At 71.3% G+C, this 112,167-nt stretch carries 110 protein-coding genes and 1 pseudogene (2 of these 111 running past the window's edge); 50 read left to right on the plus strand and 61 right to left on the minus strand.

Features of this window, described 5'->3' with window-relative positions; all coding sequences use genetic code 11:
- The 5 genes in view from ABEA24_RS30220 to ABEA24_RS30240 are tightly spaced (at most 47 nt apart) and all read left to right on the plus strand, a layout consistent with a single transcriptional unit that may run on beyond the window.
- A protein-coding gene (locus ABEA24_RS30220; protein ID WP_345434564.1) for a glycosyltransferase 87 family protein crosses the window boundary here: on the plus strand, window positions 1–1,185 show its 3' portion. It extends 33 nt beyond the left edge of the window; only the last 1,185 of its 1,218 coding nucleotides appear in the window; its start codon lies beyond the left edge, outside the window; the stop codon is at window positions 1,183–1,185.
- 47 nt (window positions 1,186–1,232) lie between these two features.
- A complete protein-coding gene (locus tag ABEA24_RS30225) occupies window positions 1,233–1,427 on the plus strand; it encodes a hypothetical protein (RefSeq protein WP_345434565.1) in 195 nt (64 codons plus the stop codon).
- Window positions 1,424–2,701, plus strand: coding sequence for a sensor histidine kinase (locus ABEA24_RS30230; RefSeq protein ID WP_345434566.1), 1,278 nt, complete (start codon window positions 1,424–1,426; stop codon window positions 2,699–2,701). The genes ABEA24_RS30225 and ABEA24_RS30230 overlap by 4 nt, the downstream gene beginning before the upstream one ends.
- Entirely contained in the window at window positions 2,692–3,327 is a 636-nt protein-coding gene (locus tag ABEA24_RS30235; RefSeq protein ID WP_345434567.1) for a response regulator transcription factor, read from the plus strand. The genes ABEA24_RS30230 and ABEA24_RS30235 overlap by 10 nt, the downstream gene beginning before the upstream one ends.
- A gap of 41 nt (window positions 3,328–3,368) precedes the next feature.
- The gene (locus tag ABEA24_RS30240) at window positions 3,369–3,539 is read left to right on the plus strand and encodes a hypothetical protein (protein ID WP_345434568.1); all 171 of its coding nucleotides are present in this window, start codon (window positions 3,369–3,371) and stop codon (window positions 3,537–3,539) included.
- 71 nt (window positions 3,540–3,610) lie between these two features.
- Here the strand turns inward: ABEA24_RS30240 and ABEA24_RS30245 are convergent, their stop codons facing one another.
- The gene (locus ABEA24_RS30245) at window positions 3,611–4,294 is read right to left on the minus strand and encodes a TioE family transcriptional regulator (protein WP_345434569.1); all 684 of its coding nucleotides are present in this window, start codon (window positions 4,292–4,294) and stop codon (window positions 3,611–3,613) included.
- 90 nt (window positions 4,295–4,384) lie between these two features.
- Here ABEA24_RS30245 and ABEA24_RS30250 point away from each other — a divergent pair, with 90 nt between their 5' ends.
- Entirely contained in the window at window positions 4,385–5,551 is a 1,167-nt protein-coding gene (locus ABEA24_RS30250) for an erythromycin esterase family protein (protein ID WP_345434571.1), read from the plus strand.
- A 273-nt stretch (window positions 5,552–5,824) separates the two neighbouring features.
- Here the strand turns inward: ABEA24_RS30250 and ABEA24_RS30255 are convergent, their stop codons facing one another.
- A complete protein-coding gene (locus ABEA24_RS30255; protein ID WP_345434572.1) occupies window positions 5,825–6,865 on the minus strand; it encodes a LacI family DNA-binding transcriptional regulator in 1,041 nt (346 codons plus the stop codon).
- Between the two features lie 439 nt (window positions 6,866–7,304).
- On the opposite strand from ABEA24_RS30255, the gene ABEA24_RS30260 reads away from it, so the two are divergent.
- Window positions 7,305–10,499, plus strand: a complete 3,195-nt coding sequence (locus ABEA24_RS30260; RefSeq protein ID WP_345434573.1) for a LamG-like jellyroll fold domain-containing protein — start codon at window positions 7,305–7,307, stop codon at window positions 10,497–10,499.
- A 65-nt stretch (window positions 10,500–10,564) separates the two neighbouring features.
- Here ABEA24_RS30260 and ABEA24_RS30265 read toward each other — a convergent pair whose 3' ends face one another.
- Window positions 10,565–11,419, minus strand: a complete 855-nt coding sequence (locus tag ABEA24_RS30265) for an SDR family oxidoreductase (protein ID WP_345434574.1) — start codon at window positions 11,417–11,419, stop codon at window positions 10,565–10,567.
- Between the two features lie 66 nt (window positions 11,420–11,485).
- On the opposite strand from ABEA24_RS30265, the gene ABEA24_RS30270 reads away from it, so the two are divergent.
- Window positions 11,486–12,046 carry a MarR family winged helix-turn-helix transcriptional regulator gene (locus ABEA24_RS30270; protein ID WP_345434575.1) on the plus strand — a complete coding sequence of 187 codons (561 nt, stop codon included), beginning with the start codon at window positions 11,486–11,488 and terminating at the stop codon, window positions 12,044–12,046.
- A 75-nt stretch (window positions 12,047–12,121) separates the two neighbouring features.
- Here ABEA24_RS30270 and ABEA24_RS30275 read toward each other — a convergent pair whose 3' ends face one another.
- The gene (locus ABEA24_RS30275) at window positions 12,122–12,496 is read right to left on the minus strand and encodes an ester cyclase (protein ID WP_345434576.1); all 375 of its coding nucleotides are present in this window, start codon (window positions 12,494–12,496) and stop codon (window positions 12,122–12,124) included.
- A 123-nt stretch (window positions 12,497–12,619) separates the two neighbouring features.
- Between ABEA24_RS30275 and ABEA24_RS30280 the strand changes: the two genes are divergently transcribed.
- Window positions 12,620–13,243, plus strand: a complete 624-nt coding sequence (locus ABEA24_RS30280) for a TetR/AcrR family transcriptional regulator (RefSeq protein ID WP_345434577.1) — start codon at window positions 12,620–12,622, stop codon at window positions 13,241–13,243.
- 3 nt (window positions 13,244–13,246) lie between these two features.
- Here ABEA24_RS30280 and ABEA24_RS30285 read toward each other — a convergent pair whose 3' ends face one another.
- The gene (locus ABEA24_RS30285) at window positions 13,247–14,017 is read right to left on the minus strand and encodes a hypothetical protein (protein ID WP_345434578.1); all 771 of its coding nucleotides are present in this window, start codon (window positions 14,015–14,017) and stop codon (window positions 13,247–13,249) included.
- 86 nt (window positions 14,018–14,103) lie between these two features.
- Entirely contained in the window at window positions 14,104–14,280 is a 177-nt protein-coding gene (locus ABEA24_RS30290) for a hypothetical protein (protein WP_345434579.1), read from the minus strand.
- A 45-nt stretch (window positions 14,281–14,325) separates the two neighbouring features.
- Here ABEA24_RS30290 and ABEA24_RS30295 point away from each other — a divergent pair, with 45 nt between their 5' ends.
- A complete protein-coding gene (locus tag ABEA24_RS30295) occupies window positions 14,326–14,598 on the plus strand; it encodes a winged helix-turn-helix transcriptional regulator (protein ID WP_345434811.1) in 273 nt (90 codons plus the stop codon).
- A gap of 166 nt (window positions 14,599–14,764) precedes the next feature.
- The gene (locus tag ABEA24_RS30300; protein WP_345434580.1) at window positions 14,765–15,394 is read left to right on the plus strand and encodes a GNAT family N-acetyltransferase; all 630 of its coding nucleotides are present in this window, start codon (window positions 14,765–14,767) and stop codon (window positions 15,392–15,394) included.
- Between the two features lie 164 nt (window positions 15,395–15,558).
- On the opposite strand, the gene ABEA24_RS30305 is transcribed toward ABEA24_RS30300, so the two are convergent.
- The 3 genes from ABEA24_RS30305 to ABEA24_RS30315 form a co-directional block, all read right to left on the minus strand.
- On the minus strand, window positions 15,559–16,137 hold the full coding sequence (locus tag ABEA24_RS30305; protein WP_345434581.1) for a maltokinase N-terminal cap-like domain-containing protein: 579 nt from the start codon (window positions 16,135–16,137) through the stop codon (window positions 15,559–15,561).
- A gap of 156 nt (window positions 16,138–16,293) precedes the next feature.
- The gene (locus tag ABEA24_RS30310; RefSeq protein ID WP_345434582.1) at window positions 16,294–17,526 is read right to left on the minus strand and encodes an MFS transporter; all 1,233 of its coding nucleotides are present in this window, start codon (window positions 17,524–17,526) and stop codon (window positions 16,294–16,296) included.
- Entirely contained in the window at window positions 17,526–18,101 is a 576-nt protein-coding gene (locus tag ABEA24_RS30315; protein WP_345434583.1) for a winged helix-turn-helix domain-containing protein, read from the minus strand. The genes ABEA24_RS30310 and ABEA24_RS30315 overlap by 1 nt, the downstream gene beginning before the upstream one ends.
- A gap of 307 nt (window positions 18,102–18,408) precedes the next feature.
- On the opposite strand from ABEA24_RS30315, the gene ABEA24_RS30320 reads away from it, so the two are divergent.
- Window positions 18,409–18,747: a hypothetical protein gene (locus ABEA24_RS30320; protein WP_345434584.1), complete on the plus strand. Its 339-nt coding sequence runs from the start codon at window positions 18,409–18,411 to the stop codon at window positions 18,745–18,747.
- A 24-nt stretch (window positions 18,748–18,771) separates the two neighbouring features.
- Here ABEA24_RS30320 and ABEA24_RS53735 read toward each other — a convergent pair whose 3' ends face one another.
- Genes ABEA24_RS53735 through ABEA24_RS30330 form a run of 3 tightly spaced genes read right to left on the minus strand, consistent with a single transcriptional unit; the run spans window position 18,772 to window position 19,837 of the window.
- Window positions 18,772–18,879 (minus strand): DUF397 domain-containing protein, encoded by a 108-nt coding sequence (locus ABEA24_RS53735; RefSeq protein WP_425551249.1) that lies wholly within the window; start codon window positions 18,877–18,879, stop codon window positions 18,772–18,774.
- Window positions 18,876–18,989 carry a DUF397 domain-containing protein gene (locus ABEA24_RS30325; RefSeq protein ID WP_345434585.1) on the minus strand — a complete coding sequence of 38 codons (114 nt, stop codon included), beginning with the start codon at window positions 18,987–18,989 and terminating at the stop codon, window positions 18,876–18,878. Before ABEA24_RS30325 ends, ABEA24_RS53735 begins: the two co-directional genes overlap by 4 nt.
- Window positions 18,986–19,837 carry a helix-turn-helix domain-containing protein gene (locus ABEA24_RS30330; protein ID WP_345434586.1) on the minus strand — a complete coding sequence of 284 codons (852 nt, stop codon included), beginning with the start codon at window positions 19,835–19,837 and terminating at the stop codon, window positions 18,986–18,988. Before ABEA24_RS30330 ends, ABEA24_RS30325 begins: the two co-directional genes overlap by 4 nt.
- Window positions 19,838–19,957: 120 nt before the next feature.
- Here ABEA24_RS30330 and ABEA24_RS30335 point away from each other — a divergent pair, with 120 nt between their 5' ends.
- From ABEA24_RS30335 to ABEA24_RS30345, 3 genes are all read left to right on the plus strand, one after another.
- A complete protein-coding gene (locus ABEA24_RS30335) occupies window positions 19,958–20,350 on the plus strand; it encodes an ATP-binding protein (protein ID WP_345434587.1) in 393 nt (130 codons plus the stop codon).
- A gap of 52 nt (window positions 20,351–20,402) precedes the next feature.
- Complete coding sequence (locus ABEA24_RS30340; RefSeq protein ID WP_345434588.1) at window positions 20,403–21,023, plus strand: hypothetical protein; 621 nt, start codon at window positions 20,403–20,405, stop codon at window positions 21,021–21,023.
- 121 nt (window positions 21,024–21,144) lie between these two features.
- Window positions 21,145–21,309: a hypothetical protein gene (locus tag ABEA24_RS30345; protein ID WP_345434589.1), complete on the plus strand. Its 165-nt coding sequence runs from the start codon at window positions 21,145–21,147 to the stop codon at window positions 21,307–21,309.
- Window positions 21,310–21,458: 149 nt separating this feature from the next.
- Here ABEA24_RS30345 and ABEA24_RS30350 read toward each other — a convergent pair whose 3' ends face one another.
- The gene (locus tag ABEA24_RS30350) at window positions 21,459–21,839 is read right to left on the minus strand and encodes a winged helix-turn-helix transcriptional regulator (RefSeq protein WP_345434590.1); all 381 of its coding nucleotides are present in this window, start codon (window positions 21,837–21,839) and stop codon (window positions 21,459–21,461) included.
- 77 nt (window positions 21,840–21,916) lie between these two features.
- Between ABEA24_RS30350 and ABEA24_RS30355 the strand changes: the two genes are divergently transcribed.
- The gene (locus tag ABEA24_RS30355; RefSeq protein ID WP_345434591.1) at window positions 21,917–22,846 is read left to right on the plus strand and encodes an NADP-dependent oxidoreductase; all 930 of its coding nucleotides are present in this window, start codon (window positions 21,917–21,919) and stop codon (window positions 22,844–22,846) included.
- Window positions 22,847–22,870: 24 nt separating this feature from the next.
- Here ABEA24_RS30355 and ABEA24_RS30360 read toward each other — a convergent pair whose 3' ends face one another.
- The 7 genes from ABEA24_RS30360 to ABEA24_RS30390 form a co-directional block, all read right to left on the minus strand.
- Window positions 22,871–23,734 carry a carbohydrate ABC transporter permease gene (locus ABEA24_RS30360; protein WP_345434592.1) on the minus strand — a complete coding sequence of 288 codons (864 nt, stop codon included), beginning with the start codon at window positions 23,732–23,734 and terminating at the stop codon, window positions 22,871–22,873.
- A complete protein-coding gene (locus ABEA24_RS30365; RefSeq protein WP_345434593.1) occupies window positions 23,731–24,678 on the minus strand; it encodes a carbohydrate ABC transporter permease in 948 nt (315 codons plus the stop codon). Before ABEA24_RS30365 ends, ABEA24_RS30360 begins: the two co-directional genes overlap by 4 nt.
- Window positions 24,679–24,750: 72 nt before the next feature.
- The gene (locus ABEA24_RS30370) at window positions 24,751–26,067 is read right to left on the minus strand and encodes an ABC transporter substrate-binding protein (protein WP_345434594.1); all 1,317 of its coding nucleotides are present in this window, start codon (window positions 26,065–26,067) and stop codon (window positions 24,751–24,753) included.
- Window positions 26,068–26,131: 64 nt separating this feature from the next.
- Window positions 26,132–28,270, minus strand: a complete 2,139-nt coding sequence (locus tag ABEA24_RS30375; protein WP_345434595.1) for a glycoside hydrolase family 36 protein — start codon at window positions 28,268–28,270, stop codon at window positions 26,132–26,134.
- Between the two features lie 291 nt (window positions 28,271–28,561).
- Window positions 28,562–29,617 carry a LacI family DNA-binding transcriptional regulator gene (locus ABEA24_RS30380; RefSeq protein ID WP_345434596.1) on the minus strand — a complete coding sequence of 352 codons (1,056 nt, stop codon included), beginning with the start codon at window positions 29,615–29,617 and terminating at the stop codon, window positions 28,562–28,564.
- Between the two features lie 325 nt (window positions 29,618–29,942).
- Complete coding sequence (locus ABEA24_RS30385; protein ID WP_345434597.1) at window positions 29,943–32,027, minus strand: sugar ABC transporter permease; 2,085 nt, start codon at window positions 32,025–32,027, stop codon at window positions 29,943–29,945.
- Between the two features lie 95 nt (window positions 32,028–32,122).
- The gene (locus ABEA24_RS30390) at window positions 32,123–32,419 is read right to left on the minus strand and encodes a Rossmann-fold NAD(P)-binding domain-containing protein (protein ID WP_345434598.1); all 297 of its coding nucleotides are present in this window, start codon (window positions 32,417–32,419) and stop codon (window positions 32,123–32,125) included.
- Between the two features lie 49 nt (window positions 32,420–32,468).
- Here ABEA24_RS30390 and ABEA24_RS30395 point away from each other — a divergent pair, with 49 nt between their 5' ends.
- Window positions 32,469–32,942 (plus strand): MarR family winged helix-turn-helix transcriptional regulator, encoded by a 474-nt coding sequence (locus ABEA24_RS30395; protein WP_345434599.1) that lies wholly within the window; start codon window positions 32,469–32,471, stop codon window positions 32,940–32,942.
- A 64-nt stretch (window positions 32,943–33,006) separates the two neighbouring features.
- Here ABEA24_RS30395 and ABEA24_RS30400 read toward each other — a convergent pair whose 3' ends face one another.
- Window positions 33,007–33,513 (minus strand): NUDIX domain-containing protein, encoded by a 507-nt coding sequence (locus ABEA24_RS30400; protein WP_345434600.1) that lies wholly within the window; start codon window positions 33,511–33,513, stop codon window positions 33,007–33,009.
- A 227-nt stretch (window positions 33,514–33,740) separates the two neighbouring features.
- Between ABEA24_RS30400 and ABEA24_RS30405 the strand changes: the two genes are divergently transcribed.
- Window positions 33,741–35,675 carry a family 20 glycosylhydrolase gene (locus ABEA24_RS30405; protein ID WP_345434601.1) on the plus strand — a complete coding sequence of 645 codons (1,935 nt, stop codon included), beginning with the start codon at window positions 33,741–33,743 and terminating at the stop codon, window positions 35,673–35,675.
- 332 nt (window positions 35,676–36,007) lie between these two features.
- Here ABEA24_RS30405 and ABEA24_RS30410 read toward each other — a convergent pair whose 3' ends face one another.
- A complete protein-coding gene (locus tag ABEA24_RS30410; protein ID WP_345434603.1) occupies window positions 36,008–36,838 on the minus strand; it encodes an enoyl-CoA hydratase-related protein in 831 nt (276 codons plus the stop codon).
- Between the two features lie 283 nt (window positions 36,839–37,121).
- Here ABEA24_RS30410 and ABEA24_RS30415 point away from each other — a divergent pair, with 283 nt between their 5' ends.
- Window positions 37,122–37,289, plus strand: coding sequence for a DUF3117 domain-containing protein (locus ABEA24_RS30415; protein WP_345434604.1), 168 nt, complete (start codon window positions 37,122–37,124; stop codon window positions 37,287–37,289).
- Window positions 37,290–37,385: 96 nt separating this feature from the next.
- Window positions 37,386–38,861: a leucyl aminopeptidase gene (locus ABEA24_RS30420; RefSeq protein WP_345434605.1), complete on the plus strand. Its 1,476-nt coding sequence runs from the start codon at window positions 37,386–37,388 to the stop codon at window positions 38,859–38,861.
- A gap of 158 nt (window positions 38,862–39,019) precedes the next feature.
- Here ABEA24_RS30420 and ABEA24_RS30425 read toward each other — a convergent pair whose 3' ends face one another.
- From ABEA24_RS30425 to ABEA24_RS30465, 9 genes are all read right to left on the minus strand, one after another.
- Window positions 39,020–40,132 carry a hypothetical protein gene (locus ABEA24_RS30425; protein ID WP_345434606.1) on the minus strand — a complete coding sequence of 371 codons (1,113 nt, stop codon included), beginning with the start codon at window positions 40,130–40,132 and terminating at the stop codon, window positions 39,020–39,022.
- A 114-nt stretch (window positions 40,133–40,246) separates the two neighbouring features.
- On the minus strand, window positions 40,247–41,182 hold the full coding sequence (locus ABEA24_RS30430) for a hypothetical protein (protein WP_345434607.1): 936 nt from the start codon (window positions 41,180–41,182) through the stop codon (window positions 40,247–40,249).
- Between the two features lie 14 nt (window positions 41,183–41,196).
- Complete coding sequence (locus ABEA24_RS30435) at window positions 41,197–41,343, minus strand: hypothetical protein (RefSeq protein ID WP_345434608.1); 147 nt, start codon at window positions 41,341–41,343, stop codon at window positions 41,197–41,199.
- A gap of 30 nt (window positions 41,344–41,373) precedes the next feature.
- Window positions 41,374–42,108, minus strand: coding sequence for a polysaccharide deacetylase family protein (locus ABEA24_RS30440; RefSeq protein ID WP_345434609.1), 735 nt, complete (start codon window positions 42,106–42,108; stop codon window positions 41,374–41,376).
- On the minus strand, window positions 42,105–43,505 hold the full coding sequence (locus tag ABEA24_RS30445) for a polysaccharide deacetylase family protein (RefSeq protein ID WP_345434610.1): 1,401 nt from the start codon (window positions 43,503–43,505) through the stop codon (window positions 42,105–42,107). The genes ABEA24_RS30440 and ABEA24_RS30445 overlap by 4 nt, the downstream gene beginning before the upstream one ends.
- Window positions 43,506–43,517: 12 nt before the next feature.
- Window positions 43,518–45,041 carry a polysaccharide deacetylase family protein gene (locus tag ABEA24_RS30450; protein ID WP_345434611.1) on the minus strand — a complete coding sequence of 508 codons (1,524 nt, stop codon included), beginning with the start codon at window positions 45,039–45,041 and terminating at the stop codon, window positions 43,518–43,520.
- Window positions 45,034–46,380, minus strand: coding sequence for a glycosyltransferase family 2 protein (locus ABEA24_RS30455; protein ID WP_345434612.1), 1,347 nt, complete (start codon window positions 46,378–46,380; stop codon window positions 45,034–45,036). Before ABEA24_RS30455 ends, ABEA24_RS30450 begins: the two co-directional genes overlap by 8 nt.
- Before the next feature lie 132 nt (window positions 46,381–46,512).
- Window positions 46,513–47,811, minus strand: a complete 1,299-nt coding sequence (locus ABEA24_RS30460; protein WP_345434613.1) for a nucleotide sugar dehydrogenase — start codon at window positions 47,809–47,811, stop codon at window positions 46,513–46,515.
- Between the two features lie 265 nt (window positions 47,812–48,076).
- Window positions 48,077–49,501 (minus strand): sugar transferase, encoded by a 1,425-nt coding sequence (locus ABEA24_RS30465; RefSeq protein WP_425551253.1) that lies wholly within the window; start codon window positions 49,499–49,501, stop codon window positions 48,077–48,079.
- Window positions 49,502–49,714: 213 nt separating this feature from the next.
- Here ABEA24_RS30465 and ABEA24_RS30470 point away from each other — a divergent pair, with 213 nt between their 5' ends.
- The 5 genes from ABEA24_RS30470 to ABEA24_RS30490 are packed head-to-tail and all read left to right on the plus strand — an operon-like array spanning window position 49,715 to window position 54,786.
- Window positions 49,715–50,776, plus strand: a complete 1,062-nt coding sequence (locus ABEA24_RS30470; RefSeq protein WP_345434615.1) for a glucose-1-phosphate thymidylyltransferase — start codon at window positions 49,715–49,717, stop codon at window positions 50,774–50,776.
- Window positions 50,773–51,726, plus strand: coding sequence for a dTDP-glucose 4,6-dehydratase (rfbB, locus tag ABEA24_RS30475; protein ID WP_345434616.1), 954 nt, complete (start codon window positions 50,773–50,775; stop codon window positions 51,724–51,726). Before ABEA24_RS30470 ends, rfbB begins: the two co-directional genes overlap by 4 nt.
- Window positions 51,723–52,580: a dTDP-4-dehydrorhamnose reductase gene (rfbD, locus tag ABEA24_RS30480; protein ID WP_345434617.1), complete on the plus strand. Its 858-nt coding sequence runs from the start codon at window positions 51,723–51,725 to the stop codon at window positions 52,578–52,580. The genes rfbB and rfbD overlap by 4 nt, the downstream gene beginning before the upstream one ends.
- 2 nt (window positions 52,581–52,582) lie before the next feature.
- A complete protein-coding gene (locus ABEA24_RS30485) occupies window positions 52,583–53,794 on the plus strand; it encodes an MFS transporter (protein WP_345434618.1) in 1,212 nt (403 codons plus the stop codon).
- The gene (locus ABEA24_RS30490) at window positions 53,791–54,786 is read left to right on the plus strand and encodes a TolB-like translocation protein (RefSeq protein WP_345434619.1); all 996 of its coding nucleotides are present in this window, start codon (window positions 53,791–53,793) and stop codon (window positions 54,784–54,786) included. Before ABEA24_RS30485 ends, ABEA24_RS30490 begins: the two co-directional genes overlap by 4 nt.
- On the opposite strand, the gene rfbC is transcribed toward ABEA24_RS30490, so the two are convergent.
- On the minus strand, window positions 54,783–55,388 hold the full coding sequence (gene rfbC / locus ABEA24_RS30495; protein WP_345434621.1) for a dTDP-4-dehydrorhamnose 3,5-epimerase: 606 nt from the start codon (window positions 55,386–55,388) through the stop codon (window positions 54,783–54,785). The genes ABEA24_RS30490 and rfbC overlap by 4 nt on opposite strands.
- A gap of 488 nt (window positions 55,389–55,876) precedes the next feature.
- Here rfbC and ABEA24_RS30500 point away from each other — a divergent pair, with 488 nt between their 5' ends.
- The 7 genes from ABEA24_RS30500 (at window position 55,877) to ABEA24_RS30530 (ending at window position 61,683) form a co-directional block, all read left to right on the plus strand.
- Window positions 55,877–56,416 (plus strand): class I SAM-dependent methyltransferase, encoded by a 540-nt coding sequence (locus ABEA24_RS30500; protein WP_345434622.1) that lies wholly within the window; start codon window positions 55,877–55,879, stop codon window positions 56,414–56,416.
- Window positions 56,413–57,567 carry a hypothetical protein gene (locus tag ABEA24_RS30505; RefSeq protein ID WP_345434623.1) on the plus strand — a complete coding sequence of 385 codons (1,155 nt, stop codon included), beginning with the start codon at window positions 56,413–56,415 and terminating at the stop codon, window positions 57,565–57,567. Before ABEA24_RS30500 ends, ABEA24_RS30505 begins: the two co-directional genes overlap by 4 nt.
- Window positions 57,525–58,286, plus strand: coding sequence for a WecB/TagA/CpsF family glycosyltransferase (locus tag ABEA24_RS30510; RefSeq protein WP_345434624.1), 762 nt, complete (start codon window positions 57,525–57,527; stop codon window positions 58,284–58,286). Before ABEA24_RS30505 ends, ABEA24_RS30510 begins: the two co-directional genes overlap by 43 nt.
- Window positions 58,283–59,539, plus strand: coding sequence for a nucleotide sugar dehydrogenase (locus ABEA24_RS30515; RefSeq protein WP_345434625.1), 1,257 nt, complete (start codon window positions 58,283–58,285; stop codon window positions 59,537–59,539). Before ABEA24_RS30510 ends, ABEA24_RS30515 begins: the two co-directional genes overlap by 4 nt.
- A gap of 85 nt (window positions 59,540–59,624) precedes the next feature.
- Window positions 59,625–60,344, plus strand: coding sequence for a hypothetical protein (locus ABEA24_RS30520; RefSeq protein ID WP_345434626.1), 720 nt, complete (start codon window positions 59,625–59,627; stop codon window positions 60,342–60,344).
- Window positions 60,337–61,185, plus strand: a complete 849-nt coding sequence (locus tag ABEA24_RS30525; protein WP_345434627.1) for a class I SAM-dependent methyltransferase — start codon at window positions 60,337–60,339, stop codon at window positions 61,183–61,185. The genes ABEA24_RS30520 and ABEA24_RS30525 overlap by 8 nt, the downstream gene beginning before the upstream one ends.
- 102 nt (window positions 61,186–61,287) lie before the next feature.
- Entirely contained in the window at window positions 61,288–61,683 is a 396-nt protein-coding gene (locus ABEA24_RS30530; RefSeq protein ID WP_345434628.1) for a VOC family protein, read from the plus strand.
- 299 nt (window positions 61,684–61,982) lie between these two features.
- On the opposite strand, the gene ABEA24_RS30535 is transcribed toward ABEA24_RS30530, so the two are convergent.
- The gene (locus tag ABEA24_RS30535) at window positions 61,983–62,822 is read right to left on the minus strand and encodes an alpha/beta fold hydrolase (protein ID WP_345434629.1); all 840 of its coding nucleotides are present in this window, start codon (window positions 62,820–62,822) and stop codon (window positions 61,983–61,985) included.
- A 114-nt stretch (window positions 62,823–62,936) separates the two neighbouring features.
- On the minus strand, window positions 62,937–64,274 hold the full coding sequence (locus tag ABEA24_RS30540) for a serine hydrolase domain-containing protein (RefSeq protein WP_345434630.1): 1,338 nt from the start codon (window positions 64,272–64,274) through the stop codon (window positions 62,937–62,939).
- Window positions 64,275–64,430: 156 nt separating this feature from the next.
- Here ABEA24_RS30540 and ABEA24_RS30545 point away from each other — a divergent pair, with 156 nt between their 5' ends.
- Window positions 64,431–65,150, plus strand: coding sequence for a TetR/AcrR family transcriptional regulator (locus ABEA24_RS30545; protein WP_345434631.1), 720 nt, complete (start codon window positions 64,431–64,433; stop codon window positions 65,148–65,150).
- 6 nt (window positions 65,151–65,156) lie between these two features.
- On the opposite strand, the gene ABEA24_RS30550 is transcribed toward ABEA24_RS30545, so the two are convergent.
- Window positions 65,157–66,161, minus strand: coding sequence for a right-handed parallel beta-helix repeat-containing protein (locus ABEA24_RS30550; RefSeq protein WP_345434632.1), 1,005 nt, complete (start codon window positions 66,159–66,161; stop codon window positions 65,157–65,159).
- On the minus strand, window positions 66,158–66,781 hold the full coding sequence (locus tag ABEA24_RS30555; protein ID WP_345434633.1) for a hypothetical protein: 624 nt from the start codon (window positions 66,779–66,781) through the stop codon (window positions 66,158–66,160). The genes ABEA24_RS30550 and ABEA24_RS30555 overlap by 4 nt, the downstream gene beginning before the upstream one ends.
- 104 nt (window positions 66,782–66,885) lie before the next feature.
- Between ABEA24_RS30555 and ABEA24_RS30560 the strand changes: the two genes are divergently transcribed.
- The 6 genes from ABEA24_RS30560 (at window position 66,886) to ABEA24_RS30585 (ending at window position 73,771) form a co-directional block, all read left to right on the plus strand.
- Window positions 66,886–67,494 (plus strand): hypothetical protein, encoded by a 609-nt coding sequence (locus ABEA24_RS30560; protein WP_345434635.1) that lies wholly within the window; start codon window positions 66,886–66,888, stop codon window positions 67,492–67,494.
- Complete coding sequence (locus ABEA24_RS30565) at window positions 67,491–68,822, plus strand: O-antigen ligase family protein (protein ID WP_345434637.1); 1,332 nt, start codon at window positions 67,491–67,493, stop codon at window positions 68,820–68,822. The genes ABEA24_RS30560 and ABEA24_RS30565 overlap by 4 nt, the downstream gene beginning before the upstream one ends.
- The gene (locus tag ABEA24_RS30570; RefSeq protein ID WP_345434638.1) at window positions 68,819–70,513 is read left to right on the plus strand and encodes a hypothetical protein; all 1,695 of its coding nucleotides are present in this window, start codon (window positions 68,819–68,821) and stop codon (window positions 70,511–70,513) included. The genes ABEA24_RS30565 and ABEA24_RS30570 overlap by 4 nt, the downstream gene beginning before the upstream one ends.
- 296 nt (window positions 70,514–70,809) lie before the next feature.
- Window positions 70,810–71,370 (plus strand): RNA polymerase sigma factor, encoded by a 561-nt coding sequence (locus tag ABEA24_RS30575; protein ID WP_345434640.1) that lies wholly within the window; start codon window positions 70,810–70,812, stop codon window positions 71,368–71,370.
- A gap of 4 nt (window positions 71,371–71,374) precedes the next feature.
- A complete protein-coding gene (locus ABEA24_RS30580) occupies window positions 71,375–72,454 on the plus strand; it encodes a CU044_5270 family protein (RefSeq protein WP_345434642.1) in 1,080 nt (359 codons plus the stop codon).
- Between the two features lie 129 nt (window positions 72,455–72,583).
- Complete coding sequence (locus ABEA24_RS30585; protein WP_345434644.1) at window positions 72,584–73,771, plus strand: hypothetical protein; 1,188 nt, start codon at window positions 72,584–72,586, stop codon at window positions 73,769–73,771.
- 310 nt (window positions 73,772–74,081) lie between these two features.
- On the opposite strand, the gene ABEA24_RS30590 is transcribed toward ABEA24_RS30585, so the two are convergent.
- The 10 genes from ABEA24_RS30590 to ABEA24_RS30635 form a co-directional block, all read right to left on the minus strand.
- Entirely contained in the window at window positions 74,082–75,167 is a 1,086-nt protein-coding gene (locus tag ABEA24_RS30590; protein ID WP_345434646.1) for a DegT/DnrJ/EryC1/StrS family aminotransferase, read from the minus strand.
- Window positions 75,160–75,798 carry an acetyltransferase gene (locus ABEA24_RS30595; protein WP_345434648.1) on the minus strand — a complete coding sequence of 213 codons (639 nt, stop codon included), beginning with the start codon at window positions 75,796–75,798 and terminating at the stop codon, window positions 75,160–75,162. The genes ABEA24_RS30590 and ABEA24_RS30595 overlap by 8 nt, the downstream gene beginning before the upstream one ends.
- Window positions 75,791–77,215: an oligosaccharide flippase family protein gene (locus ABEA24_RS30600; RefSeq protein WP_345434650.1), complete on the minus strand. Its 1,425-nt coding sequence runs from the start codon at window positions 77,213–77,215 to the stop codon at window positions 75,791–75,793. Before ABEA24_RS30600 ends, ABEA24_RS30595 begins: the two co-directional genes overlap by 8 nt.
- Window positions 77,212–78,447 carry a glycosyltransferase gene (locus ABEA24_RS30605; RefSeq protein WP_345434652.1) on the minus strand — a complete coding sequence of 412 codons (1,236 nt, stop codon included), beginning with the start codon at window positions 78,445–78,447 and terminating at the stop codon, window positions 77,212–77,214. The genes ABEA24_RS30600 and ABEA24_RS30605 overlap by 4 nt, the downstream gene beginning before the upstream one ends.
- Window positions 78,444–79,541: a DegT/DnrJ/EryC1/StrS family aminotransferase gene (locus tag ABEA24_RS30610; protein WP_345434654.1), complete on the minus strand. Its 1,098-nt coding sequence runs from the start codon at window positions 79,539–79,541 to the stop codon at window positions 78,444–78,446. Before ABEA24_RS30610 ends, ABEA24_RS30605 begins: the two co-directional genes overlap by 4 nt.
- Window positions 79,538–80,656, minus strand: a complete 1,119-nt coding sequence (locus ABEA24_RS30615) for a glycosyltransferase (RefSeq protein WP_345434656.1) — start codon at window positions 80,654–80,656, stop codon at window positions 79,538–79,540. Before ABEA24_RS30615 ends, ABEA24_RS30610 begins: the two co-directional genes overlap by 4 nt.
- A 46-nt stretch (window positions 80,657–80,702) precedes the next feature.
- Entirely contained in the window at window positions 80,703–81,656 is a 954-nt protein-coding gene (locus tag ABEA24_RS30620; protein WP_345434658.1) for an NAD-dependent epimerase/dehydratase family protein, read from the minus strand.
- Window positions 81,653–82,684 (minus strand): Gfo/Idh/MocA family protein, encoded by a 1,032-nt coding sequence (locus ABEA24_RS30625; protein ID WP_345434660.1) that lies wholly within the window; start codon window positions 82,682–82,684, stop codon window positions 81,653–81,655. Before ABEA24_RS30625 ends, ABEA24_RS30620 begins: the two co-directional genes overlap by 4 nt.
- Window positions 82,681–87,465 (minus strand): DUF4082 domain-containing protein, encoded by a 4,785-nt coding sequence (locus ABEA24_RS30630; protein ID WP_345434662.1) that lies wholly within the window; start codon window positions 87,463–87,465, stop codon window positions 82,681–82,683. The genes ABEA24_RS30625 and ABEA24_RS30630 overlap by 4 nt, the downstream gene beginning before the upstream one ends.
- A gap of 304 nt (window positions 87,466–87,769) precedes the next feature.
- On the minus strand, window positions 87,770–88,363 hold the full coding sequence (locus tag ABEA24_RS30635) for an acyltransferase (RefSeq protein ID WP_345434664.1): 594 nt from the start codon (window positions 88,361–88,363) through the stop codon (window positions 87,770–87,772).
- 19 nt (window positions 88,364–88,382) lie between these two features.
- On the opposite strand from ABEA24_RS30635, the gene ABEA24_RS30640 reads away from it, so the two are divergent.
- Complete coding sequence (locus tag ABEA24_RS30640) at window positions 88,383–89,195, plus strand: glycosyltransferase family 2 protein (protein WP_345434666.1); 813 nt, start codon at window positions 88,383–88,385, stop codon at window positions 89,193–89,195.
- A 71-nt stretch (window positions 89,196–89,266) separates the two neighbouring features.
- Here the strand turns inward: ABEA24_RS30640 and ABEA24_RS30645 are convergent, their stop codons facing one another.
- The 3 genes from ABEA24_RS30645 to ABEA24_RS30655 form a co-directional block, all read right to left on the minus strand.
- Entirely contained in the window at window positions 89,267–90,241 is a 975-nt protein-coding gene (locus tag ABEA24_RS30645) for a glycosyltransferase family 2 protein (RefSeq protein ID WP_345434668.1), read from the minus strand.
- Window positions 90,242–90,304: 63 nt separating this feature from the next.
- Complete coding sequence (locus tag ABEA24_RS30650) at window positions 90,305–90,883, minus strand: hypothetical protein (RefSeq protein WP_345434670.1); 579 nt, start codon at window positions 90,881–90,883, stop codon at window positions 90,305–90,307.
- Window positions 90,884–91,004: 121 nt separating this feature from the next.
- Window positions 91,005–91,628 (minus strand): O-methyltransferase, encoded by a 624-nt coding sequence (locus ABEA24_RS30655; protein ID WP_345434672.1) that lies wholly within the window; start codon window positions 91,626–91,628, stop codon window positions 91,005–91,007.
- 136 nt (window positions 91,629–91,764) lie between these two features.
- On the opposite strand from ABEA24_RS30655, the gene sigE reads away from it, so the two are divergent.
- The 5 genes from sigE to ABEA24_RS30680 all read left to right on the plus strand — a co-directional run bounded on the left by sigE (window position 91,765) and on the right by ABEA24_RS30680 (window position 96,423).
- A complete protein-coding gene (gene sigE, locus ABEA24_RS30660) occupies window positions 91,765–92,391 on the plus strand; it encodes an RNA polymerase sigma factor SigE (protein WP_345434674.1) in 627 nt (208 codons plus the stop codon).
- On the plus strand, window positions 92,388–92,951 hold the full coding sequence (locus ABEA24_RS30665) for an anti-sigma factor family protein (RefSeq protein ID WP_345434676.1): 564 nt from the start codon (window positions 92,388–92,390) through the stop codon (window positions 92,949–92,951). The genes sigE and ABEA24_RS30665 overlap by 4 nt, the downstream gene beginning before the upstream one ends.
- Window positions 92,948–94,021 (plus strand): sigma-E factor regulatory protein RseB domain-containing protein, encoded by a 1,074-nt coding sequence (locus tag ABEA24_RS30670; protein ID WP_345434678.1) that lies wholly within the window; start codon window positions 92,948–92,950, stop codon window positions 94,019–94,021. Before ABEA24_RS30665 ends, ABEA24_RS30670 begins: the two co-directional genes overlap by 4 nt.
- Before the next feature lie 169 nt (window positions 94,022–94,190).
- Window positions 94,191–95,843, plus strand: coding sequence for a trypsin-like peptidase domain-containing protein (locus tag ABEA24_RS30675; protein WP_345434679.1), 1,653 nt, complete (start codon window positions 94,191–94,193; stop codon window positions 95,841–95,843).
- A gap of 253 nt (window positions 95,844–96,096) precedes the next feature.
- The gene (locus ABEA24_RS30680; RefSeq protein ID WP_345434681.1) at window positions 96,097–96,423 is read left to right on the plus strand and encodes a sec-independent translocase; all 327 of its coding nucleotides are present in this window, start codon (window positions 96,097–96,099) and stop codon (window positions 96,421–96,423) included.
- A gap of 70 nt (window positions 96,424–96,493) precedes the next feature.
- On the opposite strand, the gene ABEA24_RS30685 is transcribed toward ABEA24_RS30680, so the two are convergent.
- From ABEA24_RS30685 to ABEA24_RS30715, 7 genes and pseudogenes are all read right to left on the minus strand, one after another.
- Window positions 96,494–97,348 carry a glycoside hydrolase family 16 protein gene (locus ABEA24_RS30685; RefSeq protein ID WP_345434683.1) on the minus strand — a complete coding sequence of 285 codons (855 nt, stop codon included), beginning with the start codon at window positions 97,346–97,348 and terminating at the stop codon, window positions 96,494–96,496.
- Window positions 97,349–97,407: 59 nt separating this feature from the next.
- Complete coding sequence (locus ABEA24_RS30690) at window positions 97,408–98,544, minus strand: Mrp/NBP35 family ATP-binding protein (protein WP_345434685.1); 1,137 nt, start codon at window positions 98,542–98,544, stop codon at window positions 97,408–97,410.
- 74 nt (window positions 98,545–98,618) lie between these two features.
- A pseudogene (locus ABEA24_RS30695) lies at window positions 98,619–99,418 on the minus strand (RNA-guided endonuclease InsQ/TnpB family protein); the annotation flags it as partial.
- A 9-nt stretch (window positions 99,419–99,427) separates the two neighbouring features.
- Window positions 99,428–99,967, minus strand: a complete 540-nt coding sequence (locus ABEA24_RS30700; RefSeq protein WP_345434687.1) for a DUF1003 domain-containing protein — start codon at window positions 99,965–99,967, stop codon at window positions 99,428–99,430.
- Window positions 99,964–101,319, minus strand: a complete 1,356-nt coding sequence (locus ABEA24_RS30705) for a magnesium transporter MgtE N-terminal domain-containing protein (RefSeq protein ID WP_345434689.1) — start codon at window positions 101,317–101,319, stop codon at window positions 99,964–99,966. Before ABEA24_RS30705 ends, ABEA24_RS30700 begins: the two co-directional genes overlap by 4 nt.
- A 112-nt stretch (window positions 101,320–101,431) precedes the next feature.
- Window positions 101,432–101,944: a hypothetical protein gene (locus ABEA24_RS30710; RefSeq protein ID WP_345434691.1), complete on the minus strand. Its 513-nt coding sequence runs from the start codon at window positions 101,942–101,944 to the stop codon at window positions 101,432–101,434.
- Window positions 101,945–102,072: 128 nt separating this feature from the next.
- Window positions 102,073–103,698: an alkaline phosphatase PhoX gene (locus tag ABEA24_RS30715; protein ID WP_345434693.1), complete on the minus strand. Its 1,626-nt coding sequence runs from the start codon at window positions 103,696–103,698 to the stop codon at window positions 102,073–102,075.
- 220 nt (window positions 103,699–103,918) lie between these two features.
- Here ABEA24_RS30715 and ABEA24_RS30720 point away from each other — a divergent pair, with 220 nt between their 5' ends.
- The 3 genes from ABEA24_RS30720 to ABEA24_RS30730 all read left to right on the plus strand — a co-directional run bounded on the left by ABEA24_RS30720 (window position 103,919) and on the right by ABEA24_RS30730 (window position 106,417).
- Window positions 103,919–104,863: an HpcH/HpaI aldolase/citrate lyase family protein gene (locus ABEA24_RS30720; protein WP_345434695.1), complete on the plus strand. Its 945-nt coding sequence runs from the start codon at window positions 103,919–103,921 to the stop codon at window positions 104,861–104,863.
- A gap of 80 nt (window positions 104,864–104,943) precedes the next feature.
- Entirely contained in the window at window positions 104,944–105,564 is a 621-nt protein-coding gene (locus tag ABEA24_RS30725) for a DUF6758 family protein (RefSeq protein ID WP_345434697.1), read from the plus strand.
- A gap of 7 nt (window positions 105,565–105,571) precedes the next feature.
- Window positions 105,572–106,417, plus strand: a complete 846-nt coding sequence (locus ABEA24_RS30730) for a PHP domain-containing protein (RefSeq protein WP_345434699.1) — start codon at window positions 105,572–105,574, stop codon at window positions 106,415–106,417.
- Window positions 106,418–106,588: 171 nt separating this feature from the next.
- On the opposite strand, the gene ABEA24_RS30735 is transcribed toward ABEA24_RS30730, so the two are convergent.
- Together ABEA24_RS30735 and ABEA24_RS30740 are read right to left on the minus strand one after the other, a co-directional pair.
- Window positions 106,589–107,206, minus strand: coding sequence for a LysE family translocator (locus tag ABEA24_RS30735; protein WP_345434701.1), 618 nt, complete (start codon window positions 107,204–107,206; stop codon window positions 106,589–106,591).
- Window positions 107,206–107,724, minus strand: coding sequence for an Lrp/AsnC family transcriptional regulator (locus ABEA24_RS30740; protein WP_345434703.1), 519 nt, complete (start codon window positions 107,722–107,724; stop codon window positions 107,206–107,208). The genes ABEA24_RS30735 and ABEA24_RS30740 overlap by 1 nt, the downstream gene beginning before the upstream one ends.
- A gap of 151 nt (window positions 107,725–107,875) precedes the next feature.
- Here ABEA24_RS30740 and ABEA24_RS30745 point away from each other — a divergent pair, with 151 nt between their 5' ends.
- Window positions 107,876–108,571, plus strand: a complete 696-nt coding sequence (locus ABEA24_RS30745; RefSeq protein WP_345434705.1) for an MBL fold metallo-hydrolase — start codon at window positions 107,876–107,878, stop codon at window positions 108,569–108,571.
- A 4-nt stretch (window positions 108,572–108,575) separates the two neighbouring features.
- Window positions 108,576–109,457: a RecB family exonuclease gene (locus ABEA24_RS30750; protein ID WP_345434707.1), complete on the plus strand. Its 882-nt coding sequence runs from the start codon at window positions 108,576–108,578 to the stop codon at window positions 109,455–109,457.
- 21 nt (window positions 109,458–109,478) lie between these two features.
- Here the strand turns inward: ABEA24_RS30750 and ABEA24_RS30755 are convergent, their stop codons facing one another.
- The 3 genes from ABEA24_RS30755 to ABEA24_RS30765 all read right to left on the minus strand — a co-directional run.
- The gene (locus tag ABEA24_RS30755; RefSeq protein WP_345434709.1) at window positions 109,479–110,435 is read right to left on the minus strand and encodes a hypothetical protein; all 957 of its coding nucleotides are present in this window, start codon (window positions 110,433–110,435) and stop codon (window positions 109,479–109,481) included.
- Between the two features lie 71 nt (window positions 110,436–110,506).
- Window positions 110,507–111,406 carry an oxygenase MpaB family protein gene (locus ABEA24_RS30760; protein ID WP_345434711.1) on the minus strand — a complete coding sequence of 300 codons (900 nt, stop codon included), beginning with the start codon at window positions 111,404–111,406 and terminating at the stop codon, window positions 110,507–110,509.
- A gap of 106 nt (window positions 111,407–111,512) precedes the next feature.
- On the minus strand, window positions 111,513–112,167 hold the 3' portion of the coding sequence (locus ABEA24_RS30765; protein WP_345434713.1) for an alpha/beta fold hydrolase. The gene runs 215 nt beyond the window's last position; the window shows 655 of its 870 coding nt (coding positions 216–870); its start codon lies beyond the right edge, outside the window; its stop codon occupies window positions 111,513–111,515.

Consider the following 112,167-nt stretch of genomic DNA (forward strand, 5'->3'; position numbering starts at 1 on the left):
GCGGCCGCGCACCGCCCGCCAGCGTGGGAATCCGTGCCCGAACCACTCTGGTACGCGGTGTTCGCCGGGTTCGCGGGCCTGTTCGCCGTGCTGGCGGGACCGGCCGCGCATCGCGTCTGGGGAACGGTCGCGGCCGCCGGATACGCGGGAGCCGCGCTCGTCGCCGGCACGAGCCGGACCGCGGGAAGGGTGTGCGCGTTCACGGGCGCGGCGCTGATCCCGCTCATGGTGCTCCTCGCCACGAGCCGGGCCCAGGAGGAGGTCTCCGTGGTGGCGCGGTCGGGCGCCGCGCTCCTGCGCCACGGCACGCCGTACCCGCGCCCGCCGGCCGACGCGGCGTACACCTCCTACGACCCCTACCTGCCGGGCATGGCGGTGTTCGGGCTGACCGGGCTCGATCCGCGGATCCTGTTCACGGGCGTGTTCGCCGCCGCGATCGCCGCCGGCACGGTGGTGAGCCGGTCCCACGGGGGGCCGCGCCGGGTCGGTCGCGCGGGGATGCCGGCCGTCGTCCTCGGCTCCCCGCTGGTCGTCATCCTTGCCTCTCCGCTGGTCGCACTGCCGGTCGCGGTCGGCGGCGACGACCTGCCCGTCCTGGGGTGCGCCTGCCTGGGGCTCGCGCTGGCCCGTCACCGGCCCGGCACGGCAGGGCTCGTGCTGGGTGCCGCCGGCACGCTCAAGCTGACCGCGTCGCCGGTTCTCATCACGGTCTTCTTCCTGCTGCGAGCGCGAGGGCAGGCGCGACGGTACGTCATCGCCGCGACCGCCGTCCTCACCGCCGGGGTGGGGGTGCCCGCCGCGCTGGACCCGTCCGGATTCGCGACCAACGTCGTGCTGTTCCCCATGGGACTCACGCCCGCGACGTCGCCCGCCGCCAGCCCCCTGCCGGGGCATCTGCTGGCCGGTCTCGGCCCGGCCGGGCACGCGGCGGCGGTGACGCTGCTCGTCCTCGCGGCCGTGGCCGTCGGCGTCTCGCTGGTGCTCCGCCCGCCCCCGGACGTCCGGGCGGCGGCGCGCCGGGCGGCGCTCGGCCTCGCCCTGGCGGTCTGCCTGCTCCCCGCCACCCGCTGGGGCTACCTCCTCTACCCGGCGGTCCTGGCCGCCTGGTCCCGGATGCCGGGGCACGTGGCGCTCATCAGCCCGGAACGCGCACCAGAAGGGGTCACGCCGTGCCTCGCTGCCTGATTGTGACCAATGGCTTCCCGCCATGCCGGGGCGGCATCGAGACGTGCGTGTGCGAGTTGGCGCGCCGCTTTCCGCCCGACGAGGTCGTCGTCCACACGTCGCGTGATCCGCATGGGGACCGGTTCGACGTCGGGCCGCCGCTCCCGGTCGTGCGGGACTGCGCTCGGGCGTCGGCCGTGTGGAGCCGGGACCGCTTCTGCGAACGCCTGCGCGCGCTGCCGTCGCGTACGGTCGCCCCGTGAGCGACGTTCGAGCGCTGGCCGCGCGGATGACCGTCTGGCGGGCGCTGGCCCGGAACCCGCTGCGGTTCCTGTGCTCCTCGTGGCCGTGGCGGGCGTTCGCCTACCTGGTCACCGGCGTCCCGATCGGGCTGCTGTGGCTCGCCCTCACCGCGGCGCTGCTGTTCTTCGGCGCGCTGCTGACCCCGGTCGTCGCGGGTGTCGGCCTGCTCGCCTGCGTCCCGCTCCTCGCCGTGGCGCTGGCGGCGGTCGAGCGCCGGCGGTTGCGCTGGCTCGACCCGCGCCCGGCTCCCTCACCGCATCGAGAGCCGCCGCGGGCCCGGCGCGGCTCCCGGATCCGGTTCCGGCTGCGCGAGGCCGCGACGTGGCGCGAGCTCGGCTACGCGCTGCTGCACGCGGTCCTGTCGGCGGTCGACGGCGTCGTCGTCTTCGTGTTCGTCGTCGGCGGTGTCATCCAGGTCGGCGCGCCGGCCTGGGTGGGCGGCGGCGACCGGATCCAGTACGGCTCGGCCGCCACCGTCGACACGCCCGGCGAGGCGTGGACGCTCGTCCCGGTCGGACTCGCGGTGATGGTCGTGGGCGTGTACCTGATGACGCTGCTGGCGGGTGCCCGCGCCGCGCTCGCCCGCCTCCTGCTCGTGCCCTCCCGGGACACCGAGCTGGGGGAGCGGCTCGTCGCGGTGACGGCGTCCCGGGCCCGGATGGCCGACGCGTTCGAGGCCGAGCGGCGGCGCATCGAACGCGACCTGCACGACGGGGCACAGCAGCGGCTGACCGGGCTGATCATGACGCTGGGGCTGGCCCGGCTCGACGGAGACCGCGATCTGATCGCCAAGGCTCAGGACGAGGCGCGGGCCGCCCTCGCCGAGCTGCGCGACCTCGTACGCGGCATCCACCCGTCGATCCTCACCGACCGGGGCCTGGAGGCCGCCGTACGCGCCCTGGCCGAGCGTTCCCTCCTACCGGTCGACGTGGACGTCGACCTGCCCGCGCGACCGCCCGAACCGATCGAGTCCGCCGCGTACTTCGTGATCGCCGAGGCGCTGGCCAACGTCGCCAAGCACAGCGGGGCCGCGAGCGCCCGCGTGTTCGCCCGTGCGCTCGGCCGGCTGCTCGTCGTCGAGATCCGTGACGACGGTACGGGCGGCGCCGATCCGGCTCGGGGCACCGGCCTGCAGGGGCTCGCCGACCGGGTCGCCGTCTACGACGGGTCGGTCCGGCTGTCCAGCCCGCCGGGCGGTCCTACGATCATTCGCGTGGAGATCCCATGCGGATAGTGCTCGCCGAGGACTCGGTGCTGCTGCGCGAGGGCCTCATCCAGATCCTCGGCCGGTTCGGCCACGAGACCGTGGCGGTCGCCGACGCGCCCGCGCTGGTCGCCGCGGTCGCCGACGACCGGCCGGACGTCGTCGTCACCGACGTGCGCATGCCGCCGGGCTACCGCGACGAGGGCCTGCGTGCCGCGCTGGAGCTGCGGCGCGCGCATCCGGGGCTGCCGGTGCTCGTGCTGTCGCAGTACGTCGAGCAGTCCTACGCCGCCGACCTCCTGCAGACCGGCGGCGGCGTCGGGTACCTGCTGAAGGACCGCGTCGGGGACGTCGCCGAGTTCCTCGACGGCCTGGAGCGGGTCGCCGGCGGGGGCACCGTGATCGACCCCGAGGTGGTGCGGCGGCTCCTGTCGGGCCGCGACGGCTCACGCCTGGGGCGCCTCACCGACCGGGAGCGCCAGGTGCTGGAGCTGATGGCCGAGGGCCGCTCCAACAGCGCGATCGCCCGGCGGCTCGTGATCAGTGAGGCCGCCGTCGTCAAGCACGTCGGCTCGATCCTCATGAAGCTCGACCTGCCGCCCGCCCCCGACGACCACCGCCGCGTCCTCGCCGTCCTCACGTACCTCCGCGGCTGAGGGGGACGGCTCCGTGTCGCTCACGGGTCAGGTCGGGGCCTGTGGGCATTGACCGCCGGAAGCGCCTCAGGGGGGCCGATGGCATCGAGGTGCATCACTATCCCGGCACGTTCCATGGCAGCTCGCTCGTCGGAGAGGCCGCCGTGACCCGGCGGATGATCGCCGACAAGCTCGACGCGCTCCGCCGGGGCCTGCGTGCGGGCGAGGTCTGACGGCCCGTCGATCCACGACCGTTACGGAACACCGTGGCCATGGCGTTTCCTGTGGTGGACGTGGCTCGGCCTCAGGGTTCGCGGGCGCGGAGGTACGTGTCCAGGTCGGCGGCGCCCTGGAGCATGGCGCGGCTCCGGGCGGACAGGCGGGCCTGCCAGTCGCGCAGGGTCGACTCCAGCGGGGCGACGCCTCCGGCGGAGCGGACCTGAGCGATCAGCGGGGCGATCTGCTCCAGCAGGTAGCCGCCCCGCCTGAGCTGGTGGGCCAGCCGGACGTCCCGTACGTCGGCCGCGCTGTAGATCCGGTAGCCCGTCTGCGGATCGCGGCGCGGCCGGACCAGCCCGGCGTTCTCCCATTTGCGCAGGGTGGCAGGGCGGAGGCCGAGCCTCCTGGCCAGGGGGCCGATGAACGTGTCGCCGCGCTCCTGCGGCACGGGCGCCAGATCGCGGAGCGCGGCTTCGACGGCCTGGAGGGTGCGACGGTCGTCGAGGAGTTGGCCGTGGCTCTCGTCGATGAGCCGCAGCGCGTCCTCGGTGGCACCCCGGTTGACCGCCTGCATGATCGACGTGGCCGCCTGGTGACCGTGCCCGGGCACGAGGGCGAGGAACGCGCGCAGGGCTTGCGCGTGCAGCGGCGCGTAGGTGCGGTAGCCGTGGACGGTGCGTTCGGCGGCGGGCAGGATGCCGGCGTCCTCGTAGTTCCTGATCGCCTGGGTGGACAGGCCGTGCTCGCGCGCCAGGTCCACTGGCCTCATGGATGCATCACCGATTGAAGGTCCATCGCGATGAGAGGGGGGTTTTCAGAGAAAAGTTTACACCGAGTGTTCAACGATACCGTTTAAGGCATGGATATCAAGGACACGGCCCGGCCGCTCGATGGCACGGGCATCTCGGCGTTCCTCCGGTCGCTTCCCGCCAAGCCCCTGCTGCTCGGCCTGGGCGAGGCCAGGCACTTCGTGGGGGAGCTGGGCGACTTGCGCAACGAGATCTTCCGGCATCTGGTCGAGCACGAGGGCTACCGGTCGTTCGCCATCGAGAGCGACTGCCTCATGGGCCTCGTGGTCGACGACTACATCACGACGGGCGCGGGCACGCTCGATGACGTCATGGAACGCGGCTTCAGCCACGGCTTCGGCGCGTCACCGGCCAACCGCGAGCTCGTACGCTGGATGCGGGCGTACAACGAGGAGCATGACGAAAAGCTCCGGTTCTTCGGGTTCGACGGCCCTCTGGAGTATTGGGCGGCGAGCCCGCGCCAGGCGCTCACCGCCCTCTACGCCCTCCTCGACGGCCCGCTGCCCTGTACCAGGGAGACCCTCGACACGCTGCTGGGCCCGGACGACCGGTGGTCGAACGAGGCCACGGCCATGGATCCGTCCCAGTCGATCGGCCAGTCCGCCGACGCCCAGCGGCTGCGACTGATCGCCGACGACCTGGTGGCGCTGCTCGACACGCAGGCGCCGCGGCTGAGCGCGGAGGACAGGGAGCGGGCGGCACTGTACGGGCGCACCGCCACCGGCCTGCTCCGCTACCACTACTGGATGGCCGACGCGTCCCCGGCACGGTGGACCCGGCTGTCGGCCCTGCGGGACGCGATGATGGCCGCCAACCTGCGTGCCGTCGCCGAGCACGGCCCGGCCCTGGTCTTCGCCAGCAACCTCCACCTGCAGCGGAACAAGACCTTCATGCCGTTCGGCGACCAGCAGCTGGAGTGGTGGAGCGCGGGAGCGATCACCGCGACGCAGTTGGGCGACCGGTACGCCTTCCTGGCCTCGGCCTTCGGCACGGCCGGCGACGACACCCCGCCCCCGGACACCGTCGAGGGCATCCTGTCCACGCTCCCGTGGGACCACTCTCTCGTCGACGCCCACCGCCTGGCCGAGGCCATCACGAAGCCGGCCCCGCGCATCTCCCGCGATTTCGCCTATTTCCCGCTGGACCCGGCCCAGCTCGACGTGATCGACGGCGTCGTCTTCCTCAAGCAGGCTGTCAGGCTGAAAAAGCTGGGTTGACAGGTGCGTGCGTGTCGGGACTCCGCTGACACACACGCGCACCAAACGGTCAAGCGCCGACAACGGAAACGCATCTGGGTGCGTCGCTCTCCGAGCAGGACATCCGCCCACGTAGGAAGGGATCTCAACATTGCGGAGGTTCAGGCTCGATGAGAAACGCTACACGGCATAGCCGCTTGCGACCGCGGAGGTCATGAGGCCTGCAGTCGGAAAGGCCCGCTTCACCTACGCCCTAGAGTCCCTCATCGGCGGCTTCGCCGCCCGCCTCGCGCCCTAGGAACGGGGCGTCGCGGTGCTGCTGCGGACGATCAGGTGAGGGTCGATGACCAGGTGCCGCTCGCCGGGGCTGTTGCCCTCGATCCGGTCGAGGAGCAGCCGGATGCTGGCCTTGCCGACCGTTTCGAAGTCCTGGCGGACCGTCGTCAGGGGCGGCGCGAAGTACTCGGCCTCGGGGATGTCGTCGAATCCGGCGACGGCCACGTCGTCCGGCACGCGAACGCCCGCCTCGCGGAAGGCGCGCAACACCCCGAGGGCCATCTGGTCGTTGGCGACGAACACGGCCGTCAGGGCGGCGGCCCGTCCCGCGGCGCCGACCACCTCCCCGGCGAGCTGCTGCCCGGCCCGGTAGCCGGACAGCGGGCTCCAGTCGCCGAGCAGCGGAGGCGGGGGCTCGGCCCCCGCGTCCTCCAGGGCCGCACGCCATCCGGCCGTGCGCGACTCCGCCTCGATCCAGTCCTGCGGGCCGGCGACGTGCCAGACGGTGCGGTGACCGGCGGCGAGCAGGTGCTCAGTGATCAGCCGTGCGCCCAGGTGCTGGTTCACCGAGACGCCGGGGATGTCGAGGTCGTGCCCTCCCTCCACGGTCACGATGGGGAAGGGCCGTTGCATCGTCGACAGCGCGACGACCGCCTGACGCTGCGGGGTGATGACGACCGCGCCCTCGACGCCCCACTCGCCCAGGTGCTCCAGCGCCTGGGTGAGGGACTCGCGGCTCAGCCGGCGGAGGTTCACGGTCGAGGTCAGGAACCCTTCGGTGCGGGCGGCCTCCTCGATGCCGGCGAGGGTGCTGGCCGGGCCGAACAGGGCGGTGTTGACGGCGACCACGCCGAGGGTGTGGGTGCGGCTGGTGGCCAGCGCGCGGGCCGAGGAGTTGCGGCGATAACCGAGGTCCTTGATCGCCTGGAGGACCTCCGCGCGGGTGCTGTCCCGTACGTTCGGGTGGCCGCGCAGGACACGCGACACGGTCTGATGGGACACCCCGACCGCCCGCGCGACATCCTCCATGGTGGGACGGCGCAGCGGGACGTCATCCACGGGCGATGACAGGATCCCTCCTCGGGTTCAACTCCGGTGCGCTTCATGTTCGCGCCCACAACATAGCCGGTCAAGGCGCCGGACAACGCGCGTCCGGGCCGTCCGGGGCTGCCGGATATCACGAAAACGTGGCCCAGGCCATCCGTTGACACCCAAGATTGTGAGCGCTAACAATACCGGGCACATGCCCGTAACTTGCTTGACACACCTCCGATCGACCCGGTTACCCGAGGCTGCGACGCCCACCCGACTGCAGGCCTCCGCCGGGCAGCCGAGGCTCCGGCGCGGACCTCACGACTGCGACCCCCGACTCTTGTTAGCGGTCTCATCCGAGAGGACCACGTTCATGCCCTTTGCGGTATCGAGCCGTTCCGGCGCCCGATGACGTCCCGACCTTGAAGTACGGAGCCCACGGATCCCCCAGAAACCGGAAGGCGCCATGTTCACCTCGAAACCCAACGGCCGGCGATGGCCGGCCGGTAGAGCACGTACCCGCGCCGCGCTCGTGGTCACGGCATGTTCGGCGTTGCTCGCCGGCGTGCTGACGACGACAGGCGTGGCGGCCGCCGACGGCCCCGCCCTGGCCGGCCACTGGACCCTGGACGAGGGCAGCGGCACCACCGCCGCCGACTCCTCCGGCAACGACCACACCGGCACGCTCGGGTCGGGTGCGACCTGGGCCGCCGGGCAGATCGGCCCCCACGCGGTCCAGTTCAACGGCACCGGCAACGGCGCGGTGGACATCCCCGAGCCGGTGGTGGACACCTCGCAGAGCTTCACCGTCTCCGCCTGGGTGAAGCTCGACTCCACCTCCGGCTACCAGACCGCGGTCAGCGTCGACGGTGGCCAGATCAGCGGCTTCTACCTCCAGCTGAGCGGCGCGTCCGGTGGGTTCTCCTTCACCCGCCGGACCGCCGACGACTCGAACTCGACCGAGGTCCGCGCGGACTCGGGCGTCGCGCCGGCGGCCGGCACGTGGTACCACCTCGTCGGCGTGGACGACGCTGCGTCCGGCAAGCTGAAGATCTACGTCGACGGTGACGAGGGCACCGACGCCGGCTTCACCTCGGCGTGGAAGGCCACCGGGCACACGCTCATCGGCCGCGGAAAGTACGGCGGCAACCCGGTCGACTTCGTCCACGGGGCAGTGGACGACGTGCGGTTCTACCAGGGCGCGCTGACCGCCGGCCAGGTGGAGGCGCTCGAGGAGGCCGGGCACTGGACGTACGACGAGGGCAGCGGCACCACCGCCGCCGACTCCTCCGGCAACGACCACACCGGCACGCTCGGATCGGGCGCGACCTGGACGGCCGGCCGGGTCGGCGCGCACGCCGTCGCCCTGAACGGCACCGCGAACGGCGAGGTCACCTCCCAGGGCCCCACCCTCGACACCGGCGGTTCGTTCTCCGTCTCCGCCTGGGCGAAACTCGACCAGACCACCGGCGACCAGGACCTCGCGAGCGTGAACGGCTCGCAGGTCAGCGCGTACGAGCTGCAGCTGCACGGCGGCAAGTTCGCGTTCGCCCGGCCGGCCTCGGACTCCTCGTCGGCGGCCGTCGCGTACGCCACGGCGAGCACCGCTCCGAAGGCGGGCCAGTGGTACCACCTGGTCGGCGTGGACGACGTCGCGGCCGGGAAGCTGCAGCTCTACGTCAACGGCCTGCCGGCCGGCTCCGCCGCGTACACGTCGGCGTGGAAGGCCACCGGTGACACGGTCATCGGAGGTGGCCGCGCCGCGAACTTCCTCCACGGGGCCGTGGACGACGTGCGGATGTACGGCTACGCGATGAACCTCCACCAGGTGCAGGACCTCGCCGGCAACATCGGCGGAACGCTGAGCGTCGACGCCGGCACGTCGCTGCACTCGCTGCCGTCCACCTTCTTCGGTCTGATGACCGAGGACATCAACCACTCGATGACCGGCGGCCTGTACCCGGAGCTGATCAACAACCGCTCGATGATGGCCGACGCGTCCAAGCCGGTCGAATGGTCCGCGGTCGGTGACGCGGCCATCTCCCTGGACCCCGGAAACCCGCTGAACACGGCGCTGACGCGCTCTCTCAAGGTGGACATCTCCAGCACCGCCCGGGCGGGCGTCGCCAACGGCGGGTACTGGGGCGTCCCGGTCACGCCGCGGAAGACGTACAAGGTCTCGTTCTTCGCCAAGGCGAGCGCCGGGTTCTCCGGCCCGCTGACCGTCGGCGTCGAGAGCGCCGACGGCGCCAAGGTCTACGCGAGCGCCGACGTCCACGGCGTGGGCGGCGACTGGAAACGGTTCACCGCGACGCTGCGCACCAGGGCGGACGCGCCGACGACCGCCGACGCCCGTTTCGTCGTGTCCACGAGCGGCAACGCCGGTCGTACTCTCTGGCTGGACAACGTCTCGCTCTTCCCGCCCACGTACAAGAACGTCAAGAACGGGCTGCGCCCGGACCTGATGAAGCTGTTCGCCGGGCTCAAGCCCGCCTTCATCCGCGAACCGGGCGGCAACTACCTCGAAGGCAACACCATCGGCACCCGGTTCGACTGGAAGAAGACCATCGGACCCGTCTGGACCCGGCCCGGTCACCCGGACGACGCCTGGGGCTACTGGTCCACCGACGGCATGGGCCTGCTGGAGTACCTGGAGTGGTGCGAGCAACTCGGCGCGGAGCCGATGCTGGCGGTCTACGCGGGCTACTCGCTCAACGGCAGCCACGTGGCGCAGGACCAGCTGCCGCCGTACGTCCAGGACGCCCTGGACGAGATCGAGTACGCCACGGGCCCCGTGACGAGCACGTGGGGCAAGAAGCGGGCGCAGGACGGGCACCCCGCGCCGTTCAGGATCCGCTATGTGGAGGTCGGCAACGAGGACTGGTTCGACCGGTCCGGCAGCTACAACGGCTACCGCTTCCCGATGTTCTACGACGCGATCAAGAAGGCGTACCCGTCGATGCAGGTGATCGCCACCACCGGCGTGACCTCACGGACGCCCGACATCCTCGACGATCACTACTACCAGTCCCCGGGCTGGATGAACACCCACGCCAATCTGTACGACGGCCATTCCCGCAGCGGGCCGAAGATCCTTGTGGGTGAGTGGGCGTCCCAGGAAGGCGCTCCCACGCCGGACCTGAACGCCGCGATCGGCGACGCGTCCTGGCTCACCGGCCTGGAACGCAACTCCGACCTGGTCATCCAGGAGGCGTACGCCCCGATGCTCGTCAACGTCCACGACGACCGCTGGAAGACCAACCTCATCGGGTTCGACGCGCTGACCAGCTACGGTTCGCCCAGCTACTACGCCCAGAGAATGCTGGCGAACAAGCACGGCGACCAGGTGATCGGCGCGACGTACACCGGCGTCGGCGGCATCAACGTCGTCGCCACGAAGGACAGCCGGAGCGGCAGGATCTACCTGACGGTGGTCAACCCGAGCTCCGCGTCCCAGCCGGTCGCCGTCGACCTCGGCGGCGTGGGACACATCGGACCGAAGGGCACCGCGACGGTGCTCAGCTCCGCGCACCCGACCGACACCAACACCATCTCCCAGCCCGCCAACGTGGTGCCGAAGACCACGACCGTCACCGGACTCGGCTCCACCTTCACGCACACGGTCCCGGCCTACTCGGTCACCGTGCTCACGCTGAACTGATCCCCATCCACCCGCCGGCGCGGCGACCGCGGCACGCGGCCGCCGCGCCGGGCTGTTCGCGGCCGTCAGGCGGGGGAGTATCGGGTGTCCAGCGAGACCTGCTCCCAGCGTTCGAGGTCGGCCAGCTGGCCCTGGAGCTTCCGCCGGATCCGCTCCACGGCCTCAGGGCCGAGCGGCAGACGCAGCGGCGAGTCCTCCTCGTCGACGGCCCGGATGATCGCCTCGGCGGCCTTGACCGGGTCGTTCGGCTGCGCGCCGTCCTGGGCGGAGAAGCGTTTCCGCAGTGCCCCGGCCGGCGTCTCCCGGTAGTCGTCGATCGGGTCGGCGAACCGCATCGACCGGCCCGCGAACTCCGTACGGAACGGCCCCGGCTCGATGATCGTGACCCGGATCCCGAGCGGAGCGACCTCTCCGGCCAGCGCCTCGGACATTCCTTCCAGGGCGAACTTCGACGTCGCGTAGATGGCGTGGCCCGGGTTGCCGCACACGCCGCCGACCGAGGACATCTGCACGATGTGCCCGCTCCTGCGGGCCCGCATGTGGGGGAGCACCGCCTGGGTCACGGCGATCACACCGAGCACGTTGGTGGAGAGCACCGCGTTGATCTGCTCGTCGGACAGCTCCTCCAGCGCGCCGAGCAGACCGTGGCCGGCGTTGTTGACCAGCACGTCGATCCGCCCGAACTCCTCGATCGCGGTGGCGACTGCGGCCGCCACCTGCGCCGGGTCGGTGACGTCCAACGCGACCGCGCGGACGCGCTCCGGAGCCCGCTCGACCAGGTCCTTGACCGTCTGCGGATCCCGCGCCGTGGCGACGACACGCTCACCGCGGGCGAGCACGGCGTCGGCGATCGCACGCCCGAGGCCGCTGCTGGTGCCGGTGATGAACCACACGCGGGCGTCGTTTCCCATGTCAGGCATGCTCGATCCTCCGTCATCGGTGTTATTTTGAGCCTCAAAGTAGTTTGAGAGCGGAGGATGTGTCCAGTGGCCGCAGAGCAGGACGAGTTCCCGCCCGACTCGGTGGGCGCCGAGCTCGCGGAGTGGATCGAGCAGATGTCCCCCGGCGTCGACCCCGGCGTCGAGGCCGCCCGCCAGCGGATCGGCCGGATCGCGCGGCAGTTCGAGCGCGTCCTCGAACGCGTCGCCGACCGGCAGGGCGTCACCGTCGGCGACTGGGCCGCGCTGTCCGTCCTTCAGCGCTCCGGCCCGCCGTACGAACGCACGCCCACGCAGTTGGCCGACGCCCTCGGCCTGACCCCCGGCACCATCAGCGTGCGCATCGACCGCCTCGCCCGAGCCGGTCTCGTCGAGCCGGCGCCCGCCGCCGACGGCCGCAGCCGCCCGATCCGCCTGACCCCGGAGGGGCGCCGCCTCTGGAGCGACGCCACCGCGCAACGCACGATCGAGGAGCGGCGCCTGTTCGAGGCCGCCCTGGACGGGGAGGAGCTGGACCGCCTCAACGCACTGCTCGGCCCGCTGCTGGCCCGTCTCGAAGCGGAGTTCGGCCCCGCGCGGCGCCACGACCGGCCGCGCCCCGGCTCCTGACGCCCACCGGAGATAGGCCGCACGTCGGTCGCGGTGATTCCGAACCGCCGGCCCACGCGGTGACGAGCATCCCTGCTATCCCAGCTCGAGGGCACTTCTTTGCGGCCCATCGCTGAGCCCCCACATCTCCGCGAGCCGGCCGTCGTCGACGCGGAAGATCTCGATCAGCATTGGCCGCGCGCCGCCGTCCGGGGTCATCCCCTCGACGGAGGAGCGGACGGCGACCTTGTCGCCGTCGACCAGAACGTCCTCGGCGACGACGCGCATGTCGGGAAATCGCGCGACGATTTTGCGCCAGGCGTCCTTGCCTGCCTCAAACCCGGTGGTGCCGAGCGGATGGCTGAAGAAGTCGGGGGTGAACAGCTCGTCTGCTCCGTCGAACTGTCGGGTGTTGAAGCACTCCTGCATTCGCTGCACCAGGCCGGCGTTCGCAGCGTCGCGTGTGGTCATCGGTGTGATCTCCTCGTGGCTGGTGGATCGAGTCGTGATGAGCGACGTGGGCCATAACCGGTGCGTCGCCCCGGTTACGGGTCGGAGCATACGGGGCGTCGCCCCGGTTATGCTAGGGCCGACATGTCGAACCATCCGTCTGAGCGCGCTCCCACGAAGTCGTCGGCAGCTCATGGGAGTGACCGAGAGCTGCGAGCCGACGCGCGCCGCAACCGCGAGCGAGTCCTGCAGATCGCCCAGCAACTGTTCGCCAGGGACGGTCTCGGCGTCTCGCTCGACGAGATCGCCCGCCGCGCAGGCGTTGGCCCCGGCACCGTCCACCGGCACTTCCCCACCAAGGAAGCGCTGTATCTCGCCGTCGCGACCGATCAGATCGAGCAGTTGGTGGAGGAGGCGAAAGCGCTCGCCACCACCGACGATCCCGCAGCCCTTTTCACACTGCTGTCCCGGATGATGGCTTCGGGCGCCGAGAACGCAGCGGTGAAAAGCGCGCTGGCGGCTGCCGAGTTCGATTTGCGCACCGCCGCCCCGGACGTCGCGGCAGACCTCACGCGCGGGGTCACAGACCTGCTCGATCGCGCGCACGCCGCCGGCGCGGTGCGCCACGACCTCACCGTCGAAGAGCTGATGGCCCTCGTCGCCGGAGCCTTCGCCGCGATCCGCCACGCAGGCGCGGAGACCAGCCACGAACGCTCAGCCCACATCGCCCAGATCATCCTCGACGGGCTACGACCCCGACCCCGGTGAACACTAGTAATCGAGCAGCAGGCCGTGGCCGTCGTCGACGGCCCGGCTCATCCAGTCGAGGACGTCGTGCAGGTACGGATCCTCCACTGCCGCCCGCACGTACGTCTCGAAGGTCCAGGGGCCGGGGAGCCATACCCGGTGTTTCCGCGGAACCCGGTAGTTCCAGGCCTTCGCCAGCGCCACCGGAACGGGCTCGTCATCACCTTTGCCAGGAGCATCCTCCGCACCCCAGTGCGGGGCCGGCGGGACGACCGGTGGAGGGATCGTCAGGATCTCCTCCCGTACGGCTCGCAGCTCAGGGTCGAGCGCCCACCTGTTCGTCCGTTCCCGGGCCTGCTCGGCCAGCTCGCGCAGGAGCGACCAGGCGTCCGCGTACTGCGAGGTGACGTCGTAGCGGTACCAGGCCCGCAGGTAACCGTGATGGGCTCCACCGCACACCTCGTCCAGATGCGCGCGCCACTTCCGCAGGTGATCGGCGAGTTCGCCGGGCAGGAAGCTGCGGAAGGCCGCCAGCCGCCACTCCGCTGGGAGGACGGGACTGTAGACCAGGGAATGCACCCGGCGGCAGCAGTCCGGGCCACTGTCGAGCTCCACATACCGAGCGATCTCGTTCGACCCCGCGCCGGGGCGCGGTCCGTCGAGCAGGTGGTCGAACTCCCCTTCGCGCCGGTTGCCGAGGGCGGCGAACGCGGTCGCCTGGGCCTCGACCAGCGCCGTCCAGCGGTCAGGGGAGAGGCCGCCCACCGGCCGCATCCGCATCCAGTCGACCCCCACCACTTCTCCTGCCCGCCGAAGTCCTCGAAGTTACCGCCACCGCGGAAGGAGGTCTCCAGCAGCCAGCCCCAGTCACCGTTTTCGGCCTACGCGTGACCGAGCGAGCGCAGGAGCTCCTCGGTGAGTACGGCGAGGCGCTCGGCGTCGTTCGTGTCGAGAGTCGGCAGCGACGGGTCGACCGGCCTGCCCCGATCGACCGCGGAGAGCGGAGCGGACGGCGGCTCGTCGATCCACTCGACGATCGGGCGGATCGACGTCTCCACCGGCCGGCCCTTGAACCGCGCCAGGAGCCCGATCGCGTGCTGATCATGATCCTGCTCGGCAAGCGCTCGTACCAGTTCAACGAGCTGCACCGGTCGATCGAGAGCATCAGCCAGCGCATGCTGACCCGCACCCTCCGCGGCCTCGAACGCGACGGCCTGGTCAGCCGGACCGTCCATCCGACCGTCCCGCCGACGGTCGAGTACGACCTGACACCCCTCGGCCGTACGTTCCTCGGCCCGCTGTCCGCCCTCGCGGACTGGGCGGTCGTGCACGGCCCGGACATCGCCGCCGCCCGGGAGCACCACGACGCCCGCTGACCCGCGGTCCCTTACGCTGCCGCGCGTGGGATCTTCGCGAGGGCACCACTGACGGCACCGTCTACACCGTCGCGATCGACCACTTCCTCGCCACCGGCGAACTCAACGTCCCGCGATAGGCGACGGCACGCCGCGATCCGGGAAAGCGGCCGATACCGTGCCATCTGTGATCGATAAGGACAGAGCCCATGGCGCGCGGCAGGCCGATGAGATGATCGAGGCGTTCTTGGCCAGCCGGCCGGACGTTTTCCGCAGAGTGACCCTGCGCCCGCTCGCCAGCGATGATCAGGGCGAGTTCCTCGATCTGGTGAGCGCCAGCGAAGACCTGCACCGCCCGTGGATGTCCCTGCCCTCCACCCCGCAGCAGTTCGAGGCGTACGTCGCGCGGTACGAGAAGCCCGACGAGGAGTCGTGGCTGGTCTGCGTGCGCAGCACCGGTGTCATCGCCGGCATGGTCAACATCAACAGCATCATCCGTGGGCGCTTGCAATCCGGCGCCCTCGCCTATGCCGCCTTCGCCCCCACCGCCGGCCAGGGCTACATGACCGAAGGACTCGACCTGGTGGTGCGGTATGCCTTCGAGCAGTTGCGGCTCCACCGGCTCGAAGCCCAGATCCAGCCCGACAACCACGCGTCCATCAGGCTGATCCGGCGAGTCGGCTTCCGCCACGAGGGCGACTCGCCGGAGTTCCTGTTCATCGACGGCGCCTGGCGAGACCACGAACGGTGGGCCATCACCAACACCATGATCGACATCAGGCCGACAGCTCCCCACCCGACTCTGCCCGAACGCTGAGCGCCGACCAGCCAGGCAGCGACGGACTCGGCCCGGTGCACCACTCGATGCGCGGATGAACGCGGACGCCGGTGCTGCGACGAGCGCGGCAGAAGTTTTCGGATGGAGCTGACCAGCCCGGTGACCGGCTCGGACCGCACATGCGGATGTTCTCGACCCCCGACCTACCGCTGCGCGACGGTCGCCAACACGGCCCGCACAGCCGTCCCGTCCGGCCAGGTCCACCCGGCGACGAGGGACCCGGGCGTCCCCTCCGCGGCCTCCGCCGACCGCAGGGCGCGGTTGATCCGCACCTCGAGCCCGTCGACAGGGCTGGTTCCGTGCACGATCACAGTCGGGTCCGGGGTGTCGCTCTCGCTCTGGCGCTGCGGCACCGCCTCGCCGCGCATAAGCGCGCGCAACTGCGCCGTCACCACCGGGTCGTGGACACCGTCGTAAATCCACCGAGTGCCGAGCACCCCGTGCTCGGAGGTGCCGATCAGCGCCTCGCCGGGAACGCCTTCCAGCGCCGCACCGCGGTAGCCCATCGGCACCAGGTACGCCACCGGCTCCTCCGCGCTGGTGTCGACCACGACCATGAACTCGATCCCGACCTCGCCCTCCGGATCGTCCAACCGAAACCCACCGGCCTTGCGCAGCTCCGGCGTTCCCGCGCCGCCCACATACCAGCTCTGCTTCGGCAGCCACTCGGCGAGCAGCTCCAGCTTGGTGGGCTTCATGGTGGTGTGGTGGATGAAGGCCATGCGAGCTTCCTTCGCGTGTGTCGGGCCCCGTCCTCGACCGGGCTGTGATCGAACCTATCGGGGGCCTACACCAAGGATGCCCTGGCCTGTCGTGAGCGACGGAACCGGATCCGGCGCGCGATGCTTGCCGAGGCCGCCGCGGCGACGTCGTCATTATCAAGGGCGACGCAGGTCAGGCTTCAACCTGGCCGAACGAACCCGTGAGGGGAGCGGTGCGGTCAATCGACGGGCGAGCCACAGGTAGGCAGCGGCGGTGAGCATTCCTATCGTGACGACCACGAGCAGGAGCCGGTAGTCCACGACGGACACCAGAGCGGCTCCGGCCGCGATGGAGATCGCCTGCGGTCCGCTGACCAGTGTTTCGGCTGCGGTGGAGACTCGGCCGATCAGAGGGCTGGGCGTGTGCCGCTGTATCACCGTGGTGAACCCGGTGATCATTGTGGTCAGGCCCAGGCCTGCGATGACCTTGCCCAGGAGGATGACGGGCAGCCACGGGAGGGCGATCAGGGCGTCGCCGAGTCCGATCGCTGCCATGCCGATCGCGATCGCCGCGAGCTCACCGACGCCTCTGGCGAGCCGGCCGGCCCACAGCCCTCCGGCAATGGCGCCGACGCCCTGGGCCGAGGCGAGCACGCCGACGAACTCGGGCGGCCGGTGCAGGCCCTGGCCGACGACGGCGAACAGCGCCGACTCATTGACGCCGATGACCAGGAAGCCGGTGGCCGTGGCGATCGTCATGCGGCGCAGTGCCGCTTCGGTCCTGATATGGGACAGGCCTGCGGTCAGTTCGCTCAGCCAATGCAGGCCTGAGGGCACCGGCGGTTCCTCGTGCAGACTCATGCGGGCGATGGCGACTGCGGCGATCAGAAAGGTGACCGCGTCGATTGCGGCAACGGCCGCACCGCCTAACGCGGCGAACAGCGCCGCGCCCGCGAGCGGGCCGCCCAGCCGGAGCCCTTCCTTGACCGTCTGCAGGGTGCCGTTGGCATCCGCCAGCAGGTCATCGGAGAGCAGTTCCTTCAGCAGACCGCTGAGCGCGGCCGCGACCGTCACCGACGAGATGCCGTAAAGCGCGGCGACCGTGTAGATGATCCAGAGATCGGCGGCGTCACGTACGGCGAACAGCGGGACCAGCATCAGCGCCGAGGCGAGGTTGGCGACGACGAGGAAGGGGCGGTGCCGGAAGCGGTCGACCAGCCAGCCGCCCAGCGGCGCCAGGACGTACGGCACCGCGATGAAGAGGGTGACCAGACCGGCCGCGCCGTTGGAGCCGGTGAGGCTCTTGACCCAGATGGCGTACACCAGCACTAACAGCGCGTCGCCGGCCATGCTCGCGGCCAGGCCGGCGAACAACAGCCGGAACGCGGGAACCCGGAAGACAGCGCGCATCAGTCTTCGGCGTACGGTTCGGCGGGCACGGCCCAAGCGAAGACCCGGATCCGGCGCGCCCCGAGAGGGCGTTCGGCCGGGTCCCGGCGCTTTCTTTGGCGCAAGATGACTGCCGCTATGGCCTCGTTGAGCTCTTTCAGCTCCTCCACTGTGAGCCAGTCGATGTTCTGCATCCAGTACGCGGCGTCCTGCCATTCGGGCGGGTCGGTGCGCCGCCACGCCTGCCAGTCACGCAGCCCGGCGAACTCCTGCTCGACGAACTGCATGCTGAGCGCGTCGCTGGCGGCGGCCACCTCACCGGACTCGTCACTGTCGCCCCACGACAGCATTCGCGGAACCGGCCGCCACGGACGGTGTCGGCCTTTGCCGCCGCCGGCCTCCTCGACGAAGCCGTACTTGGCGAGCTGACGCAGATGCCACGAGCAGTTCGCCGGACTCTCCCCGATCATCTCGGCGAGTTCGGTGGCGGTCGCGGTGCCGCGCTCGTACAGGGCCTGGCACAGCCGCATGCGTACGGGGTGAGCGAGCGAACGCAGTTCACCTGCGTCGCGGAGTTTCCGTTCTGACGCCTCCATGTCAGGGACATTAGCTCTGGAAAGACTCTTTCGAAAGAGTCTTTTCAGGATGCGGCGGCGTGCCTGACCAACGTCATCCCGGCCCCTGCTGGGAGCACGCGCGGCCCCGGCACCGCATGCTGCTGGTCCCGGCGTAGCGCGTCTACCAGGCTCCCGTCTTTGCAGCCAGAGTTGACGGGAGATTCTCGGCGATTCGGGCGCTAGACCGTCACTCCCGACGGCAAGGTGTCCACGGCGGCTGCAAAGTGAGGAACCGCGCTGATCTTCGTGCCGTCGAATCGCGGGACCTCAGGAGGGAGCGGCTGTGATGTGGTCGGGCTCTAGGAAGAAGAGTGGCACGGAGGTCCTCGTCGACATCCTTTTCACTTTGGGGCTCGGCCTGGTGGTCTCTCTGATCATTTCCCTCAACGGCGGATCATCGAGTCATGACCGGGCCTGCCGGTCCTACCGAGCGGACGAGAGGCACCTGGCGACCCCCGCGTTCCCCAACCCCGGGTCCCTGCCGGACGGCGCGGACGTCGGTGTGCGTGAGGTCGAGCTCCTGCGTCAGCAAAAGCATGACACGCTCGTCACCAATCATCCGGACTGCTTCAGCCCGCAGCAGGTTCAAGCAGCCGCAGCCAGGCTCCAGACCACCACTCCCTGACCGCCCGTAACCTGGGCGACGCCGTCACTTCCCGGTGTGGGAACCCATGCGGCCGCGCTCTATGACCGCCAACTCGACGCAGTTGTCGCCGGATTGGCCGCTTCTGCTACTTCTTCGCCAGCGGGTAGTCATTTCGCCGCCTTGACCGGAACTCGAGTGATAGCGACTTCCACGCAGTTACCGCCCGAGCTTCCGCTGCGGCTGCTCTTGCGCCAGTCCGTGAGTAGGCGAGGGGTGTTCACAATGCCTCCCGGATCAACCTGGTGCTTTCATCGACGCTGACGGCTCGGGCTCGGATCAACTCGAAACGGGTGATGGTCCGTGCTACGTCCTTCTGCTGTTCGATCATGTGCCCTCCACCTGCCGCTTCCGCGTAGGCGATGTCTGCGCCATCGTCGAAGCCGAGGATCGAGAAGCCGCCTTCCAGGCCAATGTACTCACCTACTGATGACGGAACGACCTGGATTGTGACGTCGTGACGCTCGGTCATCGTCAGTAGATGGGCGATCTGCTTGCGCATGACTTCGGTACCACCGATCTGCCGTCTGAGAACGCCTTCGTCAATGACGACCCAGAGGCGAGGCGGGGCAGGCTCCTTGCGATTAAGAATCTTCTGTCGCTCCATGCGGGCCGACACGGCCTGCTCCAGTTGGTCCGGGCTCTGGTCGGTGGCGAGGAGCGCGCGGGCGTACTCCTCGATTTGGAGCAGACCGGGGACGACCAGCGGCTCGAACATGCGGATGTCGGCTGCGTCGGGCTCTCTGCGGGCGAACGGGCGGAAGAAGTCGGGGAGTTCTTCGCGGACGATCAGGCCGTGGAGCCAGCCGAAGCGGTCGGTGGCGAAGAAGGTGTCGAGGTCCTTGGCGTGGTCGGACGTGGGGGAGCGGAACGCCGTCTCCAGGTTGCCGACCGCGGACTTCGCCCAGTGCAGGCGGTCGGCCAGCTCGGACTGGGACAGCTTCACGTACTCGCGGTGCTTGCGTACCTCGAAGCCGAAGTAGGCGGTGAGGCTCTGATCCGGCGATAGGGCTTTGGGGGGTTTTGGCATTGTTCGCATCCATTCGGTGTCCACAAAGCGGAACCCGCTCACGTGTGGATATGAAGCTGATGCAGAGAGTAACAATGCGGTACGACGATTGGCGGGTCAACGGAGGATCGGCCGGCAAGGCCCGGCCGGGAGACGACAGGCACGGCCATGGATAACCTTCCGATGTCCCAAGCGCTGTCCTTTACGGCTACCGAGAGTACGGTTCCCGCCATTCGCCGATGGGTGTCGATCGTCATCGGTGAGTTCGGCCGGCACGATCGGTGTTCCGACGCCGAGCTGATCATTTCCGAACTCGCGACCAATGCCGTCAAGGCCGCACCCGGAAAACTCATCAAAGTGATGATCACGCGGGTCGGCGCAGAGAGCGTCCTCTCCGTCTGGGATCCGGCTCCCGAGTTTCCGGCGGTCAACGCGGACCCGTTCGCCGACCTGGAAGACGACGACTTTGACCACAACGGCGGCCGCGGGCTCCTGCTCGTACGCAGCCTCGCGATCGCGTGGGGCTGCACGGCGACCCCCGACCAGGGAGGCAAGTGGGTATGGGCGCGGATCTGACGGCGAGGGCCGGACGATGTTCCCGGCGGCTGCTTGTGCTAATGATCTCCTCATGCCGGACAACGCCCGCTTTCGTTGGATCACCCCAGGCCGTGGTCTGGCGGCTCTCGCGGCGATCGCCGTGATCGCCGCAGCCATCTGGTTCCTCGTCCTACCGCACTTCACGCTCAGGCATGAGTCCAAGATTCCCCTCGGGAACGGCCGTCTCGGGGCGGCCTGTGGGAATCCCGGCGTGGCTTACACCTCGGCCCATCCCTTCGCGGGCCCCTCCCCGCACAGCGTCGAGGTCTTTGAGAAGTACGGGAAGTCCTACATCAACGCGGGAGCGACGCTGCCCGATTCGTGGAACGCTCCCACGCATGCCGATGTCCGGCTCGTCCTGTGCCTAGAGAAGGTCGGCACTGACGGCGAGATGGACAACGTCAGCTGCAAGTACGGCAATCGACAGCTTCCCTCGGGCCCGCAGTTGAGCAAGCCCATGGACAAGACCATCTACCGGGCGACGCTGCGCGAACTACGTACGCACCGGAGGCTCTCCCAGGTGACGCTGACCGGGGAGGACGGCACTTGCCCTGGCAGCGTCTCGCTCAGCGACAGCGATCCCACACTGGACAGCCATCCGAGCAAGGCCCAGCTCCTCCAGGCATTCGGCCGCTACGCCGGCACCTTCTGAGCTCCCATCACGGGAGCCGGCAGATCGAAGCACCGGACCGCCGCAGCGAGTGGGCCGCTCGCCCCGACCCCTGGGTGAAATGGTGTGCGCACCAACGGAGCGCACATCTACGCTGCCCAGCGTGGCCTTTCGGATAGAGCAGCCCGGTGACCGAGAAGCCGTGCGGGACCTTCATCTGCGTGCGTTCGGCGGTCCCGGGAAGGTCGGCACCTGGCTGCGTTCGGGCGCCGACGGAGATGTCGCGTCCGCCGTGGACCACGCGCTTGACCTCGTGCACCGCACCTGAGGTGAGACCGGTGAGACGCTCGTGGTCGTGGCCAGGACCACCACCCCGATGTGGCATATCGTCCAACGCATCGAGAGCCTGCAGACCGAGCGAGGCCGGGCCGATCCCGAGTAGCGGCCGAGGGGATACTCAGTGCCCTGGCGGGGGCCTCAGTCGCTATGGGCGACCGGCTCGGGATCGGCGTCGAGTGCATCGAGCACTGCGTCGCCGTTCGCCCTCGCCCACTCGGTCAGCATGTGGATCGGATCGATCAGCGTCGCCCCGAGCGGGGTGAGCTCGTACTCGACGCGGGGCGGCACCTCGGCGTAGGCGTGGCGGCGGATGAGTCCGTGCGCCTGGAGCCGTCGGAGCGTCTGGGTGAGCATCTTGCGGGAGATGCCGCCGATCAGCTCGATCAGCTCGCCATGGCGCACCGGGCCCTTGCTGAGGCCGTAGAGCACGACCACCGTCCACTTGTCGGCGATCAGCTCGACCGCCAGACGCGCCGGACAGTCGGCGAGAAAGGAATCACCGGGACCGAAACCGCTCACGGCGCCAAAGGTTACCTGCTGGTTCCTATCGGAAACCTAGCCTGGGTTCTCTCCCCCCTTCCAAAGCCAGGAGAGTCATGCGAGTCATCACCCAGCAGACGCTCGGCGGTCCCGAGGTGCTCACCATCGTGGACGCGTCCGAGCCCCAGCCCCTCCCGACCGAGGTTCTCGTCCGCGTCAAGGCGATCGGGCTGAATCCGCTGGAGGCGCGCCTGCGCGCCGGCGAGTTCCCGCTGATCGGCCGGCCACCGTTCATCCTCGGCTGGGACATCAGCGGCGTGGTCGAGGAGGCGCCGCAGACGTGGCGGTTCAGGCCCGGCGACGAGGTGTTCGGGATGCCGCTGTTCCCGCGGGCGGCGAGCGCGTACGCCGAGGTCGTGTCGGCGCCGGCGTTGCACCTGGCACGCAAGCCGGCGTCGCTCTCGCACGTCGAGGCGTCGGCGCTGCCGGTCGTCGGGCTGACGGCGTGGCAGGGCCTCGTCGACCTCGGCGGCGTGACCGAGGGCGACCGCGTCCTGGTCCACGGCGGTGGTGGCGGGGTCGGCCATGTCGCGATCCAGATCGCGAAAGCGCTCGGCGCGCACGTGATCGCGACCGCCAGCGGGAGCAAGCGGAAGTTCGTCGAGGGGTTCGGCGCCGACGAGGTGATCGACTACACGGCGGTCGACTTCACGGAGGCGGTCCGCGACATCGACGTCGTGCTCGACACGATCGGCGGCGACACCGTCGAGCGGTCGCTCGAAGTGCTCCGCCCAGGCGGTCACCTGGTGACGGCGGTCGCCGAGGAGGATTCGGAGCTCGTCGCCAAGTACGAGGCGGCCGGCATGCGCTTCAGCGGCATCGCGGTCGACCCCGATCCGGTCGCCCTGCGAGGTCTCGTCGAACTCGTCGAACAGGGCAGGCTCCGGGTCTACGTGCAGGAGACGTTCCCGTTCGAGCGCGTCGCCGACGCGCACCGGCTGCTCGACGGCGGTCACCTCCAGGGCAAGCTCGTCCTCACCGTCTGATCCCGTCGTGTAAAGGACGACGGGCTATTTCACGGCTCCGCTGGTGATTCCGGAGATGATCTTCCGCTGGGCGATGGCGAACACGGCGATCAGCGGGAGGCTCATCAGGATCACGTACGCGAAGATGAGGTGCCAGTTGTTGAGGTACAGGCCCGCGCTGGCGACCTGGAACAGGTTGAGCGGCAGTGTGTCGATGCGGCCGCCGATGACGAAGAACGCGTAGAAGACGTCGTTCCACACGTACAGGCAGATCAGGATGGTGGCGGTCGCGAGCACCGGCCTCAGCAGTGGAAGGACGACCCGTACGAACACCCGCACCGGACCCGCGCCGTCGATCTGCGCGGCCTCTTCCAGGGAGGGCGGGATCGTACGGACGAACCCGGTCACGAAGAAGATGACGGTGGACAGGTAGATGCCCGTGTAGACGCCGATCATCCCGACGGCACTGCCGGCCAGGCCGAGCTGCCGCAGCAGCAGGACCAGGGTGACGACGGCGGGTGGCAGCACGATGCCGCTGATGCCGAGGGCGTACAGCATCGCGGTGAGGCGTGTGGCGCGGCGGGCCAGGATCCAGGCGGCCATGGATCCCAGGACGAGGACGGCCACCACCGACGGGACGACGACCAGGAGGCTGCCGAAGAACGCCGCGGGGATCCGGCCCTGACGCCAGACCTCCGCCCGTTTGTGGAACAGCTGCCAGTGACTCGGCGGCGACAGGTTCGGCGTCAGCGCCTCGCCCTGGGACTTTGCGGCGGTCGCGACGACCATCCACAGCGGAATCCCGATCAGGGCGACGACGAGCGCGACGGCGCAGAACGGCTGCAGCCGCCGCCAGATCGGCGCGTCGCTGAACCCGGCACCGCGCCGGCGGGATGAGGCGGCGTTCACAGAATCTCCTCACGCTTGCGCAGAATGGCGATGACGGGGAAGGCCATGAGCGCCACGACGAGGAACAGCACGAGGCTCATCGTGGTGGCCTGGGCGAACAGCCCCTGGCCGAAGGTCCGGAAGATGAAGATGTTGAGGATCTCCGTCGTACGGGCGGGGCCGCCGCCGGTGGTGGCCTGAACGATGTCGAATCCGTTCATCGAGCCCAGGAGCGCGGTGGAGACGTTGAAGGTGACGGCGGGGGCCAGGAACGGGAACCGCACCGACCAGAACATCCGCCAGCGGGAGGCGCCGTCGATGCGCGCCGCCTCGGTGATCTCCGCTGGGATGGTCTTGAGACCGGCGAGGTAGATGAGCATGGACAGGCCCATCCACTTCCAGGCGTGGATCACCGACACGGTGACGATCGTCCAGGTCGTGTCCCCGAGCCACGGATAGTCGACGTGGTGCGCCAGCACCAGGCCCAGCAGCCGGTTCATGCTGCCGTCGGGCTTGAGCAGCGCTTGGAAGATGTAGCCGACTGCGAGGGCGGACATCAGCACCGGGATGAGGAAGAAGACCCGCGCGACGCGGTTCACCAGGGTGTCGCGCTCGAGCAGGACCGCCAGCACGAAGCCGAACACGTTCTGGAAGATCGCCACCAGTACCGCGTAGACGACGGTGATGCGGAGCGCGCGCAGCAGGGTGCCGTCGGAGATCAGGTCCTGGAAGTTGGCGAGGCCGACCGGGCGGATCGCGCTCTTGAAGCTGGACCAGTCGGTGAAGGCGTAGATGAAGTTGAACAGGGTCGGCACGAAGAAGAAGACCAGCAGGATGAGGAACGCCGGCGCCAGGAACCACATCGGGTGCGTACGATGCGCGTTGCCGTGGCCGCGTCGCGGCTGAGGGCGGGCCTGGGGCACGGCCGGGCTGTCCCGTACGGCGCTTTCCTTGACCGAGTGCACGTGTCGGACTCCTTCACGGAGGGAGGGGTGCCGGAGGCGGCTCCGGCACCGTCGGCTCCGAGAGATCAGTGATCAGAAGCCGGGGGCTCCGGCGGCCTTGGCGAGCTGCGCGAACTGGGCCTGGGTGGTCGAGGCCACCTTCTCCGGCGACATCTTTCCGGCGATCATGTCGGCGAGGTTGAGATAGAGGTCGGGGTTGGCGACGGCGAGGGCCTGCATCGAGCCGACCGAGGTGGGCAGGGAGCCGTTCACGGCCAGCAGGGCCTGCGGCACGCCCGCCGGATTCGGCACCGAGGGCTCCAGCGACACGGTGTTCTGGGCGGTCGTGAAGTTCTTGTAGTCCGGGCCCATCCAGAAGGACAGCAGCTGCCGGGCGGCCGACTCACGCTTGGCGTCGCCGGTCTTGAACGCGACCAGGGCGTTGGACTGGTCCGGGATGTACGTGCCGACGTTCCCGGACGGTGAGATCGGGAAGAACCCGATCTTCTTGTCGAGCGTGGCGGTGTCCGCGCTCGCCTGCAGCTCACCGAAGAAGGAGTTCACCTGCATGACCATGGCGGCCTTGCCGCCGAGCAGCGCCTTGCCCTGGTCCTCGAACTTCGCGGTCTTGATGTCGGAGTTGAACAGCCCCTCGTCGATCAGCGACTTGTACTTCTTGATCGCTCCCAGCACGGTCGGGCCGGAGAACGTCTGCTTCTTCGTGTTGATCTGGTCCCAGAGCCCGCTCTTCGCGGCGTCGGCGAGCTGGACCTGGACCCACCACTGGGTGGCCCACTTGTCGCCGCCCATCTCGTAGAACGGGGTGACGCCCTTGGCCTTGAGACTGCGGGCCGCGGCGATCATCTCGTCGAAGTTCTTCGGCGTCTGGGTGATCCCGTTGGCGGCGAAGACCTCCTTGTTGTAGTAGACGCCCTCGACCGCCGGGCTGGTGATCAGCGCGGCGTAGCGGGTGTTGTCGAGGAGCCCGGTCATGTCCTTGAGGGCGGGGGAGAGCTTCGACAGCCAGGGCGCGCCGGTGAGCGGTTGAAGATTGGCCTTCGCGTTGATCGCCGTCAGCATGGACGCGGTCGGCTGCCAGAACGCCAGGTCCGGCTTGTCGCCGGTGGCGACCTTCGTCTGCACGCCCTGCTCGTACGGGTCGGGGATGGTGACGACCTTGACGGTCGCGCCCGTCGCGGTGTGGAAGGCGTCGATGACCTGCTTGGGCACGGTGTTGCTGTTCTGGGCGGCCCAGATCGTCAGGTTGACGCCGGCGAGCTTGGCCGAGGGGTTCGTCCAGGTCGCCGCGGCGGTACCGGTCGAGGAGCCGGCGCCGGGGTCGCTGCAGGCGGTGGCGGCCAGGCTCAGCGCGAGCGTCGCCGCCACACCGAGGAGGGTCCTTCTCTTCATCGCAGATCCTTTTCGCGAGGGGGTGAGCCCCGCCCTGCTGTGGCAGAGCGGTCAATCTAGCGGTTCAGAGGGCGTTCTTGCTGGTAGAGCGGATGCGGAGGAGGCGTGCGGCGACCGTTTCGGTGTCGGGCGCCGAGATGGACAACCGCCCGGTCTTGGACTCGAAGTGATGACCGAAGGCCGGGAGACGGCGGGGGAAGAGCGTGTCGATCTCCACGTCGGCGCCCGCCAGGTGCGGCAGGGACAGCACCGTGCCGTCGGCGGTCCCGCCCCGGTACCAGACGGTGACGTACGTCGTGTCGCCGGAGCGCAGCGCCAGGCTGAGCCATGGATCCGACCAGCCGGGCAGGCCCAGCGGCCACAGCGGCGTGGACGCCGCCAGGTCGGCCCGGATGTCGCGGTGGACGGTGACGGCGTCCCGCACGGAGTCCAGTTGCCGGTCCGTCATCCGGTCGAGGCGGCCCGACAGGTAGAGGCGGCCGAGGAGGCCGGTGCACAACGTGAAGGCGATCTGCTCGTCGCTCATGTCCGGCTGCGGATACGCCCAGTTGCCGGACTGCTCCGGCAGCAGCGACATCGGCGCCGCGGCGGCGATCGGCGGGTAGCGCAGGAAGTCCTGCTGGTCACTGGTGGACTGGAGCTGCATCCGCGACAACATGGCGTAGTCCATGCGCATCGCCCCGGACGCGCAGTTCTCCAGGATGAGCCCGGGATGCCGGTCCAGGACACCGTCCAGCCAGGCCAGGTGGGCGCGGTTGTGGGCCAGCAGGCCCGCTCCGGCACTGTCGGCGTCCCGGTCGGTGCCGACGCCGGGGTCGATGTTGTAGTCGAGCTTGAAGTAGCCGACGCCGAGCTGCTCGACCAGCCGGTTGATCGTCTCGTCCAGGTGGGCGACGGCGCGAGGGTGCCGCAGGTCCAGGTGGTAGCGGCCGTGCTCGACCACCCGTACGCCGCCACGCTGCAGGAACGCCTCGTCGGGCAGCTTGTCGGCGATCGGGCTGCGAACCCCGATCACCTCGGGTTCGAGCCACAGCCCGGGCACCATCCCCCGCCGCCGGATGTGGGCGAGGACCTCTTCGATCCCCCGGGGGAACCGCGCCTGGGACGGCTCCCACGCGCCGACGCTGTCCCACCACGCGCCGTCCCCGTACCAGCCGGCGTCGATGCAGAACACCTCCGCGCCGACGCCGGCCGCCGCGTCGATCAACGGCAGCAGCTTCGCGGTGGTCGGGTCGCCCATCAGGGTGTTCATGTAGTCGTTGAACACGATCGGGAGGGCGTCGCGGTCGGGGTGCGGCCGTACGATGGCGCGCCGGTGGGCCGTCAGCGCTGCGGCCGCACCGTGCAGACCGTCGCCGGAGACGGCGACCGACACCGGAACGGTGGTGAAGGAACCGCCGGGCTCGAGGTCGTGCTGCCACTGGTGGTCGAGATCGGTCGGGCCGAGCAACGCAACGTACGCGCCGTCGAGACGTTCACCGGTCTCCCAGCGCCACGCGCCGTTGTGCTCGACCTGCCACAGCCAGGCGTCTCCGCCCTCCCTGTCGATCAGGCCGCCGGTCGGCAGGTCCCGGCCGGTCGACCAGGTGCCGGTGCTGATGGCCGCGAACCGCCCGCGACCGTTCTGCCCGTGGAAGGGGAGATTGAGGTCGACCGCGCTCTCCCGGAAGGGACGGCGGCTCCATCTGCCCTCGCCGATCCACTCACTGGAACCCCGTACGAGGTCCAGGCGATCGACCGGATGGCCGAGGAAACCGGCGGAGAAGGACGACACGCCCAGCAGGAGGAGCGGCCGGTCGCCGTGGTTGGTCACCCGGACCTGACTCCGCACCGCGCTCACGCCGTCGGTCGACCGGAGCATCACCTCGACCCGCAGGCCCGTCGGCCCGTCGCGCAACTCGATGCGCAGCAGGTGCCAGCGGCCGTCCCGGGACCGTTCACTGCCGACGAATTCCAGGCGGCGGCCGATCGTGGTCTCGGAGAACCGCTGCGATATGGCGTCTCGTCCCGTACCGGCGGTGAGGATCTCCACCAGCGGCTGAGCCGTACGACCCGGGGGAGGGCCGGTGCGGCCGGGCGTCATCGTGCGCACGCTCACCGGCCGTCCCGGGGTGACGTCCACGACGAGGGACAACGCCGAGTGCCCCCACGTGATGCTCGTTTCGTCGTCGAACGCGCTCAACTGCTGCTCCTTCTTGGTCACCGGCGGGAGGACAAGGGGTCGGGGCCTGTCTTCGCGGGGTCGCCGGGAAGACCGGGCGCCCGGCCGCTCGGATCGCGATCTCGGGTGCCATCGGCGCTCGGTGGTGTGCCCGCCACAGTGACGCCGGTCGGCCGTGTCGTCGTTCTTTGTCCAGGTCATCAGGGCCGGTCACCGGCCGATCGAAGAAGTCCTTCTCGATCGCCCGGAGTGTGACCGGTCACATGCGGACGAGTGTGACCGGTCACATTTGCGAAGGGAAGGTCCCGTTACCGTCTTGTTACAAGTGGATTTCTAGCGTGTCGCCCGAGGTGGGGCGGTCGACTCCCGGACGACCAGGCTCGGGGCGGTCAGCGAGATCTCCGGGCGCGGCCGGCCGTCGAGTTCGGCCGCCAGGGCGGCGAGGCAGGCACGCCCCCAACCCGCGAAGTCCATTCGAATGGTGGTCAGGGCCGGAATCCAGTACGCCGAACCGGGAACGTCGTCGAACCCGACGAGGCTGACGTCCCCGGGAACGTCCCGGCCCGCGTCGTACAAGGCGCGACGTACGGCCATCGCGGTGTCGTCGTTGCCGCACAGGATCGCCGTCACCGCGTCATCGGCGGCCAGCGCACACCCTGCCTCGTACGCCGATCGGGCGTCCCACCCGGCGGCCACGATCTCCGGAACCGGAGCCCCCGCCTCCGTCAGGGCGCGCCGCCACCCCGCCTCTCGCCCCCGCGTCCCGGCCTCGGACGGGATCGCCACATGGTGCACCGTACGGTGCCCCAGCGACAGCAGGTGCCGGGTCGCGTCGGCGGACGCCTGCTGCTCATCCAGGCAGATCGTCGTCCGCCCGGCCTCGGCGAGAGCACCCGGCTCGATCGCCGCGACCGCCGGGACGTCGCCGGGGAGCCGGCGCAGCAGTTCCATCCCCGCGGCATCGAAGGCGATCACCACCACGCCGCCCACGCTCGGATCGCTGACGTGGTCGACGGCCTGCTGGATGTCGCCGGAGCGGGCAGACTCGATCACCTGAACGCCGACGGCGAGCCCCTCCTCGCGGGCGGCCTCCTCGATACCCTGAAGCGTGGCGGCGTAGCCGTAGAGCGTCGTGTTCGAGGTGACGACCGTGACGGCGCGGGCGCGCCCCAGCCCCAGCGCGCGGGCCGCGCGGTTCGGCCGAAAACCCAGCCGCTCGATCGCGTCCATCACCTGATGCCTGGTCTCCGCCCGCACTCTCGGCGAGTCGTTGAGGACCCGAGACACCGTCTGATAGGAGACGCCGGCCGCCGCCGCGACGTCCCTGATACTCGGTGCCGCGTCCCGGCGCTTACGGGATGGGGCCCGCTCAGGAGACGGTTGGCTCACGCCGTCATGGTGATTGCTCGACCGACGCCCGGTCAAACCCGGCCGACCGACGGGTGCCACCCGGACCAGGGGTTTCGCCGCGCCGGCGAGCCGTCCTCCCGGTCACCCATCGCTCGGTCGCCGACCACGCCGGACAGACGGCAGCGGCTCGCCGCCTCGGGGCCGCCGACGTCGGCCGACCGGCCCCGGCAGAGGTGAAAACGTTAAGAGGAATACCTCGATCGGTTCTTCGACACCGGAGACGAGCGTCAGGGCGACCTGTAGAGCTCGATGTTCGTGAGACCTTCGAGCCGGCGAATCCGGTGCAGGCGTTTCCGGACGCGCATCAGTCGCTTTCGCCGCGCGGAGGGTCGTCGGATGCATCCTCGGGGCGAGGATCTTCCTCCTTTGGACCGGAAGACGCCTCGTCGTCGCTGTCGTCGGACTTCGGTTCGGGCATGGAGTCGGGCTTGGACTCGGGGACGGCCGGAGGCTTGGGCTTCGGATCGGCCGATGTGGCATCGGGAGACGCCGGGGCCTGGGGCGGTGGCGGGGCGTACCCGGGCGGTGGGCCGTAGCCAGGCTGAGAGGCGTAGCCGGGGGGCGGGCCGTACGGCGACGGAGGGCCGTAACCCACCGGCGGGGCGTAGCCGGGCGGGGGCGCGTACGAGACCGGCGGACCCGAGGGCGGCGGGAGTCCCGGGCCGCCGAGAGCCGGGGCCGGAGCGGGCCATCCCGGCTGCTGGGCGGCCACCGGCATGCCCACAGCCTCCTCGTCCGGGCCGGTGGTGATGACGAGCCGGTCCAGGTAGAAGATCTGCAGCGCCGCCAGTGCGATGAACACCAGCACCACCGCGACGATGGGCGTCGTCAGCCCGACCTGGGCGTTGGCGGTGAAGAACTGGCTCACGCGGTTCGTCAGTTCGAGCGGCGCGGTCCGGTTGCCGGCGCCGCCGGTCACCAGGATCGGCCAGAGCAGGCCCTGCGCGCCGATCAGGGTGATCGCCCCGGCGAGCAGGCCGGCCAGGGGCAGCGCCGGGACGACCACCGTCGCGAAGAACGACGGCGCGGCCGGGGCGCCGGTCGTGCGCTGCGCCCGCCAGCGGGCCGCGTGCCGTCGGCAGAAGAGCGTCAGGATGAGGAGCGCCGGGACGCTCACCCAGATGGGCGAGAACAGCGACGCGAACTTGTCGAGGAGTTTCAGGCTCCGCTCGTTCTCGAAGCCGGAGACGCTGAGCGGGCCGATGCCGACGAACAGCCACGGCGCGAACGGCAGGAGCAGCAGTTCGCTGCGGCGGCCGAGCGGGCGCAGGCCGCCGATGCCCAGCGCCGCCAGGAACGCCACGCCGACGGAGACGAGGGCGTTGAGCAGCGGCGGGACCCAGGTGTTCAGGTAGATCTTGCCGGTGGACGCGCCCGAGGAGGGGCCGTGCCCGCTGGAGAACAGCGCGGACAGCCAGGGCCACGAGCCCAGAATCGTGATGATGAGGGCCACGACCACGGCCAGGATCGCGATCACCGAGCGGGCGGCGTCCGGGCGCGGGCCCGGCTCGGCTGCTCCGCGCCGTGGGGCCGGGGTGAGCTTGATCCCCAGGCTCGTCCTGATCGCGATGAGGGTGGCTCCCACCCCGAGGACCGTGAGGATCAGGCCGGTGATGGTGGCGACGGCCGACCCGAGGCCCAGGTTCGCCCTCTGGAACGCCACGCTGTACTGGAGGCCGGCGAGCGTGGTCGACTTCGGCGACTCGCCCAGAACGGCCGGGAACGTGAACGCCTGCAGGCTCGTCGCGACGGCCGCCAGCGCGACGATCGCCCCCACCGCGAGCATCGCCGGGGTGATCCGCCGGCCCTCGGCGCGGGCGCGCAGGACGGGCAGGAAGACGAGGAGCGCCAGGCCGCACACCGCGCCGAACAGCGCCGCCGCCGTGACCAGAGGGATGACGGTCGCCGCCTTGTCGGGGCTGTCGATCCGGCCGAAGATCGTGGCGACGCCGCCCTTGCCGGTCACCTGGCCCATGCGCCAGGCGACCGCGACCGCCACGGGGGAGAAGACGACGAGCGGCAGCGACATCAGCACGCGGCCGATCCGGCGGGGCCAGGTGCCGGCCTGGTCGAGGGCGGCGGCGAGCGCCGGGGCGACCAGGACCGCCACGAGGATCGGCACGACGGAGATGCCGATCGAGAAGCCCAGCGCCCGCCAGAAGTCGCCTTCCTTCAGGATCGTGCCGTAGTTGTCCAGGCCGACGAACCGATGGGACTGGAGGAGGAACCGCGAGTCCTGGAAGCTGCGCACGATGGTCTGGCCGGTCGGGACGACCAGCGAGACGAGCGCGAGTACGGCGGCCGGGAGGATGAGCACCAGACCGGGACCGAGGTTCCGATCGGTGGCGGGTCGGCCTGCGACGGGTAGCGCCGGGGGAGGTGGGGCCATCGTCCGCTCCGCGTTCTTCCGTTGTGATCGATCTCGGGTGATCGTCAGTGCTGACGGTAACGCCCGAGGGACGTCCTTGTCGCGGGTCCGTCGCCTCATGGCCTCTCCAGGCCGACGAGCCGGGCGCTCAGCGTCCACAGGCGCTCCGCGGCAGCGCGGTCCTGGGCGAGGGCGCCGGGCCGGGCCGGCCTGCCGTTCTCGAAGTAACCGCCCGTCACGTCGGCGACGTCCGGAGAGCTCGCCAGGTGGATCGAGGTCCGCGCCCCCTTCTCCGGGTCGGCCTGGAAGGGCCGGGTCAGGCGCAGCATCAGCGCGAACGCGCCGGTCGCGTCCCGGCCGAGCGCGGTCCGTACGAAGCCGGGGCTGGCCCCGTCCATCAGGATATTACTCATAAACAATGACTATCATGCTCCATGTCCGCAAAGGCGTATGATCGCTGACATGGCGGATGAAGGAGGCAAATCCGAAAAGGGCGGTCCCATCCCGCAGCCCGAGCTCCGGGCCAGCACCGGCTACCTGCTGGCACGGCTCGGCGCCGAGTCGCGGCGGCGATGGGCGCGCATGCTCACCGAGCACGGGATGACGCCGCATCACTACGGCGCCCTCATGACCCTCGACAACCTCAAGCTCACCCACCAGCAGCGCCTCGCCGAGCTGATCGGCGTCGACCCGCGGAACGCCGTCTCGGTGGTCGACTTCCTGGAGCGCCGAGGGCTGATCGAGCGGACCCGGGACCCCGCGGACCGGCGCCGTCACGCCATCGCGCTGACCGCGGAGGGCCGGACCGTGATCGCGGGGCTGCGCCGTACGGGAGAGGGGATCGAACAGGACATGCTCGACGGACTGACCGACGACGAGCAGGCCGCGCTGCACGTCCTGCTGCACCGGCTGTTCGAGCTCACCGTCGACCGATGAGCGCGGGCCGTACGGCCACGGGCGATCCGCGGAGCGGCGGCACGTGCTCCCGGAACGCAGCCGGCTACGGCGCGATCTCCGCGTCGGAGGGCCGGGTCACCGGAAGGTACTGGGTCTCGCCGGTCCGGAGGGCGTGGAGCGCGGCGGGGAGGCGGCCGGCGAAGGCGGCGTTGAGCATGCCGACGCCCTCCTCGACCGTCACGAACGCGTAGTCGTCGAGCTCCTCCTCCTGGAGCCGGATCGGCGGGTCCCCCTCGTAAACGCCGCAGTCGAACATGAAGTACACGCTCGAGCGCGGGCGCTCGTCGTCGGTGGGGACCCAGTCGGCGACGAGCAGGCGCCCCGCCACGAGGCTCAGCCCGACCTCCTCGAGCACCTCGCGCTCGCATCCCTTGTGCGGGGCCTCGTCGGCCTCGACCACGCCGCCGGGGAAACCCCAGTACGGACGGTAGTTCGGCTTGACGAGCAGGATCCGCCCGGCCGGGTCGGTGATGAGGCCGCCCGCCGCGACGTACACGGACGGAAGCGAGGCGTACCAGTCCTCGGCCGACAGCCATTCACGTTGCGTCACCCAGCCGACGCTAACAGCCTCCCGGCCGGGCCGGATGCCGGAACCGGCCAGGATCGCCGCGACACCCCTTTCCGGCCAGGTCACAACCCGTACGGACGGCGCGCCGGACTCAGCCGTGTCGCCGGTGATCTGGAAGTCCTGCGCGAAGCTGCTTACGATGCCGGGGAATCGATCACATTAGAGCAACTCCCGGGGGTGAGTGGCTCACACGTCGTGGAGGCGATGCCGTGCGCCGGTTCGTCGGAACACTGACCGGAATCATCCTCGCCGGGGCGCTCGTACCCGTCGTACCGGCGGCCGGAGCGTCGAGCGGCGCGGCGAACCCGGCCCCCGTCGTCGTGCCGGGCCTGCGCGAGTGGCACGGCGCGACCGGGACCTGGCGGCCGCGTCAGGGCGACCGGATCATCGTCGAACAGGCCCGGCTGCACACCCTCGCCACGCGGTTCGCGACCGAGCTGCGCGCCGCGTCGGGCGTGCGCGTACCGGTCACGAGCGGCCGGTCCCGCGCCGGTGACGTCGTCCTGTCCCTCGGCTCCTCCGACGCGCAGCTCGGCGACCAGGGGTACGCCCTGCGTGTCGGCGACGCGGTCACGGTGCGCGCCCGCAGCGAGACCGGCGTCTTCTACGGCACCCGTACGATCCTGCAGGCGCTGAAGGCCGGATCCGTCCTCCGGGGCGACGCCCGCGACTGGCCGAACCTCCCCGAGCGCGGGCAGATGCTCGACGTCGGCCGCAAGTACTTCCCGGTCTCCTACCTCAAGCAGCAGATCCAGCGGATGGCCTGGTACAAGCTGAACCTGTTCCACCTGCACCTGTCGGACTGGAACGGCTTCCGCATCGAGAGCAAGAAGTTCCCGGGCCTGGCGGCCAAGGAGCACTACACCCGGCGTGAGCTGCGCGACCTGCAGGACTATGCCCGCCGCTACCACGTGACGATCGTCCCGGAGATCGACCTGCCCGCCCACTCGGTGGCGATCAGCAAGTACGACCCGAGCCTGGCCTTCACCTGCGACTCGCTGTCCAAGCCGAACACCGGCTGGGAGGGCCACGACGCCGGCGGCTGGACCCTCGACGTCACCAAGGAGCACACCCGGACGTTCATCCGCGAACTCCTCGACGACATCATCCCGATCTTCGACGGGCCGTACTTCCACATCGGCGGCGACGAGATCCCGCTCGACCCGGCCAAGAACGCCTGCCCCGAGCTCGTCGCGTACCAGAAGGCCAAGGGGTACGCCGCGCCCGGCGACGTCTTCACCGCCTTCGCCAACGAACTGGACGCCCAGGTCCGCGCGCACAGCAAGACCACCCAGCTGTGGCAGTGGTGGGACTACAAGCAGGCCCACGGCGTCGAAGCGAACAAGGACATCCAGGTCAACGAGTGGCTGAGCAGCCCGGTCGCCCGCGCGCAGGCGGGCTACCAGGTGATCGGCTCCCAGGACGGCCACCTGTACGTCTCGCCCGGCTTCTCCACCTCGCCCGGCGGCTACGGCTACGCCGACCCCCGCCACATCTACGGCGAGTACGACTTCGTCGCCGCACCCGGCATCCACGGCTACAAGATCTCCCGCTGGTCGGACAAGGCCGAACAGAACCCGCCGGAGTGGTTCGACTTCTTCGCCCGCCGCCCGATCGCCGCGCTCGCCGACCGTACGTGGGGCGCGCCCCGCGACGGCGACTTCAAGGCCTTCCTCGACCGGTACGACCAGGTCGGACTCCCCGGCGACCGGACGGGCCTGTCCCAGAAGGGCTGGAAGCTGGTGTCGGCCTCCAGCCAGGAGACCGTGCACGAGAACGGCGCCGCCGCGAACGCCTTCGACAACGACCCGTACACGATCTGGCACAGCGACTGGTCGGCGAAGCTCCCGCAGGAGATCACCATCGACACCGGGGCGGCCCAGCGTCTCGGCGCCTTCCGGTACATGCCGCGACAGGACGGCGGAATCAACGGCCGCGTCGCGTCGTACGAGCTGTACGTGAGCGCCGACGGGCAGCACTGGGGCGCACCGGCGGCCAAGGGCACGCTGCCCGACACCCAGCTGGAGACCACCGTCCCGTTCACCCCGGTGAAGGGCCGCTATGTACGGTTCCGGGTGCTGAGCGAGCACGGCCCGAGCAAGACGTACGCCTCGGTCGCCGAACTCGACCTGTACCGCGGCTGACCGGTCCGGGGCCGGCCGGCCGCGCCGAGGACACCGGGGCCCGTGACGACACGGGCCCCGGCGTGCGGCGATGCGACCGCTCGTCCTGTACTCGGCCGATCCGGAAATCGCCCTGACACACCCCGACGCCGATCGAAGAGCGGCGCCAGGAAGCCGGGCCGCCGCTGCCGCGCTGTACCCAGGCGCACTGAAACGCCGCGCCGCACGCGCGCATCGGAACGCCGCGCGGCACGCGCCGAAACGCCGCGCGGCACGCGCGCATCGGAACATCGCGCCGGAAACACCGCCTCCTGCCTGGCTGCGGTTCCCGTCCGCCGGGCGGCGTGCCGGGGTCAGCGGCCTTCGAAGACGGGCTGTTCCTTCTTGAGGAAGGCCTTGGTGGCGTTCGCGTGGTCGGCGGTAGCGGCGCAGGCGTCCTGGAGCTCCGCCTCCTTGGCGAGCGCGTCCGCGAGGTCGGCGGTGGCCGCGTGGTCGAGGGCGGTCTTCACCGCGCCGTACGCGGCCGTGGGCCCGGCGGCCAGCCGTTCCGCGAGCTCCCGCGCCTCCGCGTCGAGCCGGTCGGCGGGTACGACGCGGTTCACCAGGCCGAGTTCGAGGGCCTCGGCCGCCCGTACGGGCTCGGCCAGCATCAGGAGCTCGGTCGCCCGGGCCCGGCCCACCAGCCGCTGCAGCGTCCACGACAGGCCGCTGTCGGGGGCCAGCCCGATCCTGGTGAACGCCGTCGCGAAGGACGCCTTCTCCGACGCGATCCGGAAGTCGCAGGCCAGGGCCAGGGAGAACCCCGCGCCCGCCGCGACGCCGTTGACCGCGGCGATCACCGGCTTGGGCATTCGGGCGATCGCCAGCACGATCGGGTTGTAGTGGTCCTGGATGGTGCCGTCCAGGCCCCGGCCCGCCTCCAGGTTGGCGGCGTGCTCGCGCAGGTCCTGCCCGGCGCTGAACGCCCGGCCGCTACCGGTCAAGATCACCGCCCGCGCGGCCGAGTCGTCCCGCGCCCGCTCAACCGCCGCCCGCAGCGCCGTCTTGGTCTCGGCGGTCAGGGAGTTCATCGCGTCCGGGCGGTTCAGGCCGATCGTCGCAACGCCGTCCGCCAGGTCGTACCGCACGCTCTCCGCCACGTTCAGGCTCCTTTGCCTGCGCCCGGCACCGGGGCGCTCCGTCATCCGAATCCTCCAGGCAACGATCGACGACGCCGGAGGCACCGGGCAAGAGCCGCGCCGGAGGTCGCGGAAATCGGGGCCCACCGGCCCCCGGATCCGGGCCGCCGAGGGCCGTGGAGACGGCCCCTCGGCAGGTCTCAGCATGATCTCGAAGCTGATCGTTACCACTTAGCGCCCGGAAAACGGGATAATGGACCACCACTAGTTGACTTGAAGCGGCAGACGGGTCAGCGGCCAAAGAAGCCCGGCGGCCCTGCGCGGCCCTAGGCAGGAAGGGGATGCACGCATGGCGGCGATGAAGCCGCGGACAGGCGATGGTCCGCTCGAAGTTACCAAGGAGGGGCGCGGAATCGTCATGCGTGTCCCGCTCGAAGGCGGCGGGCGGCTCGTTGTCGAACTGTCGGCGGACGAGGCAGGCGAGCTCGGGGACGCGCTGAAGAACGTCGTCGGCTAAGACGACGTCCCACCCTGGTCATCGAGGTTTCGCGAAGGCCCCGGCGGACGAACGCCGGGGCTTCGCTGTTCGTACCGAACCCGTACAGGAGAGGCCTTGCCGGTCAACACCCAACTGAACAGCGTCGACGGCACGATCTGGGACATCGCGTCGACCGTCGAGGTCGTCGCCGTGCCCGTGCTGGCCGGTCCGGAGATCGATCCGGCCTACGCGGAGGAGCTGACCGGCCTGTTCGCCCTCGGCGCGGCCGACCTGCTCGCGCATGAGAAGGCGAAGGGCGGCCCCGGGGAGGTCGTCGGTGCTCCGCTCCGGCTGGGTGACGGCATCACCGACCTGCTGCTGTACGGCGTCGGGGACGGCTCGCCGGCGGCGCTGCGCCGGGCGGGCGCCGCCATCGCGCGGCGCGGGCGGGGCTGCGCGCACGTCGCCGTGGCCGTACCGTCCGGCGCCGGCGACGAGGGTCTCGCGGCGTTCGCCGAGGGACTGCTGATGGCCTCGTACGACTTCCGCGTCGGCGGCCCGCCGAAGAAGCCGGCCGCCGAGAAGATCACCCTGCTCACCGACGCCGAGGCCGCCGTCGAGCGCGGCGCCACGGTGGCGGGCGCCGTGGCGATCGCCCGCGACCTGGCCAACACGCCGTCCCGGGAGAAGTCCCCGCAGTGGCTGGCCGAGCAGGCCGAGCGGCTCGCCGCCGAGTCCGGCCTGACCGTACGGATCCGCGACGAGCGGGAGCTGCGCGCCGGGGGCTTCGGCGGGATCGTCGCGGTCGGCGCCGGGTCGGCCCGCCCGCCCCGCCTGATCGAGCTGACCTACGAGCCGGACGCGCCGGACGCCCCCGCGCGGCACGTCGTGCTCGTCGGCAAGGGCATCACGTTCGACTCCGGCGGCCTGTCGCTGAAGCCGAACGAGAGCATGAAGAACATGAAGACCGACATGGCGGGCGGCGCGGCCGTCATCGGGACCATGACCGCGCTGCGGGCCCTGCGCGTGCCGGTCCGGGTCACCGGCCTGGTCGCGGCGGCCGAGAACCTCCCGTCCGGGTCCGCCATGCGTCCCGGCGACGTCATCCGGCACTACGGTGGTACCACCTCCGAGGTGCTCAACACCGACGCGGAGGGCCGCCTGGTCCTGGCCGACGCCCTCGCGTACGCCGACGCCGAGCTCGACCCCGACGCGCTCGTGGACATCGCCACGCTCACCGGCGCGGCCAAGCTCGCGCTGGGCCTGCGGCACGGCGCGCTGTACGCGACCCAGGACGCCCTCGCCGCCGAGCTGCTGGGCGCGGGAGCGGACAGCGGCGAGCCGCTGTGGCGGATGCCGCTGACCGAGGACTACCGCGAGGCCATCGACTCCGACGTCGCCGACATCGCCAACATCGGCCGGGGCGGCTTCCGCGCGGGTTCGATCGTCGCGGCGCTGTTCCTGCGGGAGTTCACCGGGCGGCGAGCGTGGGCGCATCTCGACGTCGCCGGGCCGGCCCGTGCCGGCTCCGACGACGCGGAGATCACCCGCGGCGCGACCGGCTACGGCGTCCGCCTCCTACTCCGCTGGCTCGGCGGGCGGAACGCCTGACCGCCTCCGCGGCCACCTCCTCAGCCAGAACATCGGCGCGGCGACCATCTGGGCCGACGCATCGCGACGTCGCCGGGCCGGCCCGTGCCGGCTCCGGCGACGCCGAGATCACCCGGGGCGCGGCCGGGTAGGGCGTCCGCCTCCTGCTTTGCCGCGGGTCACTCCGACCGGCGGATCGAGCCGAGCGCCCGCAGCGCCGTCGCGTACTCGTCGGCCGCCTCCTGAAGCGCCTCGACCGACTCACGAAGGATGCCGAATCGGCGATCCTCGGCGACGCGGCTGAGCCGGTGCAGCGGGACCACGATCGCCCGGAAGGCACCTGGCGTGTTGGACCGGATCAGCGGAACCCGGCCGTACATCGAGTCCGCCGTGTCGTGGTAGCCCCAGTGACCCGGCGCATGCCGGATCAGCGTCTCGCCCACGTAGCGAACCGCCCCCACGACGAACGGGTCGTCGGCGGCCGAATCGACCGCGTTCCAGTCGGCGAACCGATGGAGGACCTGCCGTTGCAGCGCGTCCAGGGAGTCGAGGGTGAAGTCGAAGGGGAAGTCCTCGGGCAGGAACCGGGCACGCCACCCGTCGAGCGCATCGACCATGCCGGACAGCCAGCCGTCAAGGGAGACCTTGGCCGGTTCGGTCATGTACCGGCGGTCGTCCTGCATGTACCACTCGACCGTGCCCGGCTCCGCCGTCGGCTGCTCTCCGGGCCGCGTCCGGTCCATGTCCAGCCCGTGGAAGTCCAGGCCGAACTCGTCCCGAAGCGCTCCGGCCTGTTCCGGCGAGGCCAGGACGTACACGTCGTCCTGGCAGGCTTCCCTCTTCTCCCGGAGCAGTTCGTAGAACACGCGCGGATCATCACCGCCCGGGTCCAGATCGTTGATCTGTTCTGACACCGCCGCCTGGTCTACGTAGTCGTCGGACTCGTGCTCGACGTGCCACCAGACCGGCTCGCCGTTGCGCAGGAAGTGCAGGTACTCGGCGCCGTCCTCGTCGTCCTCGTCGCGCACCAGCACGACGTCGGTGACGACCACCGCACCGCCGGTGCACGCCGTCACCTCCTTCTCGAGCAGGTACGCGTAGTAGCTCTCCACGAAGTCGACGTCCTCGCCGTGCACCGAGACGGCGATGCCGAACTCGGGCAGCCAGCCGAACACGTCGCGCTCGTCCAGATCCTCGTCCAGGTGATCTTCACGCCACTCGGCGATCCCGGCCAGCACCGCGGCGGCCTTCTCCTCCGTCACCATGCCCAGCCCGACCATCCGATCGGCCATCCTGCGAAGTGTCCTTCTCGCCATGGCGCGCGATTATGGCATCGGCGGGCGACAGCGCGACCGCGAGCCTGACGCCGGTTCCGGGGCCGGTGCGGCGTTCCGGCCCCGGAGCGGTCACGCCCGGGTGACGCGGAAGCCGGCGAACTCGAAGTCGCAGTTGTCACCGCGCAACCCGACCGCGCCGGGCGTCAGGATCGCCGCGCCCTCGCCGCCGTCGTCGGTGGCGGACAGCACCTCCCGGCCGTCCTTCACGACGGTGATGGTCACGAGCCCGCCGCCGGACGTCCTGATCCGGACCCGGAACGCCTGCCACCGGCCGTACGGGACGGCGTACGGGGCCTGGCCGAGGGTGACGTACGTTCCGCCGTTGGCCTCGCCGCCCGGCAGCTTCTTCTTGACCACGATGAGGCCGTCCCGGCGGTTCAGCGAGACGACGTAGAGCTTCTCGGCGCTCTGCCAGCGCAGGAAGACGTGCACGCCGTCGATCTCCGACGCCGCCGCGCGGCCGGCGCCGGTCAGCCCCAGGTTCCGCAGCCGCAGGGAGACCGCCACGTCGTCGAAGTCACGGCGGCGCGTGGTCATCCGGAACACGCTCGACCCGGTGCTCCGGGACGACCCCGCGTCCGGCGCGGAGGCGTCCGGCACGCCCGTCCACGCGACGCCCCGGCGGACGAACAGCGACCCGCTCGTGACGTCCCAGTCCCGGGAGACGTGGGTGCCGGGCGTGCGCGGGTTCCAGTGCGCGAACTCGTTGGTCACCAGGCGGTCCGGCCCGGACAGCCGCGGCGCGAACAGCGCCGGACGCGGCCGGGCCAGGACCGCCAGCGTGGCCGCCGCGGCGACCGCGACGGCGGCGCCGACGATGACCGCCCGGCGGCCCCGCCACCGAACCCCGCTGCCCGGCCGCCGGACCTCGCCGTTCCGCCGCCGGACCCCGCCGCCCCGCCGCCGGACCCCGCCGCCCCGTCGCGGGACCCCGGCGGCCGGGACCCCGGCGGCCGGGGCGTCGGCGCCACGGAACGGGCGCGCCGCGCGGAGCGCGTCTCCCACACGCCCCCCTCGATTCACGCGAACGGCGTCTTCCGTACGCCCGTCGTGCCGATCCGCGTGGGCGGCGTCTTCGGTACGCCCGTCGTGCTGATCCACGTGGCGGGCGTCTTCCGTGGGCCCGCCATGCCGATCCACGCGGACGGCGTTTTCCGTACGCCCATCGTGCCGATCCATCGACGCGTCCTTCCCGGTCAGTCGGTGGCGAGGGCGGTGCAGAACCCGCGTTCGCGGAGCCCGCGGATCACGGTGGGCAGCGCCTGGACGGTGGCGGCGGACTGCCGTACCCCGTCGTGCATCAGGACGACGGAGCCGGGCACCGCCTGGTCGAGGACGGACGCGGCGATGTCGCCGGGCTCGCGGCCGCGCCAGTCGTCGGTGTCGATCGACCAGCGGATGACGCGCATGCCCAGCAGCTTCGCCTCCCCGTCCACGGCGGCGCTGGTGTTGCCGAACGGCGGCCTGAACAGCGTCGGGGCGGGCGCGCCCGCCGCGGTGATCGCCTGCTGGGTCGTGGTCAGCTCCCGGTCGATCTGCGCCTGGTCGAGGTCGGCCAGGTGCGGGTGGCTCCAGCTGTGGTTCTCCACGAGGTGCCCGTCCGCGACCTCGGCCCGGATGAGGTCCGGTCGCGCGGCGGCCTTCCGGCCCATGACGAAGAACGTCGCCCGGACCCGGTAGGCGCGCAGGACCTTCAGCACCTGTGGCGTGTAGATGTCGGGCCCGTCGTCGAAGGTCAGCGCGACCCGTCCCCGCGCGCAGCGGTTGTCGGTCCGCCCCGCCTGCAGCATCGCGTTGGTGACGACCGTACGGGCCTTCTCGGCGCCCGCCTTGCGGGGCGGGGACAGCACGTCGACGGTGAGACCCGCGGTGAGGGCCAGCAGCCCGACCCCCACCCCGAGCTCCGCGAGTTTCCTCTTCGTGAGACTCATGGGTTGGCCGGATCCGTGATGTCGTAGTCGTCGGTGTAGATGGTGCCGGTGCCCGCGAGCGAGAGGCCGATGCTCAGGCCGGTGGCGCCGGAGGGCACGGCCGGGCTGGTGAAGGCGGGGGTCTTCGTCCAGGTGCCCGTCGCGGGCAGCGCGGGTCCGCTCGTCCAGTACACCCAGGTGCCCGCGCTCGTTCGGTAGTACAGCGTCAGCTTCACGGGCACGTCGGCCGCCCAGCTGCCCTTGTACCAGACCGATGCGGTGTAGGTGTGGCCCGGCGTGGCGACCGGCGCGCAGGTGTTCGCGTCCTGTTTGGAAACGAGCTTGCGGTCGCCGCTGGTCCAGGACGTGACGTCGAGCTTCTGCGAGTACGAGCCGGTGTGCGCGTCGGTGGACCGGGTCCAGGTGTAGGTGTTGGTGCCGTACCCGCCGTACTGGAAGCAGGCCGGCAGCCCGTTGGAAGCGGACTCGAGCGAGGGGTTCTGGACGAGGTTGCCGTGGGTCGGCGGGTTCAGCGGCGGGCCGTTCACGGGTGGCTGCTGGGCGCCGCCGATCACCTGGTCGACGGTCTTCACCGTCGTGCCATGCAACAACCTGCGCGGGGCGAGCCAGTCGAGGAAGTCCGACAGCGTGCTCGGGCTCACCGAGTAGGTGTCCGTGCAGGCGTCGCAGACGTGGTGGAAGACGAGCTGCACCCAGCCGCCGCCGTGCTGTTCGGCGTTGGTGACGTAGCCCTTGATGGTCGCCAGACTCGTGTCGGACTTGATCGAGTCGGGTGTCTGCGTGTTGTACACGTCGGCGGGCGGGATCGTCTCGGTGTACCCGCAGCCGTCGCAGGAGCCAGGGGAGGTGACGCCGCCGACGGTCCGGGCGCTGTTGTACCCGCAGTCGTGCACGATCTGCTCGGCCGCGGCGTTCGACGCGCCGTACGGGTAGGCGAAGTTCTTGATCGCGAAGCCCCAGTTCAGCAGGGTCACGCGGTCGTTGCAGACCTCTCGCTTGACGTCGTCGGAGGACAGGGTCGTCAGGTCGGCGTGGTCGACGGTGTGGCCGCCGATCTCGTCCCCGTCCGAGGCGAGCGCGGCGATGTCGGCCTGCGTCATGTAGTTGGTGAGGTTGGTCTGGCCGCTGTTGATGTAGAAGACGCCGTGCATGGCGTGGGCCTGGAGGACCGGCCGCGCGTTGGTGAACTGGTCCTTGACGCCGTCGTCGAAGCCGAGGGTGACGACGGTCGTCGTGGCGGCGTGCGCCGTCGTGACGCCGGGCACGGCGAGTGACGCGCACAGCAGGACGAACAGCGCTGCCAGGGCGTGTCCGGTGGGTCTTGTTCGTAGCAGCCGGACGGAGATCCATCGGACACGCCCTGGGCGCGTCGTCGGCGGAGGAGGCGTGGGGGTCATCGGTCCTTCTTCCTAGGGTTGCGGGGTGAGGGTCGGGGCGCCGTAGACGACGGTTCGGTGGCCGCCCTCGGCGGCGATGGCGAACTTGATCCCGCCTTCGTGGAGCCGCCGGTCGAAGGTCGCGCGCAGGCGGCGCCCGTCGACGGTCACGTCGGCGGTGTCGCGGCGGACCTGGATCCGCACGGTCCGGCCGGCGCCGCCCGGCGGGAGGGCGGCCCTGGCGAGCACGACCCGGGCCGCGTCGCCGATCTGCTGGCGGACCACGACCGAGCCCTCCCCGATGAGGACCTCGACCCGGCCGCGGTGGCCCGCGCCCGCCCCGTCCCGTACGGCGATCACGGCGGCGGCGTGGCGGTCCACGCCGGTCAGGCGCGTGCGCAGCGTGTAGTCCGCCCACTGGCTGGTGTTGACGCCGCTGAGCATGCAGGTCCCGTAGCCGTCGCTGCGGACGGCGAGCGCGGCGGGCCGGTGGGAGCAGGTGGCGAGGTCGCCCATCCAGTGCAGTGCCGCCAGGTCGTGGGGCGGCGCGACCGGCACCGCGCCCCGGACCATCTCCAGCAGGTCGGACACTGACGTCGTCGCCCGGACGCCGATGCGGTCCAGCGTCCAGCGGGGCGACCGCGCGCTGATCGCGTTGACGTGCTCGGTCGGGACGTTCTCGCCGACGAAGGCGACGCCGAACCCGGCGGCCCGCAGCAGATCGGGCAGTTCCCGGGCGAGCGCCGGGGAGTTCCCCACGCTGCCGGTGTCGCCGAACGGGTAGGAGAAGGCGCTCGCGGGCCGCCCGAAGACGCGGCGGAAGAACGCCTGGCTCTTGGCGAGGTCGCCGCGGACGCGGGACCGCCACGCGGCCGGGGACTCCAGCCGCCCGTGCAGGAGGATCCGGTTGCCGAGCGGCGATGCCAGGTCGCCCGGCACCGGGACCTGTTCGTGCAGCGCGTGGGTGTGCGAGCCGAACTCCCAGCGGCCCGTCGCGCGCAGCGCCCGCAGCTGCCGGTTCGACAGGTAGTACGACGGGGTGCCCGCGGCGACCATCTTCGACGTGGTCAGGAAGGCGACCGCGGTGAAGTGGTACCGCTCGAGCATCGGGTCGACCGTCGTCCAGTCGGTCAGCGTCCCGTCGTCGAACGTCAGGAGCAGTGCCCTCGGCGGCAGCCGTACCGGCTGGTGCGCGATGAGCCGCTCCACATCGGCGAGCCGCACCGTGCGGTACCCCGCGGCGGCCAGGGCGGCCAGGTGCTCGCCGAACAGCCGCCGGGTCAGCGTGCTGCCGGCGTGGTCGTCGTCGGACACCGCGTGGTACGTCAGCACGACCACCGACCCGGGGTACCCGGGCAGGCCGGCGGCGGCCCGCGCGGTGGCCGTGTCCAGCCGTACGGGGACCGGGGCCTGCCGCGGTGGGTCGAACGGGCGGCTCGCCGTGACCCACACGACGAGCACGAGGGCGAGGGCGGCCGTGAACACCGCGCCGTTCACGGCGGCGGTCAGCCGCCCGACCGTCCCGGGACCGGCCGCCGGGCGTGCCGCCTCAGCCATCCTGCACCGTCCGCGGGGTCGGCTTGATTCGCGGGTACGGCGGCCGGCGCCGGTCCACCGAACGGGTGCCCCATTTCCCGTCGCGAATGCGGGCGATCGCCCACAACAACTGCGGCGAGAAGGTTATGTAGAAAAAGGTTCCGATAAAGGCGTACAGCCACAGGCCGTCTTTTCTCAGCATGCGGTACACGAACGCATACGCCATCGAGACGAGATAGAGGCCGAGGAAATAGATCAGCGGCGAGTGCCCTTCCACGACGGCCCGGGCGATGGTGAGGAAGATGACGATGGGGCTGAGCAGTCCGGCGCACGTCTGTACCGCGACGGACGGCAGCGCGCGGGTCCGGGTGCGCCAGATGTGCGACAGCAGCAGCGGCCCTTCTCGGCTCCAGGACTTCTTCCAGCGCAGCTGCTGCCGGAAGAACTTCCGGTACGCGTCCGGGACGTCGGTCCACGCCTCCGCCCGTGAGTCGTACCGCGTCACCCAGCCGGCCTTGATGACGCGGTTGGTCAGCGCCCGGTCGTCGCCGTAGGTGCACTGCGTGCCGAGGAACCGTTGGTTCTCCCAGGCGTCCAGCAGGGGTTCGACGGCCGCGCGGCGGTAGGCCGCGAAGCAGCCGGAGCAGCACGTCACCGCGCCCAGGACGGACTCGGCGCTCTTCAGCAGCTGGAACGAGACGTAGTAGCGCGCCGCCTGCATGCGCGTCAGCGTGTTGGTCTCGGCGTTGCGGGCGTAGGTGAGGCCGGAGATGGCGCCGACCTTCGGGTCGGCGAACCCCTGGACGAGTTTGCGCACCGCGTCCGGGCCGGGCATCGAGTCGGAGTCGACGAAGACGAGGATCTCCGCCGACGTCGCGCGGATGCCGGCCGCCATCGCCGCGCGTTTGCCCTGGTTGCTCCCCAGGTCGACGCACTGGACCGATCCGACGGGATGGCGGGCGGCCGCCCGCAGCATGTGGTCCCAGGTGTCGTCGCTCGACCCGTCGTTGACGACGACCAGCTCGAGCCGCTCCCGCGGGTAGTCCAGCGCCATGCAGGAGTCGATCGTGCGGGCCACGGCCTCGCCCTCGTTGAAGGCGGGCACGATGATCGCGACCGTGGGCGTGATCGCCGCGTCGCGCGGCGGCCGGTAGAAGGCCGCCAGCAGGAAGCGGCTCAGCACGTAGCCGCTGACGGCGATCGTGTACGTCGGGGTGAACGGGTCGCCGCGCAGAAAGGCGACCTTGATCCCCACGTGCCAGCCGATGACCAGGCAGATGACGGTGACGCCGACGAACGCCCCGAGGGACGCGAGCCGCCCGGGCCGGGCTCGGTTCCCCGGAAGGGGTGGCGTGGTCACGAAAGCTCTCCTCATGCTCGAAGGGCAGGGCAGGGCAGGGCAGGGCACAGGACGGTGCCGGCGGGCCGGCGCGGATTCGGTTGAGGGCGGCCGGGGATCCGTGGAGCGGGCCGCGGAGGCGTGCTGCGGCGGTCAGAGGGGGACGCGGCGGCCCGCGCCGGTCAGGCGGTAGGTGGCGTCCAGGACGAGCTGGTCCTCGGGCAGCCAGGACAGGTCCAGGGCCCGGTGCATGGTGTGCGCGACGACGAGGTCGGGTGCGTCGCCGGGCGGGTTGACGTTGCCGAGCACGCGGCCTCCCGGCAGCCGGAGCTCCGGGACGAGCGGGTCGTGGTATGCGACGTCGGCGCCGGCGGCCAGCAGACCCTCGATGATCTCCAGGGCGGGGGACTCCCGGACGTCTTCGACGTCCGGCTTGTACGTCACGCCCAGGAGCAGGACCCGCGCTCCGGCCAGGCCGATCCCGGCCTCGGACAGCACCTCGCGGGCGCGTTCGACGACGCGGCGGGGGCGGCCCGCGATCGCGGACATGGCCTCGGTGACGACGGGGGTGGCCAGCCGGCTCTTGCGCAGCTGCCACAGCAGGTAGTGGGGGTCGCAGGGGATGCAGTGGCCACCGGCGCCCGGGCCGGGGAAGAAGGGCATGAACCCGTACGGCTTGGTCGCCGCCGCGGTGATGACCTCCATGACGTCGAGGCCGAGCGTCCGGCTGATCTCCGCGAGCTCGTTCGCCAGGGCGATGTTGACGGCGCGGAAGGTGTTCTCGAACAGCTTGGTCATCTCGGCCGCGCCCGAGGAGGACACCTCGTGCAGGTTGCCGGTGCAGTGGGCGAGGACCTTGACCGCCTCGGCCGTGCACTGCGGCGTGGTGCCGCCGACGACCCTGGGCACGACCTCGTGGGCGTATCGGTCGTTGCCCGGGTCGATCCGCTCCGGGCTGAACGCGACGAACACGTCCCGGCCCACCTGAAGTCCGCGCCGCCCGAGCGGCCCGGCGAGCAGGTCGTCGGTGCAGCCCACGTAGCTGGTCGAGGTCAGGATGACGACCTGCCCGGGGACGGCGTGCAGGACCGCCGCCGCGCAGGCCCCCTCGAGGGCGGACAGGTCGGGGGTGAGGTGGGGGGTGACCGGCGTCGGCACGCAGATGACCACGGCCCGTGCCCACGACGCGTACGACGGGTCGGTGACCAGCGCGAACGCGTCATCGGCCAGCGCGGCCTCGAGGCGCCGGTGGTCGGAGTCGAGCAGGTCGACCTGGCGTTCCCGGATCCGGGCAAGGCGTTCGGCGCTGGAGTCGATGGCCAGCACGCGGGCGCCCGCGGCGTGGAACGCCAGGGCCGTCGGCAGGCCGACGTAGCCGAGGCCGACGATGGCGACGTCGTACGCCCCGGACGCCGGGGCACGAGAGTCGAGGGTGGGTGCGGCGGCGTTCACGCGGCGGTCTCCGCGCGGCGACCGGAATTTCCGATCAATGCCGCGCGAATCGCCGACGAGAAAGGTGACGTTCCTCTGATATCCATCTTTCGCCTCACTGAGGGGGTGATTGCCGAAAGGGCGGCAGAAGGCATGTTGTCGTGCTCGATGCCCGGAGAAACCCCGCAAAAGGGTGAGGCCGTCTACGTCACCCGCCGACGTTGCAAGTGCTTGGTCATCAGTAGTAAACGACGTTAATTAGTGCAAGATGGATAAAACGCCCGGATTAGTAGGCTCCCGAGCCGCGGATCACCGCGGAGAGGGTCTTCCCGAGGATCTGCATGTCCAGGGTGAGAGACCAGTTCTCGACGTAGCGCAGGTCGAGCCGGACGGCCTCGTCCCATGGCAGGTCGGAGCGGCCGCTGACCTGCCACAGCCCGGTGAGCCCCGGCTTGACCGCGAGGCGGCGGTACACGTCGCTCTCGTACCGCGAGACCTCCTCCGGTAGCGGCGGGCGCGGCCCGACCAGCGACATGTCGCCGTGGAGAACGTTGATCAGCTGGGGGAGCTCGTCGAGCGAGTAACGGCGTAGCCACCCGCCGATCCGCGTGACCCGAGGATCTTCTTTGATCTTGAAGAGGACGCCGTCACCGTCGTTGCGCCCGACAAGCGCGGGCCGAAGCTTCTCCGCGTCCTTCACCATCGTGCGGAACTTCAGCATCCGGAACACCTTGCCGTCCCGGCCGATGCGCCGCTGGACGAACAACGCGGGACCGGTGAACCGCAGGAGAGCGGCGATCACGACCAGCGCCGGGGCGAGGACGAGGAGGGCGAGCGCGGCGACCAGCCGGTCGAACAGGCTCTTGACCAGCCGCCGGCCGCCCGTCAGTTCGGGGTGATCGACGTGGAGCAGCGGTAGGCCGGCGATCGGCCTGATCGTCGTACGTGGTCCGGCGACGTCCATCAGCGCCGGGGCGACGAAGAGATCGGTGTCGCCCTTCTCCAACTGCCAGGCGAGGCGGCGCAGTCGTGCGGCGTCGATCTCCGGGCAGGCGAGGACGGCGACCGTGTCGGCACGGCACACGTCGATCACCCGGACGACATCGTCGAATCCGCCGAGTACCGGAACGCCGTCCAGATCGTCCCTCCCGCTCCCAGGGGGGAGACAGGCGGCGACGATGTTCAGGCCGTGGAACGGTGTCCGCCTGAGTTCGCGGACCAGTTCGGTGACGGCGCTGCGATGGCCGACCACGACACTGCGCCGCATGCACGCACCGCGGGCGCGCAGGCGGTGCAGTCGCCGGCGCAGGAGATAACGCCCGGTGACGTCCAGGAAGATCATCAGTGGCAGTGTCACGAGGGCGTATCCTCGCGCGACCTCCGCCTTGGTGACGTAGAACAGGTTCGTCACCGCTGCGCTCAGTAACAGGCCGACGTTGAGCACGCGCCGGAATTCGTCCGATCCGACGCCGAAGAATCGTGGCTCGTACGCGCGTCCGGCGGCGATCGAGAGAATCCAGATGAATGGCAGTCCAATCCCCAGTGTGGCGTCCGGCCAGGGCGCGGATTCGGCACCGCTGAAACGTGCGACAAGGCCGACCGTGCTCGCGGTAATGGCGCTGGCGGCGTCGATGATGACGAGCCAGCGAATATAGGGTGGAATCCAACCATGGCGACTGGTCAGCCGAAAACTTTTTTCTCGTAGGGTGATGGTATCCGCTTGCTCGACAGTCGTCACGACCCGCCCCCGCGATCTTGATGCGATGTGTTCCTCGGCTGGAGAATGTCACGATGCCGTAGATAGGAAGGGTTTACATCGAGGCCGCATGTGGCCGAGCGTCGTTATCGTGGCGGTTTACCGTGGCGCTGGCCGGACGTGGCCGCGCGCTCGCTTATTTCCAGTTCGGGTATCTAGGTTCATCTCGTGAAAGCCCTTATGTTGGCCGGGGGATCGGGCACGCGGTTGCGGCCCATTACCTATACATCGGCCAAACAGTTGCTGCCGGTCGCGAACAAGCCGGTCCTCTTCTACGGACTGGAGGCGATCCGTGACAGCGGGATCACCGAGGTCGGCATCGTCGTCGGGGACACGGCACCGGAGATCCAGCGCGTCGTCGGTGACGGCTCGGCCTTCGGCCTCGACGTCACCTACATCCGGCAGGACGCCCCCCTTGGCTTAGCCCACGCGATCCTCGTCTCGCGCGGCTACCTCGGCGACGACGACTTCGTGATGTATCTGGGCGACAACTTCATCGTCGGCGGGATCACCCCCTTCACCCGGCAGTTCCACCGAGACCGGCCGGCCGCGCAGATCATGCTGACCCGGGTTCCGGACCCGCGCGCCTTCGGCGTCGTCGAACTCGACGCCGCCGGGCGCGTCGCCGGCCTGGAGGAGAAGCCCGAACACCCCAAGAGCGACCTCGCGCTCGTCGGCGTCTACCTGTTCACGCCCGCGATCCACGACGCGGTGGCCACGCTGAAGCCCTCCTGGCGGAACGAACTGGAGATCACCGACGCGATCCAGTGGCTGGTCGACACCGGCCACGAGGTCTCCTCCGCCGTCATCTCGGGCTACTGGAAGGACACCGGAAACGTCGATGACATGCTCGAGGTCAACCGCCTCGTGCTCGAGGGGCTCGAGCCGCGCGGCACGGTCGATGACTCCTGCGAGGTCATCGGGCGGGTCGTGGTCGAGGAGGGCGCGATCGTCACCGGGTCGCGCATCGTGGGCCCGGTCATCGTCGGGCGGGGAACGCGGGTGACCGGCTCCTACCTCGGCCCGTTCACCTCCATCGCCGAGAACTGCGTCATCGCCGACAGCGAGATCGAGTACTCCATCGTCCTGCGCGGCGCCTCCATCAGGGGCGTACGGCGGATCGAGGCGTCGCTGATCGGGCACGAGGCCGACGTGACGCTCGCGCCGAAGGTCCCCAACGCGCACCGGCTCGTCCTGGGCGACCACAGCAGAGTGCAGATCTCCTCATGAGGGTGCTCGTGGCCGGAGGCGCCGGCTTCATCGGATCCCACTACGTGCGGACGCTCGCCGGCGGTGGCTATCCGGGATTCGAGGACGCCGAGATCACCGTTCTCGACAAGCTCACCTACGCGGGCAACCGCGCCAACCTCGAAGGCGCCCGCTGCACCTTCGTCCACGGCGACATCTGCGACGCCGAACTCCTCGCGAAGGTCCTCCCGGGCCACCGGGTGGTCCTCAACTTCGCGGCCGAGACCCACGTGGATCGGTCGATCGCCGACGGCTCGGACTTCGTGGCCACGAACGTGGCCGGCACGCACACGCTCATGCGGGCCTGCGCGGACTCCGGAGTCGAACGGGTGGTGCAGGTCTCCACCGACGAGGTCTACGGAAGCATCGAGGCGGGCTCGTGGACGGAGGACGCCCCGCTCGCGCCGACCTCCCCGTACGCCGCGGCCAAGGCCGGCGGTGACCTGATCGCGCTGTCCTATGCCCGGACACACGGCCTGGACGTCGTCATCACCCGATGCTGCAACAACTACGGGCCCTACCAGTTCCCCGAGAAGGTCATCCCGCTGTTCGTGACGAACCTCCTCCGAGACCGGACGGTTCCGCTGTACGGCGACGGCAAGAACGTACGGGGCTGGGTGCACGTGGACGATCACTGCCGGGGCATCCAGCTCGTCCTGGAGAAAGGGCGGACCGGCGAGGTCCACCACATCGGCGGTGACGTCGAGCTGACCAACATCGAGCTGACCGAACGCCTCCTGAAGGCCTTCGGGGCGGGCTGGGAAAGCGTGCGGACCGTGGCGGACCGGAAGGGACACGACCGCCGCTACTCCCTGAACGACGACCTCCTGCGCGGCATGGGCTACCGGCCACGGATCCCCTTCGACGCCGGCCTCGCGGCGACCGTGCGCTGGTACGCCGAGAACCGTGCCTGGTGGAGGGCCCTGAAATGAGCACGTGGCTGGTGACCGGTGCGTCGGGCATGCTCGGCGGCGAGGTCGTGAACCTGCTGGCCGTGGAGGGCGAGACGGTGACCGGCCTCGACCGCGCCGGCCTCGACATCACCGACGGCGACGCCGTACGCGCGACCCTGCGGGCGGCGTGCCCGGACGTCGTCGTCAACTGCGCCGGATGGACAGCGGTCGACGCGGCCGAGGAACACGAAGAGGAGGCGCTGCGCGTCAACGGCGACGGAGCGGGCAACCTCGCCCTCGCCTGCGCGGCGATCGGCGCCCGCCTGGTCCAGGTCTCCACCGACTACGTCTTCGACGGGACCGCCCGCGAGCCGTACGCCGAGGACACGCCGCCCGGCCCGATCGGCGCGTACGGGCGGACGAAGCTCGCGGGGGAGCGAGCCGTGCTGGCGGAGCTGCCCTCCGCCGCGTACGTGGTCAGGACGGCGTGGCTGTACGGCCGGGGCGGGCCGAACTTCGTCGCGACCATGGTCCGGCTCGAGCGCGAGCGCGAGAAGATCGAGGTCGTCATCGACCAGCGCGGGCAGCCGACCTGGACCCGTGACGTGGCCGGGCGCATCCTGGCCCTGATGCGTTCCGGCGCGGAGCCCGGGATCTACCACGCGACGAGTTCGGGACAGACCACGTGGTGGGGGCTTGCCCGCGAGGTCTTCCATCTGCTCGGGGCGGACGAGCAGCGGGTGCTGCCGACGACGGCCGACCGGTTCGCGCGTCCGGCGCCACGTCCCGCGTACAGCGTGCTCGGGCATGGGCGATGGGAGCGTGCCGGGCTGGAGCCGATCCGCGACTGGCGGGCCGCGTTGCGCGCGGCGCTGCCCGACGGCCTGGGCTGACGGTGTACGTCTCGGCGGGGCTCGGGAACGCCGCACGCGCGATGCGCGTCTGGCGGCTCGTCGCGCCCAACATCGTCGCCCTGGGAGCGGTCAGCCTCGTCACCGACGTCTCGTCCGAGATGATCACCGCGGTCCTGCCGCTCTACCTGGTCCTGTCGCTGGGCCTCACGCCCCTGCAGTTCGGCGTCCTCGACGGCATGTACGCCGGGGTGACCGCGCTGATCCGGCTCGCCGGAGGACGGCTCGCGGACCGGTCACAGCGCCACCGGCTCGTGGCGGGTCTCGGCTACGCCCTGTCTGCGGTGTGCAAGCTGGGCCTCCTCGCCGCGGGGAGCTCTCCCGTCGCCCTGGGAGCGGTGCTGGCCGCCGATCGCACCGGTAAGGGATTGCGCACGGCACCACGGGACGCCCTCATCGCGGCGAGCAGCGCGCCTCGTGACCTCGGGCTGTCGTTCGGGGTACATCGGACGATGGACACGGTCGGCGCGCTCGCCGGGCCGCTGGCCGCCTTCGCCGTGCTGTGGGCGGCTCCGGGCGCCTACGACGCGGTCTTCGTCGTCAGCTGCTGCGTCGCCGTGTTCGGCGTGGTCCTGCTGGTGGCGTTCGTACGAGATCCATCGATCCGTTCCGTGCCCCGCGCCGCGATGTCGCTCAGGCCGCTGAGGCGGCCGGGGTTCGCCCTGATGTGCCTGGCGGCCGCGCTGCTCGGCGCCTGCACCATCAGCGACTCGTTCGTCTACCTGCTGTTGCAGCGGCGGCTGGGCATCGCGGCCGGGTACTTCCCGTTGCTGCCCCTGGGAACGGCGGCGTCCTTCCTGGCCCTGGCGGTCCCGTTCGGCCGCCTGGCCGACCGCGCCGGGCGCCGGGTGGTCTTCCTCGGCGGGCACGTGCTGCTGCTCGGCGCGTACCTGCTGCTGCGCGGGCCGCTGGCCGGAGCGGTGCTGCTCGCCTGCGTGCTCACGCTGCACGGTGCCTTCTACGCGGCCACCGACGGCGTGCTGATGGCGGCGGCCGGGCCGCTGCTGCCCGGCCCGGTGCGGGCCAGTGGCATGGCCGTTCTGCAGACGGCGCAGGCGCTCGCCCGGCTGATGTCCTCGGTTCTCATCGGTGCCGCGTGGACGGCGTGGGGCAGGCCGGCGGCGGTGACGGCCGCGACCGCCGGCCTGGGCGTGGCGATCGTGGCGGCGTGGCCGCTGCTCCGGGCGGTCCGATGAGTACGGGAGGCGGTGCCGCCGGCGGGCGTCGGGCGTGGCTGGTCCTCGCCGCCGCGGCGCTGCTCGCGCTGGCCGCGACCGCGTACGTGCTGCGGGCCGCCGGCCGGGGCGGTGCGGCGACGGCCCGGCCGGCGGCGATCCGGCTCGATGACCGTGGCCGGCTGCTGTTCCGCAACGCCGGCTCGAACGGCGTGCTGGCGTCGGTGCCCCTCGCCCATCCGGGCGGGTCTCGCGTGCTCAGCGGGCTGAACTGCGTGCGGCTCTACGCCTCGGCCGGCACCGGCGTGTGCCTCACGGTGCGGCGCGCCGCCGTTCCCAAGATCTTCGCGGTGATCCTGGACCGCGGGCTGCACGAGGTTCGCCGCGTCCAGTTGCCCGGAGCTCCGAGCCGGGCACGCGTGTCACCGAGCGGGCGCATGGTCTCCTGGACGGTCTTCGTCAGCGGCGACTCCTACACCAGCCCCGATCTGTCGACGCGGACCGGGATCCTCGACATGCGCACCGGGCGGGTGATCGAGAGCCTCGAGGACTTCACCCTCCTCAAGGACGGGAGGCCCTACCGATCGCCCGACGTGAACTACTGGGGGGTGACGTTCGCCGCCGACGACGACCACTTCTACGCGACCGTGCGGACGAAGGGCCGGACCTACCTGGTCGAGGGCGACGTCACCGCCCGGACGATGCGCACGCTGCGCGAGAACGTCGAATGCCCGTCGCTGTCCCCGGACGGGACCCGTCTGGTCTTCAAGAAGGCGACCGGCGATCCGTCGCGGCCCTGGCGGCTGCACGTTCTCGAACTGCGGACGATGGGGGAGATCGCCCTGGCCGAGACGCGGAGCGTGGACGACCAGGCGGCCTGGCTCGACGATCACACGGTGCTGTACGGGCGCCTGGACGGCGGGGCGACGAACGTCTGGACGGTGCCCGCGGACGGCACGGGCGCCCCTCGCCTGCTGCTCAGGAACGCCTTCTCGCCGGCCGTGGTGCGCTAGAAGGTTGTGTCCGAGCGGAGTTTCTCCTGGTAGGCCAGGCAGTCGGCGTAGGACGGGAGGAGGCCGGCCCGTTCGACCTCGGCCAGGGACGGGGCGGCGGCGTCCTTCGGGGACAGCACCGGCTCGATGCCGCGCGGCCACTCGATGCCGAGGGCGGGGTCGAGCGGGTGCACCCCGTGCTCGCGGTCCGGGGCGTACGGCTCCGACGCGAGGTAGACGACGAGCGCCTCATCGCTGAGCGCGAGGAAGCCGTGCCCGAGCCCTTCGGCGATGTAGACGGCGCGCCGTGTCCGGTCGTCGAGCCGGTTCACGGCCGAGCGGCCGAAAGTGGGGGAGCCGGTCCGGATGTCGACGACCACATCGAGCACCGAGCCCCGCAGGCAGGTGATGTACTTCGCCTGCCCCGGCGGCACGTCGGCGAAGTGAACGCCCCGGAGCGAGCCGCGCCGCGACACCGAGCAGTTGGCCTGTCGCATCGTCAGCCGATGACCCACGGCGGCGGAGAACCCGGCGTCCTGGAACCATTCGAGAAATGATCCGCGTTCGTCGCCATGGATCTGCGGAGTGAAGAGCCACGCGCCGGCGATACCGATCGGATCCACTCTGGTCCCCCGTTTCGCAACTTGTGCTGAGGTTTCCGGAATTCGACATTGGCTTATCGGCAACGTGCTGTCAACGGATTCGTCAGCGAATTCCAAACCGAGTCGAATTCTGGTGAGCCGTAGATGTGTGGCTGCCCTCACTGAGAGTGAGTTTCCATCTCGGCATCGACCCGTTTACCTGGCAGGCTGGCCGGTCTTGGCCACTATTTCATGCATTTGCCGTATATCGCCGTACATGTGGTGAGGGAGAGGATGAGTGCGTTCATTTGTCCACCGCTCCGTTGGATCGGGCGATGCCTTTGGCATGCCTTTCGGCTGCCGTAAATGTAATGAAGGCATGCCCGAATCCCCGGTTCGGGACGGGAGTTCGCGTGGGTCGCCTGCACGAGTTTCGGACCAGTTTTGTGGACGCCCCGAATTCCCTCGGGGCGCGCTATCGGGCCCGCCGATGGGCCTGGCTGAAGGCCACGTTTCCGCTGATCGGCCAGATGTCCGTCATCGATCTCGGCGGCACGGCCGACGCGTGGCTCCGCGCGCCGGTGCGCCCCGCGCACGTCCACCTCGTCAACCTCGAATCGCCCCCCGCGGTCCAGCCCGAATGGATGGAGACCGATCTCGCCGACGCCTGTGAACTGCCGGACTCGATCCTCAAGGGACAGTACGACCTGGTCATCTCCAATTCCGTCCTCGAGCACGTCGGAGGACACGAGCGGCGGCAGCGGTTCGCGGACGCCGTACACCGCCTCGCCGACCGGCACTGGATCCAGACGCCGTACCGGTACTTCCCGGTGGAGCCGCACTGGCTGTTCCCCGGGTTTCAGTTCCTGCCCGCCGCGGCCCGGGCGGTGGTCGCACGGCACTGGCCACTGGTGCACACCCCACCCGCGGACCGCGCGACGGCTCTGCGCGCCGCGCTCGGCGTGGAACTCGTGAGCCGTACCGAGCTGGCGTTCTACTTCCCTGACTCGCACATTCGGGCCGAGCGCATGGCCGGGCTGGTCAAGTCGCTGATCGCGGTGAAGGCGTGAAAGGGCCGTCGGAGGGGTCGCGGCTCGACATCATCACCCGGCGCGACGGAGAGGCGGCCGCCCTCGTGCGCCGGTTGCTCGACCTGGCCGTGCCGGGCCTGCGCGCGTCCCACGTCGACGGCGAGTTCGTCTTCACCCGGAAAGGCGAGGACGCGCGGCCCGTCGGGCGGAGCCTCCGCTACGCGGCGATCGCCGCGCTCGGCATACGCGCGCTGCCCCTCGACGAGCAGCGCGTCATCCTGCACGGCGACACGGTCAACGACCTCATCGACGGCCTCATGCGCCGGCTCAGCCGGCTGACGGGCCTGGGCGACGTGGCACTCGTCTGCTGGGCGGCCGCCGAGGCAGGACACGCCGACCTGCCCTACGCCCTCGAGCATCTGACGCGGCTCGACGCCACCGGCGCTCCCGTGCTGACCGTCGACGCGGCCTGGGTCGTCTCCGCCCTCGTCGCCGCCGGGGTGACGGACGGGCATCTCGAACGCGCCCGCGCGCGCCTGCTCGCCGGCCGCGACGTCCTGTATCCGCACGCGCTGGACGGGCCGGGGCTGGTCCCGTGGTACCGCGCGCACGTCGGCTCCTTCGCCGACCAGGTGTACCCCATCCAGGCTCTCGCGCGGCTCGGCGACCCGGAGGCGCTGAAGGCCGCGGAGGAGGCGGCGGGGGTGATCTGCGCCGCGCAGGGAGACGGCGGCCAGTGGTGGTGGCACTACGACGCGCGGACCGGCGCGGTCGTCGAGGGCTACCCGGTCTACAGCGTTCACCAGCACGCGATGGGACCGATGGCGCTCCTCGACCTCGCCGACGCGGGCGGGACGGCGCACGTCGACGCGATCCGCAAGGGCCTGCTCTGGATGGTCCGCCCGCCCGAGACCGGTGAACCACTGGTGATCGACGAGCTGGCGCTGACCTGGCGCAAGGTCGCCCGCGGCGATCCGCGCAAGATGGTCCGCGGCGTCCGGGCACTGTCGGCACGGCTCCGCCCCGGCACGCGGCTGCCGCTCCTCGACCGCATTTTCCGCCCGGTCGTGATCGACCGGGAGTGCCGCCCGTACGAGTTCGGGTGGCTTCTCTACGCGTGGCTCACGGCACACAACCTGGAGGGGCGATGGAGCGGGGAACTCAGCAACGGGAGCGGCGTCGAGTCCTAGAACTCTGGCTGGACGCCGTGACCGTCGACCAGGCCGTGGCCCGGTGTGTCACGGCCGTCGAACGCCGGGAACGGATCACGGTGGGCTGCGTCAACGCCGCGAAACTCGTGCGGATGCGCAGCGACCGCCGGCTGCACGCGGCCGTGAGCGGTTGCGACCTCGTGCTGGCCGACGGGCAGTCGGTCGTCTGGGCGAGCCGGCTCCTCGGGCAGGCGCTGCCCGAGCGGGTGGCCGGCATCGATCTTCTCCTCGGGTTGCTCGCCGAGGCCGCGAACCAGGGCCGGCGGGTCTACTTCCTCGGGGCGCGTGACGCCGTCTTAATGCGGATGCTCGCCGAGGTCGGCAGGCGGTACCCGGGACTGCAGGTGGCCGGTGCCCGCAACGGATACTTCTCGGCCGGTGAGGCGCCCGCGGTCGCCGAGGCCGTCCGCGACGCCCGCGCCGATCTGCTCTTCCTCGGGATGTCCTCGCCGAAGAAGGAACTGTTCGAGAAGGAGTGGGGACCGCGCACCGGAGCGTTCGTCATCCACGGCGTCGGCGGGTCCTTCGACGTCCTCGCGGGCGAGGTCCGCCGTGCCCCCGTCTGGTGGCGCCGGCACGGCCTGGAGTGGCTCTACCGGGCCATTCAGGAGCCGATGCGGCTCGGCCCGCGATACCTCACGACCAATGTCCAATTCCTGGCCCTCCTGGCCCGCGAACTGCTCCGGGGCACGTCATGAAGGTCGTCGTCGTCGGGCTCGGGTATGTCGGACTTCCGCTCGCCGTCCGCTCGGCACAGGCCGGCCACCAGGTCGTCGGGTACGACGTGGACGGGGACCGGGTGAAGGCGCTGTCCGCGGGCGAGTCCTACATCGAGGACGTCGGGCCCGAGGATCTGCGGGCGGTGCTCGACGCCGGTACGTTCCGCCCGTTCGCCGAGGCGCGGGCGTGCGGTGGCTTCGACGTCGCACTGATCGCCGTGCCGACGCCGCTGCGCGAGGGGCTGCCCGACCTCAGCTACACCGAGGGCGCGGCCCGTACGCTCGCCCGGTACCTGCGCCCGGGTGCGACCGTCGTCGTGGAGTCGACGACCTATCCGGGCACCACCGAGGAGCTCGTGGCGCCGCTCCTGGAGGACGGATCCGGTCTCATCGCCGGCACCGACTTCCATCTCGGCTACAGCCCGGAGCGCATCGATCCCGGCAACGCGACCTGGACCCTCGTCACCACACCGAAGATCGTCTCGGGTATCGACGAGGCATCGCGGGAGGCCGTGCGGAGTTTCTACGACACGATCGTGGAGACGACGGTGCCGGTGCGGTCGCCGCGTACGGCCGAGCTGGCCAAGCTGCTGGAGAACACCTTCCGGCACGTGAACATCGCGCTGGTCAACGAGATCGCGATGTTCGCCCACGGGCTCGGCGTCGACGTGTGGGAGGCGATCGACGCCGCCTCGACCAAGCCGTTCGGATTCATGCCGTTCACCCCCGGACCCGGGGTGGGCGGGCACTGCCTGCCGATCGACCCGTCGTACCTCTCGTGGCGAGTGGAACGGGCGCTCGGCCAGAACTTCCGGTTCGTGGAGCTGGCCAACGACATCAACGGCCACATGCCCGACTACGTGGTCCAAAGGGTCAGCACGGCGCTCAATGCCCGCCGCAAGCCCGTCAACGGATCCAGCGTCCTGCTGCTCGGGCTCGCCTACAAGAAGAACACCGGAGACGCACGCGAGTCGCCCGCCGTACGCGCGGCCCAGCTGCTCACCGCCATGGGCGCGCGGGTGAGCGGGGCCGACCCGCACGTCGTCGAGGCCACCCCCGTGGACGGCATCGTCCGCCGGGTCGAGGTCACCCCGGACGAGCTCGGGGCCGCGGACATCGTCGTGCTGGTCACGGACCACGACGCGTTCGACGTCGACGAGATCACCCGGCACGCCCCTCTCGTCCTCGACTGCCGGCGCCGCCTGGCCGGCCCCCAGGTGGAGCGGCTGTGACCGGCGAACGGCCACGGCCGACGTCCCTTCCACGGCGGACCGTGCCGTGGCAAGGTGATGGGGAGCCCGCGACCGTAGGAGACCGATGAGGGTTTTACTTCGTGCCGTCCGTGCCCGGTGGCGGCTCGCGTCGGTCCTGCTCGCGCTCACGCTCGCCGGCCTGGGAGCGGGCGTGGTGGTCCTGCCGTGGACCTACCAGGGCGAGGCGAACATGGTCTTCCTCTCCTCGCGGATCGTCGCCAAGCAGGCCGGCGGCAATCCGTACCTCGTCTTCGCCTCCTCGCTGACGGTGTCCGCCGAGGTCGTCGGACGCCGGCTGATGGACGATCAGACGGTGCAGTCCCTGCGCAAACAGGGATACACCGCCAACTACACGGTCGGCGTCGCCCCCGACTCGGCGGGACCGGTGCTCTCGATCACGGTGACCGGCTCCGATCCCCGCACCACCGGCACGACGCTCAAGGCCCTCATCACGGCGGTGAACTCCCAGCTCGAAACGCTGCAGAGCGGGCTGAAACCCGACGCGCGCATCACCGCCGACGTCGTCAACTCGACCGACCGGCCGCTCCGCGTCCGGAAACCGAAGATCCAGCTGCTCGGCGAGCTCCTCGCCGTCGCGCTCGGGGCGTCCGCCGGCCTGCTGCTGCTCGTCCAGGCGCTGGCGGATCGCCGCCGCGCCACCGGCCCGCCGGCCGCGCCGCCACGGTCTCCGGACGTACCGGCCGGGGAGATCGACTACGAGGCCATGTGGCTGGAGAGCCGGCCGGGGGACCCCGGCCACCACAGAGCGGACGACCATGCGTAACCCGATGCTGCGGCGCGCGGGCCGCACGGCACGGGCACTGTCCGCCGCCCTGACCCGCCCGTCCTGGATGCCGCCCGGGCATTTCTACTCTCCGCTGACCGCCCCGTCCGACGTGCGGAGAGCCCTCGAATGGCGGGCGTCACCGGCGGTGCCCGGCGTCGACCTGAGAACCGGCGACCAGCTCGCCCTCGCGAAGGCCCTCGCCCCGATGATGGCGGAGCCCTTCGAAGGGCCGCGGTACACGCCGGACAATCCGATGTACGGCGCCGGCGACGGGGCGGTCTACCGGGCGATGCTCCGTCACCTGCGGCCCGAACGCGTGATGGAGATCGGCTCCGGGTACAGCACGGCCCTCGCCCTCGACACCGCGGACGCCCACCTGCCCGGCCTGGAGGTGAGCTGCGTCGAGCCGTACCCGGACCGGCTGCTGTCGGTGCTGCGCGACGGCGACCCGGTGACGCTCCTGACCCGGCCGGTCCAGGACGTCCCCCTCACCGCGTACGACGCGCTCGGGGCGGGTGACGTGCTCTTCATCGACTCCACGCACGTCGCGAAGGCCGGATCCGACGTGGTCTGGCTGTACCTCCAGGTGCTGCCGCGGCTGGCGGCGGGCGTCGTGGTGCACATCCACGACGTGTTCTGGCCGTTCGAATACCCCGAGTCGTGGCTGCGCGAAGGCCGCGACTGGACCGAGAACTACCTGCTGCACGCATTCCTCGTCGGCAACGCCGACTGGGAGGTGCTGCTGTTCTCCTCCTGGCTCTGGAAGGAACACCCGGACCGCGTCCCGCCCGCCCTGGCCCGCGAGGAACCCGGCTCCATCTGGCTCCGCCGCGTCTAGATGATCGACTCCAAGGGTTGGTGGTCGTAGCGATTCCGGACTTGCCGGATGGGTGGCGCGGCCCCATAGGCTGACCCCCCGTCCGCAGTGTCTGGGGGAATCATGACGAGTAGGTTCACCGAGTTGGTTGTCGACTGCCACGATCCGGAACGGCTCGCGGCCTTCTGGTGCGCGGTCCTGGACTTCAAGGTGATCGACCGGAGCGAGGGCAAGGTCGAGATCGGCTCCTGGGAGCCGACCGTCGAGGAGGTCCGGGCCCGCCAGATGCCGCCCACCCTGGTGTTCATCCAGGTGCCCGAGGGCAAGACCGTGAAGAACCGGCTCCACCTCGACGTCAGCCCGATCGACGGCAGTACCGACGACGAGGTGGCCAGGCTGCTCGGCCTCGGTGCCGTCAAGGTGGACGTGGGCCAGGGCACCGGCCGGAGCTGGGTGGTCATGGCCGACCCCGAGGGCAACGAGTTCGACGTCCTGCGCACCCTGGCACCGTCCAACTAGTGCCGTGTCCAAGGTGCGGGCGGGCTGCTTCCGGGCGCGTTCTCGGAGGGTGGTTGGTGGGGCGGGCCTCGAAGGCCTCACCGGAGCGGATAACAGGACTCTTCCGTCCGGGGCGACTGCCCTCGTTCTGTGCCGTCCCGCCACACGGCAATTTTCCCGCCTGAGTGCACACCGCAGAACAAGGGACCTAGCCCCTCGGTGACGTTCAGGCGTTATGCCGGGCTTTGGCCCGGCCGCAGCCCGGCCCACCCCGCGGGAGCTACTCGCTCGCCCCACAGCGAGGATTGCTCAGTCCGGCCCTAGGCGCCGGCGTGCTCCTTGAGGAAGGGGATGATCTGGGCGGCGGTCAGATCCGCGGACTGCGCGTGCGGGTAGTGGCCCGCGCCCTCGATCAGGCCGAGGGTGCCGATCCCGGTGGGCATCATCGACACGATCGCCTCGCCCTCGGCCCGCGGGTCGGGGAAGTCGCACTCCGCGGCGCCCATGAGGATCAGCGCCGGGACGTGGACATTCGGGAGCTGCGCCTGCGCGTCGGCGGGGGTGGACTTGGTGGTCTTCATGAACTCGGCGAATCGTCCGGGCTCTGACAACTTGGCCGCGAGCTGAGCCATGTAGGCGTCGTAGTCGGCGGGCTTGGTGGGGTAGGCGACGTTGAGGTAGCTCATCCACAGCTTGAGGCTCTTGAACATTCCGGCGCTAATCAGCCGTAGCCCGCCCCGGCGGTAGAGCGAGTTGGTGAACAGGGCGCCGACGTCGGTCTTCGGGACCCTGGTGAAGGGGTTGATCTCGACGATCGCGGTGACCAGCTCGGAAGCGGTCGCCGCGGCGATGGTGGCGGCGCCGCCGCCGAGCGAGTGGCCAACGATGACGGCTGGTCCGCCCAGGTGGCGGATCAACGCGAGCAGGTCGCCTGCCACGTCGGTCCGGCTGATGGCGTCGCTGCCCCAATCCATGCTCGACTCGCCGTGCCCGCGCATGTCGGCGGTGACCACTCGGTAGCCGGCCGCGGCGAGCTGGGGAGCGAGGTGGCGGAAGGCCTGGCGCATGTCGCCCATCCCGTGCTGCATGACCACCAGCGGGCCTTCACCGATCACGTCGTAGGCGATCCGGCCGCCGTCGACATCCACGAACTCGGTCATCTCTATCCTCCAGCGAGGTATTGGTCAATCTCGATAGCCATCGAGGAAATCCGATCAGCCTGTCTTGTCAGAAGGGCGTCCTGCTGCTCCGGCCCTGACCGGGTGCGCGATGGTTCAGACCCGGTTGAACAGCCGTCCGGCCAGGTCCGCCCCGATGATGGCGCCGTCGGTGTCGCGGGTGAGGAAACCGCGCTGCCCCACAAGGCCGCCGCCGGTGACGATGTACTCGTCGCCGGTTCCCGGCAGCAGGCCGAGCCCGGCCGGCGGGAGGTCGGCCGGCAGTTCGGCCTCGGACGCCGCGCGGATCTCCGGCTTGATCCGGCATTCCACCGTCAGCGTCTCACCGTCGGTGTCGATGATCAGTGTCATGAATTCGTTCTCGTAGTGTCCGGCGATCTCCCGGGCGCGCTGCGGGTCGTAAGGGATCGGCTCGGAGTCCCGCTCGACCACGCCGAGGTAGGTCTCCAGCGCCCAGCGGACCACGGCCTGGTTGAACGCCAGGCCGTTGTCCGGCCCGGCATTGGACATGGCCACGACGGCGAAGTCTCGTTCGGGAACCAGCAGAAGGTCGGCGAACTGGCCGTTGGACGATCCGCCGTGCCCGACGGTGCGTACGCCGTCCACGTCGCGCAGGAACCAGGCGATGCCGATGGCATCGCCGAGCGTGGAGCCGTGAAGCTCCACCGTCGGCTCCTGCATCCGCCGTGCCAGATCGCCGCCGCCGAGATGGAATCGGGCCCAGCGGAGCTGGTCGGCCGCTGAGGACACCAGGCCACCGCCGGGGTGGTTGCCGCGCGTGTCCTTCCAGGTCCGGACGGTCCCGAGCGTCCCCTCACTGAGGTTGTGGCCGACGGCGAACCTGCGGGTGATGGCTTGTCCGGCGGTGAAGACGCTGTCGGCCAGGCCCAGGGGCTCGAAGAGCAGTGCGGCGATGGCGGCCTCGTAGGTCTGGCCGGTGACGTTCTCGATGACCCGGCCGAGCAGGTTGTAGCCGAGCTGACTGTAGGAGGCTCGGCCGCCGACCGGACCGGCCAGCGGCACGTCGGCCATCTTCGCGACCTCGCCGGCCAGCGCGTCGTCCCCCTCGCCGGTGTCGGCGACCATTCGGGTGTCCAGGCCGGCGGTGTGGTTGAGCAGGTGCAGGATGGTGATCTGAGCGGCCGCGTCCTGGTCGGGGAGCCGAAGTTCGGGTACGTAGCGGCGTACCGGCGCCTCCAGCTCGACCCGCCCCATCTCGACCAGGCGCATGATCGCGGCCGCGGTGTAGGTCTTGGTGACCGAGCCCAGCACGAACAGCGTGTCCTGGTCGACGGGCAGCGGGTTGTCGACGCTCGTCACGCCGTGACAGGCGAAGATCTCCCGGCCGTCCACCCACACCCCGACCGCGACACCCGGGATGTCGAACTCCTTGGCCTTCGCCTCGACGAACTCCGCCAGTGCCTCGTGTGACATTCCGTTTCCCTTTCCGTTCCGTGTTCGCGCACGACACCGAGGTGTCCAACGACCCCACAGTTGACTTGCACTGTGTTCAAGTGAACGCTAGCGAGGACTTGAACACAGTGCAAGTGTTTCTTGAACGATGTGCAAGTCGATGGCTATCGTGGGCCCATGACCCGTGACACGCTGACCCGTGAACAGATCGTCACCGCCGCCATCGCCCTGCTGGACGCCGAAGGCCTGGAAGGCCTGAACATGCGCGCGCTGGGCAGGCGCCTGGGCTCAGCGGCCACCGCGGTCTACTGGCACGTGGGCAGCAAGGACAACCTCATCGCCCTCGCCGGCGACCAGGTATGGCACGAGATCACGCTGCCCGACCTGGACGTGGTCGACTGGCGTACGGCCGCCACCGCCATGGCCGGCGACCTGCACGCGATGCTCACCCGCCACCCGTGGCTGCTGCAGGCCTTCGGCTCCTTCCTGATGTTCGGCCCCGGCAAGGCCCGCCACGACGACCACCTCCTCGCCATCTACGAGGCCGCCGGATTCAGCGGCGCCGCGGCCGACCAGGCGGCGGCCACCGTCTTCACCTTCGTGCTCGGCAACGCCCTCGGCCCGGCCGCGGCGGCCTCACTCACCCGCAAACTGGCCCGCGACGGCGGCGAGGCCGAGCAGATGATGCGCGACACCATGACCGAAGCCCGCCAGATCGCGGCGCAGTTCCCCCGACTGCGCACCCGCCTGGACACGGCCGGAGCCGACTACGGTGCGGCACCCGACAACACCCTCGAATTCGGCCTCCACGCCGTCCTCGACGGCCTGGAGGCAGGACTCGGCGCGATCAAGGACCGGAGGATCGACATTTCTCGATCTGACACGGACCGCTCGTAGGCACGACTACGGGGCTGGGACCGGGCTGCCGGTGTCCTCCCACGTGTTCTTCTTCCACTGGTTGCCGGGGGCGGAGTCGTCCCAGGTGGTGCCCCACCCGAACGCCCCGCCCTTGCTGAAGTAGCGGCGGCTGAAGACGTTGCCGATGAACCGGATGTGGTGCGGCCGGCCGTACTTGCCGGCTCCGCCGTACACCGTGTAGCCGCCGCCGGCGAGCAGGTTGTCCTGCACGAGGACGTCGTGGTTGAGGCCGAAGTCCTGGTAGAGCGCCACGGCGGCGGTCTGGCCGCCGGGATTCAGGATGGCGTTGTGCCGGACGACGAAGGTCATGCCCGGACGCGGTCCGCTGCCGGACGCCACGAGGGTCACGTGCGCGCCGGGGAAGTCCTTCGGGTCGTGGAAGTAGGAGTCCTCGATGAGCCCCTGGCTGGTCTGGACGGCCGACATCATGGCGTGGACGTTCACCCGCCGGACCGTGAGGTCGCCCGCGAAGTTGAGCACGCCGAACTCCAGCGGGCGGCCGCCGCCACCGGAGATCTCGGTGTCCTCGACGGTCAGCCCGCCGCTTCCGGCCTCCATGCGCTGCAGGATCGCCCAGTCGCCCGCGCCGATGACCCGGCAGTTGCGGATGGTGACGTTCCTGGCCAGGACCACGATGTCGCCGTGGACCTCCAGCCCGTCGAGCACGGCGCCGTCCGTCGTCACCTTGATGGTTCCGGTCCGTACCTGGAGCCGGGTGCCCGGCCGCGGTCCGGTGGTGGCGGCGTCGGGCCAGCGCGGCGGGGCGGGCGACCCCGGCCCCGACCTGACCTGGAGCGAGGGAACCTCGGAGCGCGGCCGTGTCGTTCCGCCGCCCACCGCGGAGGCTCCAGGCGATGCCGCGGTGGCTCCCGGTCGCGCTCGGCGGGAGGACGGCGAGCCCCGTGCCGCCCAGCCGACGAGCAACGCCGAGACCGACGCGGCGACCGCCGCGATGACGATCGCCGTCGTTAAGCGCGCGCGGCCGGTCATGACGTCATCCCTGGGCGGCGGAGCCGGAGTCGTGGATGTCGCTCGGCCATCAGAGCTCCGACCAGCATGGCCAGGAGACCGGCCGCCCCGATCGCGGCGAGCGCGCGCGTCCGGCGGCTGACGAGCGGGATCGGCCGGTCGGAGCTCGCCACCACGTGGGTCGTGATGAGCGCGTCCGGGCGGGCCCCGGCCGCCACCTGCCGATCGCGGACGTCGGCGCGGAGGACACCGATGAGGACGGCGAGCGTGCGGGACGCCTGGGCCGGGTCATGAGAGTTGACGATCAGCGTCACGTACGGCTGGTCGTGGACCGGCTGCTCGTCGTTCCCCCGGTTGGCGAGCACGACGTCGTAGGCGGCGGTGCCGCCCTGGCGGCGCACCCGCGCCGTGCCGTCCTGCGAGTCGAGTGACAGCGCGGTGACCGCGCCCTCGACCACGAGGCTGATGTTGAAGTTCTCGAAGCCGGTCGAGCCCGGCATCAGGAAATTGACCACCGCGCGGGTCTCATATGCGGGCCGCTCGGCCACGATGTGCAATGCCGCACCGGCCGTGACGAATATCGCCAGCAGGACCACCACCGGGTGCCGCCAGAGCAGGAGGGCGAAATCTTGTATGGTCATCGGCTCCTGCCATCTTCGCACACGAATACGTCGGCGGCCCGATAGCGCGAAAGTCCGGCGAAATCTATTGTGGGTGGGTCCATGCGGGTGGGGGAACGGGGCTGATGGATCTACTCGGAACTCTTCGCGCTCTGACGCGATGGTGGTGGCTGACGCTCCTTCTCCTGCTCCTGTCGTTCGGCGGGGTCGCGTTCTTCTACACGGTGTTGCCGTGGACCTATCAGGGCACCGCGAGCGTACTGTTTTTGTCCTCTCCCATTCAGACAAAAGAGGCTGGCGGTAATCCCTATCAGCAGTTCGCCGATTCGCTGCACGTTTCCGCGGAGGCGGTCGGCCGCGCGGTGATGGACGCCCGTACGGTCGAGAGCCTGCGCAGGCACGGCTTCACCAGCGCGTACACGCTGAGCCCGGCGCCGGTGTACGCGGAGCCGGCGCTGGAGGTCGAGGTCGTCGGCGTGAACCCCCGCAACATCCAGTCGACGCTCGACGCGCTGCTCGCGGAGATCCCCCGGAGCCTCGCGACGATGCAGTCGGGGATGTCGGAGCGCGCCAAGGTGCGCACCCGGGTCATCGCGGCGAGCCGGGAGCCGCGGCGCGTGCCGAAGGAGAAGGTGCGGCTGCTCGTCATGGTCGTCGGCGTCGAGCTCCTGCTGTGCGTCGCGCTTCCCGTCGTGGTGGACACCGTGACCGATCGCCGGCGGACGGCCCGGTGACGGAGATCCACCGGCCGCTGGCGCGCACGGCGCCGGTCACGATCCTCACCGCCTACGTGCTCATCCTGCTGCTCATCCCATCGCAGTACGCCATCAGCTCGCTCGGCGCCGCGGGCACTCCCGCGGGCGTCCTCGCCGTGCTCTACTTCCTCTGGTACTGCTTCGCCTGGCTGAGCCCGCGGTCGGCCGTCGCCCGCGAGCGGCAGCCGCTACGCCTCGCGATCGCCGCCTTCCTCATCGCCGTGCTGCTCAGCTACGTCATGGCCATGACGAGGCCGCTGCAGGTGCTGGAGGTCAACGGCGCCGACCGCGGTCTCATCATCGCCGCCGGCTGGGCCGGCATCGCCCTGCTGACGGCGGACTGCGTCGAGCGTGTGGACAACCTCGAGGTGCTGCACCGCCGCATGTCCACGATCGGCGGGCTGCTGGGCGTCGTCGGGGTCACGCAGTTCTTCACCGGCCTCGACCTGGCCCGCTATGTCCATATTCCGGGTCTGGTCCAGCAGGTGCACATCTTCTCCTCCGTGCCGCGCGACGAGTTCAACCGCCCCGCCGGAACGGCCATCCACCCGATCGAGTTCGGTGTGGTGCTCGGGCTGCTCCTGCCGCTGGCCATCCACGGCGCGCGGTACGCGCCGGAGGGGCGCCGGGGGATCCGGTGGACGCAGGTCATCGTCATCGCCGCCGCGATGATGATGACGGTCTCGCGGTCGGCGGTGCTGGGCGCGTTCATCGCGCTGGTGGTGATCCTGCCCACCTGGGACGCCGGATCCCGGCGCCGCGCGTACGCGGTCATCGTGTGCTTCGGCGCGGCGCTGTACGTCCTCACGCCGGGGCTGCTCGGCACGGTGAAGTCGCTGATCACCCACATCGGCAACGACAGCAGCACGAACTACCGGACGCACGACTACGACGCGGCCGCGCACTACTTCGCGCGCAGCCCGTGGTTCGGGCGCGGATTCGGGACGTTCCTGCCGCAGTTCTACCGGATCTTCGACAACCAGTACCTCGTCACGCTGGTGGAGATGGGGGCGACCGGCCTACTCGCCCTGCTCGGACTCTTCGGCACGGGCTGGTGGCTGGCGCGGCGGGCCCGCGCGATGAGCGACGATCCGCGGGTCCGGCATCTGGCCCAGTGCCTGGCCGCGTGCGTCGCCGTCGCGGCCTTCAGTTTCGGAGTGTTCGACGCCGCGTCGTTCCCGATGACCTGCGGCCTGACCTTTCTCATCCTGGGCTGCTGCGGCGCCCTGTGGCGGTTGCTGCGGCCGCGGTCCGCGGCGGAGCCGTCCGCCGCCTCGCGGTCCGAACTCACCCGGAGCACCCAATGACGATCACATGCGGCGAGTTCCTCGCGGTGTCCGGCCGGACGGCGGAGGCCCCCTTCGGACCGGAGTCGGCGAGGCTGTCCTTCCCCGGTGGCGTCGTCTGGGCCACGGGCGAGCCGCGTGCCGGCACGGGCATCGCGCTGTCCCTGGGGCCGCGCGACCACGCGAAGGGGCCGCTGGCACCGGGTGATCTCGCCGGCCGGCTGAGGTCGGGCGACGGCCTCGGCGACATCGCGGCGCCGTACGCGGCCGTGCTCGTCGACGGCGACACCGTCACGGCCGCAACCGACCACCTCGGACTTCGCCACATCTACGGGGTGCGGGGAGTGGGCTGGGCGGCGATCTCCACCTCGGCGCGGCTGCTCGCCCGGATCGCCGGGGCTCCGCTCGACCTTCGGGCGCTGGGGGCGTACCGGCTCATCGGCCACCACCTGGGCGTCGCGACGCCGTACGAGGGGGTCACCAAGCTGCCGGCCGCCCATCGCTGGCGGCTCACCGGCGGGCGGCTGCACGAGGAGCCCTACCCGGTGCCCGGCTTCGAACCGGCGGCCGATCCGGTCCGGAACACGGCGCGCGTCCTCCGCGACGACGTGGAACGCGGCCTCGACGAGCATCCCGACGCCGTGCTGCAACTCTCCGGCGGCCTGGACTCGCGCGTGCTCCTCGCCGCCGTCCCGCCGGACCGCCGGCGCGGGCTGCGGGCGCTGACGCTCTCCTCGGCCGAGAGCCGGGACCACACGGTCGCCACCCGCCTGGCGGAGGCGTACGGCCTGCGGCGCGACGTCATCGACCTCGGCGGCCTGGCCGCGCTCGACCCGGCGGAGGCGTACGACCTCGTGCACAGCGCTGCGCTGCGCAGCGGTGGGCTCGGCAGCCCCATCGCGTTCGCCGTGCTCGACTGGGCGGAGGCACGGGCCCCGGGCGAGCCGCGGATCAACGGTTTCGGCGGGGAGACGGCCCGTGCCTTCTACTACCCGGCTCAGCGGCAACACCATCGGCCCACCCCGGCGCTGGTCGACCGGCTGGCGAGGTGGCGCGTCTTCACCCTGGAACCGGCCGACCCGGCGATGTTCGACCCCGAGTACGCGGCCGAGACGGAAGCCGCCACGCTGGCCACCCTCCGGGACGTGTTCGCCGCCTACGACACCGACTGGCTGACGGCGACCGACGAGTTCTACGTGCGGGAGCGCGCCCATCGCTGGGTCGGCGCGACCCTCACGGGGGCGTGCCTGCGCTACGTGACGCTCAGCCCGCTGCTGCACCCCGAATTCCTGGCCGCCGCCCGGTCGCTGGCACCGGAGGACAAGCGCGGGTCGCGGTTCAACGCTCGCGTGCTGATGGAGCTCGACCCGGAACTCGCGAGGATCCCCCTCGACACGGGGATCCGGCCGGACACCCTGCCGTCGCGCGGCCCGCTGCGGTCGTCGTACGACTTCGCGCGACGGGCGAGCCGCAAGGTCGGGCAGCGCGTCCGGAACAGCGGCAACCCCGGCGTCGGCGTGCCGACCGTCACCGAGCTGCTCGTCCGCCACTGGAGGGATAATCCGGACCTGCTGGAGCCGGTCGCCGCCACCGGCCTCGTCCGCGAGCAGTGGCTGGCGGAGATGCTGAGCGGCGCCCGCCGCCCCGGCGAGGCCACGGCCGCGTTCCTCGCCATCCTCGAGATCGCGGCCCGCCCTGACCGATCGGCTTGATCGTTCAGGGCGCCGATATTCCGGCTTGTGACGATGTCGGGGCGTCCCGGGGCGGATGTCGGCGATGAGGCCGGCCGAGGACGGTGACCTGGAGACCGATCCGTTCCCCGGACACCGCCGTCCGGCCTCGGCTCGCCTCGCCGATCAGGAGGAACGCACTCTCGAATCCACGTGAGCCGACCGCCTAAGGCGGTCAGCGTTTCGGTCGGGTCCGGCGAGATCGTCGTGGGATGGAAGGGTTGCGGGCGCTGCGGCGAACACACGCCGACATTACCGCCGCATGAAGGAGCCCTCCGTTGGCGTCACCTCCCGATGTGCATGCTCCCCCAGGGCGGTCTGCGACATTCGCCGCGATATTCGAGGCGTACTTCCCGCAGATCCATCGCTACATCGCCATGCGATTGGACGCTGATGCGGCCGAGGATCTGGCGGCCGAGACGTTCGCGATCGCCTTTCGCCGCTGGGACAGCTTCGACCCGGATCGCGGAGCGACCCGGTCGTGGCTGTTCGGTATCGCCACGAATTTGATCGCCAGGCATCGCCGCCAGGAGGCCCGGGCGTACCGGGCTCTGGAACGGCTGGGTGCGGACCCGAGCCGGGGAGTCCACGAGGACCGCGTCACCGACCGGATCAGTGCGGGTGAACTGCGGCCCCGGCTGGCGGGGGCGCTGGCGAGCCTGTCACCGCGGCTACGCGACGTGCTGCTCTTGGTCATCCTCGGCGAGCTGACGTACGAGGAGGTCGCCCAGGCCCTCGACGTGCCCTACGGCACCGTCTGCTCCCGCTTCAACAGGGCGCGTGCGCGCGTCCGTAAGGCGCTCGGTGAGACCAATCCCCTGCTCGATGAGTGGAGCTGACCCCATGGACGACGTGACCCTGATCCGGGAGTTCTTCGATGAGCCGGCGGCCCCGTCGCCCGCCCTCCTCGCCCGTGCCCGTGACCGAGCGCTCGGCTCCGGCCAGGCCGGTGATCGGGCCTTCGGCCGCCGAGCCGGCACGTTCAGAGCGCGGAGGCGTTGGACCGCGGGGGCGCTGGGCCTGAGCGCGGTCGCCGCGGCGGTGGCCGTCGCACTCTCGGGAACGCCTGCGCCCTCCTCAGACCGTCCAGGGCGGGCCACCGACCTTTCGGCCAGGGGGATCCTTCTCACCGCCGCCACCTCTGCCGCCGGCCGGCCGGTCGAGACCGGACGCTACTGGCACGTCAGTATCCGCAGCCGCCTGTATGTGTCCGTCGGCTCCGGGCGGGGGCGCTACACCGTGGTGAGTGAAACGCGCGATGAACGCTGGAACCCATCCGCGCGCGGCGTCCAGGGCGTCCTCATCTCTCAGCCTCTCGGGTTCCGCCCTGCCGGGCCCGCCGACGCGGCGGCATGGCGCCGCGCGGGCTCGCCGCAGAGTGTCCCGATCCGCAATGATCGGCTGTCCGCCAAGCCCGGACCGGCACAGGTCAGCTCCGGCGAGAGCATGAACCCTTTGGGCCGGACGGCCACGCTGCGGGACGTGCAGGCGCTGCCCACCGATCCGGCGAAGCTCAAGGCACGGCTTCTCCAGGCCGGAACCTCCGTCACTTCCGACGATTCCGAGCCGGTACGGGTCTTCATCATTGCGACCGCCCTGCTCCGCTACATGCCCCTCACCCCGGCCGTACGCGCCGCGACCTTCCGTGTGCTGGCCGACCTTCCCGGCATCACCAAGGTCGGCAAACTCAAGGACGGAGAAGGACGCGTCGGAACCGCGGTCGCGATGGTCGGTCACAAAAACGGCGGGACCTACCAGGAACGCCTCATCCTCGACCTGTCGACCGGGCGGGTCCTGGGCGACAGCGTCGTTGTGGTGACCCCCGCCCCATCCTCGACGGCGTTGCCCGCCGGTGCTCTGAGCGGGTCCAACACCGTCATCGCACAGAACTGGACCGACACGGCGCCCAGACCGGGGAACTGAGCGCCGGGCCGGTCGCGACGACCGACCCGCCGGCCGGGAGGCCGTGACCTCTCGATGCCGGTACCTCCATGACGTGTTCGGCGTTCCCGCCGGTCACGCTCCAGAAAAGATCGAAGATAGGAACGACGCATGTTCACGACGAGAGTGTCCGCGATCGGCCTGGCCGCACTCGCTGTGGCCCAGTTCGGAGTGATGCCCGCCAGTGCGGCTCAGGCGCCGCACTGGCGCCGGCTGACAGCACCGGTCGGGAGTGGCGCGACCCTTGGTCCCATCACCGCGACCGCCCGGGACGACGCGTGGGCGGCCGGCGGTCAGCTCATCCCACACCACCACCAAACCGCCGCCCATGCCCTACCGCGGACGTCCAGGAGCGGGAGTGACCAGTGCGACGACTCGAAGGTCTTCACCTCACGCATGCTGCGCTGGCAGGCCGGGGCCTGGCGGCGGGTGCCGGTGCCGGAGGTCGGAGGCATCGGCTCAATCAGTTCCGCGGGGCGCGCCAACCTGTGGGCCACGGCCGAATGCGGCATCTTGCACTGGTCCGGCCGGCGCTGGATCCAGGTGCCCGGCCCCAAGGTCCCCGGTGCGGCCGATGTCTTCGTGCGGCAGGTCAAGGCCACGGGCGCTGCTGGCGCATGGCTGGTCGGTACGGCCTACGACTCCATCTCCCACTCAGGGACGATGCGCGGATTCGTGCAGAGATGGGACGGCAGGACCTGGCGGGCGGTACCTCTCCCGGGACTGGGCGATGACTTCTCGCTGGACTCCCTTGATATGCGGAGCCCAAAGGATGTGTGGGCCGTGGGCACGGACTACACAGGAAACACGGACCACCCTGAACGACTGCTGCTCCTGCATTGGGACGGTCACACCTGGCGGCGGACGCCGCAACCGTCGACCGGTCTGGAGACCCAGCGGGTCACCAAGGTTCGGGCGTTCGCGCAGCACGACATGTGGCTCGTCGGATGGGGCAGGCGTGACGCGGTGGCACCGCGCCGTCCCATGGTGCTCCACTGGAACGGGCGTACGTGGACGGCCACGCAGGTACCCGCCGACGCCGTCGGCGAGCTGTTCGACCTGGCCCGCGACGGCCACGATCTCCAGGTGGCGGGTGACACCTTCAAAGGGTGGGGCCCCTACGGCATGCCGCTCATGCTGCACTGGACCGGGCGGAGCTGGGTGAAGGCACCCGCCCCGACGGGCGAGCTGGGATCAGTGCAGGGCCTGGCATCCATCCCCGGCGGAGGACTGTGGGGCACCGGCTACACCGTCAAGGGCGACACCCTGGGCAACCCCCTGCTCGCACGACGCGGGTAGTCGACCTGGGACGACACAGCACCCCGGCTCCCCATTGCCGCAGACGGTGGCGATGGCGAGCCGGGGTGCGCTCGGTCGTCATCATCTGGTTCCTGCAGCTCGATGCCAGGCTCATCCGGCTCCGCGGCGCGTCGGCGTCGTGGGGCCTTCCAAACGTTGACGTTCGTCGTCGAGAAGGACATCCAGTTGTCGTCCGGGGTATCTGGGAGTCGGGCGGCCAAGTCCTCGGCCTGTCCCAGCCGCGACACCGTGAACACGTCTAGATCCGGTCCCCGCGCCGTGAGACACGCCGGACGGGTTAACGATCAAGCTAGAGGGCCTTGCGGAGGGCGGTGGCGACGCGGTCCTGCTGCTCCTCGGTGATGTGCGGGAACATCGGCAACGAGAGGATCTCCGTCGCCGCCGTCTCGGTGACGGGGAAGTCTCCGGGGGCGTGTCCCAGGTCGCGGAAGGCCGGCTGCAGGTGGATCGGCATGGGGTAGTGGATGCCGGTCCGGATCCCCATCTCGGCAAGGGTCCGCGCCACCTCGTCGCGGCGGGGCACTCGGATGACGTACAGGTGCCAGACGTGCGTGTTGCCGGTGGCCTCGGCGGGCAGCGTGACGTCGGGAAGGCCGTCCAGCAGCGCGGCGTAGCGCGCCGCGGCGACGCGGCGGCGCCCGTTCCAGTCCGTGAGGCGGCGCAGTTTTGCGCGCAGCACGACCGCCTGCAGGGTGTCCAGGCGGGAGTTGAAGCCGAGCGTCTCGTGGCGGTACTTCACCTCGCTGCCGTGGTCGCCGAGGAGCCGCACCGCGCGGGCCAGGTCGGCGGAGTCGGTGAGCACGGCTCCCGCGTCGCCGTACGCGCCGAGGTTCTTGCCGGGGTAGAAGCTGGTCGCGGCGAGCCGGCCGAAGAGGCCGCGGCCGTCCTGGGACGCCCCCTGGGACTGGGCCGCGTCCTCCACGACGGGGATCCCGTGCGCCGCGATGGCGGCCATCGGCGCCAGCTGGCCGTACAGGTGGACCGGCACGATCGCGGCCGTCCGCGGCCCGATCGCCGACAGCAACAGGCGGGGTTCGAGCAGCAGATGATCGGGGTCGACGTCGACGAGGACAGGCCGCGCGCCGGTCCGGACGACCGCCTCGGCGGTCGCGACGAACGTGTTCGCCGGGAGGACGACCTCGCGGCCCGGCCCGCACCCCAGCGCGCGGAGCGCGAGCTCGAGCGCGTCGGTGCCGCTGGCGACGCCGACGCAGTGGCCCGCGCCGGAGAAGGCGGCGTACTCCCGCTCGAAGGCGCCGACGTCGGGCCCCTGGACGAACGCGGTGGTGTCGAGCACCCGGTCGAAGCCCGCCCGGATCTCGTCCGCGACTTCGGCGTGCGCGGCGGCGAGGTCGACGAAGGGAACGTCAGCCATGGCGGTGCTCCTCGGAGACGTGGCGCAGGTAACGCGCCGGATTGCCGGCCCAGACCTCTCCGGCCGGTACGTCGCGCGTGACGACCGCGCCCATGCCGACCAGGGCGCCTTGGCCGATCGTGCGGCCCTCCCGGACGAGCGCGCCGGCGCCCAGGTAGGCGCCTCGCCCCACGTGCACGCCTCCGGCGAGCCGGACTCCCGAGGCGATGGTGACGAAGTCCGCCACGACGTCATCGTGCGTCAGGGTGACGTGCGGCATGATCGCGACGTGCGCGCCGACCCGCACCGACGCGGTGAGCACGACCTGGGCGAGCAGCACCGAGCCCGGGCCGACCCGCGATGACGCCGACACCCAGGCGGTCGGGTGCACGAGTGTGGCGTAGCGCTCGGGTGGCAGGTCGAGCCGGTCGACGAGGCGCGCCCGGACACCGTTGTCGCGCGGGCTCCCGACGCATACGACGACCTGGGTGCCGGGCGGGACCTCCTTGGTCCCGCCGAGCACCGGGACGCCGTCGACGTCCGTGCCCTGCTTGGCCGGATCGTCGTCCAGGAAGCCCAGCAGGCGTTCGCGGGCGAGCTGCGCGGTCTCGCGCGCGAAGCCGCCCGCACCGACGATCACCAGATCACGCATGTTCGGCTCCTCGCAGTTCCCTGAGCGCGCCCCGCATCCGGTAGACCAGCAGCCCGGTCGCGGTGACCGCGACGGTGCCGGCGACGGCGAGGGCGAGCAGGTCGAAGGGGATCGCGCGGTGGACCAGCACGGCGGCCGGCCCGACGACCGAGGCGACCAGCACCGCCGGCGCGACGCGGGCACCGACGGCGCGGACGCCGATGCCCACCCGGCGCAGCTGCACCAGGTACAGCGGCAGCGGCACGAGCGCCGCGACGGCGGCGTGCGCGGCGGCGGCCCCGGCGATGCCGTCCAGCCGCGCGCCGATGATCAGCGCCGGCACCAGGACGGACAGCCAGACGACCTGGATCGTGAACACCGCGCGGGTACGGGTGAGGACGACGAAATAGTCGTACACCAGCTCGAAGAGGATCCGGAGCCCGCCGAGGAGCGCCAGCCAGAACAGGGCTGCGGCGGCGGGTTCCCACCGGGGCCCGTACACGAAGCGGACCAGCGGCCCGGCCGCCCCGCCGAGGAGCAGGCACACCGGCAGGGTCACCGCGGTGAGCAGCCCCGCGGTGGACAGGAACGTGCGCCGCATCGCCGGGGCGTCGTGCTGGAGGCGGGCGAAGGCCGCCGGCGCGACGCTGCGGACCGGTTGAGAGAACATTCCCACCGGCCAGTTCGACAGGTTGAACGCCAGCACGTAGAAGCCGAGCGCGGTGGGGCCGAGCACGTCGCCGACCACGAACTGGTCCACGCCGCCCACGGCGAAGACGACGACGCTCGACCCGGCGAGCGGCAGCCCGAACCGCAGCAGCCTCCGCGCCACCGCGCGGTCGAAGCCGAACCGCGGCGGCTCCGGGGAGAAGGCCACCAGCAGCACGCCCGAGCCGACGGCGCCCGCGAGCCGCCCGACCGCCAGGCTCATCGCTCCCCAGCCGGTGAGGGCGAGTACGACGGACACGGCCGCCCCGCCCCAGCTGTTGACCTGGTCGGCGATCATCTTGCGGTCCTGGCGGAACGCCCGCTGCAGCATGGCCGCCGGGGTGGCGACCAGGCCGTCGACCAGCACGCTGAGCGTGAGCAGCCGGATGACTCCGGTGGCCGCGGGCGCGCCCATCGCCGCCGCGAAGGCGGGCGCCCCGGCGAAGCAGCCCGCGTAGACCAGCCCGCTGGAGATCACCGAGATGGTCGCCACGGTCGGCGCGATCTCCCGTGGCTCGCCGGGCCAGCGCACGATCGCCAGGCTCACGCCGAGCTCGTTGAAGCTCAGCACCGCGAGCAGTGCCACCATCGCGACCGCGAAGACACCGAACTCCTTCGGGCCGAGGACCCGGGCCAGCAGGATGCCGATGGCGAGCGTGCCGAACCGCCCCAGCACGGTGTTGAGGAAGCTCCATCCGAGGGCGCGGGACGCCTGCCGGAACAGCGTCATCGCGAGCCCACGGGGCGGCTCAGCGAACCCTGCACGCTCCCCGCGACCGCGTTGAAGTCGTCGCGCGCGGCCGTCCCGCGCAGCCTCCCGTAGCGGCGGCGGAGCTTGTACGACAGCACCCGCCCGGCGGTGCTCGCCAGCTCACGGGCCGGCGAGCGCCAGGCGAGCGCGTCGCGGTAGATCTGCTCCTGGACGCGCGCCGCCCGCCGGAGCCCGAAGCGCGCGGCGACCAGGTCCCGGCCGTACGCACCCAGCTCCGCGCCCCGTTCCGGGTGGGCGACCAGTTCGCGAAGGATCGTCGCCAGCCGGACGGCCCCGTTCCCGTCGCCGAGGCCGTACCAGCCCTGCTTCAGGAACCGGCCGCACGACTCCGGCGTCAGCAGCTCGAAGAAACCCCGCTCGCCCTGGACGATCAGCGGGCGGGCGAAGGCGAGCGCCCGTAGCGCCGAGCCGCCCATCGCCAGCGCGACCGACGCCGCGGCGTACGCGGGACGGGGATCGTCGAGCCGCCCGGTGAGGACGACGCCGCGGCGGCCGAGTGCCGCGTTGACCCGTGCCGCGCGGGCCTCGACGGCCGGCCGGGCCGGGCCGTCGCCGACGATCACCAGCCGGATCGGCAGTTCCCGGCCGAGCTCGCCGACGACGTCGACGGCCGTGAGCACTCCTTCGAGCTTGAGCTCCTGGACGAGGCGGCCGACGACCACGACGTCGAAATGGTCCTCATCGAGCGCGAACCGTGCCCTGAACCCGTCCGCCGGGTGCCCCGGCGCGTTGGCGTCCACGTCGATCGGCGGCTCGATGAGATGGACCGGGCCCGGCCGTCCTATGGCCGTGCGTTCGCTGAGCTCGTGCGTGCCCACCACGAGCGGCAGCGACGCCGGAATGAACGGCGCGACGGACATCGACATCACCGTGCACACGGCCGCCGCCCGCCGGCCCGCCGCGTAGAACGCCTCGATCCCGGGCGGCCACTCGTACCCGTGGACGACGTCGTACCCGCGCTCGGCGATCAATCGGCGCAGGAGCCGTACGGTCGCCGGGGAGGGCCGTCGCCGGCCGGCGTCCAGGGGGAGGTGTTCGAGGCCGAGCGAGATCACCCGTTCGACCAGCGGGCCCGGCTCCGCGATCACGGCGACCTCGTGGCCGAGGTCCCGGACCGCGGCGGCCAGCTCGATCGCGTTCAGCTGGCTGCCGCCGATCTCCATCGCGTGCGGGTAGACAAGGATCTTCACCGCGCCTCCGCGATGACGGAGACGACCCGGTCCTGCTCGGCATGGGTCATCTCGTGGAACAGCGGAAGGATCAGGGAACGCCGCGTCAGCCGTTCGGTCACCGGAAGGTCGGCGGTGGTGCCGGCGTAGGCGGGCTCGAGATGGGCGGCCATGATGCCGCGCCGGGCCGAGATCCCCTCCTCGGCGAGTCGTGCCAGCAGGGCGTCGCGGCCGATGGGGTGGTCATCGGGCAGCACGATCCAGAACGACTGGTAGTTGGTCTCGCCGTACGCCGGGTCGCGGGCCGTTTCATAACCGGGCAGCAGCTCCTGGTACCGCGCGGCCAGGGCACGCCGCCGCGCGATGATCTCATCGAGGCGTGTCAGCTGGACGAGCCCGATCGCCGCCTGGATGTCGGTCATCCGGTAGTTGAAGCCAGTCTCGGAGTACTCCTCGACGATGGCCGTCCGGCTGGCGTGCCGCTCGGCGGCGCTCACGCTCATCCCGTGCTCGCGAAGCCGCCGCGCCCGCCGTGCCCGGTCGCCGGAGCGCGTGGTGAGCATGCCGCCCTCGCCGGTCGTGATCAGCTTGCGCGGGTGGAAGGACCAGGCGGCGATCTCGGCCCCCGCGCCGACCGGCCGGCCGCGATAGGTCGAGCCCGCCGCGCAGGCCGCGTCCTCGATCACCGGGACGCCGAGCGCGGTGATCTCGTCGAGGTCGCACGGCACGCCGGCCTGGTCGACGGCGATCACCGCGCGGGTCCGGGCGGTGATCACCGTCTCGACGGTCTTGGCGGTGACGTTGCCGGTGACAGCGTCGACGTCCGCGAAGACCGGGGTTGCGCCGCAGTACCGTACGGCGTTCGCGGTGGCGATGAACGACAGCGACGGCACGACGACCTCGTCCCCGGCGCCCACGCCCACGAGCAAGAGGGCCAGGTGCAGCGCCGTCGTGCACGACGACGTGGCCACGCCGTGGCCGGCGCCGACGTGGTCGGCGAACGCGCGCTCGAACTCCGCGACCCGCGGCCCCTGCGCCACCCAGCCCGACCGTACGGCCTCGGCGGCGGCGGCCGCCTCCTCGTCGCCCAGCACGGGCCTGATCACCGGGATCATTGGTTCTCCAATCCGAGCAGGGCGGCGAGGTCGCGAGCCCGCCGGGACCAGGTGTGCCGTTCCGCGAAGGCACGTCGCCGCGCCTGGAGCTCCGGCGTCCGGGGCACGGCGAGCTCCTTCTCGACGGCGGCCGCGAAGTCGTCACGGGCCGCCGTGCGCACGAGGTCCGTGCCGAGCCATGCCGTCGCCGGCAGGTCGGTCGAGACCACGCCGCGGCCGGCGGCGAGGTAGTCGAGAGTCTTGATCGGGAAGCTGGCCCGGTTGAAGTCGCTGGTCGCGTACGGCGTGAGGCCCACGTCGATGACCCTCAGGTATGACGCCAGCTCCTCGGCGGGCTTGCGCCCCGTCCAGCACACGTTCGCCCGCGCGACCAGGGCCGCGAAGCGCGCCGGCGCGTACGACGGGTCGTGCGGGCCGACGAGCAGCAGCGGGCGTCCGGAGCCCGCGACGGTTTCCAGGAGCGTGAGGTCGATCCGCGCGTTGATGTGCCCGACGAACCCGGCGACCGGACCGGCGAAGGACCCGGGCACGTCGCCGGGCCACGGCGCCGCGTCGGCGTCGACGGGGGTGCAGCCGTTCGGGATCACGACCGCCCCCGCGAACCTCTCCCGCAGCACGGGGGAGACGACCGCGACCGCGTCGGCGCGGGCGAGCTGCCGGGCCTGGGCCGCGCGCAGGTGCCGCGCCGATTGGCCCAGCAGCGCCGCGCCCGCCACGAGGTCGTCGGTGGCGTAGTACACGGCACGCGCACCCGGCACGGCGCCGAGCAGGTCGCCGGGGCCCGCGACGACCACGGCCGGCACGCGCATCCCGAGCCCGGCGGCGGCACGACGGGCCGCCCGGCGGATGAGCGCGTCGGTGACGGGGCGCATGCCGGGGCGCTGGGCGCCGGGCAGCACGCGTGGGGTGAGCCACCACAGCCCCGCGCGTACCTCGCGCAACGCCGGACCGCGCAGCGACGCCGCGAGGTGCGGGTGGATCAAGGGGGTCAGTACCGAGCGCGGCGGATCGACGTAGAGGACGGGCGTCAGGGCGGCGAGCCCATCGGCCATGCGCCGGTCCGTGCCCGCCACCCCGTCGTAGCCCGTGCCCCCGAAGTAGACGACCAGGTTCACGAGGCGCTCACGGTGCCGGATGTCCGAACACCCGCGTCCGATTCCTTCACCGCTGCGACCGCCACCAGCGCACGAGCCGCCGCAGGCCTTCGTCCAGGCCGATCTCGGCCTTCCAGCCGAGGCGTTCCTCGGCCTTCGACACGTCCGCGAGACGCCGGGTCACCGCGTTGACGGTCCGGGCCGGGCCGAACTCGAGCCCGAGGTCCGCGTCCATCGCCCGCAGCAGCGCCTCGGCCAGCTCGCGGAGGCTGGTCTCGGTGCGGCTGCCGATGTTGAACACCTCGTCGGTGACGTCGCTCTCGGCCGCCAGGAGGTTGGCCCGCGCGATGTCCTCGGTGAAGACGAAGTCCATGGTCTGGGCGCCGTCGCCGAGGATGAGCGGCGGGCGGCCGGACTCGATGCGCTCCATCCAGCGGATCAGCACCTCGGTGTACAGGCCGTGGATGTCCATCCGTGGGCCGTACACGTTGAAGTAGCGCAGGGCCACGTAGTCGAGGCCGTGCGTCGCGTGGAAGCTGCGCAGCAGCCCCTCGTTGAACGTCTTCGCCGCGCCGTACAGCGTGTCGTTGGCGTACGGGTGGTGGCGCTCCGGCGTGGGGAACTCCTCCGCGAGGCCGTACACGGACGCCGAGGAGGCCGCGACGACCTTGCGCACCCCGCGCTCGGCCGCCGCCTCGACCACCTCGTAGGTGCCGTCGACGAGGACCTGCAGCGCGAGCCGCGGCTCCTCCGCGCACTGGGTGATGCGGATCGCGGCCTGGTGGAAGACCACGTCCACGCCGTCGAGCAGCGACCGCACGAGCGCGCCGTCACGGATGTCGCCGTCGACCACGCGTACCCGGCCGCTCTCCCGCGCGCCGGCGAGGTTCGCCGGCCGGCCGCGGACGAAGTTGTCCAGGACGATGACGTCCGCGCAGCCCGCGGCGACGAGCTGGTCGACGATGGTCGAGCCGATGGTCCCGGCCCCCCCGGTGACGAGACAGCGGCTACCTTCGATCACGCGTTCTCCTTCGTTGGGACGGTCGCGCCGCCGTTCGCGATGCTGCGCGAGGCCGCCTCGAGCAGGGTGATCACGCGGAGGCCGGCGCGGCCGTCGGTGAGCGCCGGCCGGGACTCGTTGATGGCGGCCGCGAACTCGGCCATCACCCCGCGCAGCGCCTCCTGTTCCGGCAGGGCGGGAACGTGGATGTCGCCCAGCCGGTAGGAGATCAGCGCCTCCCGGCGCTGGTCGGGGCCCTGGGGGACGCGGTCCACGCCCCGGTCGTGCACCGAGACCCGGCGCAGCGGGTCCAGGTCGTCCCACACGACCGTGCGCCGCGACCCGCCGATCACGGTGGTGCGGATCTTGGTCGGGCTGAGCCAGTTGACGTGGACGTGGGCCATCGCCCCCGACGTCAGCCACAGCGTCAGGTGCGCCACGCAGGCCCGGCCGGCGTCGATGGGATCGCTGGCGTGGGCGGCGACGGCGGCGACCCTCTCCGGGAGCACGAAGTCGAGGATCGACAGGTCGTGCGGCGCGAGGTCCCACAGCACGTCGATGTCGGACTGCACCAGCCCGAGGTTGATGCGGACGGAGTCGACGAACTGCACCTCGCCGAGCTCACCGCCATGGATCAGCTCGCGGATCCGCCGGACCGCCGGGGTGTAGCAGTAGGTGTGGTCGCACATGAGCACGCGGCCGGTCCGGTCGGCCAGGTCGACGAGCTTGCGGCCCTCGGCGGCCGACATCGTGAGGGGCTTCTCGACCAGCACGTGCTTGCCCGCCTCGAGCGCCGACCGTACGAGATCGAAGTGGGTGGCCGCCGGTGTCGCGATCGCGACCGCGTCGACCGCGGGATCGTCTAAGACCGCTTCGTAGGACGTCGTGGCCCGGACCGTCGTGTAGGCCCCGAGCACGGTGCGCGCCCGCTCCTCGTCCAGGTCGCACAGCCACTCCAGCCGCAGAGCCGGGGTCGCCTGAGCGGTCCGCACGAGATTCGGCCCCCAGTAGCCGGCCCCGATGACCGCCAGTCCCACTGCGTCCGTCAATGGTGTTCTCCTTCGCGAGGTGTGGTCGACGGTGGCGTCGATGGCGTGGGCGTAGGCGTCGGCGACGGGCTGTTCTTCGGCACGCCGGCCGGCGCCGCCGCCGGGGCGGTCGTGGTGAGGACGACGTCGACCCAGTAGTTCGCGGTGCTCGCGTTCGGCGGGAAGCCCCCGGTGCCGTACCCGTAGAGGCCGCCGGACTGCAGGGCGTGCAGCGGCGGGGCGTCGACGCCCGCCCCGGCGAACGCGCCGGAGTCGGCCGCGTAGTGGCCGTTCGGCGCGAGATAGGACACCACGTAGGTCGTGTTCGCGGCGACGGAGACTGCGGTGGAGAAGTGCGCCTCCTGCCAGCCCGCCGCCGACTCGCCGGAGAACGTCACGGTGGCCAGCCGGGTGCCGTCGGCGGCCCACAGGGTGCCGGTGTGCGTGCCGGTGTTGCCGGGCCCCTTGTAGAACCGGACGCCGGTGACCCAACCGGCGGTGTCGGAGGTGAACCTGACGCCCAGCTCCACCGAGTTCGGATCGTCCACGTCCGTGACCTGTGGGATCGCGCCGTCGGCCCAGATCGAGCACGGGCACACGCGCGGGGTCGGCTGCCGCGCGGTGGTGAACGACCAGGTGTACGCGGCCGCCATCGTGTTGCCCGCGACGTCCTTGGCGCCGGTGACCTTCACCGTGTACGCGGTGTTCCAGGCCAGGGCGCCGGTCGGCTGGAAGGTGGCGGTCCTGGTCGCGGAGTCGTACGTCACGGAGCCGGTCACGGACGGGGTGACCGTGAACTGGACGGTGCCGCCCTGCACCGCCTCGTCGAACGTGGCGGAGACACCGGTTCCCGGCGGCACGCTCGTCTGGCCGCCGACCGGGTTCACCGCGTCGACCGCCGGCGGCGTGACGTCGCCCGGCTGGGCGGTCGAGAAGACGGGGTCGATCCAGTAGTTCGACGCGCCGTAGGACTCGTTCGGGAAGCGCGTGCCCGAGCCGTAGGCGTACAGGCCGTTGCCGCCCGACGCGCCGCTCGCCGGAGCGTGCAGCGGCGCGTTGTCCAGGGCGTTCCAGAAGTAGCCGCCGTCCGCCGCGTAGTGGCCGTTCGGCGCGTGGTACGAGGCGACGTACGTCGTGCCGGCCGTGACCTGAATCGGCCCGGAGAACGCCAGGGTCTGCCAGCCCGACGCCGTCTCGCCGGTGAAGGTGCCGGTGGCCAGCCGGGTGCCGCCCGTGGTCCAGAGGCTGCCGGTGTGCGTGCCGGTGTTACCGGCCCCCTTGTAGAAGCGCACCCCCGAGATCCACCCGCCGGTGTCCGGGGTGAACCTGACGCCCAGCTCGACCGAGCCGGCGTCACCGGCCGAGGCCGTGACGGGCGCGGCGTCGCTCGGGAAGAGCGTGCAGGGACACGATCCGCTCGTGGTGAACGACCACGTGGTCGTCCCCTGCATCGCGTTGCCCGCGACGTCCTTCGCCCCGCTGACGCTCGCGGTGTACTTCGTGCCCGCGGCGAGCGGACTCGACGGCGTGAACGTGAGGACCCTGGACGTGCCGTCGAACGCGGTGCTGCCGGCGATCGCGGTGCCTCCGGGATTCTTCAGCGTGAACACCGGTGACGAAGGCTGCACGGCCTCGCTGAAGGTGACCTTCAGCGTGGCGCCCGCCGGAACGCTCGTCGCGTTGTTCGAGGGGTTCGTCGACGCGACCGTCGGGGGCGTGGTGTCGGGCGGCAGGGTGAAGACGACGTCCACCCAGTAGTTCGTGGTGTTGTAGCTCTGGTTGGGGAAGGCGTGCGCGCCGTAGGCGAACACGCCGTCGGCCCCGTCGGCGACGGTGTGCAGCGGCGGGTCGTCGACCGCACGGCTCAGGCCGCCGCTGTCGGCGGAGAACCAGCCGGTCGTCGTGTGGTACGACGCGACGTACGTGGTGCCCGCCGTCACCGCCACCGGCGAGGAGAAGCGGACCTCCTGCCAGCCGAGCGTCGACTCGCCCGAGAACGTGGCGGTGGCGAGCTGGGTGCCGCCCGCGGTCCAGAGCGTGCCGGTGTGGGTTCCGGTGTTGTTGCGTCCCTTGTAGAAACGGATCCCGCTGACGAAGCCGTTCGTGTCCGGGGTGAACTTGACCCCGAGCTCCAGCGCGTTCGGGTCGTTCACGCCCTCGACGGACGGCGCGGTGTCGTCGGCCCAGATGCTGCACGGGCACAGGCCCGCCGCCGGTCGTGCCTTCGCGGTCGTGAACGAGTACGAGAAGGACGTCATCGTGTTCCCGGCGGCGTCCTTGGCACCGGTCACGGTCGCCGTGAAGGTCGTCCCGGCGGGCAGCGAGCCGGTCGGCACGAACGTGAGGCCGGTGCCCGCGGAGTCGAGGGAGGTGCTGCCGGCCACGGCGGTGCCGCCGGAGTCCTTGAGAGTGAACGACGCCGACCCGGCCCGCACCGGCTCGCCGAACGTGACCGACGGCAGAACGGCGGTCGGCACGCTGGAGGACCCCGCGTAGGGCGTCGAGTCGATCACGGCGGGGGGTGTCGTGTCCGGCGGCTCCACCGTGGCGAACGAGACGTCCACCCAGTAGTTGCCGCCGTTGTAGGTGTCCGTGGGGAAGCCGGCTCCGCCGGCGTGGTAGACGCCGTTGCCGCCGTCCGTGCCCGCCCGCAGGCCGGTGAGCGGCGGGGAGTTCTTGGGCTGGTAGGCGAAGTACGCGGCGTCCGCGGCGTAGTGCCCGGCCGGTGCGAAGTACGACGCGACGTAGGTCGTGCCGGCGGTGACGTGGATCGGCACCGGGAAGGAGACGGACTGCCAGCCGGTCGAGGTCTCGTTCGTGAACGTCGCGGTGGCGAGGCGGGTGCCGTCCGCCGTCCACAGGCTGCCGGTGTGCGTGCCGGTGTTGCCGGTGCCCTTGTAGAAGCGTACGCCTGTGACCCAGCCGTCGACGCTTGCGCGGAACTTGACGCCCGCCTCGAGCGGGGTGGAGTCGCTCGCCGCCGGGGTCGCCGGAGCGGCCGACTGCCCGAACAGCCCGCAGGGGCACGAGACGTTGACGGTCCGCCCGGAGCCCGGCGTCTCGATGTTGCCGCTGTCATCGGTCGCGCGCGTCCTGATCGTCACCGGGCCGGCGCCGGTCGCGTCCCACGAGTAGGTCCAGGTGGCGCGGCCGTTCGCGGGATGCCAGGTCGTCCCGCCGTCGATGGACACCTCGACACCGCCCACCTGCCCGCCGACGTCGGAGGCGGTGCCGCTGATCGTGACGGTATTGCCGTTGGTGATGCTCGCGCCCGCGGTCGGAGAGGTGACCGTCGAGGTCGGCGCCGTGTGGTCGGTGGAGGCCGTGGCCGCCCGCAGGTCGCTCTGCAAGGTCAGCGGCTGGACGTTCATGTCGGCCAGCAGGTTGATCGTGGCCTGCCGCATGCTCGGGTCCGGGGCCGTGGGCGCGCCGTCGGGGCCGTCGTGGACGGCGTCCAGCCCCCACGACCACTGCACGGTGCCGCCACCGAAGACGAGCGCGCCGCTCGGCGCGCGATAGAGCGTCAGGTGGTGGGTGGCGGTCCCCGGGGCGACGTTGACGCCGAAGTCGACGAGCTTCTCGGGTATGTCGGCCGTCGTGGAGGACATGTCGATGAGCCCCGCCGGCCGGAATCCGTTGTCGAGGTCCTCGTCCCACTCGTAGCCGAGCGTCAGGTCGGGCAGGGTCAGGGCCGCGCCCGAGGACTGGCCTCCGGCCGGGGTGTTCCGCCAGAACCGCATCTTCCCGTCGGCGGCCGGCACCTTCATGGCCACGCCGCAGCAGTTGACCGTCCAGATCGTGCCCATCAGGCCGTTCTCCGGGCGGCCGCCGTCGGCGGGCGGGCTGAACCGCGGATCCCGCCAGCTGCCCGTCCAGGTCCCGGTGGGGTCGGTCTGCGCGTTGTCCCTGGTCGACTTGTACGTCACCAGCGTGCGGTAGGGCGTCGAGGTGCCGTCGGTGCTCGGTTCCCAGCGGGTCTTCCAGAACACCGAGTTGCCGCTGAAGAACCCGAGGTTCACACCCGCGTCCCGGGCGGCCTCGACGTTGGCGCGCTCGCCGGCGGACCAGTACTCGTCGTGCCCGACGGACAGGAAGACCTTGTGGTTCTTCAGGAGCGAGCCGCGCTGGTCGGCGTCGATGCTGCTCAGATACGTGACGTCGTACCCCTGAGCCTCGAGGAACCGCACCATCGGGTACTCGTTGGCGAAGACGAAGTCACGGCCCCAGGGCGTCGACTCGCGCGTGTTGAAAGGCCGGTTGTAGCTGACCTTGACCGCCCGGCCCGGCGCGGCCGTGCTGTCGCCGGCGTAGAGGCTGTTGCCGCCCCAGCTGTTGTAGGCCTGCCAGGTGGTGTCGGAGGTCTTGAAGACCACGTCCGAGTGGCTGGCGTCGTTGCGGACCACGAACACGATGTGGTTGTCGTCGGTCCCGTCGGTGCGGGAGATGTGCGCGAAGTAGATCCCCGAGACGGCGGTGGCCGGCACCGGCCAGCTCGCCGAGACCTTCCAGTCGCCGCAGTCGATCAGCCCGGTGGCGTCGTCGCTGAGACACGATGGCTGCGTCTGCGGGAGGGAGGCCGACGGGGTGATGCTGGCGATCTTCCGGGCGCCGTCGCCGCCGTAGTAGCCCATCCGATAGATGTCGATCGAATAGCTCCGGGCCGGGGTGTTGACCTTGAAGTGCACGGTCTCCCCGGCGTTCACGCTGAATTCGGCGGCGTAGCCCTCGATCGTCTGGCCGCCGCCGGAGATCTTGTCCCACTCCGTGCTCGGCGACCCTTGTTTCGTATTCTCGCAGGCCACGAGATTTCCGCCGGAATCGCACGGGCCGGCGGCGTGCGCCTTCGATCCGGCGATCGCCATGATGAGAAACGCCGCGGCCGCGAGGAGCAGTCCTCGGACTAACAGCCTCAGCCCTGCACTGGCCATGATTTCCCCCGGCTGAGCGGAAGCCAAAAAACGGATTCCGCAACCCCGAAACCCGCATCCGCTAGCCGCACGGTCAGATCGACAAATGAAGCAGTCCTCGGTAATGCGACTCCGAATATACGGCGGAAAGCGAGGTCTGGGTTGTCCGCATTCGGCCTTGGCGCAGTGAAGCGGCGGGTCATCCTCCCGCCGGGCTGAGGCGTCCGCCGCTCTCCGTGTAGCGATCGCCCGTACGCGGGCACCGCCACTGCCCGCCGCCTTCGTCTTCCAGGGGCTCGCCGGCGTGCCCGACCCAGCCGATCCGGCGCGCGGGCACGCCCGCCACCAGCGCGAAGTCGGCGACGTCACGTGTCACGACCGCGCCCGCCGCGACCAGCGCCCACCGGCCGATGATCCGGCCCGCCAGGACGACCGCCCGCGCGCCGACGGCGGCACCCTCCTTGACGACCACTCCGTGGGCCTCCCAGTCGTCCGGACGCTTGAGCCTGCCGTCCACGCCGGTCGAACGAGGGTAGGGATCATTCGTCAGGACGGCGGCGGGCCCGATGAAGACCCCGTCCTCCAACTCCGCCGGTTCGTAAACGAGCGCGTAATTCTGCAGCTTGACGCGGTCGCCGATTCGCACGCCCGGCCCGACATACGCGCCCCGGCCGACGATGCAGCCCTGGCCGAGGCGGGCGTGCTCGCGGATCTGGGCGAGGTGCCAGATCGTCGTGTCCGCACCGATGTGCGCCGTGCCGTCTACGTCGGCCCCCGGGTGAATGCGACTCATGCGCGCCATAATCGCTCCTGTGGTGAGCATCGTCATCCCCGCGCACGACGAGGCGCGGGTCATCGGCCGGTTACTCTCGCGCCTCGCGGACTCCGGGTTCGACATCGTCGTCGTGCCCAATGGCTGCACCGACGGCACCGCGGACGTCGCCGCGTCCTTCGGCGTGCGGGTGGTCACGTCGCCGGAGGCGTCCAAGGCGGAGGCACTGCGTCTCGGCGACCGCGCGGCCCGCGGGTTCCCCAGGGTGTACGTCGACGCCGACGTCGAGCTGGGAGCCGATGACGTGCGGGCCCTGGCGGCCGCTCTCGACCGGCCGGGTGTGCTCGCGGCGGCACCGGCGCGCGTTCTGGACATGACGCGACGGCCGTGGCCGGTCCGCTGGTACTACGACGTCTGGACCCGGCTCCCGGAGGTGCGGCGCGGGCTCTTCGGCCGCGGCGTCATCGCGGTCGGCGCCGACGGGCACGCGCGCCTGGCGCGGCTGCCGGGCGTCATGGCCGACGACCTCGCCGCCTCCCTCGCGTTCGCCGTGGACGAGCGCGCCGTCGTCGAAGCGGCCCGCGTGCTGATCCATCCGCCGCGGACGTGGGGGGATCTGCTGCGCCGCCGGACCCGCGCCGTCACCGGTGTCGCGCAGCTCGAGGAGGCGGCGCTCGGCCAGGCCGGCGGCTCCGCGCGGACGAGCGTGCGCGACCTGGCGGCGATGGCGTCACGGGATCCGCGTCTCCTGCCGCGCCTCGCCCTCTTCCTCACCGTGACGCTGCTCGCCCGGTGGCGCGCCCGGCGGTCCGGTGCCGCCACCTGGCAGCGCGACGAGAGCAGCCGGGCATAGGGGCCTGTCTCGAAGGTCCTGTCCGTAGGACGGCGGGGCTTTGAGACAGGCCGCGATCGGGCCGCGCGCCGCTACGAGCGGGACTGTGAGACGGGCCAGCCGGCGGTCCATTCGCGGCGCGCCGCCCACAGCCCCCGCCAGTCCGCGCCGGTGGCCGTCGGGCGGCCCTGCCGCTGCGGCCGCGCGGTGACGAGGTGACCCAGCAGCGCGCGTAAGAGCACACCGAGCTTCAGGAGGCGTACGCCCGCGCCGCGCCGCCCGTACGGCAGGTGCCGCCGCAGCACGGTGACCTTCCCGGTGAACAGCAGGACGAGCTTGCGCACGCTCGACGACGAGGCGCCGACCTCGTGCCGGTACTCGGCGCGCGCGGTCACCATCGGCCGGAAACCGGCCTTCCGCGCCCGTAGGCACAGGTCGGCGTCCTCGCCGTACATGAAGATCGACTGGTCGAAACCGCCGAGCTCATCCCAGAGAGCGCGGTCGACGAGCATGAATCCGCCGGTGACGATCGGCACCTGCCGTTCCTCGTCCGTCCAGGGGCCGGGCGCCTCGGGGTCGAACACGCGACTGCCCGGGAAGGCCGAGCCGAGAAGGAGCGCGAAGCACAGCGTGGACCAGAACGTCGGGCGGCCCCACCAGGAACGCGGGTCCGGCGTGCCGTCCTCGAGCACACTCCGGCCGCCGACGATCCCCGCTCGGGGATTACGACGCGCGCACGCGAGCAGGGCCGCGACGCTGCCCGGGGCGGGTACGGCGTCGGGGTTGACGAACAGCAGCCGGCGGCCGCGCGCCCGGGCGACGCCGGCGTGGCAGCCGTAGGCGAACCCGCCGTTCCGGTCGTTCTCGACGACCTGCGCGTCCGGTGCCGCGGCACGGGCCGCGTCGGCCGTGTCATCGCCTGAGGCGTTGTCCACGATGATGAACTCGGCGGGAACGCCGGCCGACGCCTTCCGTACGGCCTCCGCGCACTCGCCGATGTACGCGGCGCTGCGGTAGGTCACGACGATGACCGAGACGTCCGGGTCGGGGTGAGGAGCACCGGCCATGCCAACCCTCCCGGGATGACGCGGTCGCGCATCCCTAACGACGGGAGCGTACCGCCGTGGTGTTCACCGCGACTGGACGTCGGCGGTGGGGACGCCGCGACGGTGGATCTCGGCGAGGATCGTCGCCAGATCGGTGTCCCAGCCCGGCGAGACCTCGATCGACCAGTGGAGGGTCGCCACTCCGGGCACGTCGTCCAGGCCCATGGCCAGCAGTTCCACGCTCGGTGGGGGCGAGGAGCCCTCGGCACGCTCGGGCGTGGGAAGGAAGGTCAGCTGCTCGACCGACCGCAGGCGGCGGCCCCGCGGCGCCGCCTGGCTCCAGAGCACCACCGAGGCCACCTCCGGCCACGCGAGCCTGCGGTCATCGGCGCGGGACCGGGGCCACGCCGCCGGCAGCCGCACCTCGCGCTCATCCAACTCCAGGACGGGCCGGCGGCTGGCGGCCCGCCCGACCGACAGCACGAGCCGCCCCCCGAACAGCGCGATCCCCGACGCGCCGACGATCAGGAAGAGGACGCCGCCGAAGGCGGGCAGGCCCCACGCGCCGCCGGCCACGAACGCCACCGACACCGCGAGCAGGACCGTGACCCCGGCCGCCGCGGCCACGTCCTGCGCCGCCGTACGCCGCCGCACCACCGTCACGGCGTCACCCGGGGGGTGCCCGGTGGATCTCCGTCCGGCCGCGCGGCGTCCAGCGGGAACGAGCGCGGCTGTCGTGCCCGTCCGGGCGACGACGGACCCCAGCGCGGGACCGGCGCCGTCGTCACCGGTTCTTGACGGCGATGAGGAGTCCGTCCCCGACCGGCAGCAGCAGGGGGACGAGGCGGTCGTCGTCGCGGACCATCCGGCCGAGCGTGCGGATCGCCACGGTCTCCGGTTCGCGGTTGGCCGGGTCGGCCACCCGGTCGTGCCAGAGGGCGTTGTCGAACGCCACGACGCCGCCGGGCCGCAGCAGCCGCAGGGCCTCACCGAGATAGTCGGGGTACTCGTGCTTGGCCGCGTCGCAGAACACCATGTCGTACGCGCCGTCGGTGAGGCGCGGCAGCACGTCGAGGGCGCGGCCGGCGATCAGCCGGGCGCGGGAGGTCGGGAACCCGGCGGCGGCGTACGCCTCGCGGGCCAGCCGCTGATTCTCCGGCTCGACGTCCACGCTCGTGAGCACGCCGTCGGGACGCATCCCGCGCAGCAGCCAGATGCCGGACACGCCGCATCCGGAGCCGATCTCCACGACCGTGCGGGCGCTGATCGCGCTGGCGAGGAGGCGCAGCGCGGCGCCGCCCGCCGGTCCGATCGGTGTCGCTCCGACGTCCAGTCCCCGCTGCCGGGCATCGCGCAGCGGCTCGTCCTCCGGGAGGTATTGCTCCACGTAGGCCAGGGTGGCCTTCACCGCGTCGATGACTTCCTCCTTGGGACGTCTGAGCCTGCAGGGCAAACACTAGTACGGAGGGGGAACTCCGCCGCGTACCGTCACGTTCTTCAGAGGGCGTGGCTACGGCTAGGCGCGAAGGAAGAAACGGGGCAGTATGTCGGTGGCAGAACTCGTACGTGAAAGGGGAGCGCCGGTGCACGACCCCGGCATCGCCTGGACTCCTCCGACGTGGGACGAGATCGTGCGGGAGCACTCCGCGCGCGTCTACCGCCTCGCCTTCCGGCTCACCGGCAACCCCCACGACGCCGAGGACCTCACCCAGGAGGTCTTCGTCCGGGTGTTCCGATCCCTGGCCAACTACCAGCCCGGCACGTTCGAGGGCTGGCTGCACCGCATCACCACCAACCTGTTCCTCGACCAGGCGCGGCGGCGTCAGCGCATCCGCTTCGAAGGGCTGGCCGAGGACGCGGCCGAGCGCCTGCACGGAGCGGAGCCCACGCCCGCCCAGGCCTACGACGACAAGAACCTCGACGCCGACGTCCAGGCGGCGCTCGACTCCCTCGCGCCCGACTACCGCGCCGCCGTCGTCCTGTGCGACATCGAGGGCCTGTCGTACGAGGAGATCGCCGCGACGCTCGGCGTGAAGCTCGGCACCGTCCGCAGCCGGATCCACCGCGGCCGCGCGCAGCTGCGCGCCGCCCTGGAGCACCGCGGCCCGCGCCGCGCCGCCGCCCCGTCCAAACGGATCGGTCTGGAGCCTCCCGCCGAGGAGGCGTCATGACCGGCCACCTGGGGGAGCGGCTCACCGCGCTGATCGACGGGGAGCTGGGCCACGACGAACGGGAGAAGGCGCACCGCCACCTCGCCGCCTGCGGGGACTGCCGCGCCGAGGCGGAGGCGCTGCGCGGCCTGAAGAAGCGGCTCCGGGCGCTGAACGACACGATGCCGTCCGAAGCCCTCCTGCGCCGTCTGGAGGCCATGGGCGAGCCGGGGGACCCCCTTCCGCCGCCCGTCCCCCGGCTCCCGGGCCAGGCCCGGCCTCCGGCCGCCGCCCGGCCCGCCGACATCCGTCCCTCGCGGGCGCGGCCGTCCGACAACCGTCCCCGCCGTGCCGCGGCGGCGCGCCGCCGGCTGCCGCGCGGCCGCTACCTCGTCGCGGGCGCGGCCGCCCTCGCCGTCTTCGGCGTCGGCTCGGCGGCGTTCGCCGCGGGCGCCGACCCGGACTCCCTGCCCCGCGTCTCCCCGTCCGTCGAGCAGTTCGCCGTCGAGCACGCCCTCACCTCCGGGGACGTTCCGCTCACCGACCCGCGGCCGGCGGTCACGGCCGGCGAGCACCCGTGAACCACCGGGTCTCGCATCGCGCGTGGCTGGCGGGCGGCATCGCCACCGCGCTGCTGATGCTGTGGTTCGTGTCCACCGGCGACACCGCGAGCGGCGCCCGGCTGCGCTCCGACCCCGAGGCCCTGCGGCTCCTGCGCGGCGCCGAGGGGGCCGCGCGCGACACCTCGTACGAGGGTGTGCAGTACATCACCTCCTGGAGCCGCAGCGGCATGTCGACGACGTCGCTGGTCAACGTCGCTCACATGCCCGGCCAGGGCACCCGGATGCGGGTGGAGAGCACCACCGCCGAGCAGGGCGGGCAGATGTTCGAGGCCGACGACTCCCAGCAGGGCCGGGGCGGCCTCACCGGCTACACGCCGAGGATGCTCGACCTGCTCGCCCGCAACTACGCCGTCGTCCGCGCCGGGGAGGGCCAGGTCTGCGGCCGGCTCACGACCATCATCGAGGCGCGCCGCGCCGACGGCACCGCCGCCGGCCGCTTCCACATCGACCGGGCCACCGGCCTGATGCTGCGCCGCGAACTGCTCGACGGGCAGGGCCGTGCGGTGAACCTCACGTTCTTCACCGAGATCCGGCCGTCGCCGCCGAGGACGACGTTCATGCTGGCCTCTGCGCCGCAGACCGTCGAGACGCCGTGGACCCACCAGCTCGCCGGCGCCGACCTGGGTGCCCTGCGCTACCGTGGCTGGCCCGTGAAGTCCGCCCTGCCGGGCGACCTCAGCCTGTACGACGCGCGCCAGCTCGACAGCCGCGCCCCCGTCGTGCACCTCAGCTACTCCGACGGGCTCTCGGTCGTGTCGGTGTTCGTCCAGCGCGGCACCCTCGACCCCGCCAGCGTCGGGCACTGGCACAAGACCACCCGGGGCGGCCGCACCGTCTACCTCCGCGACACCGTCCAGCAGCGCGCCGTGTGGGCCAGCCGCGGCTACGTCTACACGATCGTCGCGGACGCGCCGCCACCGGTCGTCGACAGGGCCGTCGCGGCCCTCCCGCACGGCGACACGGGCTTCTGGGGGCGCCTCGGCCGGGGGCTGGACCGCCTGACATCATGGGCGAACCCGTTTGACTGATGGGTGAAGATCGCGTTTTGTAGGGCGTTCTGGGGGAAGCGGGCACCGGTGGAGCAACGCCGCGATGCGGAAGGTTCCGCCTGCCGAGTCGCTTATGCTCGCCACATGCCTCGCCCGCCACTGTGGAGCGCTGAGATGAAGTCCATGCGCGGTACGCAAGGAGCTTGGGATGACGGATGACAGCCGCGCGCCCGGGGGACCGACGCCGGACGACGGGCGTGCGCTTGGGCCGAACGCCGGGGACGAGGACACCGCCCCGAGCCTGACGGACAAGCTGCTGGTCTCCGGCCCGCCACGACATGAGGGCATGGCACCACCGGACCCGGGACCGACCTCGCCGTACGGCGGGGAGCCCGTGGACCACGCCGGTTCGCCGGGCGGCCCGGGAGCGGGCGGTCCGATGGGCGCGCCCCCTCTGCCCGGCCAGCCGGGTCAGGGTGTTCCGGGCCAGCCCGGTCAGGCCGGTCCGCTCGGTCAGCCGGGTCAGGGTGGTCAGCCAGGTCCGTTCGGTCAGCCCGGCCAGGGCGGTCAGGGTGGTCAGCCTGGTCAGGGCGGGCAGCCGGGCGAGCCGGCGCCGCCCCGGCCGTATTTCGCGCCGCACCACCAGCCGCACCCGTCCCCGACGCCGTACGCCTGGAGCGCGCAGCCGGGCCCCGGAGGCTCGGGCCCCAACTGGGCACCCGTGCCGCCCACCCGGCCGAACGAGCGGTCCGGCCCGGTCATGGGGATGTTCCTGGCCGTCTCGCTGGTCGTCGCGCTCATCGCCGGCGCCCTGGGAGCCGGCATCGGCGTGATCGCCACTCGCGGCGACGGTTCCAAGTCGGTCGACCTCGGCGGAGGCGCGACCGCGACCGGGGCCAAGAACCGCGATCCCGGGTCCGTGGCCGGGATCGCCAAGCGCATGGTGCCCAGCGTCGTGATGATCAAGGTGGCGAACGGCTCCGAAGGCGGTGCGGGCACCGGCTTCATCGTCAACGGCGGCTACATCGTGACCAACAACCACGTGGTCGCCCCCGCCGCCCAGGGCGGCACGATGCAGGTCGTCTTCAACGACGGCAAGACCACCTCGGCGAGCATCGTCGGCCGTGACCCCAACTCCGACATCGCGGTGATCAAGCCGGGCTCTCTCGACGGCCGTCCGTCGCTCGTCCTCGGAGACTCCGACGGGCTGGCCGTCGGCGACCCGGTCATCGCGATCGGATCGCCGCTCGGCCTGGCGGGCACGGTCACCACCGGCATCGTCAGCGCCCTGAACCGGCCGGTCACCACGAGCGGCGAGGGCGGGGAGTCCGCCTACATCAGCGCGGTGCAGACGGACGCGGCGATCAACCCCGGCAACTCCGGCGGCCCGCTGGTCGACGCCCAGGGACGCGTGATCGGCGTGAACTCCGCGATCGCGACGCTGGGCGGCCAGTCCCTCGGCGGCGAGAAGCAGCAGAGCGGCAGCATCGGCCTGGGCTTCGCGATCCCGAGCAACCAGGTCAAGCGGGTCGCCGAGCAGCTGATCAAGGGCGGCAAGGTCGTCCACCCGATCATCGGGGCCTGCATGGACATGTCGTACCAGGGCAGCGGCGCGCGGATCGCGACGACCGGTTCGGCCACGCAGTGCAAGGGCGGAGCGATCACCCCTGGCGGACCGGCGGAGAAGGCCGGGCTGAAGCAGGGCGACGTCATCACGTCCTTCGCCGGGAAGCCGATCGGCGGGGCCGACGAGCTGATCGTGGCCATCCGCAGCAAGTCGCCTGGTGACACGGTGCAGGTCGGCTACGTCCGCGCCGGGCAGAACAAGACCGTCCAGCTGACGCTCGCGGCCGGCAACTGACGCCGCCGCGAGCCCGGCTAGGGGGGTGACCGGTGGATCTTTGTCCGGCTGCGCGGCGTCCGCTCGCTACGAACAAGATCCACCGGACACCCCCTCGGCGCGTGACCGAGCGACGGTCCGGCGCGTCGGTGCGGACGTGCCGGACCGTCTGGCGGCGTCTGCCGCCGGGCGGCGGGGAGACCGCCGGTCCCGTCCCGGTTAAGCTGGGATCGGCGGCTCCGCGGTCGAGCGGTGGCCACCATCAGGAGGACGGGTGTTCGACGTAGGGATCGGCGAGGCGGCGGTCCTCGTGGTGTTGGCCGTGATCATCTTCGGTCCGGACCAGCTCCCCAAGGTCGCGGCCCAGGCGGGCCGTGCCCTGCGGCAGCTGCGCACGATGGCCAACAGCGCCAAGGCGGATCTGCGGGACGGGTTGGGTCCGGAGTTCGCCGACTTCGACATCGCGGACCTGAACCCTCGCCGCTTCGTCACCAAGCACCTGCTCGACGACATGGACGACGTCGACGTGCGCGAGGCGGCGGAGGACGAGCCCTTCCTGCCGTACGGCGAGCGCCCGCCGTACGACCCAGAGGCCACCTGAGCGACAGGGCGTTCTGCGGGCACGAGCGTCGCCGGACGCCTCGCTCAGCGTGCCCCGGCGGGGTCATACGTCACGTTCGTGGGGCGCGGAACACGCGGATCCAGTCGACCTCCATGGTCACGCGCATCGGCGTGCTCGCCAGGCGGTGGAAGCCGTCCGCCGTCTCGTTCCGCAGGTTCAGGTGCATGTCCGCCCGGCTCGGCACGAACGGCCCCAGGTAGGTCCACACCGCCTTGCCGTCCACCCAGTACGTGAGCCGCCCGGGCAGCCAGTCCACGGCGACGGTGTGCCACCGGGTGAAGTCGACATGGACGATCTTCATCAGCTGCCGGTCGTCCGCGCCGTGGTGGACGAACAGCCCGCCCGTACGCCGGGTCCCGTCGATGATCTCGGCGAAGTCGATCTCGGCCCACTCCGGGGACCCGAGGCGTGTCGGCCACAGGAACGCGGTCGCCGAGTACCCGCTGCCGCGGTCGGCCCGGATCCGCGCCTCCCAGCGGCCGTACGTCTGGGCGAGGCGGGAGACGACGCCCGCGGACTGGTCCTTGCCGCCGTAGAGCCCGCCGACGAGCCGCAGGCGCCCGCCGGACACGTGGACGCCGGCGGGCGAGCCGGGATGGGAGACGGCGTTCGGCGCGTCGTAGACCTGCCACTTGCCCGGGTCCAGCCGGTCGCCGCCGAAGCCGTCGTACAGGACGGGAAGGCCCCACGAGCCGTATGCCCTCGGCCGGGGCGACGGCCGGGCCGGCCGCAACGCGTCGGACGGGACGGCCGTGGGCGTCGTGGTGGGCCTGCCCTCGCGGGCGGCGGTGCTCGGCGGCGAGATCGCGGGCGGCGTGGCCGGGCGGGCGGAGCCGCCGGACGAGCATCCGACCGCCGCGGCCGCTAAGAGAACGACGGCCGTACGGGCGTGACGTAGTGCCATGAGCACACGAAACCACGCCCATACGGCCGGTCAAGCAAAGACGCGCGGCAGAGACTCGATCACGCGCGGTTGGGGCTCAGGCCGAGCTGACGGCCGCGCAGGCTCTTGGCGCGGCCCGAGAGCTTGTCGGCGATGGACCGCAGCTCCTTGGAGGCCGGGGCGTCCGGGTCGTCCAGCACGATCGGCAGGCCGGAGTCGCCGCCCTCCCGCAGGCGCACGTCGATCGGGACCTGGCCGAGCAGCGGCACGGACGTGCCGAGCGTCCGGGTCAGCGCGTCGGCCACCGTCTGCCCGCCGCCGGAGCCGAACACGTCGACCGGCTCGCCGCAGTGCGGGCAGGGCAGGTAGGACATGTTCTCGATCACGCCGGCGACCGTCTGGTGGGTCTGCGCGGAGATCGCGCCCGCCCGCTCGGCGACCTCGGCGGCGGCCTGCTGCGGGGTCGTCACGACGAGGATCTCCGCCGACGGCAGCAGCTGGGCCACCGAGATGGCGATGTCGCCGGTGCCGGGCGGCAGGTCCATGAGGAGGACGTCGAGGTCGCCCCAGTAGACGTCGGCGAGGAACTGCTGCAGCGCCCGGTGCAGCATCGGGCCGCGCCAGACGACCGGAGCGTTGCCCTCGGTGAACATCCCGATCGAGATGACCTTCACGCCGTGGGAGTTGGGCGGCATGATCATCTGCTGGACCTGGGTGGGGCGGCCGGTGACCCCGAGCATGCGGGGAACGGAGTGACCGTAGATGTCCGCGTCGACGACGCCGACCTTGCGGCCCTGCGCGGCCATGGCGGCCGCGAGGTTGACCGTCACCGACGACTTGCCGACGCCGCCCTTGCCGCTCGCCACGGCGTAGACCTTCGTCAGGGAGTTGGGCTTGGCGAAGGGGATCTCCTTCGGCGCCTGCCCGCCGCGGAGTTTCGTCTGGAGGGCGGAGCGTTGCTCCTCGCTCATCACGTCGAGGTCGACCCGTACGCCGGTGACGCCGGGGACCTTGGAGACGGCGGCGGTGACGTCGCGCGTGATCGTGTCACGGAGCGGGCAGCCGGCGACCGTGAGGTACACGCCGACCGTCACGTTGCCGTCGGCGGCCACGTCGACGCCCTTGATCATGTCGAGCTCGGTGATGGGACGGCGGATCTCCGGGTCGTTCACCGTCGCGAGCGCCGCGGTCACCTGCTCGATCGTGGGGGAGGCCATGCCCCCATGGTAGTCAGCTTCTCGGATGGGAATTTCCGAGCTCGCAGCTCTGTTCCGTGCCTGGCGGGTACGGTTCAGGCCGCGTCGTCGGCAGCGTGACTCACTGCCCAGCCCGCGGCACCGCGTGCGGCGATGTTGCGGGCTGCGTTCACGTCGGCGTGCTCAGCGAAGCCGCACGACGTGCAGCAGAACACGGCCTGTGCGGGCCGGTTCTTCTTATCGATGTGGCCGCACGCCGAGCACGTCTGGGAGGTGTAGCGCGGGTCCACGTGCACCACTGGTACCCGGCGCGGGTCGCCTTGTAGGCGATGAACTGGCCGAGCTGGGCGAACCCCCAAGTGTGCAGCGTGACCCGCTGGGGCTTGCGGAGCCGTACCCTCTCGCGGATGCCGCCCAGGTCTTCCAGGGCGATGCCGCGTGAGGTGCGTTGTGCCTCGGTCACGATGGTCTTGGAGATGCGGTGGTTGGTGTCGGCCGCGAAGCGGGCCTCACGACCCGACAATTTGCGCAACAAGCGCTTGGCGGACTTGGTGCCCTTCTTCTGCAGGCGCTGACGCAGGCGGCGGTGGCGGTGCCGGACCTGGTTCAACTGCTTGCCGGCGTGCATGGTCCTGTCGTCGGTGGTGGCGATGTTGGCGATGCCCAGGTCCACGCCGAGGAATCCTTCGGGCGCGTACGGGCCGGGCTCAGGCACATCACAGGTCGCGTGGAGGTACCAGTTGCCGCCCCGGTGCACCAGGTCGGACTCGCCTTTGCGGTGTTCGGCCAGCATTTTCGCCTGCTCGGGCGAGCATACGAAGGGGGTGTACCCGCAGCGGCCTTGCACGGTCCACAGGGAGACGGTGCGCGCGTCGAGCTGCCAGGACAGCCGTCGCTGCGGCCGTCAGTCGTGGCGAGTGTCGTGCCCGTCCCGCTCGGCGCGGTGGTAGTCCAGCTCCTTGAGCAGGTGTGCCAGCTCGTCGCGGATCCAGTCGCGGGTGGCGACCTCGTTCATCGCCATCCGCAGACTCGCGATCTCCCGGGTGAGGTACTCGGTGTCGGAGACGCTCCGCTCGTTGCGGGCGCGGTCCTGCTCGTACTGCACCCGGTCGCGGTCGTCCTGGCGGTTCTGGGCCAGCAGGATCAGCGGCGCGGCGTACGACGCCTGCAGCGACAGGATCAGGGTCAGGAAGATGAAGGGGTACGGGTCCCAGCGCATCCCTGCCGGGGCGAAGGCGTTCCAGGCGAGCCAGATCGTGATGAACGCCGTCATGTAGACGAGGAACCGCGCCGTTCCGAGGAACCGCGCGATGCGCTCGGAGAACTGGCCGAACGCCTCCGGGTCGTAGTAGAGCCGGGGCGAGATCGTCCGGCGGTACTCCAGCGGCTGGTCGAGGCGTCCGAACCGCCTCTCCTCACGGCTCCTGCCGAGGGCGGTGCTCATGGCCGGCTCACCGTCCGTTCGCCGTCGCCCGCCGCGCCGCGGAGGGCCTCTTCCTCTTCGTCGGCCTCGTCCGCGGGGGCGTCCATGACGCTCTCCCGCCAGTCGTCCGGCAGCAGGTGGTCGAGGACGTCGTCGACCGTGACCGTGCCGAGCAGGTGCCCGCCCTCGTCGACGATCGGCACGGAGACGAGGTTGTACGTCGCCAGGTAGCTGGCCACCGCCTCCAGCGAGCGCGACGGCCGCAGCGGGTCCAGCTCGGTGTCGCAGATGGCGCTGACCAGGGTCGGCGGGGGCTCCCGGAGCAGCCGCTGGAAGTGGACGGTGCCGAGGTAGCGGCCGGTCGGCGTCGCGGTCGGCGGCCGGCACACGTACACCTGCGCGGCCAGGGCCGGGTTCAGGTCGGAGTTCCGGATGAGGGCGAGGGCCTCCGCGACGGTCGCGTCGGGGGACACGATCACCGGTTCGGTCGTCATCATGCCGCCCGCGCTGTTGTCGGCGTAGGTGAGCAGGCGGCGCACGGGCGCGGCCTCCTCGGGCTGCATCAGGGCGAGGAGCTGCTCGCGCTGCTCGGCGGGCAGCTCGCCGAGCAGGTCGGCCGCGTCGTCCGGGCCCATCTCCTCCAGCACGTCGGCGGCCCGGTCCACGTCCAGCTCGCCGAGGATCTCCACCTGGTCGTCCTCGGGCAGCTCCTCCAGCACGTCGGCGAGCCGCCGGTCGTCGAGCGCGGCGGCGACCTCGACCCGCCGCTTGGCCGACAGCTCGTGCACGACGTTCGCCAGGTCGGGGGCCCGCATCTGCTCGAACGCGGCGATGAGGTTCGCGGCGCCCTGCTTCTCCTCGACCATGCCCAGGCCGCTGACGGCGTCCCAGTCGACGACGAACGTCTCGCCGCGCCGGCGCCGCAGGCTCAGCCGCGCGCCGTGGGCGCGCCCGGCCGAATGGCCGACGCGGCGTACGGCCACCTTCACGATCAGCCAGTCGCGGGTCCGGGTCTGTTCCATGCCCAGGTCCAGCACGATCGCGTTCTCGCCGTCCTCCTTCAGCTCGACCGTCCGGTCGAGCATCTCGCCGAGCGCGAGGGTCTCGGAGTCGCGTTTCTCGAACCGGCGCATGTTGATGCGGCCATCGAAGATCACCGCACCGGCGTCGATGTTGGTCACCCGGGTGATCGGCAGGAAGACGAGTCGATGCGGCGGGACCTCGACCACCAGGCCGAGCACGCGCGGCGGCCGCGGCGGCGGGCGGAGCGCGACGACGACGTCGCGCGCGCGGCCGATCTGGTCTCCGGCGGGGTCGAACACCGCGATCCCCGCCAGGCGCGCGACGAACACCCGCGACGGCGTTCCGGTCATAGCTCGAAGGTTATCGATACGCGTCCTGTCTCCAGGTAAAGGGCGATCTATTCCATGGGAGCCAGGAGATGACGCGCGTCCGTACCAGCGGCTTGGAGCGGAAAACGGCGGGTTACCGGTCCGGGCGGCGGCGCCGTCCGCCGACCATGAAGGGCGGCATGCCGACGGACGTCGCGGGGCTGGGCACGGGGCGTACGGCGGCGTAGCCGGCGGGCATCTCGCCGGGCGTTTCGGTGATCTCGCCGGTGGGCGTGAGCCGCATGACGAACGCCTCCTGGGCCCAGCGCTCGGTCTGCCGCTCGCCGTCCGGGGCGTTGAGGCGCTCCTTGGCCAGCAGCGGCACCACCGCCGCCCACTCCTCCGACTCCGGCTCGACCTCGCTGACGGCGGCGACCCAGGAGACGATCCTGCCTCCCTTGTCCTTGCTGCGGACGGTCACGGTGACGCGCTCGGCCTCCGGCAGGCCCGGCAGCGGCTGCTCGATGCCCCCCGTCACGACGTACGCCGCCCCGTCGTGCCAGAGGTGCCAGGCGGCGCGCGGCTGGGGGAGGTCGGGCAGGGCGAGCCAGATGAGGCCCGACCGCTTGGTGGCCTCCTCGACGAGCGCGGTCGTCAGATCGCTCATGGCCCCACTTTGTCACGACAGGGGGCCCGCGGGCGGCGGGCCCCCTGCGTGCATCCGCGGTCGGGCTTAGAGCCCGCGCGGAATGGACTGCCGGGCTCGCTGATCCGGCGCCCATTCCGCGTGGGCTCTCAGTCGCGGGTGATCTCCCAGGTGGTGTTGTCACCGTGCTGCTGGGTCCAGAAGATCCGCAAGCCGCCGTGGAACGGGTGGGGGTTCTCGGTACCGAGGAGCCCGGCGACGGTCGGATCGCCGTCGGAGGTGTGGATACCGGTGATCTCGTTGTCGCCGTCGTTCTGGAAGCCGTTGCCCTGCGCCGACCAGGCCGAGTCGACGGTCGCCGACGGGTCGCGGCCCTCCGCCAGGAACCGCACCGGCTGCCCGCTCTTGCCGTAGTCGGCATTCACATCGAACAGGTACGCCGAGTCGAACGCGCCGCGCTGGGTGTGCAGCGAGTCGCCGGCGTCCTCGACGGCGGCGACGTGGTCCCGGTCGAGGAACGAGATGTTGTCCAGGCCGGTGTGCGCCTGGTCGCCGTTGTAGAAGATCGTCAGCTTGCCCTGGTCGGCGGCCGGGCCGGACTGGGTGAGCCGGTAGATCCCGCCCCAGCCGCCGTACGCGCCGTTCGCCTTGCTGCTCGCGTTGGTGTCGCCGGTCTCGGTGAAGAAGAACTCGCGGAAGCCGACGCCCGGCCGGAACACGCCGTTCTCCGGCCGCTTGAACGGCGTCGCCTTGGCGGCCTTGGCCAGCGCGTTCGCGTCGAACGGGGGGCTGGAGGCGTCGCCCTGGTGGAGCGTCACCCAGCGGGTGTCGAACACCGTCCCGTACGTGTGCAGGTCCTTGGTGTCGTCCGAGAAGATCGCGCCGGTCGGGTGGGACGCGTCGGCGGGGGTGAAAGTGATCGGCTGCCCGCTGCGCCGGGAGATCACCTGGAGGGCCTGGAGCGTGCCGCCCTTGCTCAGGTCGCTCTTGTCCTTCGGCACGAACCGGTAGACGAAGCTGTTGGGCAGGCGGGCGCTGGTGCCCGAGGGGACGTCGCCGCTCGCGTCCTCGACGATCCACAGGTTCCCGGCCGCGTCGGTCTGGATGCCCTCGTACGAGCCGCGCCCGAGCACGTTCGAGATGTCCCGGACCTTGGCGCCGATGTCGGGGTCGCTCTGCCAGACGCCGCCGTCGGCGCCCTCCTCGGAGGTGAGCAGCAGCTTCTTGGCGAAGGGGTCCCACGTCGAGCCGTCGAAGGCGGGCAGCTCCGTGCCGTCGACGGTCTTGGTGGCCAGCAGCGTGACGCGGTGCGCCGCGTCGGCGTCCAGGTTGACCCGGGTGATGTACCCGGGGCCGCCGTGCTCGTGGCCCTGGAACAGGAAGCGCGTGCCGTAGTCGTAGCCGGCGTCGGCGCCGTGCAGGCCGCGCAGCCGCAGGTAGGTGTTCTTGTCCGGCTCGGTCTTGGTCGCCTCGACGTTGTGGCCGGGGGACTGGACGGCGCCGGGCTGCGGCAGCATCGGGCCGTCCGCGTGGTAGCCGTAGTACCGGACCTCCCCGGCGGGGTTCTCCAGCTTGATCGATCCCTGCGCGACCGCGTGCTCCGCCAGCCCGGGCGACAGCGTGTTCGGGGCGGCCGTTCCGGCCGCCTTGGCCGTGGCGGGCACCGACGCCCAGCGGTCGACGCCGCCCGTGGCGCTCGCCGAGCCCGCGCCGAGCGCGACGATGGCGCTGACGGCCAGCCCGGCCGTGGCGACGCGCCTTGTGACGTGATTCATGGTCCTTGCTCCATCCCGCTCCCCGATGGTGGGGGCGGCCGGAGTCAACCCGCGACCGGCGTCATCCCCGCGGCGCGACGGTGTCCCGCCGATGAAACCGGCCCGCCGTCCACCTGTCTGACGGCGAGCAAGCGGCCCGGTAGGGCGCTTCCGCGCGGATTCGGCGGTGCCGCGACGGCCTTACGGGCGGCGATGATCCGGGCGGATACCATCCGGAACCATGCCGACGCGCGCCCGCCGCAGCACCCTCGCCGTGCCCGCCAGCAACCCGCGGTTCATCGAGAAGGCCCGGGGGCTGCCGGTCGACGCGTTCTTCCTCGACCTGGAGGACGCCGTCGCGCCGTCCGCGAAGGCGGACGCCCGGGCGAACGCCGTGGCCGCGCTGCGCGGCGGCGGCTGGGGCGACCGGGTCCGCGTCGTACGGGTCAACGACGCGACGACCGGATTCGCCCACCGCGACGTGATCGAGGTGGTCGAGGGCGCGGGAGCCGACCTCGACTGCCTGATGCTGCCCAAGGTCACCTCCCCGGACCATGTCGTGTGGCTCGACGTCCTGCTCACCCAGATCGAGCGGGCGACCGGCCTGCCCATCGGCCGGATCGGCATCGAGGCGCAGATCGAGGACGCCCGCGGGCTCACGCGCATCGACGAGATCGCCGCCGCGTCCCCCCGCCTGGAGACGCTGGTCTTCGGCCCCGGCGACCTGATGGCCTCGCTCAACATGAAGACGCTGGTCGTGGGGGAGCAGCCGCCCGGCTACACCGAGGGCGACGCCTACCACCACGTCCTGATGCGCATCCTCATCGCCGCCCGCGCCCGTGACCTGCAGGCCATCGACGGGCCGTACTTCAACGTCCGCGACGTGACGGCCTTCACGCGGGCGGCGCGGCGCAGCGCCGCGCTCGGCTTCGACGGCAAGTGGGTCCTGCATCCAGCCCAGGTGGAGGCGTGCAACGAGGTGTTCTCCCCGGCCCAGGAGGACTACGACCACGCCGAGCTGATCCTCGACGCGTACGACCACGCCACCCGGGTGGAGGGTCGCGGGGCGGCGATGCTCGGCGACGAGATGATCGACGAGGCGTCCCGGAAGATGGCCCTGGTCATCGCGGCGAAGGGCCGTGCCGCCGGATTGCGGCGCACGAAGGAGTTCACCCCTCCCGCGTAGGGTAAATACCCCAGATCACCATTTTTTGGCTGTCCGGAAACCTTGACGTGGCCACCGTGACAGCGGGACCGTGAAACACCATGAGGGCCGCGCCCATCTGCCCGCGGTGCCGCGGGCCCGTGACCCCGCCGAACGTCTGGTCGAGCGCCTGGACCTGCTCCGCACACGGCGAGGTCTGCCCCCTGCGCCCGCCCCGCCGGCCCTGCCGGGAGGGGCTCGAGGCGGTGCGCGCCGAGTCGCGGGTCCCGGTCTGGACGCCCTGGCCCCCGCCGCTCGGCTGGCTGGTCACCGGGTTCGCCGACGCCGGCGACGAGCGGTCCGGAAGCCGGGCCGTCGCGGTCGCGCTGTCCGGACCCTCCCCGGTCGGGGGCCCGGCCGAGCTGATCCTCGTCGCCGAGGAGCCCGGCATCGGCCTCGGCGCGTCGTACGCCGGACTGCCCGGCCCCGACCCCGGGCACGGATTCGGGACCTCGACGCCCGACGCGAAGGTCGACATCGACGGGCACCCGCTGCCGCTGTGGGCGCTGCCCACCACCGAGACGGCGGCGTTCGCCGGCGAGGCGCTCGGCAACTGGCTCTGGGCCGTCCTGTGGCCCGTCTCGGCGGGCGCGCTCATGCTCGAGGACCTGCGCCTGCGCGACCTGCGCGACGCCGACCTCGACCTGCCGTACGGAGCCGCGAGCCCCCGGCTCGGTGCATGATCGGATCGTGCGCATCGACCTGCACTCCCACAGTTCCGTCTCGGACGGCAGCCAGCCGCCCGCCGATGTCGTCCGCCGCGCGCACGCCGCGGGCGTCGACGTCCTCGCCCTGACCGACCACGACACCGTCGCCGGCCACGCCGAGGCCGTACGCGCGCTGCCGCCCGGCATGACCCTCATCCGCGGCATGGAGCTGTCCTGCCGCCTCGGCGGGCGCAGCCTCCACCTGCTGGCCTACCTGTTCGACCCCGCCGAGCCGGAGCTCGCGGCCGAGCGACGGCGCATCCGCGAGGACCGGGCGCGCCGCGCGCGCGGCATGGTCGAGCGCCTGGAACGGCTCGGCGCGCCGGTCACCTGGGAGATGGTCCAGCGCGTCACCGGCGACTCCGTCCCCGGACGGCCCCACATCGCCCGTGCCATGGTCGAGGCCGGGGTGATCGCCGGCATGGACGAGGCGTTCACGCGCGAGTGGATCGGCGCGGGCGGCCGCGCGTACGTCCCCCGGTACGCCCTGGACGCCGTCATGGCCGTCGGGCTGGTCCGCGAGGCGGGCGGCGTCCCCGTGGTCGCCCATCCCCGGGCGTCCCGGCGCGGCTACCTCTTCACCGACGAGGAGATCGCGCGCCTGGCGGGCGCCGGACTGGGCGGCATCGAGGCCGACCACCCGGACCACACGGAGGCGGACCGCGCCCACCTGCGGGGGCTCGCGGCGGACCTGGGACTGTTCACGACCGGTGCCAGCGACGACCACGGCGAGGCGACCGGCCACCGGCTCGGCGCGGAGACCACGTCGGCGGAGGCGTACGAGGCTCTGCTGGCGCAAGCGACCGGCGCGGTCCCCGACATCGGGTGAGGCCTCGTGCCGTGCTCTGCTCAGCCGATGACGGCGTGGGGCCCGACGTCGGGTGAGGCCTTGTGCCGTGATCCTTGGCAGGTGGCCGGGCCGGCGGTGGTCCGTCGTCCATAGGGCACACTGGCCCGTCCGGGTGATCTGCCCCGGCCGCCCCCGGGACCCGCGGCGTGCTCAGCCGGTGACGGCGTGGGTGAGCATCAGTGCCGCGAGGGCGGCGAACAGCGCCGCGGACAGGCCGGTGAACGCGCCCTGCCCGCGGTGGCCGAGACGCCGGCCCGACCGCGCCACCACCAGCGCGATGACCGCCTCCAGACCGGAGGCGACCACGAACCAGGTGACGGTGAACACCCCCAGGCCGGACGGACCGGCGAGGTGCTGGGCGCGCAGCATCGCCGGTGTGCCGGTGGCGAGCCAGAACGTCCACGTCAGCGGGTTGGCCAGGTTCGCCGCGACGCCCTTCCAGAACGCCCACCCCTCGGCCTGCGGCACCGTCTCCGCCCGCCACAGGCGGACGGCGTCCCGTACGGCGCGGACGGCGAGCCAGAGGAAGAACGCCGCCCCGGCGAGCCCGACCCACAGCCCGGCCCGGGCGACGGCGGCGATCACCCACGCGAACGCCAGCGCGGGCAGCAGGAGGGCGACGTCGGCGGTCGCGGAGCCGAGGATGACGCGGAACGCCTCGCCGAAACCGCGGGTGGCGGCCTCGTTCAGGATCGTGATGAAGATCGGCCCGACGGACAGCGCCGCGCCGGCGCCGAGCAGCACACCGAGCCAGACGACCTCGCCCATCAGCGGTCCTCGGCCGGCTCGGCCGTCCGGCCGGAGTCCCGGGCCTCCGCGACCGGACCGAGCACGGCGGTCGCCGTCACGTCCTTCACGGTCTCCAGCGCGATGGACGACACGGTCCGCGTGACGCCCGGGACGCCGCGCAGGTCCGCCAGCAGGCGGCGAAGAGTCTGCGGTGACGCCGTCCGCACCTTCAGGATGTAGCTGTCCTCGCCGTCCACGTCGTGGCACTCCAGCACCTGCGGATCGGCCCCGATGATCGACTCGAAGGGCTCCTGTTCGTCCGCGGACGCCTTGAGGCTCACCCGGACGATGGCGACGAGCCCCTGGTCGAGGGCCGCCGGGTCGATGAGGGCGGTGTAGCCCCGGATGATCCCGTCGCGCTCCATGCGCTTGATCCGCGCGTACACCGACGGTCCCGTCAGCCCGACCGCCTTGCCGATGGCCGCGTGCGTGGCCCGTCCGTCGGTTTGCAGCAGCCGCAAGATCGCCAGATCCGTCTCATCGACTTGATCGTTCACCGATCGGCTCCTTCGCGATGTTTCCGTAGGCATGGATCGTAGAAGGATAATGTTTCGTTGGCGTTTCGCGATGGATGCTCGATCGGCCGGCGCGGAGCGCGGATCGGCCGCGTGCCGCACACCACGCCTGGGAAGTCGGTAAGGTTTCGGTGTGGACGCGCGTATCGACAAAGTGGTGACGTCGGGCAAGGTCACCGTTGACGACAACGAGTACGACGTCGAGAGCAACACCTACATCGTCGGAGACGACGACGAGGTGATCGTGATCGACCCCGCCAACGACGCCGAGGCGATCCTCAAGGAGATCGGCGAGCGTGAGGTGATGGCCGTCATCTGCACCGACGGACGCGATCATCACCTGAGCGCCGTGCTCGAGATCGCCGAGGCCGACGAGGAGGACCCGGCGCCGATCGGCGTGCACTCGCGGGACCGCCTCCTGTGGCGTCAGTACTTCCGGGCCCTCGCCAAGAAGGACGAGGACTCGGAGTTCATGAAGGACCTCCAGCCCGACATCGACATCGAGGACGGCGGCCTCTTCGAGATCGCCGGCGCCCAGCTCGAGGTGATGCACACGCCCGGGCACACCCCCGGCAGCATCTGCCTCTACAGCGAGCAGCTCGGCGTGCTGTTCTCCGGCGACACCCTGCACAAGGGCCGTCCGGGCCGGGTCGGCGAGGAGTACCACGACCTTCAGGACCAGCTCAACTCCATCGGGTCGCTGCTCGGGCCGCTGCCCAAGGAGACGCGGGTGCTGCCCGGCCAGGGCGAGGAGACCACAGTCGGCGACGAGGACTCCCAGTGGGAGAGCTGGTTCGCGCTCGCGCAGGAGCCGAGCTCCGAGGACTGACGTCATGGCGGCCGAGCAGCTCGGTTTCGAGGGGATGCCGAGACGGCTCTACCCCTGCACGCCCTCCCGGTTGAACACCTGGCTCGACTGTCCGCGCCGCTACCGGATGACCTATCTCGACCGGCCCAAGCCGGAGAAGGGTCCGCCGTGGGCGCACAACAGCGTCGGCGCCAGCGTCCACAACGCGCTCGCCGGCTGGTGGCGGCTGCCGCTCGATGAGCGCACGCCCGAGGCCGCCGGCGGGCTGCTCGACCGGGCCTGGCTGAGCGACGGCTTCCGGGACGACGACCAGGCCGCCGAATGGCGGCACCGCGCCCGGGAGATGGTGCTGCGCTACACCACCGGGCTCGACCCGGCGGACGAGCCGGTCGGCGTCGAGCGCACGGTCTCGATGAAGACGCACCTGATCACCGTCCAGGGGCGGATCGACCGCCTCGACCGGCGCGGCGACGAACTCGTGGTCGTCGACTACAAGACCGGCCGCCGGCCGCTGACCGCCGACGACGCCCGCTCGTCCCTGGCGCTCGCGCTGTACGCCGCGTCGGCCCACCGCATGATGCGGACCCCGTGCCGCCTCGTCGAGCTCCACCACCTGCCGACCGGTGAGGTCGCGGTCTGGGAGCACACCGACGACTCCCTCGACCGCCACCTCCGCCGCGCCGAGCAGATCGCCGAGGAGTGCGGCGAGGCGGACGAGTGGTACCGGGCGAACGTCCGGCCGGTGGACGCCGCGGTGCCACCGGAGCGCCGCCACGAACGGTTCGACGAGAGGTTCCCGCCCCAGCCGGGACCACTGTGCGCCTGGTGCGATTTCGCGCGCCACTGCCCGGAGGGCCGCGCCGCCGCCCCCACCCGCGACCCCTGGTCCGCGTTGGCGTCGGACTAGACCGACCGCCCCCTGCGGGGCTTACTCCTCAACGGGTTCGTGCAGACCGTGAAAGTACGTGCGGCCGTCGATCCGGACCGGTTGCCCGAGCGGGAGCCGCAAGGCGGGCGGAGGCTCGTCGATGTCCACGGCGTCCCAGTCCACTTCGAGCCCACCGGAGGACGCCGGGCGCAGTGCGTCGTACACGTCGAACGACGTCGGTGGCCGCCCTGGAGCGTACGTGATCAGGTCGAAGCCGCCGTCCTGCTGATCGAGATATTCGTCGGTGCCCCAGAACCGGGCCAGATCGGGATTGCGGGCCTCGACGTCCGACAGCACCGACTCGATCGCGTCCCGCACGTCGGCGGGGTCGCTGAGGCGCCGGTACAGCACCCGCTCGTCACCGGAGTTGCTGATCCGCTCGCTGCTGCGGAGCAGCCAGAAGTGCCGAGCGTGCGGATTCGGATCCGGGCCCTCGTAGCGTGCCGGGTCGTACTCGTCGTCCAGTTCCTGCGCGCGGGTCAGCGCGATCTCGTCCCACGGGTCGAGTTCCAGAGCCCGCCGGTAGGCTCGCAAGGCCTCCTCGCGTACGCCACCGCATTCGTGGGCGAGCCCTTCGAGGTAGGCGGCCAGGTTGTTGTCCGGGTCAAGGGACAGTACGTGCCGGGCGGCGCCGGCCGCCTCGTCGACGAGCAGCCGCCCGGCCTCGTCGCCGTCCGGCACCTGGACGATCGGGGGACCCTCTTCCCACCAGGTCTCATCGACGTGGTTGACCATGTGAAAGCGGAGCTCGGCGCCGGTCAGCACGGCAAGACCGACGGCGGCCTCCAGATTCTCCGGGGCCGTCCGCTGCACCCGGGTGTACGCCTCGCGCACGGTACGCGCACCGTCGACCCAACCCTCATCGTCCTCGTCGGCGAATTCCGCGTCACCGGCGACTTTCACCAGAAGCCGACCCGCCTCAGCCAAAAGGGCGTCGAGGCTCGTGTTCTCCGTCACGCGCACTGTACTGCGGGACGCCATTGGCCGGTCGGGTAGTGCCGGTTACCGAGAAACGCGCAGAACGCTGCTCAAGCGGCGGCGGGCCGGGGCCAGCGGCGGGGGTCGCGGAGGCCCTGCAGGCCCCTGCCGACGTCGTAGCCCTCGGCGGCGAGCCGCTGCCGGGCGGCTTCGAGCATGTCCTTGGTGGCCTGCTGGAACGACAGGTCGTGGACCTTCTCCGGGAGGGTGTTCATCGCCAGCCGGAACGACCTCAGCGCCGCCGTCACCGCCGGCTGCGGGATCTCCGGCAGGACGCCGTACATCCGCCGGGCCCAGCCGGGCAGGGAGTAGTAGCACAGGGCGCCGAACGGGACGTACATCGGCTTGCCGGCCGACAGCCACCGCATCTCCTCGGGCAGCTTCGGCCACAGCAGGAACCGTACGGTCGAGCGGGCCTCCGGGGTGACCTTCAGCCGCGGGCGCATCTCCGCGAAGAAGGCCTCCAGCTCCGCGAGGCTGCCCGGCACGTCCTCCTCGTGCAGGCCGACGTAGGAGGCGCTGCGGCGCTGCTCGGCGAGGTAGCGGTCGGCCTGCCGGTCGGTGAGCCGCAGCCCGGCGCGCCGCGCGACCTCGAGGTAGGAGGAGACCTCCGCGCAGTGCACCCACAGGAGCAGTTCCGGGTCGTCGACGCGGTGGGTCCGCCCGGTGTCGGGGTCCTTGATCCGCAGCGACCGGTGGATGTCCCTGACCCGGCGGCCGAGACGGTCGGCCTCTTCCTGCGTGCCCCAGGTGACGACGCCGACGAAGTCGGCCGTGCGCTGCAGCCGGCCGATCGGGTCCTCCTGGAAGTTGGAGTTCTGCCATACCCCGCGCATGGCGATGGGGTGCAGGGCCTGCAACATGAGGCCGCGCACACCGCCGATCCACATCGACCGGTCGATGTGCACCTGCCAGGTGACGCTCTGCGGGGGCTGAACCGTCGCTGCCATGGGATCAGGGTAAGCGATCAGTTACATGAGACGCCAGGCGTTTCTTGTCTCAAGGCGTGTGATCTTCGCCGGAGTGGTGGCTGCGATCGCCTTTTCGGGCTCGGGGTCAGGCGCGCTCGGCCTCGTTCCAGAAGGCGGTCAGCGCGCTCGCCGCGGTCTCCGGGGCCTCGACGGCGGGCGAGTGGGCGGCCCCGGGGATCACGACCTTCCGGGCGCCCAGGCGCTCGGCCATCGCGGCCTGCTCCCGCGGATCCCACCCGTCGTCGTCCTCGCCATACAGCACGAGGACCGGCAGGTCGGCGTCGTCGGCGACCTTGGCGAGGTCGTCCACCCGGTCGGGGCAGGACAGGACCTCCCGGGCCATCGTCATCAGGCCCGCGGGGGAGTTCATGAACATCCGCCGGCGCAGGAACGCGACGATCTCGGGAGCGACCCCCTTGGCGATCACGTTCGGCTCCATGCGGGTCGACCAGAGGTGTTCGAGGCCGACCTTGGGCAGCGCCGCGAGCAGCACCCGGCCCTCGACCTCCCGCGAGCCGCCGATCGCGGCCGGCCCGGAGCTCATCAGCGTGTACGAGGCCAGCATCGTCGGATCGGCGATCACCGCCTCGCGCGTCACCAGCCCGCCGAACGAGTGCCCGACGAGGTGGACGTGGTCGTTGAAGTACTCGAGGACGGCGACGATGTCGGCGCCGAGCGCGGCACAGGTGTAGGCCGCCGGATCGTCCGGGCCCGAGGTCTCGTGCTGGCCGCGCATGTCG

Source organism: Actinoallomurus vinaceus (assembly GCF_039542055.1).
Classification (GTDB): Bacteria; Actinomycetota; Actinomycetes; order Streptosporangiales; family Streptosporangiaceae; genus Actinoallomurus; species Actinoallomurus vinaceus.

What these genes read in the sequence shown, in the direction of transcription:
- ABEA24_RS30235 (WP_345434567.1), top strand. Translation starts at nt 2,692, where the DNA reads ATGCGGATAGTGCTCGCCGAGGACTCGGTGCTGCTGCGCGAGGGCCTC.
- ABEA24_RS30245 (WP_345434569.1), bottom strand. Translation starts at nt 4,294, where the DNA reads ATGAGGCCAGTGGACCTGGCGCGCGAGCACGGCCTGTCCACCCAGGCG.
- ABEA24_RS30250 (WP_345434571.1), top strand. Translation starts at nt 4,385, where the DNA reads ATGGATATCAAGGACACGGCCCGGCCGCTCGATGGCACGGGCATCTCG.
- ABEA24_RS30260 (WP_345434573.1), top strand. Translation starts at nt 7,305, where the DNA reads ATGTTCACCTCGAAACCCAACGGCCGGCGATGGCCGGCCGGTAGAGCA.
- ABEA24_RS30265 (WP_345434574.1), bottom strand. Translation starts at nt 11,419, where the DNA reads ATGCCTGACATGGGAAACGACGCCCGCGTGTGGTTCATCACCGGCACC.
- ABEA24_RS30275 (WP_345434576.1), bottom strand. Translation starts at nt 12,496, where the DNA reads ATGACCACACGCGACGCTGCGAACGCCGGCCTGGTGCAGCGAATGCAG.
- ABEA24_RS30280 (WP_345434577.1), top strand. Translation starts at nt 12,620, where the DNA reads ATGTCGAACCATCCGTCTGAGCGCGCTCCCACGAAGTCGTCGGCAGCT.
- ABEA24_RS30295 (WP_345434811.1), top strand. Translation starts at nt 14,326, where the DNA reads ATGATCCTGCTCGGCAAGCGCTCGTACCAGTTCAACGAGCTGCACCGG.
- ABEA24_RS30305 (WP_345434581.1), bottom strand. Translation starts at nt 16,137, where the DNA reads ATGGCCTTCATCCACCACACCACCATGAAGCCCACCAAGCTGGAGCTG.
- ABEA24_RS30310 (WP_345434582.1), bottom strand. Translation starts at nt 17,526, where the DNA reads ATGCGCGCTGTCTTCCGGGTTCCCGCGTTCCGGCTGTTGTTCGCCGGC.
- ABEA24_RS30315 (WP_345434583.1), bottom strand. Translation starts at nt 18,101, where the DNA reads ATGGAGGCGTCAGAACGGAAACTCCGCGACGCAGGTGAACTGCGTTCG.
- ABEA24_RS30320 (WP_345434584.1), top strand. Translation starts at nt 18,409, where the DNA reads ATGTGGTCGGGCTCTAGGAAGAAGAGTGGCACGGAGGTCCTCGTCGAC.
- ABEA24_RS53735 (WP_425551249.1), bottom strand. Translation starts at nt 18,879, where the DNA reads ATGACTACCCGCTGGCGAAGAAGTAGCAGAAGCGGCCAATCCGGCGAC.
- ABEA24_RS30335 (WP_345434587.1), top strand. Translation starts at nt 19,958, where the DNA reads ATGTCCCAAGCGCTGTCCTTTACGGCTACCGAGAGTACGGTTCCCGCC.
- ABEA24_RS30340 (WP_345434588.1), top strand. Translation starts at nt 20,403, where the DNA reads ATGCCGGACAACGCCCGCTTTCGTTGGATCACCCCAGGCCGTGGTCTG.
- ABEA24_RS30355 (WP_345434591.1), top strand. Translation starts at nt 21,917, where the DNA reads ATGCGAGTCATCACCCAGCAGACGCTCGGCGGTCCCGAGGTGCTCACC.
- ABEA24_RS30370 (WP_345434594.1), bottom strand. Translation starts at nt 26,067, where the DNA reads ATGAAGAGAAGGACCCTCCTCGGTGTGGCGGCGACGCTCGCGCTGAGC.
- ABEA24_RS30385 (WP_345434597.1), bottom strand. Translation starts at nt 32,027, where the DNA reads ATGGCCCCACCTCCCCCGGCGCTACCCGTCGCAGGCCGACCCGCCACC.
- ABEA24_RS30390 (WP_345434598.1), bottom strand. Translation starts at nt 32,419, where the DNA reads ATGAGTAATATCCTGATGGACGGGGCCAGCCCCGGCTTCGTACGGACC.
- ABEA24_RS30395 (WP_345434599.1), top strand. Translation starts at nt 32,469, where the DNA reads ATGGCGGATGAAGGAGGCAAATCCGAAAAGGGCGGTCCCATCCCGCAG.
- ABEA24_RS30410 (WP_345434603.1), bottom strand. Translation starts at nt 36,838, where the DNA reads ATGACGGAGCGCCCCGGTGCCGGGCGCAGGCAAAGGAGCCTGAACGTG.
- ABEA24_RS30415 (WP_345434604.1), top strand. Translation starts at nt 37,122, where the DNA reads ATGGCGGCGATGAAGCCGCGGACAGGCGATGGTCCGCTCGAAGTTACC.
- ABEA24_RS30425 (WP_345434606.1), bottom strand. Translation starts at nt 40,132, where the DNA reads ATGGCCGATCGGATGGTCGGGCTGGGCATGGTGACGGAGGAGAAGGCC.
- ABEA24_RS30435 (WP_345434608.1), bottom strand. Translation starts at nt 41,343, where the DNA reads ATGGGCGTACGGAAAACGCCGTCCGCGTGGATCGGCATGGCGGGCCCA.
- ABEA24_RS30440 (WP_345434609.1), bottom strand. Translation starts at nt 42,108, where the DNA reads ATGAGTCTCACGAAGAGGAAACTCGCGGAGCTCGGGGTGGGGGTCGGG.
- ABEA24_RS30445 (WP_345434610.1), bottom strand. Translation starts at nt 43,505, where the DNA reads ATGACCCCCACGCCTCCTCCGCCGACGACGCGCCCAGGGCGTGTCCGA.
- ABEA24_RS30450 (WP_345434611.1), bottom strand. Translation starts at nt 45,041, where the DNA reads ATGGCTGAGGCGGCACGCCCGGCGGCCGGTCCCGGGACGGTCGGGCGG.
- rfbB (WP_345434616.1), top strand. Translation starts at nt 50,773, where the DNA reads ATGAGGGTGCTCGTGGCCGGAGGCGCCGGCTTCATCGGATCCCACTAC.
- rfbD (WP_345434617.1), top strand. Translation starts at nt 51,723, where the DNA reads ATGAGCACGTGGCTGGTGACCGGTGCGTCGGGCATGCTCGGCGGCGAG.
- ABEA24_RS30490 (WP_345434619.1), top strand. Translation starts at nt 53,791, where the DNA reads ATGAGTACGGGAGGCGGTGCCGCCGGCGGGCGTCGGGCGTGGCTGGTC.
- ABEA24_RS30500 (WP_345434622.1), top strand. Translation starts at nt 55,877, where the DNA reads ATGTCCGTCATCGATCTCGGCGGCACGGCCGACGCGTGGCTCCGCGCG.
- ABEA24_RS30510 (WP_345434624.1), top strand. Translation starts at nt 57,525, where the DNA reads ATGGAGCGGGGAACTCAGCAACGGGAGCGGCGTCGAGTCCTAGAACTC.
- ABEA24_RS30515 (WP_345434625.1), top strand. Translation starts at nt 58,283, where the DNA reads ATGAAGGTCGTCGTCGTCGGGCTCGGGTATGTCGGACTTCCGCTCGCC.
- ABEA24_RS30520 (WP_345434626.1), top strand. Translation starts at nt 59,625, where the DNA reads ATGAGGGTTTTACTTCGTGCCGTCCGTGCCCGGTGGCGGCTCGCGTCG.
- ABEA24_RS30525 (WP_345434627.1), top strand. Translation starts at nt 60,337, where the DNA reads ATGCGTAACCCGATGCTGCGGCGCGCGGGCCGCACGGCACGGGCACTG.
- ABEA24_RS30530 (WP_345434628.1), top strand. Translation starts at nt 61,288, where the DNA reads ATGACGAGTAGGTTCACCGAGTTGGTTGTCGACTGCCACGATCCGGAA.
- ABEA24_RS30535 (WP_345434629.1), bottom strand. Translation starts at nt 62,822, where the DNA reads ATGACCGAGTTCGTGGATGTCGACGGCGGCCGGATCGCCTACGACGTG.
- ABEA24_RS30540 (WP_345434630.1), bottom strand. Translation starts at nt 64,274, where the DNA reads ATGTCACACGAGGCACTGGCGGAGTTCGTCGAGGCGAAGGCCAAGGAG.
- ABEA24_RS30545 (WP_345434631.1), top strand. Translation starts at nt 64,431, where the DNA reads ATGACCCGTGACACGCTGACCCGTGAACAGATCGTCACCGCCGCCATC.
- ABEA24_RS30550 (WP_345434632.1), bottom strand. Translation starts at nt 66,161, where the DNA reads ATGACCGGCCGCGCGCGCTTAACGACGGCGATCGTCATCGCGGCGGTC.
- ABEA24_RS30555 (WP_345434633.1), bottom strand. Translation starts at nt 66,781, where the DNA reads ATGACCATACAAGATTTCGCCCTCCTGCTCTGGCGGCACCCGGTGGTG.
- ABEA24_RS30560 (WP_345434635.1), top strand. Translation starts at nt 66,886, where the DNA reads ATGGATCTACTCGGAACTCTTCGCGCTCTGACGCGATGGTGGTGGCTG.
- ABEA24_RS30570 (WP_345434638.1), top strand. Translation starts at nt 68,819, where the DNA reads ATGACGATCACATGCGGCGAGTTCCTCGCGGTGTCCGGCCGGACGGCG.
- ABEA24_RS30580 (WP_345434642.1), top strand. Translation starts at nt 71,375, where the DNA reads ATGGACGACGTGACCCTGATCCGGGAGTTCTTCGATGAGCCGGCGGCC.
- ABEA24_RS30585 (WP_345434644.1), top strand. Translation starts at nt 72,584, where the DNA reads ATGTTCACGACGAGAGTGTCCGCGATCGGCCTGGCCGCACTCGCTGTG.
- ABEA24_RS30590 (WP_345434646.1), bottom strand. Translation starts at nt 75,167, where the DNA reads ATGGCTGACGTTCCCTTCGTCGACCTCGCCGCCGCGCACGCCGAAGTC.
- ABEA24_RS30595 (WP_345434648.1), bottom strand. Translation starts at nt 75,798, where the DNA reads ATGCGTGATCTGGTGATCGTCGGTGCGGGCGGCTTCGCGCGCGAGACC.
- ABEA24_RS30600 (WP_345434650.1), bottom strand. Translation starts at nt 77,215, where the DNA reads ATGACGCTGTTCCGGCAGGCGTCCCGCGCCCTCGGATGGAGCTTCCTC.
- ABEA24_RS30610 (WP_345434654.1), bottom strand. Translation starts at nt 79,541, where the DNA reads ATGATCCCGGTGATCAGGCCCGTGCTGGGCGACGAGGAGGCGGCCGCC.
- ABEA24_RS30635 (WP_345434664.1), bottom strand. Translation starts at nt 88,363, where the DNA reads ATGAGTCGCATTCACCCGGGGGCCGACGTAGACGGCACGGCGCACATC.
- ABEA24_RS30645 (WP_345434668.1), bottom strand. Translation starts at nt 90,241, where the DNA reads ATGGCCGGTGCTCCTCACCCCGACCCGGACGTCTCGGTCATCGTCGTG.
- sigE (WP_345434674.1), top strand. Translation starts at nt 91,765, where the DNA reads ATGTCGGTGGCAGAACTCGTACGTGAAAGGGGAGCGCCGGTGCACGAC.
- ABEA24_RS30665 (WP_345434676.1), top strand. Translation starts at nt 92,388, where the DNA reads ATGACCGGCCACCTGGGGGAGCGGCTCACCGCGCTGATCGACGGGGAG.
- ABEA24_RS30675 (WP_345434679.1), top strand. Translation starts at nt 94,191, where the DNA reads ATGACGGATGACAGCCGCGCGCCCGGGGGACCGACGCCGGACGACGGG.
- ABEA24_RS30685 (WP_345434683.1), bottom strand. Translation starts at nt 97,348, where the DNA reads ATGGCACTACGTCACGCCCGTACGGCCGTCGTTCTCTTAGCGGCCGCG.
- ABEA24_RS30690 (WP_345434685.1), bottom strand. Translation starts at nt 98,544, where the DNA reads ATGGCCTCCCCCACGATCGAGCAGGTGACCGCGGCGCTCGCGACGGTG.
- ABEA24_RS30700 (WP_345434687.1), bottom strand. Translation starts at nt 99,967, where the DNA reads ATGAGCACCGCCCTCGGCAGGAGCCGTGAGGAGAGGCGGTTCGGACGC.
- ABEA24_RS30705 (WP_345434689.1), bottom strand. Translation starts at nt 101,319, where the DNA reads ATGACCGGAACGCCGTCGCGGGTGTTCGTCGCGCGCCTGGCGGGGATC.
- ABEA24_RS30710 (WP_345434691.1), bottom strand. Translation starts at nt 101,944, where the DNA reads ATGAGCGATCTGACGACCGCGCTCGTCGAGGAGGCCACCAAGCGGTCG.
- ABEA24_RS30715 (WP_345434693.1), bottom strand. Translation starts at nt 103,698, where the DNA reads ATGAATCACGTCACAAGGCGCGTCGCCACGGCCGGGCTGGCCGTCAGC.
- ABEA24_RS30720 (WP_345434695.1), top strand. Translation starts at nt 103,919, where the DNA reads ATGCCGACGCGCGCCCGCCGCAGCACCCTCGCCGTGCCCGCCAGCAAC.
- ABEA24_RS30725 (WP_345434697.1), top strand. Translation starts at nt 104,944, where the DNA reads ATGAGGGCCGCGCCCATCTGCCCGCGGTGCCGCGGGCCCGTGACCCCG.
- ABEA24_RS30735 (WP_345434701.1), bottom strand. Translation starts at nt 107,206, where the DNA reads ATGGGCGAGGTCGTCTGGCTCGGTGTGCTGCTCGGCGCCGGCGCGGCG.
- ABEA24_RS30750 (WP_345434707.1), top strand. Translation starts at nt 108,576, where the DNA reads ATGGCGGCCGAGCAGCTCGGTTTCGAGGGGATGCCGAGACGGCTCTAC.
- ABEA24_RS30760 (WP_345434711.1), bottom strand. Translation starts at nt 111,406, where the DNA reads ATGGCAGCGACGGTTCAGCCCCCGCAGAGCGTCACCTGGCAGGTGCAC.